Below are 115,019 nucleotides of genomic sequence, written 5' to 3' on the forward strand. Positions count from 1 at the left end.
TTGGCGCCATGCTTGATCAGCCCGCCATATTCCTGCGCGGTGCCGGGCAGGAAGCCCGGCACATCGACGAAGGTGACGATCGGAATCGAGAAACAGTCGCAGAAGCGCACGAAGCGCGCCGCCTTGCGGCTGGCGTCGGAATCGAGCACGCCGGCCAGCACCATCGGCTGGTTGGCGACAAAACCAACTGTGCGGCCCTCGACGCGGCCGAAGCCGGTGACGATGTTCTTGGCAAAGCTCTGCTGGATCTCGAAGAAATCGCCTTCGTCAGCGACCTTCAGGATCAGTTCCTTGATGTCATAAGGCTTGTTGGCATTGTCGGGGATCAACCGGTCGAGCGACGGGTCGTGATCCGTGACCGACTGATAGCATTCGATCTCGGGAATCTCGGCCGTGTTGGATGCCGGCAGAAAATCGACCAGCCGGCGCATTTGCAGCAGCGCCTCGACGTCGTTGTCGTAGGCGCCGTCGGCGATGGAGGATTTGGTGGTGTGCACGGAAGCGCCGCCCAGGCTTTCGGCGGTCACCGTCTCGTTGGTCACCGTTTTCACCACGTCCGGCCCGGTGACGAACATGTAGGAGGTGTCGCGAACCATGAAGATGAAATCGGTCATGGCGGGCGAGTAGACGTCGCCGCCGGCGCAGGGGCCCATGATCAGCGAGATCTGCGGGATGACGCCGGAGGCGAGCACGTTGCGCTGGAAGATCTCGGCATAGCCGCCGAGCGCGGCCACGCCTTCCTGGATACGCGCGCCGCCGGCATCGTAGAGGCCGATGATCGGCGCGCGGTTGCGCAGCGCCATTTCCTGGACCTTGATGACCTTCTCGGCATGCGCCTCCGACAGCGAGCCGCCGAACACGGTGAAATCCTTGGCGAAGATATAGACCGGGCGGCCGTTGACGGTACCCCAGCCGGTGACGACGCCGTCGCCGGCGATCTTGGTCTTCTCCATGCCGAAATCGGTCGAGCGGTGCTCGACATACATGTCGAACTCCTCGAACGAACCCTCGTCGAGGAAGACCTCGATACGCTCGCGGGCGGTGAGCTTGCCCTTCTTGTGCTGCGCCTCGATGCGGTCCCTGCCGCCGCCCATGCGGGCAATCTCGCGGCGGCGCTCGAGTTCCTTCAGCACGTCTTTCATCGCTGGTCCCCAAAACGGATAAGTCAGTTGTGGTAATGGCGAGGGCAGGGGAGCGCAAGCGCCCTCGTTTTGCTGCATTGCAACATGACCCCTTGCATTTCGGCGCGGACTCGGCCATATGCGGCGGCATAGGCGCTTGGGCCGGCTTGTCCGGCTTTCTCCACGAATGAGACTGGTTGCGTCTGTTTTCCCTCTTTCAAGTCGGCCCCGGCCGATCGGTAAGACGGCGAAAAAGCCCCGGGGCATGAAGCCCGCGGGCACGACAGCGCAGCCGCGCGGACGTTTCCCGTCCGCCGCCTTGTCGTTTCCCGATGATTGTTTCGACGGCAGGTTGCGCCCTGCCGCCATTCGACGTTTGCGGCGATTGCGCCGCCTGAAAGAAGATAATTTTGACCAACGAAAACACTATCCCCAGCAACGACGCCGGGGAACTCTCCGGTTTCTCAGCCCTTGGCATCGGCGGTGCGCTGCTGAAGGCCACGCTTGCCGCGGGCTTCACCGAGCCGAAGCCGATCCAGGTGCAGGCGATCCCGCCGCAACTCGAAGGCCGCGACATTTTCGGCATCGCCCAGACCGGTTCGGGCAAGACGGCTGCCTTCGCGCTGCCGATCCTGTCGAAGATCATCGGCCTCGGCACCAAGCGACGGCCGAAGACGGCGCGCGCGCTGATCCTGGCGCCGACCCGCGAGCTCGCCGTTCAGATCGAGGACACGATCAAGCTCCTCGCCAAGGGCGCGCATATCTCGACCGCGCTCGTGCTCGGCGGCGTCTCGCGCTTCAGCCAGGTGAAGAAGATCGCGCCCGGCGTCGATATCCTGATCGCCACGCCCGGACGGCTGACCGATCTGGTGCGTGAGGGTGATCTGATCCTTGCCGACACCAAATGGCTCGTCCTTGACGAGGGCGACCGCATGCTGGACATGGGCTTCATCAACGACGTCAAGCGCATCGCCAAGGCGACCGCGCCGGACCGCCAGACGGCGCTGTTCTCGGCCACCATGCCGAACGAGATCGCCGAATTGGCCAAGGGCCTGTTGAAGGATCCGGTCCGCATCGAGGTCTCGCCGCAGAGCACGACGGCGGCCGAGATCGTGCAGAGCGTGGTGCTTGCCCGCACCAAACAGAAGCGCCAGGTGCTGTCAAAGATGCTGGCCGACGAGGCGATGCGCACGGTGATCGTGTTCTCACGCACCAAGCACGGCGCCGACCGCGTCACCAAGGATCTTGTACGCGACGGTTTCGAAGCCGCCGTCATCCACGGCAACAAGTCGCAGAACGCTCGCCAGAAGGCGCTCAACGATTTCCGCGAGGGCTCGGTTCGCATCCTGGTTGCCACCGATATCGCCGCGCGCGGCATCGACGTGCCCGGCATCAGCCATGTCGTGAATTTCGACCTGCCGGACGAAGCGGAAAGCTATGTCCACCGCATCGGCCGCACCGGCCGCAACGGCAGGGACGGCATCGCGATCACGCTTTGCGATCCTTCGGAGAATGCCAAGCTGCGGCAGGTCGAGCGCATCATCCGCATGAAGCTGCCGGTCGTCGCCGATCATCTCGGCAGCCCGGATCCGCAGCGCGATCCCAGGGAAAAGGCCGAGCGCCATTTCGAGCCGGCCAACGACCGGGAGTACCATGGCCCCCGTCGCGACGGTCGCCGGCCCGGCAACGGCGGCGGCAAGCAGCGCTTCGCCGGCAAGCCCAATGGCGAGCGCGGACCGAAGCCGCAGGGCGAACGCCCGGCGGCCGCCCAGCCGAATGGCCAGCACAAGCCCGACGGCTTCAAACGCTTCAAGGGCAATAACAAGCGCCGCTTCGGCGGCAAACGCCCGGCGAACCGGGCTGCTTGAGCTCATCAAATCCGATCGAGGAACGGCCGGAGCATCGCTCCGGCCGTTTTCGTTTCACTGGCCTGCTTGCTGCTGCATCAGCGCCTTCACCCACACGACGATACGCTGGGTGAGGAAAGCCGTGGTCTGCGGCGACAGCGCATCGCCGGCGATGACGTGATTGTCCGGATCTCCGGTGTCGTCGACCGGAACCAGCTCGTGCGGAGCGCCCCAGCGCCCGGCAATCTCGCGCGTGCGATCCGGCCGCACCACCTTGTCGGAATCCGAGAAGATGAACAGGGCGGGGATCGTTGCCTTCTCGACCGGCGCGCCATAGGCGAGGTTGGTGAGTGCCGCCATCGGCAGCACCGCCTTCATGGGATATCTGGTGGTCCAGAATTTCTCGTGCAGCGCGTTGCGCGCCGGGAAGCTGCGCTCCTTACCGCCGACAAGTTCTGCGATCTGCCTGCCCCAGGGCATGGTCAGCACCTCGGCGCCGGAGGCCTTGACACCGAAATTCGGCGATATGAACGCTATGGCCGCGACACCGTCCGAAGCGCCCGGCTGTGTTGCGGCCCATGCCGCCAGCGAGCCGCCGGTCGAGGTCCCGATGACGATCACCTTGTCGCCGATGGCGCGGCCGATGGCCAAGGCCTCCTCATAGTCGTTGATCCACGCGTTGACGCTGCCTTGCGCCATCAATGCGCCGTCCTGGCCGTGACCGGTCAGGCGCGTGTAGAAGAGATTGGCGTTCAATTCGTCCGCGATATCGTCCGGCAAGGGGCGAACCTCGCCCTTCGAGGCGGAAAAGCCATGGATGTAGACGATGGCCAAAGGTGTCTTGGCGTGGACCATCGGGTTCGCCCAGATGATCTCCTTGTCGAGCCCGTCGCGGATGTTGGGCACGGCTGCCTCCTCACGCGCCAGATAGGCCTGCGGATCATCGCCGATCACCGATGGATCGAAACGGATTGTGGTATCGACCGGCACGCGCGGGCCAAGGAAGAAGCCAGCGACCAGGATGACTGCAAGGCCAAGCACCGCCAGCACGATCCGCCGCCCCATTCCAGTCTCCAAGCAATGATTCTCAACCTATGGCCGTACCCGCCGGCAGGCAATCGCCGTTGCGCCGGCTTATGGTGCCCTGTCGCGGGATGGGTCTTTTTCGCCCGCCGGCCTGCGATCGAAATGCAACGGCCGCCCCCACCAGTGGGTGGTGAGGCCGATGACGAAGCGGCCGATCGGCCGCGGCAGCAGGCCGAGCAGCTTCAACGGCCAGCTTATGTGATACGGGAAGGTGACTTCGAAGCCGCCCTTCCTGATGCCGCGCGCCATGCGGCGCGACGCGCGGTGCACAGGCATGAGTCCCGGCATCGGCAGCTTGTTCTTCTCGGTTAGCGGCGTGTCGACGAATCCCGGATTGATGACCTGGACGCGGATGTTCATCTTGTCGAAGTCGTACTTCAGCGACTCCGCCAGGATGTTGATCGCGGCCTTGGTGCCGCCATAGGCCGCCGTTGTCGGCCAGCCGGAATAGGCGGTGACCGATCCGACCAGAACGACATGGCCGCGTCCGCGCACGCGCATATGCTCGACGACAGGCACCACGCCGTTGACGATGCCGAAATAATTCACGGCGAAGGAGCGATGGAAATCGCGCACCACCAGATTCTCGCCGGGGGTGGCGATGTAGTTGCCGGCGTTGAAGACGGCAAGCACGATCGGCCCCATCTGTTCTTCGATCGCGGCGGCCGTGCGCGCCATGCCGTGCTCGTCGGTCACGTCGCAGGGAAAGGACCTCACATGTCCGGACATTTGCGCCGTTTCGACGATCAGCGTGTCGGCCGGATCCTGCGGCAGCGACGTCACCGCGACGGCATAGCCTTGATTGGCGAGATCCTTGGCCAATGCCCGGCCAAGCCCGCTGCTGCCGCCCGTGATCCAGGCGACACCGTCTTTCGGATTGGCCCGGTAGAGTGCCATGGGATGTCCCGCGAATGTTCCGGTTTGCTCTAGCGGCGGAGAAATCGGTTGAAAAGAGCGGTTTTGCACCTGGCGTTGAAATGATCGCGAGCATTGCACCATCCGGAATGCGACTGGACCAGGCAAAATCTTGCCTTGAAACCGCGGCGTCCGGTTTTTAGGGTCTCGCCGCACACATGAAGGAATCCCACATGCCCCGTTCTGTGATCGAAGCGATCGGCAACACGCCCCTGATCCGGCTCAACAAGGCTTCGGAAGCGACCGGCTGTGAGATTCTCGGCAAGGCCGAATTCATGAATCCGGGACAATCGGTGAAAGATCGCGCCGGCCTGTTCATCATTCGCGATGCCGAGCAGCGCGGCCTGCTCAAGCCCGGCGGGCTCATCGTCGAAGGCACCGCCGGCAACACCGGCATCGGCCTGACGCTGGTCGCCAAGGCGCTCGGCTACCGCACCGTGATCGTCATCCCCGACACGCAGAGCCAGGAAAAGAAGGACACGATCAAGATCCTGGGCGCGGAGCTCATCGAAGTGCCGGCCGTGCCGTACAAGAACGCCAACAATTACATAAAACTGTCGGGCCGCCTTGCCGAGCAACTGGCGCGCTCCGAACCCAACGGCGCGATCTGGGCCAACCAGTTCGACAATGTCGCCAACCGCGACGGCCATGTCCGCACGACCGCCCAGGAAATCTGGGYCCAGACCGGCGGCAAGATCGACGGCTTCGTCTCGGCCGTCGGCTCCGGCGRCACGCTCGCCGGTGTCGCTCTCGGGCTCAAGGGCAAGAGCAAGGACGTCAAGATCGCGCTCGCCGATCCGCTGGGCGCCGCGCTCTACAGTTTCTACACCAGCGGCGAGTTGAAATCCGACGGCAACTCGATCACCGAGGGCATCGGCCAGGGCCGCATCACTGCCAATCTCGAAGGCTTCACGCCGGACTTCTCCTACCAGATCCCTGACGAGGAAGCGTTGCCCATCATCTTCGACCTGATCCAGGAAGAGGGGCTCTGCGTCGGCGGCTCGACAGGCATCAACATTGCCGGCGCCATCCGGCTGGCGCGCGAGCTCGGACCCGGCCACACCATCGTGACGATCCTTGCCGACTACGGCACGCGCTACCAGTCCAAGCTCTTCAATCCGGAGTTCCTGCGCGGCAAGAACCTTCCGGTGCCGGGCTGGATGGAAGAAAAAGCCGACATTTCCGTGCCGTTCGAAAAGGTAGCATGATGGCGTACAGGACCGAGGCGCTGTTTCGCGACGACGCCTACCAGAAGACGGCCGAGGCCGAGGTCGTCGCCATCAACGATCGCGGCGGCATCCTTCTCGACCGCACGATCTTCTACGCCACGTCGGGCGGACAGCCGGGCGATACCGGCATGCTCGAGCGTGCCGACGGCGGCCGCATCGCGATCGCCGCCACCATCACCGGCGAGACCAAGGAAGAGATCATCCATGTGCCTGCGCCGGAACAGGCCTTGCCGGCAGTCGGCGAAAAGCTGAAGCTTCTAATCGACTGGGAGCGGCGACACCTCCTGATGCGCATGCATTCCGCCTGCCACCTGCTGACCGTCGTGTGCCCCTTCCCAATCACCGGGGCAGCGGTCGCCGAGGACGACAGTCGTGTCGATTTCGATATTCCCGACGCCGGCTTCACCAAGGAGGATGTGACCGCCCGGCTGATGGAGCTGGTGCGCGCCGACCATCCGATCTTCACCCGGCTGATCACCGACGAGGCGCTTGCCGCCAATCCTGGCCTGGTTAAATCAAAGAACGTCCGTCCGCCGGTCGGTACCGGCAAAATCCGCCTGGTCTGCATCGGCGACAACGGCTCGATCGACAGCCAGCCCTGCGGCGGCACGCATGTGAGGTCGACCGGCGAGGTCGGTGACATACATATCGGCAAGATCGAGAAGAAAGGCCGCGAGAACCGCCGCTTCCGCATCCGCTTCGGACCGATGCCGGCGAGCTGACCGCCGGATGATTTCGGGTTGAAGCGACCTGACATCATCCGAGGTCAAAGAGGTAGAGCATGATGTCGCCCGAAAACCGCTCCGGCATCTTGCTCTAAGCGCGAAGGCGGGCCAGGGAGAACAAAAATGGCGCAGGACAGTCCTTTCATCGTCGACGCCGATTGGCTGGAGAAGCGGCTTGGCGAGCCCGGCCTCACCATCATCGACGCCTCCTGGTATCTGCCGGCGCAAAACCGCGACGCCCGCGCTGAATACGATGCCGCCCACATTCCCGGAGCGCGCTTCCTCGACCAGGACGCGGTTTCCGATCCGGATTCGAAACTGCCGCACACACTGGCCTCGCCGCAGCACTTCGCCCAATATGTCGGCGCGATGGGCGTTTCGGCCGACGACACCATCGTCGTCTATGATGGACCCGGCCTGTTCTCGGCGCCCCGCGCCTGGTGGATGTTCCGCGTCATGGGCGTCTTCCAGGTCTACATCCTGAACGGCGGCATTGACCGCTGGAAGGCCGAGGGGCGGCCGGTGACTTCCGAGCCGACCAAGATCGCGCCGAGTGTCTTCCATGCCGATTTCGACAAGGGTCGGGTGGTTACCCTCGACGAAATGCGCAGGATCGTCGGTGGCCGGGAGAGCCAGATCGCCGACGCGCGCTCGGCCGGCCGTTTCGCCGGAACCGATCCGGAACCGCGCCCGGGCGTCCGTTCGGGCCACATGCCGGGCGCGCACAATGTCCCGATCACGGCGCTTGCCGAGAATGGCGAGTTGCTGCCCAAGGACCGCTTGCGCAAGGTAATCGAGGCTGCCGGCATCGATCTCTCGAAGCCCGTTGTCACGTCTTGCGGCTCGGGCATCACGGCGGCGGCGATCACGCTGGCGCTGGAGACGCTCGGCCATAGCGACAATCGGCTTTACGACGGGTCGTGGACGGAATGGGGCGGTCTCAGCGACACGCCGGTGGTGACAGGGAAAGAATGATGCAAAACGGCGCGCCGCAAGATATCGACGTCACGGTCACCTTCCTGGAGATGCATGCCGCACCCGCGGTCTCGCCGCCRATCCCCTACAACCGCCAGATCGCGCTGCTGAAGACGAAAGATATCCCGCTCCATTTCTACCGCTATCTGATGGATCGCGTCGGGCGCAAATGGCATTGGGTCAATGTGCTGAGGCTGAGCGACGAGGAGCTTGCCGCCGGCCTGCACCGCGAGGACCGCGACATCCGCGTGCTCTATCTCGACGGCGCTCCCGCCGGTTTCTTCGATCTCAAGCCGCATCTTCCGGACGAAGTGGAGCTCGCCTATTTCGGCATGATGGAACATGCGCACGGCCAAGGCATCGGCCGCTGGTTCCTTGGCGCCGCGATCTCGGCGGCCTGGGCGCATGGCCCAAGGCGCGTCACCGTGCAGACCTGCACGCTCGATCACCCGGCGGCTCTGCCGCTCTACCAGAAGCTCGGCTTCACGCCGGTGGCGCAGAAGAAGGAGGTCGTTCGTCCGCTGACCTTCGCCGAGCGCTCGGCCAGCGTCATGCGAGGCTAAAGCCGTTCCCCGGAATTGCCTCGCGCCTGAACATTTCGTTCATCGCCGCTTCAGACTGTCTTGGCCATTGTCCGGCCGCATTACGAGGCCGAGCTTATAGGAGACAAAGACATGTTGACCCGACGTACATTTGCCGTGGCCATGATTGCGGCAATTGCCATGCCGAGCCTGGCATCCGCACAGGCGACCACGCCTTCGGCCGCGACGATCGAGCGGCAGCTCGACGCCGCGCCAAGGAAGAAGCTGCGCGCCAATGAACGCGTTACCATTCGCGAATTCAAGCGCCGGCCGGATCTGCGGCGCATGGCGCGCTCGATCGACATCCAGTCGATCAATTTCGAGTTCGGCTCGGCCGCCATTGCCCCTTCGCAATATGGCAAGGTCGAAATCATTGCAGACGCGCTCCATCGCATCCTGCGCCGCGACCGCGGCGCGCGCATCCTGATCGAGGGCCACACCGACGCCGTGGGTTCCTTCGAATCGAACCAGGTTCTGTCCGAACGCCGCGCCGCCTCGCTGAAGCGGACGCTGGTAAACGAGTTCGGCGTGCCCTCGTTCGCGCTGGACACCGTCGGCTATGGCGAGGAATTCCTGCTTGTGCAGACCCAGCAGGAGAACTGGCGCAACCGCCGCGTGACGCTGCGCCGCTTCGACGATTTCGTGCGGTAACGCTCAGACCGACAACGCTGCTCGTCGAGGGCCCGGTTGCGCAAGGCAGCCGGGCTCTTTCATATGTGCGCGCCACCTGTCAGGAATCGGGTGGGAAGCGCTGGCGCCGAGCCATAATTTCCGGACATCGACACCGGAGATCGCCCATGAGCATCCAGTTCAAAGCCTTGCCAACCGAAGCCGTGCGCGCCTTGCAGCGGGGAGGGCCCGATGCCTATGGGCGCACCCCGGAGCACCGGATTTCCGACGGCGACGGCGTGCCATGCAGGCATTGCCTCAAGAACGTCGCCGAGGGTGACGGCTATCTTATCGTTGCCTACCGGCCGTTCCCGGATCCGCAGCCCTATGCCGAAACCGGCCCGATCTTCCTGCATGCCGAGGAATGCGATCGCGCCGCCGACGGGAAAGCGCTGCCGGAGATGCTCGAAAGCAGCGACTATATCGTCAGGGGCTACGGCAAGGACGATCGCATCGTCTATGGCAGCGGCGCGGTCACGCCGACGGGCGACATCGCCGCTCGCGCGACTTCACTGCTTGAGCGCGACGACATCGCCTACATCCATGTCCGCTCGGCGCGGAACAATTGCTATCAATGCCGCATCGAGCGGGCCTGAGCCCAAACCCGTATGGCCCCAAAAAGAAGCCCGCCGATGGTCAGGCGGGCCGTTGGAGGGTCTGACAGAAGCTGTCGGCGAGTGCTGTCCAGGCCGGACTTGTCCAACCCGGACAGCAGCTCAGGCCGCCAGTAACAACACGTGTCTAGGCGGCCTTCGCGCAGGGCGAATGTGAAGCGTTTCACACAAGGGCGCACAATGGCTCTAAGCCGGGAACCAGCCTTTCAGGACTGTCGTATTCCCGTCGTACTCCTTTGCTAGAAGGCAGTTGTTGATGATGTGTCGACCGCGGATGGACCGGCGACAGATCGCAACATCGAGGAAGCGGGGCTTTTGCTCCGCTTTTTTGTTGCCCGGATCCGGTGCCGGTTTTGCGCGCAAGAAAAAGCCCGCCGGAATGATCCGGCGGGCGCGACAGGAGGAAGTTCCGGCCGGGATGTCAGGCCGCAAGGACCGCCTTAGGCTCGACCATTTCATAGCCGAGCGCTTCGGCGACGGCGCGGTTGGTGATCTTGCCCTTATGGACATTGAGGCCGTTGCGCAGGTGGTGGTCGTCGACCAGCGCCTTGAGGCCCTTGTCGGCGAGCTGCAGGCCATAGTGCAGCGTCGCGTTGTTGAGCGCATGCGCCGAGGTGACCGGCACGGCGCCGGGCATGTTGGCGACGCAATAGTGGATCACGCCGTCGACCTCATAGGTCGGATCGGCGTGCGTCGTGGCATGCGAGGTCTCGAAGCAGCCGCCCTGGTCGATCGCGACGTCGACCAGCACCGAGCCCTTCTTCATGCCGGAGAGCATTTCGCGGGTGACGAGCTTGGGCGCCGCGGCGCCGGGGATCAGCACGGCGCCGATGACGACGTCGGCCGAGAAGCATTCTTCCTCCAGCGCCTCGACGGTCGAATAGCGCGTATGCACGCGGCCVCCGAAGATGTCGTCGAGCTGACGCAAGCGCGGGATCGAGCGGTCGATGATGGTGACGTCGGCGCCGAGGCCGGCCGCCATCTTGGCCGCGTGCAGGCCGACGACACCGCCGCCGAGCACGGTGACCTTGCCGGGCAGCACGCCGGGCACGCCGCCGAGCAGCACGCCGCGGCCGCCATTGGCCTTCTGCAGCGCGGTCGCGCCGGCCTGGATCGACAGGCGGCCGGCGACTTCCGACATCGGCGCCAGCAGCGGCAGGCCGCCGCGGTCGTCGGTCACGGTTTCGTAAGCAACCGCGGTGACGCCCGAGCCAAGAAGACCCTTGGTCTGCTCCGGATCGGGAGCCAAATGGAGATAGGTGTAGAGGATCTGGCCGTCGCGCAGCTGAACCCATTCGTTGGGCTGCGGCTCCTTGACCTTGACGATCATGTCCGACTTGGCGAACACGTCCGCGGCCGTCTTGGCGATGGTGGCGCCGGCGGCGCGATAGGCGTTATCGTCGGCGCCGATGCCGGCGCCGGCGCCGGTCTCGACCAGCACTTCGTGGCCGTGCGCGACATATTCGCGGACCGAGCCGGGCGTCAGACCGACGCGATATTCATGGTTCTTGATTTCCTTGGGGCAGCCGACACGCATTCTTCTTCTCCTCAGTGCGCCCTTCGAAGGGCGCTCTCCCTGTCACTGGTGCATGCCATCGGCTCCGGAACGCCGCGCGATTTGGAGGCGACACGCAATAATCGCAGTCAACCACGAATCGTTCCGTATGTGTTTGCGAATGCACTTGCGACAATGGTCGCTCTTCGATAATCGTTGCGCAAAACGAATAGAAATTCGCAGGAACCACGAAAAATGCGGCTCGACAGGATTGATATCGCCATTCTGGAGACTTTGCAGAAGGATGGCCGGATTCCCAATGCGGCACTAGCCGAGAAGGTCGGCCTTTCCCAATCGGCCTGTTCGCGCAGGCTCGACAATCTGGAGAAGTCGGGAACCATCCGCGGCTACCATGCGCGGCTGTCCAATTCCGCGCTCGGCCACCAGATGACGGCGATCGTGCACATATCGCTGTCGGGGCAATTCGAAAAGACGTTGTCGGATTTCGAGGCGGCGATCAAGCGCTGCCCGAACGTGCTCTCCTGCCATTTGATGTCGGGCGAATACGACTACATCCTGCGCATCGCGGCCAAGGACCTCGTCGACTATGAGCGCATCCACAAGGAATGGCTGTCGGCCATGCCGCATGTGACGAAGATCAACTCGTCCTTCGCATTGCGTGAGATCGTCGATCGCACGGCGGTCGGGCTGCGGCCGGAGATGGCTTAGACCGCTGCGGCTTCGGTCACCACGGTCGTCATCGGGATGTCGTGCGCCTGCGGGTAGATGGTCGGGATACGCTGCAACTCGTAGCCGACGCCGATGACCAGCGGCCTGAACGGCATCGCGGCGAGCGTACGGTCGTAAAAGCCGCCGCCATAGCCCAGCCGGTAGTTGCCAGGATCGATGCCGACGATCGGCGAGATCACGATGTCGGGCAGCACCGGATCGCCTTCGGCCGGGATCGGAATGTTCCAGACGCCCTTTTCCAGCCGGTCGCCCGGTCTGTAGGCGCGAAAGACCAGCGGCTGTCCCTTCTCGACGACGACAGGCAGCGCGGTGCGGCCGCCGCGCTCGTTGATCGAGGCCATCCAGCCGCGCAGGTCCGGCTCGCCGCGAAACGGCCAGTAGAGGCTGACCATCCGGCCGTCTATATCGCCGATCAGCGCGTCGATGCCATCCGCGATGCGCGTCGACATGGCGGCGCGCGCGTCGGCTGAAACGGCGAGGCGAGCGTTGATGAGCCGCTCGCGCTCGGCCTTGCGCCATCGCCTGATATCCGTCCAGTCGGAGAGCGGCTCCCGATATTCCGGGTCGAGCTCGTGCATGAAGCAGGGCGGTGATGCGTATTGGGCCGGCCCGTCGTCGTCGCGATTATCAGCCATGATAGGTTCCTGTCGTACGGTCTCACGCTATACCTGTGGCAGGGCGCGTTCCATGTGCATTCACGACGCCACGCGACGACTCTGGGGCATGCTTCCTGTCCGGCAAGATGTTGTTGCAGTGCACAAAAATACCTACATCCCTGTGTGGTGGTTTTACGTCGCGAGGTGGATGAAATGAGCGAAGCCGAGCATCATGTCGTGGTCGTTGGCGCCGGGTTCGGCGGGCTCGAACTCACCCGCGCGTTGCATGGCGCACCGGTGCGCATCACCATGATCGACAAGCGCAATCACCACCTGTTCCAGCCGCTGCTTTACCAGGTGGCGACGACGTCGCTGGCGACTTCCGAGGTCGCGTGGCCGATCCGTCATCTTTTACGCAGGCGCAAGGACGTGACGACGCTTCTCGGTACCGTCACCGGGGTCGACCGCGCCGGCAAGCGCGTGCTGCTCGAAGACGGCAGCTCGGTTCCCTACGACACGCTCGTGCTCGCCACAGGCGCGCGCCACGCCTATTTCGGCCACGACGAATGGGAACCGTTCGCGCCGGGACTGAAGACGCTCGAGGATGCCACCGCGATCCGGCGTCGCATCCTGCTCGCTTTCGAGCAGGCGGAGCGCGAAGCCGACCCGGCGAAGCGCCAGGCGCTGCTGACGCTGGTCATCATTGGCGGCGGGCCGACCGGCGTCGAGCTCGCCGGCACCATTGTCGAGCTAGCGCATGACACGTTGCGCGGCGAATTCCGCAACATCGACACACGCCAGGCGCGCGTCGTGCTGATCGAGGCCGGCGACCGGATCCTGGCCAATTTCGCGCCGCAGCTTTCCGACTATGCCCGCAAGGCGCTGGAAAGGCTGGGCGTCACCGTCGAGCTCGGACGCCCCGTGACACAACTCGATGCCGAAGGCGTCGTCTTCGGCGACAAGCGCCTGCCGGCAAGGACGATCATTTGGGCGGCCGGCGTTGCCGCTTCGCCGGCGGCCGAATGGCTGGGAGCCGCGGCCGACCGGGCGGGCAGGGTGATCGTCGAACCCGACCTCACCGTGCCGGGCAATCCCGACATTTTCGTCATCGGCGACACCGCGCATGTGCTGCGTCCGGATGGAAAGCCGGTGCCGGGCGTGGCGCCCTCGGCCAAGCAGGAGGGCAAGCATGTCGCCGCGACGATCAAGGCGCGCCTTGCCGGCGACACGGCGACACGGCCTTTCCAGTACCGGCATGCCGGCGACCTGGCGACGATCGGCAAGCGCGCCGCAGCCATCGACTTCGGCTGGATCAAGCTCACCGGCTGGCTCGCCTGGTGGCTCTGGGGCATAGCCCACATCTATTTCCTGATCGATTTCCGCAACCGCCTGGCGGTCTCGCTTAGCTGGCTATGGATATATCTTACCGGTCAGCGCAGCGCGCGCCTGATCACCCAGGGCGACGACGACAAAAGCTGATTCCTCGCCTTCATCGACACGTCACCTTGTCGTGATCGGAAGGCCTCCAGCGCACATGGACTCAATGCGTATTCAGCGCCATGCTCCGCTGCCAGGGCAGGGGTCACAGCGTTGTTGGAGAGGAGAACACGATGTCACGACCGCCAGCCGCTCAAAGTCAATTCTCCCGCCGCGAATTCCTGGCTGGCGCCGCTGCCGGCGGCGCGCTGATCATGCTGCATCCGTTCTCCGCCCGTGCCGCGGCCAACCAGGCGCATCTCAGGATCATGGAAACCACCGACATCCATGTGAACCTTTTGCCCTATGATTACTACGCCGACAAAGCGAACGACACGATGGGGCTGTCGCGGACGGCCTCGCTGATCGATGCGGTGCGCAAGGAAGCCGTGAATTCGATGCTGATCGACAATGGCGACCTCTTGCAGGGCAGTCCGATGGGCGACTATGTCGCCTACGAAAGGGGGATGAAGGACGGCGACTTGCATCCGATCATGAAGGGCATGAACCTGCTCGGCTACGAATGCTCCACGCTCGGCAACCATGAGTTCAATTACGGCCTGTCCTTTCTCGACAAGGTGTTGGCCGGCGCCAATTTCCCCTTCGTCTGCGCGAATTTGATCCGCGGCACCACGCCGGCCAGCAACCCGCGCGACGACAAGCTCTACCTCAAGCCCTATGTGATCCTCGACAGGAAGATCAAGGACGGTTCCGGGGCCGAGCAGCCGATCAGGATCGGCGTCATCGGCTTCGTTCCGCCGCAGATCATGGTGTGGGATCTCAAGAATCTCGAAGGCAACGTCCAGACGCGCGACATCGTCGAAGCGGCCAGGGCCTGGGTGCCGCAGATCAGGGAAGAGGGCACTGACATCGTCATCGCGCTCTCGCATTCCGGCATCGACATCAAGCAGAGCGACAAGATGGAGAACGCTTCCTTCTTCGTTGCCGGCGTCGAAGGCATCGACGCCGTCTTCACCGGGCACCAGCATCTAGTCTTCCCCGGCAAGAAGGATTTCCAGGCGCTCGCGGGCGTCGACACCGAAAAGGGCACGCTGCAGGGCAAGCCAGCGGTCATGGGCGGCTTCTGGGGCTCGCATATGGGTCTGATCGACCTGCTTCTGGAGCGCGACGGCTCGAAATGGCGGGTTGTCTCGGCCACCTCCGAGGCGCGGCCGATCTATGAGCGCCACGACAACAAGAACAAGGCGAAGGTCGGCGACGATAAGCGCATCATCGCCGCGCTCGAGCAAGACCATCAGGCAACCCTTGCCTATGTCCGCCGTCCCGTCGGCAAGACATCGGCGCCGCTCTATTCCTATTTCGCTCTGGTCGCCGACGATCCGTCCGTGCAGATCGTCAACCAGGCGCAGACCTGGTATCTCAAGGACATATTGAAGAGCACTGAATGGAAGGACATGCCGCTGCTGTCGGCGGCGGCGCCCTTCAAGGCCGGCGGCCGAAACGGCGCCGACTATTATACCGATGTTCCCGTGGGCGACATCGCCATAAAGAACGTCGCCGATCTCTATCTCTACCCGAACACGGTGCGCGCCGTCGAAATCACCGGCGCCGAGGTGAAGGAATGGCTCGAGATGTCTGCCGGCATCTTCAACCACATCGAGCCGGGCAAGGCGGACCAGCCGCTCATCAACACCGATTTCCCATCGTACAACTTCGACGTCATCGACGGCGTCACCTACAGGATCGACCTGTCGCAGCCACCGAAATACGATGCCAAGGGCGGCCTCGCGAACGCCGGCTCCAATCGCATAGTCGACTTGAAATTCGACGGTAAAGCGATTGATCCGGCCGCGAAATTCGTCGTTGCCACCAACAATTACCGCGCTGGCGGAGGCGGCAATTTCCCCGACATCAATGCTTCGAAGATCATCTACGAGGCGCCGGATACCAACCGCGATGTGATCGTGCGCTTTGTCGTCAGCGAGGGAACGATCAATCCTTCCGCCGACGACAACTGGTCGTTCGCGCCGCTGCCCGGCGCCAGCGTCGTCTTCGAGACCGGACCGAGGGCCAAGGATTTCATCGCGGAGGTGAAATCCCTGAAGATCGAGCCCGCCGGCGAGGGCGAGGCGGGGTTCGCCAGATACCGCATCACGCTCTGACGCCCTCGCGCCCACGCGGCGTCTTCCACCTGCTACGCCGCCGACGGAAAGCAGCCTCAGGCAAAAAGCAGTGAACTGGAACGATCGCCGCAGCTCCTGCTCTGGTTCCGGCCGTTCACATGCGGTAGTTTTTGCCATGCGTTATGTGATCGTCATCGTCGCCATCGCCTTCTTCCTGATCTGGGATGGCGTTTACAATCATGGCCATTACCTCGATGTGGCCGTGAAGGAGGCGTCGCGCATCGTGCGCTACGTCACCGGGTAAGGTCTCGCGGCTTCGCCTCGCGGGCGCGACATCGTTGCCGGTTGACGCCCAGGCGTTGCTCCCACAGAAACACCGCTGAATCGAAGACCAGGGAGGCTGGCTTGATCCGGCACATTGTTTTCTTCAGCGTGCGGCGCAAGGAAGATGTCGAGCCTGTGCGCTCGGGCCTGCTGGCGCTCGGCAAGATTCCGCACTCCAAGCATTTCGAGGTAACGCTCAACACCAAGGTCGATCTGTTCTCGAACGCGATCGATGTGGTCGTCTATGCCGAGTTCGAGGACGAGGCGGCGCTTGCCGCCTACAAGGCGCATCCGATTTATGCCGACACGACCAGCAAGGTGAAGCCGCTGCGCGAGCTGCGCTATTCGGCCGATGTCGTGGCCGCGGCCTGAACCGGCAGAGCGCGCTCCCGGCGGTCCGCCGCTCTTGAACCGCGGGCCGGAATGGGGCACACCCCGCCGGCATGATCAAAACCGCTGCTCATCCACTCGACCACCTCGTGCTGCCGACACGGAGCCTCGATGCCGTGCGGTCGCGTCTGGCCTCGCTCGGCTTCGTCGTTGCGCCCACGGGCATCCACCCGTTCGGCACGGAGAACGCTTGCGTCTTTTTCGCCGACGGCACCTATCTCGAGCCGCTTGCCATCGGCAACGAACAGACGGCGGACCGCGCCATCGGCGAGGGCAATGTCTTCGTCGCGCGCGACCGTGCCTATCGCGAACGGCTGGGCGAGGAGGGCTTTTCCGCCGTCGTGCTCGGAACCGGCAATGCCGATGCCGACCATAGGCGCTTCGCCGAAGCCGGCCTGTCGGCCGGTGACATGTTGGGTTTCTCACGCGCCTTCACCGATGCGAACGGAAAGAGCGATACCGCGTCCTTCAAGCTGGCCTTCGCGGCCGACAACGGGGCGTCGGACGCGTTCCTCTTCGCCTGCGAGCGCGTCAACGCGCCGAAGATCGATCGCACGGCGCTCCAGGTGCATGCCAATGGCGTGACCGGCATCGTCGAAGTGATCGCGGTCAGCGACGCGCCGTCCGCGCAGATCGGATTGATCTCTATTGCCGCGGACGCGAGTGCCGGCGACCTTGGGGCGGCCGACGCGGTGCGGCTGCCGAACGCAATCCTGAGCGTCGTCACGCCCGGGACCTACCTGCAGCGCTTCGGCATGGCGGCCAAGCCGTCGTCGCATTTGCGGTTTGAGGCGATTGTCTTCTCGGTCCGCGACAAAGCTTCAGTTGCGCAGGCGCTTGCGGCCGGCGCTGTCGATCACAACATGAGCGGCGATGATATCGTCGTTCCGCCGGCGCGCGGGCAGGGCGCCGCCTTCATCTTCCGGGAGATCCCATGAGCAAGCCGCAAGCGTCCAATTCGATGGCGCCCAATACATCGGTAACCGTCGGCAAGGTCGTCTTCGCCAACAATGCGCCGCTGTCGCTGATCGCCGGCCCGTGCCAGCTTGAATCGCGCCAGCACGCTTTCGACATGGCCGGCGCCCTGAAGGAACTGACGGAGCGTCTGGGCATCGGCCTCGTCTACAAGACCAGCTACGACAAGGCCAACCGCACCTCGCTCTCGGCGACGCGCGGCGCGGGGCTTGACGCGGCGATGCCGATCTTCGACGATCTGCGCAAGGAGTTTGGGCTCCCGGTGCTGACCGACGTCCACACCGAGGAGCAATGCTCTGTTGTGGCACCCCATGTCGATATCCTGCAGATCCCGGCTTTCCTGTCGCGCCAGACCGACATGCTGGTCGCCGCGGCTAGGACCGGCAAGGTCATCAATGTGAAGAAGGGCCAGTTCCTCGCGCCCTGGGACATGAAGAACGTCGTCGCCAAGATCACCGGCTCCGGCAATCCGAACGTTCTGACCACCGAGCGCGGCGTCTCCTTCGGCTACAATACGCTGGTGTCGGACATGCGCTCGCTGCCGGTCATGGCCGAGATCGGCGCCCCGGTGATTTTCGACGCGACCCATTCCGTGCAGCAGCCGGGCGGGCAGGGCGGCTCGTCGGGCGGCRAACGGCGCTTCGTCGAAACGCTCGCGCGCGCAGCCGTTGCCGTCGGCGTCGCCGGCGTCTTCATCGAAACCCATCAGGACCCAGACAACTCGACATCCTCCGACGGCCCAAACATGGTCCCGTTGAAGGACATGCCGGCGCTGCTGGAAAAGCTCATGGCCTTCGACCGCATCGCCAAAGGTCACTGATTGCGGCAACGGATTCGATCCAGTGCCGGCATGCGATGAGCCAACGCTATCTCACCGATAGCCTAGCAAATCATCGGGAACCTTCGCCCACTCCTCTCATTGTCAGTGCAGGCATCCAACCGAGAGGAGCACCACCATGACCACCCCGTCCGGGCACACTGAAGCCATTGCCGCCTCGCGCGTCATCGGCACGTCTGTCTACAACACCGAAGGCAACAGCATCGGCAGCATCGAGGATGTGATGCTCGACAAGATGTCGAACGGCATCATGTTCGCCGTGATCGGTTTCGGCGGTTTCCTCGGCATGGGCGAAAAGTACCACGCCATCCCGTGGGCGACGCTCGACTATGACGAGGACAAAGGCGGTTACGTTGTTCCATTCACCAAGGAACAGCTTCAGGCCGCGCCCGCATACTCGATCGAGGAACTGACCGGCGCCGACGGCGAAGCCGCCCGTGATGCTTCATTCCAGTACTACCATGTGAAGCCCTATTGGCATTGATCGCTTGATCTACGTGCTGAAATCGGAAGGCCCCCGACAATGAAGCCGGGGGCCTTTGCGTCTAAACTATTCCGCCGCGCCGAGAGTCGATAGCTCTACCGAACTCTGCTGGGGCTTCTGATCGTCGCATGACGTCAGGAATGCCGCCGCGATCAGGAACAAACTCACGATACCGCTCAACTGGGACATGGCGAAACTCCTCCTGTTTCGCCCCGCGCGAACGCGACCATAGATGAGAAGGCCACGTGATGCGCATGACTTATGATGACAGAAATTTGCGCTTCGTGAATCCGGCCCGCGGCAATAATTGCGGCGCCGCCGATTGCCTTTTGCGCCGCTTTGGCTAAGAGGGGCGCGACGCTTCAATCGATCAATCGGGGACATCGCAAATGACCGCCATCATCGACATTGTCGGGCGTGAAATCCTGGACAGCCGTGGCAATCCGACCGTGGAGGTCGATGTGGTGCTGGAAGACGGCTCGATGGGGCGCGCCGCGGTGCCCTCGGGCGCATCGACCGGCGCGCATGAGGCGGTCGAACTGCGCGATGGCGGGCCACGCTATCTCGGCAAGGGCGTCCAGCGGGCGGTCGAGGCCGTAAACGGCGAGCTGTTCGAGGCGATCGGCGGCATGGAAGCCGAGAACCAGATCCATATCGACCAGACGATGATCGAGCTCGACGGCACCCCGAACAAGAGCCGCCTCGGCGCCAACGCCATCCTCGGCGTATCGCTGGCGGTCGCCAAGGCCGCGGCGGAAGCCGCCGGCCTGCCGCTCTACCGCTATATCGGCGGCACCAAGGCGCACATCCTGCCGGTGCCGATGATGAACATCATCAATGGCGGCGCCCATGCCGACAATCCGGTCGATTTCCAGGAATTCATGATCCTGCCCGTCGGCGCGCCGACGCTGCGCGATGGCGTGCGCTGGGGCTCGGAGATCTTCCACACGCTGCGCAAGAAGCTCAAGGACGCCGGCCATAACACCAATGTCGGCGACGAGGGCGGCTTCGCCMCCAACCTGAAAAGCGCGCCGGCGGCGCTCGATTTCATCATGGAATCGATCGAGAAGGCCGGCTTCAAGCCGGGCGAGGACGTGGCGCTTGGCCTCGACTGCGCGGCGACCGAGTTCTTCAAGGACGGCAATTATGTCTATGAAGGCGAGAAGAAGACCCGCGATCCCAAGGCGCAGGCCAAGTATATCGCCAAGCTGGCTGCCGACTATCCGATCATCACCATCGAGGACGGCCTTGCCGAGGACGACTGGGAAGGTTGGAAGATCCTGACCGACCTGATCGGCAAGAAGGTTCAGCTCGTCGGCGACGACCTCTTCGTCACCAACACGGCTCGGCTGCGCGACGGCATCCGCATGGGCGTCGCCAATTCGATCCTGGTGAAGGTCAACCAGATCGGCTCGCTGACCGAGACGCTTGACGCGGTCGAGACCGCGCACAAGGCGGCCTACACCGCGGTCATGTCGCACCGTTCGGGCGAGACCGAGGATTCGACCATCGCCGACCTCGCGGTCGCCACCAATTGCGGACAGATCAAGACCGGCTCCCTGTCGCGTTCGGACCGCATGGCCAAATACAACCAGCTCATCCGTATCGAGGAAGAGCTCGGCAAACAGGCGCGCTACGCCGGCAAGTCGGTGGTCAAAGGCTGATCCAGCCTGTTCTGACGAACCTTAAAAAAGGGCGGGCATTCCCGCCCTTTTTCGTTTCCGGCGGCCATGCAACGGGCCGTCCGTAACCGTCCATTAAGCACAATCGGGCGAAATACGACTCATGGCCGCTTGCGTTCGCGGCCGCGAGGGTTCGGGTCATGTGGACACGTCAGCACAAGCAGAGAAACACCGGCAGGCTGATCATCCCCTCGCTTTGCGTGCTCTTCCTGGCCTATTTCGGCTTCCACGCCTATCACGGCGAATTCGGCATCTACTCCAAGTATCGGCTCGAGGCCCAGGCGGCCGAGCTGCAGGCTCAGCTCGATGCCGTGAAGGCGCGCCGGATCGACTTCGAGCGCCGCGTTCAGCTGATGCACGAAGGCACGCTGGAGAAGGATATGCTTGACGAGCAGGCCCGAAAGGCGCTCAATCTGTCCCAGCCCGACGAAATCACCATCATGTTGCCCGCCCCGGCGAAATAACCGAATTTCGGTTAACAGCCTTTATTCGCAATGATTCTAATCGCTTAGATGCATGCCAGCCATGCATTTTTCAGCATGGCACAATGCATCCTTGCGTGTTAGCCTCGCGCAAATCGGTGGGGAGGCGATCGATCTCCCTGAATGTCCGCAAAGAGACGCCAACAGGGAGTGACGCATGGCCACCGCCGCCAAAAAAGCGCCCGCCAAATCCAAATCCGACAAACAGCCCAATCTGTCAGCGCCCAAGCCCGCTGATTTCACCAAGGAAGAAGAGCTTTCCGCCTATAGGCACATGCTCTTGATCCGCCGCTTCGAGGAGAAGGCCGGCCAGCTCTACGGCATGGGCTTCATCGGCGGCTTCTGCCATCTCTATATCGGCCAGGAGGCCGTCGTCACCGGCATGAAGATGGCGCTGGTCGAAGGCGACCAGATGATCACCGCCTATCGCGACCATGGCCACATGCTGGCGATGGAGCTGTCGCCGCGCGGCGTCATGGCCGAGCTCACCGGGCGCCGCGGCGGCCTGTCCAAGGGCAAGGGCGGCTCCATGCACATGTTCTCCAAGGAGAAGCATTTCTACGGCGGCCACGGTATTGTCGGCGCCCAGGTGTCGCTCGGCACCGGATTGGCCTTCGCCAACCGCTACCGCGACAACAAGAACGTCACGCTGACCTATTTCGGAGACGGCGCGGCCAACCAGGGCCAGGTCTACGAAAGCTTCAACATGGCCTCGCTGTGGAAGCTGCCGGTGATCTACATCATCGAGAACAATCGCTACGCCATGGGCACGTCCGTGTCGCGCTCGTCGGCCGAGACCGACTTCTCGCACCGCGGCGCTTCCTTCAAGATTCCCGGTATCCAGGTCGACGGCATGGATGTCCGCGCCGTGAAATCAGCGGCCGAGCTCGCCACCGAATGGTGCCGCGCCGGCAACGGCCCGCTGATCCTCGAGATGCAGACCTACCGCTATCGCGGCCACTCGATGTCCGATCCGGCGAAGTATCGTTCCAAGGAGGAAGTGCAGAAGATGCGCTCCGAGCACGACCCGATCGAACAGGTCCGGGTGCGGCTGCTCGACAAGAAGTGGGCAAGCGAGGACGAGCTCAAGGCCGTCGACAAGGAAGTGCGCGACGTCGTCGCCGACGCCGCCGAATTCGCCCAGAACGACGCCGAGCCGGATCCGTCCGAGCTCTGGACCGACATCGTACTCTAAGGAGAGGGCAAGGACATGCCGATCGAAATTCTCATGCCCGCGCTCTCGCCGACGATGGAAGAGGGCAATCTTTCCAAATGGCTGAAGAACGAAGGCGACAAGATCGTCGCCGGTGACGTGATCGCCGAGATCGAGACCGACAAGGCGACGATGGAAGTCGAAGCCGTCGACGAAGGCACGCTGGCCAAGATCGTCGTTCCGGCCGGCACTGAAGGCGTCAAGGTCAACGCGGTGATCGCCGTGCTGGCAGTCGAYGGCGAGGACGTCGACAAGGCCGGTGAAGGCATAGGCGAGGAAGAGCCTGCCAAGGCTGAAGCCGCGCCGGCACCGGCCGCGGCCAAGAGCGAAGCTGCGGCTCCTGTCGCCGCAGCACCGAAGACGGAGGTCGCCGCCGACCCGGACATCCCCGCCGGCACCGAGATGGTGTCCACCACGGTGCGCGAGGCGCTCCGCGACGCCATGGCCGAGGAAATGCGCCGCGACGGCGACGTCTTCGTCATGGGCGAGGAAGTCGCCGAGTACCAGGGCGCCTACAAGATCACTCAAGGGTTGCTGCAGGAATTCGGGCCGCGCCGCGTCGTCGACACGCCCATCACCGAGCACGGCTTTGCCGGCGTCGGCGTGGGTGCGGCGATGGCAGGGCTTAAGCCGATCGTCGAGTTTATGACCTTCAACTTCGCCATGCAGGCGATCGACCAGATCATCAACTCCGCCGCCAAGACGCTCTATATGTCCGGCGGCCAGATGGGCGCGCCGATCGTCTTCCGTGGCCCGAACGGAGCCGCGGCCAGAGTCGCCGCCCAGCACTCGCAGTGCTATGCCGCCTGGTACAGCCATATCCCCGGCCTGAAGGTGGTGATGCCCTATACGGCCGCCGACGCCAAGGGCCTGCTCAAGGCGGCGATCCGGGACCCGAACCCGGTCATCTTCCTCGAGAACGAAATCCTCTACGGCCATTCCTTCGAGGTGCCGAAGCTCGACGATTTCGTGCTGCCGATCGGCAAGGCGCGCATCCACAAAAAAGGCAAGGACGTCACGCTCGTCTCCTTCGGCATCGGCATGACCTATGCGGTCAAGGCGGAGGCCGAACTGCGCGGCATGGGCATCGATGCCGAGATCATCGATCTCAGGACCATCCGGCCGCTCGACTTCGACACGATCATCGCCTCGGTGAAGAAGACCAACCGCCTCGTCGTGGTGGAAGAGGGCTTCCCGCAGAACTCGGTCGGCGATCACATCGCCAACCAGGTCTCGCAGCGCGCCTTCGACTTCCTCGACGCGCCGGTGATCACCATCGCCGGCAAGGATGTGCCGATGCCTTACGCGGCGAACCTGGAAAAGCTGGCTTTGCCCAATGTCGGCGAGGTCGTCGAGGCCGTCAAAGCCGTTACCTATCGCTAAGCCGGTCGGGAGGACATCATGCCAATCAACATCACCATGCCGGCGCTCTCTCCGACCATGGAAGAGGGCAATCTGTCGAAATGGTTGGTCAAGGAAGGCGACAAGGTTTCGCCGGGGGATGTGATCGCCGAGATCGAGACCGACAAGGCGACGATGGAAGTCGAGGCCGTTGATGAAGGCACGGTCGCCAAGCTCGTGGTGCCGGCTGGCACCGAAGGTGTCAAGGTCAACGCGCTGATCGCCATTTTGGCCGGCGAGGGCGAGGATGCCGCCGCCGCGGCCAAGAGCGGTGGTAGTGCAGCGCCAAAGGCCGAAGCGCCGAAAGCGGAAGCCCCGAAGGCCGAAGCGCCCAAGGAGACTCCGAAAGCGGCGGCCGCGGCACCCGCGCCGGCAAAGGCCGAGCCTGCTCCCGTGGCCAACGGTCACGCCGCCGGGGACCGCGTCTTCGCATCGCCGCTGGCCCGCCGCATCGCCAAGGATGCCGGCGTCGACGTGGCGGCGCTGGCCGGTTCCGGCCCGCATGGCCGCGTGGTGAAGGTCGACGTCGAGGCGGCGATCGCTTCCGGCGGCGCCCAGGCCGCGCCTGCGGCGAAGGCGCCAGCTGGCGCTCCATCCGCTCCGGCGCCCGCGCCGAAGCCGATGTCGGACGATCAGGTGCTGAAGCTGTTTGCCGAAGGCTCCTACGAGCTCGTGCCGCATGACAACATGCGCAAGACCATCGCGCGCCGCCTGGTCGAGGCGAAGAGCACCATCCCGCATTTCTATCTGACGCTGGATTGCGAGCTCGACGCGCTCTTGGCGCTGCGCACGCAACTCAATGCCGCCGCTCCGATGCGGAAGACCGACAAGGGCGAGGTTCCCGCCTACAAGCTGTCCGTCAACGATATGGTCATCAAGGCCATGGCGATGGCGCTGATGGCGGTGCCGGATGCCAACGCGTCGTGGACCGAAAACGCCATGGTCAAGCACAAGCATGCCGATGTCGGCGTTGCCGTCTCGATCCCCGGCGGCCTGATCACGCCGATCATCCGGCGTGCGGATGAAAAGACGCTGTCGGTGATCTCCAACGAGATGAAGGACCTGGCGAGCCGCGCCAGGAGCCGCAAGCTGAAGCCCGAAGAATATCAGGGCGGCACGACGGCGGTGTCCAATCTGGGCATGTTCGGCATCAAGGACTTTGCCGCCGTCATCAACCCGCCGCATGCGACGATCCTGGCGGTCGGCGCGGGCGAAGAGCGGGCTGTGGTGAAGAAGGGCGAGATCAAGGTGGCAACGGTGATGTCGGTGACACTCTCGACCGACCATCGCGCCGTCGACGGCGCGCTCGGCGCGGAACTGCTCGGCGCCTTCAAGCGCATGATCGAAAACCCGATGGGCATGCTGGTCTAGGAAGGAAAAGGCGGTGCGGATAGTCTTCACCGGCCTTTTCGCCTTGATCATTTTCGATCCCGCTGGCGAGCTCTTCGCACGCCGGCGCGTCAGGCGCTCGCAGCCAGGTTTCGGCAAGGGTTGGGCAACCGCATGAAGACAATTCTCTGCTATGGCGACTCGCTGACCTGGGGCTATGACGCCGGCAGCCTTGGTCGCCATGCCCTCGAGGACCGCTGGCCGAGCGTGCTCGGGGCGGCACTCGGCGAGGGTGTCGAGGTCATCGCCGAAGGATTGAACGGCCGCACCACGGCCTTCGACGACCATCTGGCCGGCGCCGATCGCAACGGCGCCCGCATCCTGCCGACGATCCTGACCAGCCACGCGCCGCTCGATCTCGTCATCTTCATGCTCGGCGCCAACGACATGAAGCCCTGGATCCACGGCAATCCGGTCGCCGCCAAGCAGGGCATCCAGCGCCTGATCGACATCGTGCGCGGCCACGGCTACCCGTTCGACTGGGACGCGCCGCAGATCCTCATCGTCGCGCCGCCGGTGGTGACGCGCACCGACAATGCCGAATTCAAGGAAATGTTCGCCGGCGGCGACGACGCCTCCAAGCGTCTGGCGCCGCAATATTCAGCGCTGGCCGACGAGGCCGGCTGCGGCTTCTTCGATGCCGGCACGGTCGCCACCACCACGCCACTYGACGGCGTCCATCTCGATGCCGAGAACACGCGGCGGATCGGCCAGGCGCTGGCGCCGCTCGTGCGTGTCATGCTCTCACTCTAACCCTCAGAAAGATCAGGGAGAAAACCCGTGGCTGAATCCTACGACGTCATCATCATCGGCTCAGGCCCCGGTGGCTATGTCACGGCGGTGCGTTCCGCCCAGCTCGGCTTCAAGACGGCGATCGTCGAGCGCGAGCATCTGGGCGGCATTTGCCTCAACTGGGGCTGCATCCCCACCAAGGCGCTGCTGCGCTCGGCCGAGATCATGCATTATTCGGATCATCTGAAGGACTACGGCCTGAAACTCGAAGGCGGCAAGGTCAGCCCCGACACGGCCGCCGTGGTCGACCGTTCCCGAAAAGTGTCGCTCAGGCTGAACACCGGCGTCGGCTTCCTGATGAAGAAGAACAAGGTCGACGTCATCTGGGGCGAGGCCAAGCTTTCCAAGCCGGGCGAGATCGTCGTTTCGAAGACGGCAAAGAAAGCGATGGAGCCGCAGCCGCCGGTGCCAAAGGGCGTCAAGGGCGAGGGCACCTACACCGCCAAGCACATCATCCTGGCGACTGGCGCCCGGCCGCGCGCGCTGCCCGGCATCGAGCCGGACGGCAAGCTGATCTGGACCTATTTCGAGGCGATGGTGCCGAAGGAAATGCCAAAATCGCTGCTCGTAATGGGTTCCGGCGCCATCGGCATCGAGTTCGCCTCCTTCTACCGCACCATGGGCGCGGACGTGACGGTGGTCGAGCTGCTGCCGCAGGTCATGCCGGTCGAGGACGCCGAGGTCTCGAAATTCGCGCAGAAACAGTTCGAGAAACAAGGGATGAAGATCATCCTCGAAGCCAAGGTGACCAAGGTCGACAAATCAGCCAATTCGGTCACTGCGCATGTCGAGATGAAGGACGGCAAGGTCGAGAAGATCACCGCCGACCGCATGATCTCGGCCGTCGGCGTGCAGGGCAACATCGAGAATCTCGGCCTGGAAGCGCTCGGTGTGAAGACGGACCGCGGCTGCATCGTCGTCGACGGCTACGGCAAGACCAATGTGCCCGGCATCTACGCCATCGGCGACGTCGCCGGGCCGCCGATGCTCGCTCACAAGGCCGAGCATGAAGGTGTGGTCTGCCTCGAGAAAATCGCCAATTTCCCCGGCGTGCATGCCATCGACAAGCTGAAGATCCCCGGCTGCACCTATTGCAGTCCGCAGGTGGCGTCTGTCGGCCTGACTGAAGCGAAAGCCAAGGCCGAAGGCAAGGATATCCGCGTCGGCCGCTTCCCCTTCAGCGCCAACGGCAAGGCCATCGCGCTCGGCGAGGACCAGGGTTTCGTCAAGACCATCTTCGACAAGAAGACCGGGCAGCTTCTCGGCGCACACATGGTCGGCGCCGAGGTGACCGAGCTCATCCAGGGTTTTGTCGTGGCGATGAACCTGGAGACGACCGAGGAAGAGTTGATGCACACGATCTTCCCGCATCCGACGCTGTCGGAGATGATGAAGGAGAGCGTGCTCGACGCCTATGGCCGCGCTTTGAACGCATGATAAGTCACCAATCGGTGATAGATAGCCGATCCGTGCTAGATTGGTCAGGCGAGACTCACACGCGGCAGCCGGAGAAAGCTGACAGCAAGGCAGTTCGTATCCGGATGCATTTTCACCTGATCGAGGAGGAATTGGCACATGCATATGAATGGCGTCGGCTGGATCACGGCCATTATCGTCGGCGGTCTGGCAGGCTGGTTCGCCGAGATGGTCATGAAGAGCAACACCGGCATCTTCATGAACATCATCATGGGCATCGTCGGCGCGGTGGTGCTGAACGCGATCCTGCAGGCTCTGAACATCCAGTCCCTCGGCGTCGGCTGGGTAGCCTATCTGATCACCGGTTTCATCGGCGCCTGCCTGCTGATCTTCGTGGGGCGGCTTGTTCGGCGCTGAACGCATGCCGCTATGCGGAAAGGGCCGTGGCGGCATGCGCCGGCGCGGCCTTTTTCTTTGCCGCGAAAAGTCTTAGATGACGAAGGACAGGCGGCCGCCGACACCGCGGCCGCGAAGGATTTGAAATGGTCACAGTCGTAGACACGATCGCCAACCGGCCGCGCCCGCGGCATCCCGAGAAGGCGCACCGGCCCGATCAGGAGGTGCTGCGCAAGCCCGACTGGATCCGCGTCAAGGCGCCGGTTTCCAAGGGCTATGCCGAAACGCGCGAGATCGTGAAGTCGCACAAGCTGGTGACGGTGTGCGAAGAGGCCGGCTGCCCGAATATCGGCGAATGCTGGGACAAGAAGCACGCCACCTTCATGATCATGGGCGAGATCTGCACGCGCGCCTGCGCCTTCTGCAATGTCGCGACCGGCATCCCGACCGCGCTCGATCCGGATGAGCCGGCGCGCGTGGCGCATGCCGTMAAGCAGATGGGGCTGAGCCACGTCGTCATCACCTCCGTCGACCGCGACGACCTGGCCGACGGCGGCGCACAGCATTTCGCCGATGTCATCCACGCCATCCGCGCCGAGGCGCCCTCGACGACGATCGAGATCCTGACGCCCGACTTCCTGCGCAAGGACGGCGCGCTGGAGGTCGTCGTTGCGGCCAAGCCCGACGTCTTCAACCACAATCTCGAAACCGTGCCGTCGAACTACCTGACGGTCCGTCCGGGCGCACGTTACTTCCACTCGATCCGGCTCTTGCAGCGCGTGAAAGAACTCGACCCGTCGATCTTCACCAAATCCGGCATCATGGTCGGCCTCGGCGAGGAGCGGAACGAAGTGCTGCAACTGATGGACGATCTGCGCTCGGCCAATGTCGACTTCATGACCATCGGCCAGTATCTGCAGCCTTCCAAGAAGCACCATCCGGTGATCCGCTTCATCCCGCCGGACGAGTTCAAGTCCTACGAGACCATCGGCAAGACCAAGGGTTTCCTGCTCGTGGCGTCGAGCCCGCTGACGCGCTCCTCGCACCATGCCGGCGAGGATTTCGCCAGGCTGCGCGCGGCGCGCGAGGCGCAGCTCGCGAAGGCCAGCTGACCTTCAATGCCGAAATTCGAGGCGACACGCCGCGTCGCGCATACACCGCAAGAGATGTTCGCGCTGGTTGCGGACATCGAGGCCTACCCGCAATTCCTGCCGCTCTGCGAATCGCTCACCGTGCGCTCGCGCAAGGAGCGTGACGGCCGCACTATCCTGGTTGCCGACATGAGCATCGGCTATAAGGCGATCCGCGAGACCTTCACGACGCAGGTGCTGCTGAAGCCCGACGAGAACGCCATCGACGTCAAATATATCGACGGCCCGTTCAAATATCTCAGCAACATCTGGCGCTTCGACCCCGCCGACAGCGGCTGCGAAGTGCATTTCTTCATCGACTACGAATTCAAGAGCCGCATTCTCGGCGCGCTGATGGGCACGATGTTCGACCGCGCTTTCCGCATGTTCTCGGAAGCCTTCGAGAAACGCGCCGACATGATCTATGGCGCGAAGCCGGCCTGATCTTCACCCGGCCCGATCCTGACCCAGCGCCCGCAACCCGAGTTGCAGCGCGTGCCGCACCGTCTCATGCCGGATGAATTCGCGGCCCTTTTGACCAAATAGCTGCCGCTCCGCGACAACAGGCTGCCCGGCCAACGCAATCCCGAACCACACAAGACCGACCGGCTTGTCCRCCGAGCCGCCGCTGGGGCCTGCAATGCCGGTGACGGCGAGCGACAGGCTGGCTTGCGAATGCGTCAGCGCGCCTGCCGCCATCTCCAGCACCGTCTCGCGCGAGACCGCGCCATGTGCGTCGAGCGTGGCGGCGGAGACGCCGAGCATCTCCATCTTGGCTTCGTTGGAATAGGTGATGAAGCCGCGATCGACCACGGCGGAGGATCCGGCGATGTCGGTGAGCGCGGCGATGATCAGGCCGCCGGTGCAGCTTTCGGCCGTCGCCAGCATGATGCCGCGCTGCTGGCAGGCCTGGAGCAAAGCTATGGCGAGTTCGGCGTTGCTCATGCGGGCACCTCTCCCGGATAGACCACGCTGGCGGTAGCGATCGCGGCGATGCCTTCGCCGCGCCCGACAAAGCCGAGCTTCTCGTTGGTCGTCGCCTTGATCGAAATGCGCTCGGGCGCAATGCCGAGCATGGCCGAAAGCGCCTCCGTCATCGCCGCGCGATGCGGCCCGACGCGCGGAGCCTCGCAGATCAGTGTGATATCGGCATTGGCGATGCGGCCGCCGCGCTCGCGCACCAGCTTTGCCGCGTGCTCGACGAAGATCGTCGAGGCCGCCCCCTTCCATTGCGGGTCCGAGGGCGKGAAATGCGTGCCGATGTCGCCGGCGCCGCAGGTGGCGAGCAGCGCGTCGGTCAGCGCGTGAAGCCCGACATCGGCGTCCGAATGGCCGGAGAGTTTTCGCTCATAGGGAATGGCGACGCCGCAGAGCGTCACATGGTCGCCGGGCTCGAACGCATGCACGTCGTAGCCATTGCCGGTGCGAATATCCGGGAAGCGCTGCTGCGCGCTCGAGAGCCGTTGGTCGGCCAATGCGATGTCCCTTGCCCAGGTGAGTTTGACGTTGTCTGGCGATCCGGGAACGATCCTGACCGGTATCTGCGCCCATTCGGCGATCGCCGCGTCGTCGGTGAACTCGGTCTTGCCGAGATGATGCGCCTTCTCATGCGCGGCGAGCAGCGGCCAGAATGGAAAACCCTGCGGCGTCTGCGCGGCATGCAGGCCGGCCCGCGACACTGTCTCGTCGATCATGCCGGTGGCCGATTCCCGCTTCAGCGTGTCGGCGACGGGCAGCGCCGGCAGCGCGCCCTGGCGCTCGCCGATGGCTTCGATCGTGCGGTCGATCAGCCCGGTGTCGACAAACGGGCGTACGGCATCATGCACCAGCACTTTTGCGGGTGCTTGCTCTCTCAGCGCCAGGAGACCGAGCCGGACGGATGCCTGGCGCGAAGGGCCGCCGATAACGGCGACAAGGCGATCGCCATGCGCCTCGGCCGCGCGCTGGAAGAGTTCGGCGTCGTCGGCGTGGATCGCCACGACCACGGGGCCGATCATCGGATGGGAGAGGAAGATATCCAGCGTATGGGCGATGACGGCGCGGCCGCCGATGCGCTGATACTGCTTCGGACCGTCGGCCTGTCCGGCGCGCGCGCCGCGGCCGGCGGCGACGATCACCACCCCGATCCCGCCGCCTGGGGACGCCGCTTGCCTTTCGCTTGCCTCGCTCATTCCGATCGGTCCTAGAGCCGGATGATTTCAGGTCTGTTCGACCTGAAATCTGAATCCGTCTCTAAATCAAAGAAGTAGAGCATGATGTCGGCCGAAAACCGCTCACACTTTTCGGCATCATGCTCTATTCGCGGTGATGGCCGAAGGCCAGCTTTTTCCAAAATGCGCCTTAATGTGACGTCATTGCGCGTTGCACAATGCTTCACTTCTGGCTAGAGAATGTGCACCGATCGAACATGCTTGGTTTTTGTGCATGGCTGAACTGACCACATTGGCATCGCCACTCGATGTCGGCGGCGTGAGAATCCGCAATCGGGTTTTCCTCGCGCCGATGTCCGGCATCACCGACGAGCCGTTCCGGCAGCGCGCCCATGCGCACGGTGCCGGCCTTGTCGTGTCCGAAATGGTGGCGAGCGGCGAACTGGCCAAGGGGCGGGCCGGCTGTGATCTGCGTATACGCCATTCCGGCCTGCCGGTGCATATGGTGCAGCTTGCCGGCCGCGAGGCTGCGCACATGGGCGAAGGAGCGCGAATCGCGGCGGGCGAGGGCGCCGACATCATCGACATCAACATGGGCTGCCCGGCGAAGAAGGTGACCGGCGGCTATGCCGGCTCGGCGCTGATGCGCGATCTCGACCACGCGCTGTCGCTGATCGAGGCGGTGGTCGACGCCGTGTCGGTGCCGGTGACGGTCAAGATGCGGCTCGGTTGGGACGAAAGCGCGCTCAACGCGCCGATGCTGGCGCGCCGCGCCGAGCAGGCCGGCGTCAGCATGGTGACCGTGCACGGCCGCACGCGCTGCCAGTTCTATCAGGGCAAGGCCGACTGGCGCGCCATCGCGCGCGTCAAGCAAGCGGTCTCGATTCCCGTGGTCGCCAATGGCGATGTGGGCTCGCCGGAAGAGGCAGCGGCGATCCTCGAACTTTCCGGCGCCGACGCGGTGATGGTCGGCCGCGCGCATTATGGCGCGCCATGGGTCGCGGGCGGCATAGCGATGGCCGCGGCCGGCGCAAACGCACAAGGCATTCCAACAACGCCGCAAGAGTTAACCGATTACGTCGTCTCGCATTACGAGGACATGCTCGCGCTCTACGGCATCGAAAGCGGCCTGCGCCAGGCGCGCAAGCATCTCGGCTGGTATCTCGACCGCCATGCGCCCGATGTTTGCTCCGGGCAGCGCAAACGCATCCTGACGTCCTTCGAGCCACGCGAGGTCGTCGCCGAGCTGCGCCGCGCGTTCGCCGACAGCTCGCCCTCGATCGGCTTACGGAGAGCGGCATGAAGGCCGATGTTCCCCAGCAGCCCGACATGGCGGATGCCGCCAACATCGTGCTCAACACCATCCGCCGCCCGGTCATCATGGTCGACCCCGACGGCTTCATCACGTTTGCCAACGCGGATGCCGAGGACTTCTTCCGCTCCAGCGCGAATATGCTTGCCCGCAATACGCTCTCCAAGCTGGTGCCGTTCGGCAGCCCGTTGCTGACGCTGGTCGACCAGGTCCGAGAGCGCCGCGCGCCGGTCAACGAATACCGCGTCGACGTGTCGTCGCCGCGGCTCGGCATCGAGAAGATGGTCGATCTCTATGTCGCGCCGGTGCCCGAGTTTCCGGGCTCGGTCGTCGTCATGTTCCAGGAACGGTCGATGGCCGACAAGATCGACCGCCAGATGACGCATCGGGGCGCGGCGCGCTCCGTCACCGGGCTTGCCGCCATGCTCGCGCATGAGATCAAGAACCCGCTCTCCGGCATCCGCGGCGCCGCCCAGCTGCTCGAGCTTTCCGCGTCCGACGAGGACCGAGCGCTCACCCGCCTGATCACCGACGAAACCGACCGCATCGTCTCGCTGGTCGACCGCATGGAGGTGTTTTCCGACGAGCGGCCGATCGAGCGTTTTCCAGTCAACATCCACGTCGTTCTGGATCACGTGAAGGCGATCGCCAAGAACGGTTTTGCAAGGCGGATCAAGATCTTGGAGGAATATGATCCATCATTGCCTCCAGTCTTCGCCAACCGCGACCAGCTGATCCAGGTCTTCCTCAATCTGGTGAAGAACGCCGCCGAGGCGATCGGCGCCGACCCGCAGGGCGAGATCGTGCTGTCGACGGCTTTCCGCCCGGGCATCCGCGTTTCCGTACCTGGAACCCAGGACCGTGTCTCGCTGCCGCTGGAATTCTGCGTCCATGACAACGGCCCCGGCGTTTCCGAGGACATCCTGCCGATCCTGTTCGATCCGTTTATCACCACCAAGCCGAACGGCTCCGGCCTCGGGCTGGCGCTGGTGGCCAAGATCGTCGGCGAGCACGGCGGCATCATCGAATGCGATTCGACGCCGCGCGGCACCACGTTCCGCGTCCTGATGCCGGYCTGGAAAGAGACCTCGCAAGGCTCGGGCGACGAAGCTGAAGGRGACCGCACATGAGCGCTCGCGGCAATATCCTGGTCGCCGACGACGACGCGGCGATCCGCACCGTGCTGAACCAGGCGCTGTCACGCGTCGGCCATGAGGTGCGTGTGACCTCGAATGCCTCGACGCTGTGGCGCTGGGTGGCGGCGGGCGAGGGCGATCTGGTCATCACCGACGTGGTGATGCCGGACGAGAACGCCTTCGACATGCTGCCGCGCATCAAGAAGGCGCGGCCCGAGCTGCCGGTCATCGTCATGAGCGCCCAAAACACCTTCATGACCGCCATCCGCGCCTCCGAGACCGGCGCCTACGAATATCTGCCGAAGCCCTTCGACCTCACCGAGCTGCTCAACATCGTCAACCGGGCGCTGGCCGAGCCGAAGCGGCCGAAGCTCGATGCCCGCGCCGAAGACCAGCCGGAGACGATGCCGCTGGTCGGCCGCTCCGCCGCCATGCAGGACATCTACCGCATGCTGGCGCGCATGATGCAGACCGATCTCACGGTCATGATCAGCGGCGAGTCCGGCACCGGCAAGGAGCTGGTGGCGCGCGCGCTGCATGAATATGGCCGCCGCCGCGGCGGCCCGTTTGTGGCCATCAACATGGCGGCGATCCCGCGCGACCTCATCGAATCGGAACTGTTCGGCCATGAGAAAGGCGCCTTCACCGGCGCCCAGAACCGCTCCAGCGGCCGTTTCGAGCAGGCCGAGGGCGGCACGCTGTTCCTCGATGAGATCGGCGACATGCCGATGGAAGCGCAGACCCGGCTGCTGCGCGTGCTGCAGCAGGGCGAATACACCACGGTCGGCGGCCGCACGCCGATCAAGACCGATGTGCGCATCGTCGCGGCCACCAACAAGGACCTGCGCACGCTCATCAACCAGGGCCTGTTCCGCGAGGACCTCTTCTACCGCCTCAACGTCGTGCCGCTTAGGCTGCCGGCGCTGCGCGAGCGTTCCGAGGACATTCCCGACCTGGTGCGGCATTTCTTCAAGCAGGGCGCCAGCGAGGGCCTCCAGACCAAGCGCATATCGTCCGGCGGCATCGAGCTGATGAAGCGCTACCCCTGGCCGGGCAATGTGCGCGAGCTGGAAAACCTGGTGCGGCGGCTGGCCGCCCTCTACTCGCAAGACGAGATTTCCTCAGAGATCATCGAGTCCGAGCTGAAGACGGGCGAGAGGCCGGTTGTGCCGGACGGCGGCGCGCTCATCCCCGACGATCTGTCGATCGGCCAGGCGGTCGAGCATTTCCTGCAGCGCTATTTCGCCTCCTTCGCCGGCGAATTGCCGCCGGCCGGGCTTTATCAGCGCATTCTCGCCGAGGTCGAATATCCGCTGGTGCTGGCCTCCATGACGGCGACGCGCGGCAACCAGATCAAGGCCGCGGAGCTTCTGGGGCTCAACCGCAACACGCTGCGCAAGAAGATCCGCGAGCTCGGCGTCAACGTCTACAAGTCGTCCAGGCAGCCGTAGCGTTACTTCGTCCTTTCGGTGGATTTTGCCGGGAAAGATTATCTTCCCAGCCACACTTGTTGCATAATCGCCACAATGCGTTGCATACATCCGACGCGATGACCGACTCCGTACCGCGACATGGCCGCTGAGGCTCCGACCCTGACCCAACCGCTTTTCAACCAGACCGGCACGCGTGACGGGCGACGGTTGCTGGCTCTGCCCGGCGTGGTCGCCATTGCCGGCGCGATGATCACGGCGGCCATCTCCTTTGCGATCTTGGTCGGCGCAACCCCCATCGCGCCCACTGCCGACGCRACCTGGGCCCTGGTCGCGGCCAATGCCGTCTTTGTCCTGTTCCTCATCGCCTTGATCGCCCGCGAGGTGCGTCGTATCGTCCTGGCGCGGCGCCACGGCAGGGCTGCCTCGCGGCTGCATGTGCGCATCGTCGCCATGTTCGCGCTGGTCGCCGCCATTCCGGCCATCATGGTGGCGATCATCGCCTCGATCACGCTCGACATCGGCCTCGACCGCTGGTTCGAAATCCGCACCAAGACGATCGTCAACTCGTCACTGTCGATTGCCGACGCCTATGTGCAGGAGAACGCGCGAAACCTGCAGGGCACGACATTGTCGATGGCATACGATCTCGATGCCTCGCGCACGCTCTACGGCCTCGACAAGGGCGGTTTCCTCGACCTGTTGAACAAGGAAGCCGTCGGCCGCGGACTGGCGCATGCGGCCCTGATCAAGCCTGACGGCTCGTTCGTCATGAACGCCAAAACCGATGCCGATTTTCCCATGCCTGAGCCGCCCCCGGGCGCTGTAGACACCGCGGCCGATGGCAAGCCGGTGCTGATAGAGCCGCGCACTCGCAACATCATGGGCGCCATCATCAAGTTGCGCGAGATCGAAGGGCTTTACCTCTATACGATCCGGCTGGTCGATCCCGACGTGATCAAGGCGCGCCAGATCGTCAGGTCCAACACCGACGAATACCGCAACCTGGAAGATAACCGCCGGACCTCGCAGGTCGCCTTCGCACTGCCTTATCTGTCGCTCACGCTGATCATCATACTCTCGGCGATCTGGACCGGCATCGCCGTCGCCGACCGGCTTGTGCGGCCGATCCGACAGCTGATCGGCGCCGCCGACGAGGTTGCGACCGGCAATCTCGACGTTGCCGTTCCCGTGCGCCAGTCCGACGGCGATGTCGCCTCGCTCGGCGAGACCTTCAACAACATGATCCTGGAACTCAAATCGCAACGCAACGAGCTGCTGTCGGCCAAGGATTTGATTGACGAGCGCCGGCGTTTCTCCGAGGCGGTGCTCGCCGGCGTCACCGCCGGCGTCATTGGCGTCGATCCCTACGGCATCATCACCATCGTCAACCGCTCGGCCGAAACCATGCTCGCAATTTCGGCAAATGCGACGCTCGGCCAGAACCTTTCGGCGGTCTTGCCGCTTGTCGGTCGCGTCTTCGAGATCGGTCGGCAGTCCGGCAAGCCGGTCTATCGCGAGCAGGTGACCTTCTTCCGCACCGGCCTGGAGCGCACCTTCAATGTCCAGGTCACGGTCGAGTCCGGCGACGACGGCGAGGAGGAGAAATCCTATGTGGTCACCGTCGACGACATCACAGATCTCGTCCAGGCGCAGCGTTCGTCGGCCTGGGCGGATGTGGCGCGGCGCATCGCGCATGAGATCAAGAACCCGCTGACGCCGATCCAGCTTTCGGCAGAGCGCATCAGGCGCCGCTACGGCAAGGTCATCACCGAGGACCGCGAGGTCTTCGACCAGTGCACCGATACCATCATCCGCCAGGTCGAGGACATTGGCCGCATGGTCGACGAATTCTCGGCCTTTGCCCGCATGCCGAAGCCGGAGATGAAGGCGATAGACCTGCGTGAGTCGTTGCGCGAGGCGTCTTTCCTGGTCGAGGTCAGCCGCTCCGACATCGCCTTCGAACGCGACTTCGGCGGCGAGCCGTTGAAGGGCACTTTCGATAGCCGCCTGATGGCGCAGGCCTTCGGCAACGTCATCAAGAACGCGGCCGAGGCGATCGATGGGCTTGATGCCGACGAACGTTCGGACGGCACAATCCGGATTCAGGCCGGACGCCAAGATGGCGCCATACGAATCGACGTTATCGACAACGGCAAGGGGCTGCCGCGCGAGAATCGCCAACGGCTTCTCGAGCCCTATATGACGACGCGCGAGAAGGGGACCGGGCTTGGCCTCGCTATCGTCAAGAAGATCGTGGAGGACCATGGCGGCCGTCTCGAATTGCACGACGCGCCAGAGGATTTCCATGGCGGCCGGGGCGCGATGATCTCGATCATCCTGCCGCCGGCGACGGTCGTAGCCGCGCCGCCACGCGGTGAAGGTCGAAACGAACACGAACGAGAAACTGAAAAGGTCGATAATGGCGTCTGACATTCTCATCGTCGATGACGAGGAAGACATCCGCGAACTTGTCGCCGGTATCCTGAGCGACGAGGGTCATGAAACCCGTACTGCGCATGACGCCGACAGTGCGCTTGCGGCGATCGCCGATCGCGCGCCGCGGCTGATTTTCCTCGACATCTGGCTGCAGGGCTCGCGCCTTGACGGCCTGGCGCTGCTCGACGAGATCAAGACCATGCATCCGAACATGCCGGTGGTGATGATCTCCGGCCACGGCAATATCGAAACGGCTGTGTCGGCCATCCGGCGCGGCGCCTACGACTTCATCGAGAAGCCCTTCAAGGCCGACCGGCTGATCCTGATTGCCGAGCGCGCCCTGGAAACGTCCAAGCTGCGGCGTGAGGTCTCCGACCTCAAGCAGCGGAGCGGTGAGACCTTCGACCTGATCGGCATGTCGTCGGCCATGAGCCAACTGCGGCAGACCATCGAGCGCGTCGCGCCCACCAACAGCCGCGTCATGATCGTCGGCCCGTCCGGCTCCGGCAAGGAACTGACGGCGCGCGCCATCCACGCGCTGTCGTCGCGCAAGACCGGTCCGTTCGTCACGCTGAGCGCGGCTACCATCACGCCCGAGCGCATGGAGATCGAGCTGTTCGGCACCGAATCGAACGGCACCGAGCGCAAGGTCGGCGCGCTGGAGGAAGCGCATCGCGGCATCCTCTACATCGATGAAGTCGCCGACATGCCGCGCGAGACGCAGAACAAGATCCTGCGCGTGCTGGTCGAGCAGCAGTTCGAGCGGGTCGGCGGCACCAAGCGTGTCAAGGTCGATGTTCGCATCATCTCCTCGACCTCGCAGAACCTCGAGGCGATGATCGCCGACGGCCGCTTCCGGGAGGACCTTTACCATCGCCTGGCGGTGGTTCCGGTCATGGTGCCGGGGCTCGCCGAACGGCGCGAGGACATCCCTTACCTCGTCGACAATTTCATGAAGCAGATCGCGCGCCAGGCCGGCATCAAGCCGCGCCGCATCGGCGACGATGCCTTAGCCGTGCTGCAGGCGCACAACTGGCCTGGCAATGTTCGCCAGTTGCGCAACAATGTCGAACGGCTGATGATCCTGGCGCGCGGGGAAAATCCCGATGCCCCGATCACCGCCGACCTTCTGCCCTCCGAGATCGGCGACGTCATGCCACGCACGCCCAACCAGTCGGACCAGCACATCATGGCGCTGCCGCTGCGCGAGGCCCGTGAGCAATTCGAGAAGGATTATCTGATCGCCCAGATCAACCGCTTCGGCGGCAACATCTCGAAGACGGCCGAATTCATCGGCATGGAACGCTCGGCACTCCACCGCAAGCTGAAGTCGCTCGGTGTATAGCAAGCGCTTGGCCCACGCGATTGTTCATTACGGCCGGGGCGGAATCGCCTAAGAAAGCCGGATATTTCCCCGAGGGTGCCCATGCCGCGCTTTGCCTATGTCAACGGGCGCTATGTCGTCCATGCCCAAGCCAGCGTCCATATCGAGGACCGCGGCTACCAATTCGCCGACGGTGTCTATGAGGTCTGCGAAGTGGCGCGCGGCCATATCGTCGACATGCCGCGCCATCTTGCCCGGCTCAAGCGCTCGCTGAAGGAACTGTCGATCGCCTGGCCGGTCTCGGAAGGCGTGCTGCCGATGCTGTTGCGCGAGGTGGTCAATCGCAATGGCGTGGTCGACGGCCTCGTCTATCTGCAGGTGACGCGCGGCGTCGCCAGTCGCGAATTCGTCTTTCCGCCGGCAGGGACGAAATCGTCCCTGGTCATAACCGCCAGGAAGGCCGACCCGGCCGCAAGCGCGAAGCGGGTGGAGAGCGGCATCAAGGTCATCACCGTTCCGGAGAATCGCTGGGACCGCGTCGACATCAAGAGCACGGGCCTTTTGCCCAATGTGCTCGCCAAGCAGAAGGCCAAGGAAGCGGGCGCCCAGGAAGCCTGGTTCGTCGACACCGACGGCAACGTCAAGGAAGGCGGCTCGTCAAACGCCTGGATCGTCACCCGCGACGGCGTCCTGGTGACCCGGCCGGCCGAGCACGGCATCTTGCGCGGCATCACCCGCACGACGCTTTTCGATGTCGCCGCCAAGCTCGGCCTCAAGATCGAGGAACGCGGTTTTTCGGTCGCCGAAGCCAAGGCGGCGCGCGAGGCTTTCATCAGTTCGGCGACCACGATCGCCATGCCGGTGGTCGAAATCGACGGCGCGCCGATCGCAAATGGCCATCCCGGTTCCATGACACTTTCGTTGCGGCAAGCCTTTTTTGACGTTGCGGAAAAAAGTCCAGCCTGATAACCGCACAACTGGAATGAACCTCAACTATCTCGTTCTGCTTGCCTTTGTATCGGCAAGAGGGGGTTTGCGCGCTTGACAGGTGCCGCGTAATTTGGCGCATTGGCCGCAAACCGAAGGGGATCGGCGAAAGACAAGAAAAATGGCGGAACGATCGCAAAACCTTCAGGACCTGTTCCTGAATTCAGTTCGCAAGAGCAAAAATCCACTCACCATCTTCCTCATCAACGGCGTGAAGCTGACCGGCGTCGTCACTTCGTTCGACAATTTTTGTGTGTTGTTGCGGCGTGACGGGCACTCCCAGCTCGTCTACAAGCACGCCATTTCCACGATCATGCCGAGCCAGCCGGTTCAGATGTTCGATGGCGAGGAAAGCCAGGGCGCCTGATTGGCACGTGATAAGGACGCGGACCGCAGCGTTCGCGGAAAACAAGGACATCAACTCGGGCCGGAAGCCAAGGATCCGACCCGGGCTGTCGTCATTGTGCCGGTGCTTACCCGCCAGCCGCGCGGCGACGAGGAGTCGAGCCGCCCGCGCCTGAGCCGTTCGGCGGACGCGCGCCACGACGAAGCGGTCGGACTTGCCAGCGCCATCGATCTCAACCCGGTCCACACCGCGGTGGTGACGGTCGCAGACCCGCGGCCGGCGACACTGCTCGGCAGCGGCAAGGTGGCCGAATTCGCCGACATCGTGAAGGAGCATAAGGCGGAGTTGGTCATCGTCGACCATCCGCTGACGCCGGTGCAGCAGCGCAATCTCGAAAAGGAATTGAACGCCAAGGTGCTGGACCGCACCGGGCTGATCCTCGAGATCTTCGGCGAGCGGGCGCGCACCAAGGAAGGCACGCTGCAGGTCGAGCTTGCGCATCTCAACTACCAGAAGGGCCGGCTGGTGCGAAGCTGGACCCACCTCGAACGGCAGCGCGGCGGCGCCGGTTTCCTCGGCGGCCCCGGCGAAACCCAGATCGAATCCGACCGCCGCATCCTGCAGGACAAGATCACCAAGCTGAAGCACGAGCTGGAAACGGTGCGCCGCACGCGCGACCTGCACCGTGCCAAGCGCAAGAAGGTGCCGTTTCCGGTGGTGGCGATCGTCGGCTATACCAATGCCGGCAAGTCGACGCTGTTCAACCGGCTGACCGGGGCAGGGGTGCTGGCCGAGGACATGCTGTTCGCCACCCTCGACCCCACCTTGCGGCGCGTGCGGCTGCCGCACGGCACGCCGGTGATCCTGTCGGACACGGTGGGCTTCATCTCCGACCTGCCGACTCATCTTGTGGCCGCCTTCCGGGCGACGCTGGAGGAGGTCGTCGAAGCCGATCTGGTGCTGCATCTGCGCGACATCTCCGATCCCGACACGGCGGCGCAGGCGGAAGATGTCGAACGCATCCTCGGCGATCTCGGCGTCGATGCCGCCGACACGAACCGCGTGATCGAGGTCTGGAACAAGATCGACCTGCTCGACGAAGGCAATCGCGAGCGCCTGCTTGCCGAGAGCGCCAGTGGCAAGGCGCCGCCGATCGCCATTTCGGCGGTGACCGGCGAAGGACTGGACACGCTGAAGGCGCTCATCGAGACGCGCGTGTCGGGCGAGCTGGAAACGATGACGGTGACGTTGAGTCCGACCCAGCTCGGCCAGGTCGACTGGCTCTACCGCAACGGCGACGTCGTTTCGCGCACCGACAACGAAGACGGCAGCGTCACCCTTGCGCTGACGGCCACGCACAGCGCCAGGCAGGAGATAGAGAACCGCCTGCATCGCAAGAGCGGCAGCTAACCCGCTGTTACTTGGCGCTTTTGGCCTGCTGCCAGAGCGATTCCATGTCGTCGAGCGTCGCCTTCTCCAGCGAGCTGCCCGAAGCCGCCAGGGCCTGCTCGACATAGTGGAAGCGCGAACGGAACTTTTCATTGGTGCCGCTGAGCGCCGCCTCTGAATCGAGCTTGAGGTGGCGGCCGAGATTGACGACGGCGAACAGCATGTCGCCGAACTCGTCCTTGATGGGCGCGGCGTCGCCGGTGGCGAGCGCTTCGCGCAACTCGCCGATTTCTTCCTCGATCTTGTCGAGGATTGGGGCTGCCTCGCTCCAGTCGAAGCCGACGCGCGCTGCTCTCTCCTGTAGCTTCAGCGCCCGGGTCAGGGCAGGGAGCGCCACCGGAACGCTGTCGAGAAAACCCTTGCCGTGATCTTCCGGATCAAGCCCGCGGGCGATGCGGGCATTGCGCTTTTCAGCCTTCTCCTCAGCCTTGATCTTCTCCCACATGCCCTTGGCCATGCCGGCGCTGCGGGCCTGCTCGTCGCCGAAGACATGCGGATGGCGGCGGATCATCTTGGTGGTGATGGCTTCGACGACGTCGCCGAAAGCGAACTCGCCGATCTCCTCGGCCATCTGCGCGTGGTAGACGACTTGCAGCAGCAGGTCGCCCAGTTCCTCGCGCAGGTCGTCGAAATCGCCGCGCGCGATGGCATCGGCCACCTCATAGGCCTCCTCGATCGTGTAGGGCGCTATGGTGGAGAAATTCTGCTCGACATCCCAAGGGCAGCCGGTCTTCGGCGCCCTGAGCGCCGCCATGATCTCGATCAGCCGGAAAATGTCTTTCGAGGGTTTCATGGCCTGGAGCCTAGCGCGCTGCCCCCGAGCCGGCCATCCCGGCGGCGGGCCGGCGCGACTTGTCCACAGCTGTCGCAGGCCTCAGTCGAGCACCGAGACGATCGCCTTGGCGAGATCGTCCATCCCGTCCTCCGGCAGGCCGGCGACATTGATGCGGCTGTCGCCGACCATATACACGGCGTGCTCGGTGCGCAGGCGTTCGACCTGCGCCTCGGTCAGCCCGAGCCTGGAAAACATGCCGCGATGGCTGGCGACGAAATCGAAGCGGTCGGAGTTGGACTGTCGGCGCAACGCCTCGGCGAAGGCGACGCGCAACCTCAGCATGCGCAGCCGCATCTCCTCGAGCTCCGTCTCCCAGTCCTTCCTCAGGGCGGCGTCTTCGAGCACCATGCGCACCGCCGCCGCGCCGTGATCCGGCGGCATCGAATAGAGCGCGCGCGCCGCCGCCAGCATCTGGCTCATCACTACGTCGGCCTGGGCGCCGTCCTTGGCCATGATCATCGCCGCGCCCACGCGGTCGCGATAGACCGCGAAATTCTTCGAGCAGCTCGAGGCGACGACCATTTCCGGCACCTTGCCGGCCAGCAGCCGCAGGCCGGCGGCATCGGCGTCGAGACCTTCGCCAAAGCCCTGATAGGCGATGTCGACGAAGGGCAGCAGGCTGCGCTCCAGGAGAACCTCGGCAACCTTGGCCCATTGCGCGGCATCGAGATTGGCGCCGGTCGGATTGTGGCAGCAGCCATGCAGCAGCACGACATCGCCGCTGTTGGCCGTCCTGAGCGCCGCCAGCATCTCGTCGAAGCGGACGGCGCCGGAAGCGGCATCGAAATAGGGATAGTTGCGAACCTCAAGGCCGGCGGCGCGCATCACCGGCAGATGGTTCGGCCAGGTCGGGTCGGACAGCCACACGGTCGCGCCGGCGCGCGTGCGTTGCAGAAGCTCGGCCACCAGCCGGAGCGCGCCGGATCCGCCAGGCGCCTGCGCAGCGCGGATGCGCGAATGGTCCGCCTTATCGCCAAAGGCGAGCTTGATCATGGCGGCGTTGAAACCGGTATCGCCGGCAAGGCCGAGATAGGTCTTGGTGTCCTGGCTCGCCAGCAGCCGCTTCTCGGCCTCGCGCACGGCGCGCATCACCGGCGTCCTGCCGTCGATATCCTTGTAGACGCCGACACCGAGATCGACTTTGCCGGGCCGTGGATCGTTGCGATAGAGGCCGATCAGGGCAAGGATCTTGTCGGCGGGCGCGGGCTGCAGGGTCTCGAACATCGATAAGGCTCCAATGGCGGCGGAGTGATACGCAAATCGATCCCGCCGCGCCAGCGGTTTCCGCTCTGCCGGCGACACGAAAAGAAATGCCGGGCAGGGGATTAAAATCCCTACATGCTCCGTAAACAGGGCATGAAACGGTCGATGGCACGCTTCGATATCGTCGGGCAGTTGGGGTCGCTGCGGCGCTATGCGCGCTCGCTGACGCGCGACGGCGCCGATGCCGAGGATCTCGTCCATGACGCGCTGGTGCGCGCCTACGAGCGGCGCGCGACCTTTCGCTCGGGCGGCAATCTGCGCGCCTGGCTTCTGGCGATCGTGCACAACATCTTCATCGACCGCATGCGCTCGCGCCGCTCCGAGGCCGCGCGCATCGAACAGGCCGGCCTTGTCGCCGACCAGAGCATGCCGGCGTCGCAGGACCATTCGGTGCGCCTGTCGCAGGTCCGGGAAGCGTTTCTTTCGCTCCCCGAAGAACAGCGCTCAGCCCTCCACCTCGTCGCCATCGAAGGGCTGTCCTATCAGCAGGCCGCCGACGTCATCGGTATCCCGCTCGGAACCTTGATGTCGCGCATCGGCCGCGCGCGTGCCGCGCTGCGCGAAATGGAAGAGGGCACGGCACCCAAAGCCAGGCCTCACCTCAGGATCGTGGGAGACGATCAATGACCGCTATTGTCGACCCCGTAACCGATGCCGACCTCGACGCCTATGTCGACGACCAGTTGGATGTCGCCCGCCGCATCGAGGTCGAGGCGCACCTTGCCGCGCGCCCGGAAGCGGCGGCGCGCGTGATGTCCGATTTGAGGACACGCGACGAGTTGCGTGTCGCGCTTGCCGGACCGGCCGGCAGGGCGCGTCCGGCCACAACGGAAGCAGCGCGGCGGCTGGAAAGGGCGCTCGCCAGGGGACGTATCCTTGCCGTGCTGCAGCGGGYGGCGGCCGCGGCCGTGCTGGTCGCGGCTGGCTGGCTGGCCAACGGCGTCTTCGGACCGATCGCGGTGACCAAGGTGGTCGCCTCGACACAGCCACCGGCCTATGTCGAGGATGCGGTCAGGGCGCACCGGACGACGTTGGTGCGCGAGACAATGCCATCGCAGGAAGAGGCGCCGGGCTACAATGCCGATGAGATCCGCGCCGCCACCGCAATCGTCATGCCGTCGCTGCCCGGCGACTGGAAGATCCGCGATGTCCAGGTCTATCCCTCGCAATTCGGGCCGAGCGTAGAGGTGGCGGTCGAGACCAAGGACCTCGGTCTTGTCTCGCTGTTCGCCATCAGGCCGGGCACGTTCGACGTGGTGCAACCGACGGTCGCGCCCTCCGGTGACATTTCAACCGCGTATTTCCAGATCGGCGAGGTCGCCTATGCGGTGGTCGGACGCGGCGACGCCGGCAATCTCGACCGTGCCGCCGAGAAACTCGCCAGAACCCTCTACTGAGAACCAAGGAGAACCAAATGAACAGCCCCAATCTGGGATACCGAATGGGCACCGGCGTCCAGGCCGGAGCCGTCTATGACGAGGGCCTGCGCAAGCACATGCTGCGCGTCTACAATTATATGGGCCTTGGCCTCGTCGTCACCGGCCTCGTCGCCTTCTTCGTGGCCTCGACGCCCGCGCTCTATGTGCCGATCTTCTCCAGCCCGCTGAAATGGGTGGTGATGCTGGCGCCGCTCGCCTTTGTCATGCTCTTCTCGTTCAAGATGCAGACCATGTCGGCCTCGGGCGCGCAGGCGATGTTCTGGGCCTTCTGCGCGGTCATGGGCCTGTCGCTCGCCTCCGTGTTCCTGGTCTTCACCTCGACCAGCATCGCGCGCACCTTCTTCATCGCCGCCACGATGTTCGGCGCCACCAGCCTTTACGGCTACACGACCAGGCGCGACCTGACGCAGTTCTCGTCCTTCCTGATCATGGGCCTGATCGGCGTGGTGATCGCCAGCCTCGTGAACCTGTTCCTCGGCTCGACCGCGCTGCAGTTCGCCATTTCGGTGATCGGCATCGCCGTCTTCGTCGGCCTCACCGCCTGGGACACGCAGACCATCAAGGAACAGTATGCGGAGAATTTCGACGCGGAATCGCAGCAGAAGCTCGCCGTCTTCGGCGCCTTCTCGCTCTATCTGAACTTCATCAACATCTTCCAACTGCTCCTGAATTTCACCGGCGAGCGCGAATAAGCCGGACCGTAGCAGGCAACACTGCCGACCTCGCGTGGCCGGAGGGAAACCTCCGGCCATTTTTGTCGACTACGCACCAAGGCGTCCACGACCAAGGTGCGATCTGGCTGCCGCGCTTGAGTTAACGCGCGGCCTTTTGCTAGCCTGCCGGCCGGATTAGCCAGCCGCGAGGACGCAATGGAACAGCTGACGCTTCACGCTGACGGCATCTCGGCAACCATTGTCGGGCAGGGGGCCGAGCTTGTCTCGCTGCGCGATGGCGACGGCATCGAGCTTCTGTGGCAGGCCGGCCCTGCATGGCGCCGTCATTCGCCGGTCCTGTTCCCGATCGTCGGCCGGTTGAAGGGCGATCAGTTGCGGCACCGCGGCCAAACCTATCCGATGACGCAGCATGGCTTTGCCCGCGACAGGCGCTTTGCCTGGGCGGAGCAGGGGCCGGCTTCCTGCACATTGGTCCTGACGGATGACGCCGAGACCCGAACGCACTACCCCTTCGCCTTTCGCCTGGCCATCGGCTACGAGCTGAGCCCCCGGCAGCTTGGCGTGACCTTCGAGGTCACCAACACCGGCGACGAGCTGCTGCCGGCCTCGATCGGCGCGCATCCGGCGTTCAACTGGYCGCTGCTGCCGGAACTGTCCAAGGAGGCCTATCGGCTGACCTTCGCCGACAACGAGCCGGCGCCGGTGCGCCGCCTGAAGGATGGCCTGCTGCTGCCGGACCCGCAACCGACGCCCATCGAGGAAAAGACGCTGCCGCTTTCCGAAAAACTGTTCGTCGACGACGCTGTCATCCTCGACAAGCCCGTGAACGGCAGCGTGCGCTACGCCGCCGGGCGTGGGCCGGCGATCGAGATGTCATGGCAGGGATTCAACGAGCTGGGCATCTGGTCCAAGCCCGGCGGCGCGCCGTTCCTGTGCATCGAACCCTGGCGCGGCATTGCCAGTCCCGTCGATTTCGACGGCGAGTTCGCCGACAAACCGGGTGTCATGTTGTTCGAGCCGGGCGCCCGGCGCGTGCTGAGCTATCGGATTAGCCTCAGCCGGGACTCGTGAGGCATGGCATATGTCATCAAGGTCGAAATCAAGGATCCTCAGGCAGAGACATTCGTCTTTGCCGCTCAGAAAACCATGTATGGCGGCAAGCACATCGCCGAAGGCGACGTCGCCTTCCTGTTCGCCAGCGAGAACGAAGGCGGGCAGGGACTTGTCGCGCGCGGTATCGTAACCTCCTCGGAGGCTACCCCCGGACGCCCCGATCTCGGGCGGCAGACGCCGCGCGTCAGCATTGCCGTCCGCCGCACCGCGTTGGCGACGAAGCGGTTGGGACGCGATGAGATCAAGCGCTTCAAGGATTGGAAGGATGGCCGGCCCGAGACCGAGCTCAACTTCAAATTCTACCGCCAGGCGACCAACAAGATCGTCGGTGTTTCAGACGCGACGGCGGCGTTTCTGAACAGCTTTTTCTAGGTCATCCTATCGTATCTCAGCCGGTCTGCCGGATAATGGCGCCAATCGCATTGACGAGAAGGCGCGACGCGAGGATGGCCGACAGGCCGTCAATGTCTGCGGGAGAGTAGAGCTCAACGAGGTCGAACCCCGCGATCTTGGCCCGCTTGCCGAGGCCCGCGATCAGGTCGATCACCTGGGTGTAGGTGAGGCCGCCAGGCGTGCGCGCCGCCACGCCCGGCATGATCGAGGGATCGAGGGTGTCACAGTCAAGGGTGACGACGACACGCGCTCGTTCCGGGATGTGCTGCAAAGCGGCTTCGACGCCGTGGGCATGAATCTCGCGCGCGGTCACGAAGCGGCTGCCATAGCGCCGCGCCGCTTCGATTTCGCCGACGCGTGCGCTGCCGACGCTGCGCAGGCCGACCTGCACCATGCCGGCCACATGCGCCATCTCGCTCGCCCGGCGCATCGGGCTCGAATAGCCGTAGCGTTCGCCATGCACCTCGTCGCGCCAGTCGATATGGGCGTCGATCTGCAGGATCCAGATTGGTCCGTGGCCGGCAAACCCAGCCAGGAACGGAATGACGACGGAATCGTCGCCGCCGAGCAGGATCGGCACGGCCGGCAGGGACAGAACCTCACGCGTCCTCGCCTCGATGCGGGCCCGATTGCCAGCATTGTCATGCATGGTGGTCGAGACGTCGCCGGCGTCCACGCAACAGGCCGGTCCGCCATCAAACAGTGAGCCGCCGAGGTCGAAGTCCCAGTGCTCCATCAGCGGGGTATCGTCCTGGCTGGCCGCGCGGATGACGCTGGCCGCCAAGGCATGGCCGCCGCTATCCTGGCCCGGATAGGTCGTGCCGTGACTGGCTCCGAAGATCACAGCGCGCGGCATGCGCCCGTCGGCGAGGCGGTCGGGAAGGCCGAGAAAGGAAGGCAAGGCAGTCATTTTCTGGGTGCTTTCATTGTTGCGCCGCGGCGCGATGGCAGCCTGGGGCAGGGTAGTTGCTTCGGCCCTGAGTTTTGCGACAATCCACGTCTCGCGCAACACAGTGGGGCTACAGCGATGAAAAGCGTTCTGATGCTGGCGGTTTGTGCTTTGCTCCTTGCCGCCTTGTCGCCTGCGACGGCCGGGGAGAAACTGCGTGCCTCAGACAGGGCGGCGCTTGACGGATGCCTGAAATATGTCGGCGATTTTCAAGGTGACGTTCCCGACGTGAACGATACGCCGACGCCGGCCATCCATATCGACAACGCGATCAAGCTCGCCGGACACGAGCCCGCCTCGTGCATCAATTACGTGACCGAGCTGTGTTCTTTCGAGAGCGACGACGGCCGCTCGCAGCTTGGATTGATCGATTGCGCCAACCGCGAGGTTGCCGTGTGGGAGGATCGCCTCAACACCACCTATGCGGCGCTGATGGCCAAGGCCGCGCCCAAGGCTCGCGACGGCTATCGCAAGATGCAACGCGCCTGGATCGCCTATCGCGACGCGCGATGCGCGGCGGAAGCGTCCGCCGAAACCGTCAACACCGATCGCCAGAGCAACATCATGGTCAGCTGCGCGCTCGATGCGACGGCCAGGCAGGCGCTGATCCTCGATGATGAGCTGTCGGATCTGCAGTGATCGGGCTGCGATAGATATTCGAGGTCGTATCGTTTTTCGGAGGTATGATGCCGAAGTTCTCATGGCGGGCAGGGCTCGTTTTCGGACTCTGCGCCACGCCGGTGGCCTTGCTGCTGGCGCTCTTCTCCGCCGGAGCCGGGCATGGCCACTGGGTCTTGGCGCGCGCGCTCTATCCGATACCCATGCTGGTGACGCTGTTGACGGACAAAACCGTCACCAGCCTGTCCGTAGGCTTGGCCGTGGCACAGTTTCCTGCCTATGGAGCATTCGCTGCTCCTGGCGGCAGCAGCCGATGGCTGGCGCTCGTCCTCGTCCATCTCGCTGCAGTCGCAACCGCCTTCAGCGGAGTTCTCGACTATTTCTAGGACTACGGCGCTGCGATGCCGGCGAATAAGGCTCTGAGAGCCACTGCCTGACTGGCGGTGCCTTCGGTGACGCCGAGATCAATGGTTTTCAGGATTTGCAACGAACCAGATCGATCTCTTTTAACGGATCGCCCCCATCGATGAAAAATCTGCCATGCGGCTTCAGCGCCGCCTTGATCCGCGTCAAGGCTGCCTGGTTGGCTTCGGGGTGACGCCCATCGAGCGCGCCGACCCGCATGGCAAAGGCGATATCGAAAAGAGCTTCGCCAGCATTCAAAGCGAAGTCTTCGATTGCCGCACGCCTGAAATCAAGGCAGCCCCAAGCCATCTCGTCAGCCGATCCCGCTCGCGCCAATCGGATTGCCTTCTCCGGGCGGTCGATGGCGAGAATGAAGCCGTCGCCGATGCGGCGAGCGATATCGCGAGCTGCAACGCCCGGACCGCATCCGACCTCCAGGACGCGCAGTCCCGGCTTCAATGGAAGCGCTTCGACAAAGACGCGTATCCGATCTGAGACACCGGCGGCCATGAAATAAACTAATGAACTTAATCAGGGCAGGGCAAGCAAGACTAACTGACAGGGAAGGGTACGCCGACAACTTCCGATCAGGCCTTCAGAATCGATGTAATGTCGTCCAAGCGCCGGCTGTGGGGCTGTCCTATTGTCGTTCCAGAAAGTCAACCATCAGCGACGCGGTTCGGTCGGCATGCGTCTCCAGCAGGAAATGGGGTCCGTCGAGAATGTGTGCTTCCATCCTGGGCAGAGCCCGCATCCATGACAGCGTCTCTGCCAGGTCGAAGAACGTGTCATGCCGACCCCATAGCATCAGGGCGCGCGGCTGCCGGCGCTGCAGATAGTCRGCAATTTCGTCGAAGCGGGCGACGTAATTGCCATAGTCGGCGATGAGCGCGCGCTGCGTCTCCATATTTCCGGGCCGCTGCATTACGCGCCAGTCCTCCTCCCAGCTTTCGCTCGCAATCTGCGCGGCAACATCGTCGGGAACATCAGCAACATACTGGTCCCGCGTGCCTTCGAACGTCAGATGCGCGGTGGCTTTCGCTTCATTGTCTGGATCAGGATTAGCCCAAAAGTCCTGCGTCGCCTTCCATGCTGGCCCCATTCCGCTTCCATGTGCGTTGGCGTTCTGGATAATGAAGCCCAGCATCAGATCGGGTGCCTGCATGGCTATCCGCAGACCGACCGGAGCCCCAAAGTCATGAAGATAGATGTAGCGCGGACCGATCGCGAGGTGGCCAAGCAATTCCGAGATCGCATCGGCGAGGCGATCAAAAGACGGGTCCGGCAGAGCATCGGACATGCCGAACCCAGGCATATCAGGAGCAATCACATAAGCGACCTTCGACAACAAGGGAATGACATGGCGAAACGTCCTGGAGGAACTCGGGAAGCCGTGAAGAAGGAGAAGAGCCGGTCTGGAAGATTCTCCAGCCGTCAGGAAAGACAATTCCGTGCCGCTATTCAACCTGATCCGTGAACGCATCCGAAGATCCTCAAACCGCTCACCAGGCCAACGCGAGGTTCATTGGATGAGTTCCGAACAGATGTTGCCGCCGCAAATGGATGCGCAATGGCTCGGTGCGGCTGTCGAGCAGGGCTGCTTGGGCATCGCGTTATCGGCATCCCGTGGGCCATACAGAAAAGTCGCATAAGATATATTATGGAACTAGAATGCTAGGCACCGGCCAGGGAATTGCCGCGACTTTCGCTATTGGCGACAAGCTCCGTGGACTGGCTGCCGGCGCCGCTTTCACGAATCCGAGCTATCAGCCAAACGCACGAACGGCCGGCGCGGCACCGACTGAGCAGTTGCCGCTATCGTTCTGACTCGTAAGGAATTTCGATCACCATGCCGTCATATGCCGGCGCCACGTGATCCGGCGTCTCCGCCATCACGGCGGCATAATCCAGCGGCACATGCATATGCGTCAGCACGGCATTCCTGGGCGCCAGCTTTTCGATCCACTCCAGCGCCTGGCCGAGCGACAGGTGGCTGGGATGGGTGTTGTACTGCAACGCGTCGATCACCAGCATATCGAGGCCGCCCAAACGCTCGACGGTGGCGTCCGGAAAGCCGCTGATATCCGGGCAATAGGCAAGCCCGCCGATGCGGAAGCCGAGCGAGATGATGTCGCCATGGAACTGCGGCAGCGGCTCGAGGGTGAGGGCGCCCCCCTCGCCTTCGATCACGACCGGTTTCCGGTGGTCGATGATATGGGCGTCGACGATCGGCGGATAGGAGCTGCCGGGCGGCGTCTCGAAGCAATAACCGAACGCCTGGCGCAGCCGCAGCATGGTCGGCTCGTCGGCGTGGATATCGATGCGGCGGCGTTGCTCGAGCACGTAGCCGCGCAGATCGTCGATGCCGTGGATATGGTCGGCATGCGGATGCGTGTAGACGACGGCGTCGAGGCGCTTGACGGAGGCAAGCAGCATCTGCTCGCGGAAATCCGGCCCAGTGTCGATGACGACCGTGGTGCGCGCGCCATTGGCGGCAACGCGCTCGACCAGCGCGGCCGTGCGCATGCGCCGGTTCTTCGGATTCTCGGGGTCGCAATTGCCCCAGTCCCCGGTGATGCGCGGCGTGCCGGGCGATGAGCCGCAGCCAAGAACGGTGAAGCGCAGCCGGTCGCTCATGCCTCAGCCCGCCGCCATGTCGGGACGCGGCATCTTGGTGAACAGCCGAAAGAAGTTGCTGGTGGTGATATCGGCGATTTCGGCCTCGCTGACGCCGATGGTTTCGGCAAGAATCTTCGCCGTATTCACCACATAGGCCGGCTCGTTGCGTTTTCCGCGATGCGGGATCGGCGCCAGGTAGGGCGCGTCTGTCTCGACCAGCAGCCTGTCGTGCGGGACGTCGGCGGCGATGGTGCGCAGCTCGGCGGAATTCTTGAAGGTCAGGATGCCGGAGAAGGAGACATAGCCGCCCAGCGCCACACCGACTTCGGCCAGCCCGCGGCCGGACGAAAAGCAGTGCAAAATGAAGGGGAAGGCGCCCTTCCCTGTTTCGTCCTCGAGGATCGACGCCACGTCGTCGTCGGCATTGCGCGCATGGATGACCAGCGGCAGACCGGTCCGGCGCGCGGCCGCGATATGGGTGCGAAAACCTTGCGCCTGCGCATCGCGCGGCGCGTGGTCGTAGAAATAATCGAGGCCGGCTTCGCCGATCGCCACCACCTTGGGATGGCCGGAAAGCCGCACCAGTTCGTCGGCGGTCACGTCGAGTTCTTCCGCCGCATTGTGCGGATGGGTGCCGACAGAGCAATAGACATCGTCGAAAGTCTCAGCGATTTCAAGGACCTGCTGAAATCGCCTCACGCGCGTCGAGATCGTGACCATGCGGCCCACCCCGGCGGCGAGGGCGCGGGCGACTATAGCCGCCCGCTCCTCGGCGAAGTCCGGAAAGTCGAGATGGCAATGGCTGTCGACCAGCATCAGGCGCTCTGCTCGACATAACGCGGAAACACGCCCTCCGGCGCTGGTAGGGCGGTCCCGGGCACCAGCGCGTGGTCGGCGTGGACGTGCTCGAAAGCGCGCTTGTCCGAAGGCACCGCCAACAGGTCGAGCAGCTTGGCGGCCGACCCCGGAATGAAGGGCTGGCAAAGCAGCGCCACCCGGCGGACCAACTCGGCCGTCGTCCAAAGCACTGTTTCCATGCGTTCCGGATCCGCCTTCTTCAGCGCCCACGGCTCCTGCGACGCGAAATAACGGTCCGCTTCAGCAACGACGCCGAAGATCGCCGCCAGCGCCAGATGGATCCCCTGCTCCGCCATCGCCCGGCGCGAAACGGCCAGYGCTTCGATGGCCTGGTCGAGCATCGCCGTGTCGGCCTCCGCCAACTCGCCGCGCCGCGGTACCGCGCCGCCACAGTTCTTGGCGATCATCGACAGCGACCGCTGCGCCAGATTGCCGAGGCCGTTGGCGAGGTCGGCATTGGTGCGGTTGACGATCGCTTCATGGCTGTAGTTGCCGTCCTGGCCGAACGGCACCTCGCGCAGGAGGAAATAGCGCACCTGGTCGACGCCGTAATGCTCCACCATCGTGAACGGGTCGATGACGTTGCCGACCGACTTCGACATCTTCTCGCCGCGGTTGAACAGGAAGYCGTGTGCAAAGACGCGCTTTGGCAGCGGGATTCCCGCCGACATCAGGAAGGCCGGCCAATAGACCGTATGGAAGCGGACGATGTCCTTGCCGATGATGTGAGCGTCAGCCGGCCAAAACCGCCATTTCTCATCGTTTTCATTGGGATAGCCGACGCCGGTGATGTAGTTGGTTAAGGCGTCGATCCACACATACATCACATGCTTCTCGTCGCCTGGCACCGGCACGCCCCAGTCGAACGTGGTGCGCGAGATCGACAGGTCCTTCAGCCCCGATTTGACGAAGCGCATCACCTCGTTGCGACGCTCGGCCGGACCAATGAAATCGGGCTGGCTCTCGTAGAGTGCGATGAGCCTGTCCTGATAGGCCGACAGCCGGAAGAAATAGCTTTCCTCCTCGACCCATTCGACAGGCGTTCCCTGCGGCCCGTAGCGCACATTGTCGGCCCGGACCTCGGTCTCCTCCTCGCCGTAATAGGCCTCGTCGCGCACCGAATACCAGCCGGCGTAGCCACCCTTGTAGATGTCGCCATTGGCGGCCATCGCCTTCCAGATCGCCTGGGAGGAGGCGTAATGCCGCTCCTCGGTGGTGCGGATGAAATCGTTGTTGGACGCGTTGAGCGCGCTCGCCATGCGCTTGAACTCGGCCGAGTTGCGGTCGGCGAGCTCGCGCGCCGTGATGCCTTCCTTGCGCGCCGTCTGCAGCATCTTGATGCCGTGCTCGTCGGTGCCGGTCAGGAAGTACACGTCCTTGCCGTCCAGTCGCTGGAAGCGGGCAAGCGCGTCGGTGGCGATCAGCTCATAGGCATGGCCGATATGCGGCTTGCCGTTCGGGTAGGAGATCGCGGTCGTGATGTAGAATGTTTCGCGTGACATGAATGAACCGTCATGAATATCTGAATGTGAGTTGTGGCGGTGGATATCGCATCGGAACGTCCATTGCCATCCCGAGGCCAATGCATGCCGCCCGAAAGTGGGCCAACGGCATGCATCGAACAGGCCGTCACATTCGCATCGCAGAATTCAGGCGGTCGATCATGGTCAGGGCGTGCTGCTTCTTGTCGAGATTGTAGGTCTCGGCCTCAGATATCGTGTTCAGCGCCTCATGCCAAGCCTCGGACAGCGTTTTGGCCCTGGCGAGATCGCCGGACAATGCCGCTTCGCTGGCGGCGTCCGAAAGCAGATCGAGCGCGCGCCGGTTGAAGATGTCGAACTGGATCGCCTGGTCGCGCCCCGCCACGGCCTCGGCAAGGCGGTGGGCGCCGGCGATGTCCGGCTTCCGGGCCGCCACCAGCGTGTCGAGCGCGCCGGCGATCTCCAGCCCGCCATATTGAGTGAGCAGGATCGCGTTGCGGGCGCTGCCCCCTGCCCTCTCGGCGAGCGCCGCGCGCGCGGCCGGATCGTCCGGCGGCGGCGGCTCAACGCCCTCCAGCACCGCCATCAGCTCGTCTGCGGCCAAAGGCGCCAGGCGCACCACCTGGCAGCGCGAGCGGATCGTCGGCAACAGGCTGCCCGGCGCATGCACGATAAGGATGAACAAAGTGCGCGCCGGCGGCTCTTCGAGATTCTTGAGCAGGGCGTTGGCGGCGTTGGTGTTCATGTCGTCGGCCGGATCGACGATGACGACGCGGTAGCTGCCGTCATGCGAGGTCATCGACAGGAAGCGGCTGACCTTGCGGATCTCGTCGACGGTCAGCACCGTCTTGAAGCTCTTGGTCTTGTCGTTGGCCGGGCGCGTCAGGTGCAGAACGCCCGGATGCGCCCCGGTGGCGATCTGGCGAAACAGCGAGGAAGCCGGGTCCGGAGCGGCGAGCGTTTCGGGCGCCGTCTTGAAATCCGGATACTTCAGAAGATGGTGCGCGATGTGGAACGCGAGCGTCGCCTTGCCGATGCCCTGCGGCCCGGCGAAGATCAGCGCATGCGGCAGCTTGCCGGCGCGGTAGGCGCTGGCAATCATCCCCGCCGCCGACGCGTGGCCGATCAGCCGCGGCGTTTCGGCGGGCTCGGGCACGCCGTCCAGCGTGTCGTGCTGCTCGGGGGCGATGCGTTCGAAGATCATGCCGGCGCGGTCTCAATCCTTTGCGCCGGCATCCGCTCTTCCAGCGCCGCGAAGACGGCGGCGGTGACGACATTCTCCACCGTATCGGGATCGGCGGAGGCGTCGATGACGACGCAGCGCTCCGGCTCCGCCGCGGCGATGGCCAGGAAAGCCTCGCGCCGCCGCCGGTGGATGGCCAGAGTTTCCTTCTCGAAGCGATCGGCGGCGTCGCCGGCGCCGCGCCGCGCCGTAGCCCGCTTCAAGCCTTCAACCGGATCGATGTCGAAGATCAGCGTCATGTCCGGCATCATGCCGTTGATGGCCACCGCCTCCAGCGCCTTCATGAAATCGGCATCGAGCCCGCCGGTGACGCCTTGGTAGACACGCGAGGAATCGATGAAGCGGTCGCACAGCACGATCGAGCCGCGCTCGACAGCCGGCCGGATGACCTGCTCGACGTGGTCGGAGCGCGCGGCGGCGAACAGGATCGCCTCCATCTTCGGGCCGAACGGCTCGGCCGCCCCTGACAGGAGCACATGCCTCACGGCCTCGGCGCCGGGCGATCCGCCCGGCTCGCGGCTGACCAGCACCTCGTATTTCTTGGCGCGCATGCGCCGCGCCAGCCGCTCGATCTGTGTCGACTTGCCTGCTCCTTCGCCGCCCTCGAAGGTGATGAAAAATCCGCTCGCCAATCGAGACTGCCTTTGCTCGTGCTGGCCGCTGTCATAGCTCCCGTCCGTCAAAAGGTCCACGAACTTGCCCGATCACAAATGTTTCTGACGCAGCCAGCCGACAGCGAGTTCCTTGGCCGCGTCGAGCGCGCGCTGCGGCAGCGTGCCCACTTTCACCGACTCGGCGGCATAGAGCGGCGTCTGCTGGCTCAGCGTATCGCCTATCCAAACGCGCAATTCTCCGACCGGTTGCCCCTCCTCGACAGGCGCCGATACCGGACCCTGGTAGACGATCCTGGCGGTCAGCTTGTCGCGGTTGGCTATCGGCAGAAAGATGTCCACGGGGCCTTTGGCTTTCAAGGCCAGGTCGGACTTGGCGCCGCCGAAAACCTGCGCTTCGCCGACCACCTCGTCCTTGGCGAAGATTTCGGTCTTCTGGAATGATCGCGAGCCCCAGTCGAGCAGCTTGCGCGCCTCTTCGGCGCGTTCGCGGTCATTCGCCAGTCCGCTGAGGGCGGCGATCACGCGCGTGCCGTTGTGGCTGACGGTGCCGACCAGGCCGAACCCAGCCTGCTCGCTGGCGCCGGCCACGAAGCCGTCGGCTTCGATGCCCATGGCGATCAGCGGGTTGCGGTTCTTCTGCGAAATCTTGTTCCAGGTGAAGTCCGGCTGGCCGTAATAGTGGAAGAACTCCGGATAATCGCGCCACAGATGCAGCGCCAGCATCGTCAGCTCGCGCACCGTCGTCTGCTGGCCGTCGGCCGGCAGGCCGGTCGAATTGACGAAGGTCGATTTCTGAAGGCCGAGTTGACGGGCGCGATCGGTCATCTGCGCGGCGAAATTCGCCTCCGAGCCGGCCATACCCTCGGCCAGCACGATACAGCCGTCATTGGCCGCCTGCACGGTGACACCCTGGATCAGGTCCTCGACGCGGACCTCGGATTTGAGCTTGGCGAACATGGTCGAGGTTCCGGACGGCGCGCCGCCGGTGCGCCATGCGTTTTCGCTGACCACGAACGTGTCGTCGAGCGTGATCCGCTTCGCCTTGAGAGCGTTGAAGACCACCTCCATCGTCATCAGCTTGGCCATCGAGGCCGGCGGAATCGGTTTGTCGGGGTCCTTGGCGAAGAGCACCGTGCCGGTGTCGGCGTCGATCATGAACGCCTGCGCCGCCTTGGTCTCGAAAAGCTGGGCCTTCGCCGGAGCGGCGCAAAGCAGCGCCAGCACCAATCCCAGAAGGCTGGCGAAAGGCGGAAGAACACGCAATTGCATGAAATGTCGACCCAATCTGAGCAACACCGGACGGTGCCGAGCGGCCTCCGCCCCGGAATTGCGCAAAGCTACCCACAGCCAAGCTATCAGGGTTTTTTCGACCGGATCAACGGGCAGTGCGAATTTGCTCAGTTACGCACAACCAGCGCGTCCGGCGCGCCATGCGACCAGGCTGCCTGAAGCAGTTCGTCGATGCTGCCATGGCCGTCCGGATAGACGTTGACCGCATACCAATCATTGCCGTCGAGCTCGGTGCGCTGGATCTCGGTCCGGCCGAACGGTTCGAGTGCGGCGGCGACGCGCTTTGCCTCTGCGGCTTCGTCGAAGGAGCCGGCGGCGACATAGTCGGACGCAGGCGCCTGTTCCTGGCGATTCGATTTCTTCCACGAGCGAAGGATATCGGCCGGCGACATGCCGCCGGCGTCGAGCGCGGCAAAGACATCGGCGCGCTTTACCCGTTCATCCGCATAGGACAGCGAAGCCATGGCGAAAGGCGAGTTCGCGGGAAGACCGAGATCGGGCCGTTCCGGCACGATCGGTCCGAAATCGGGCAGCGCGACATCGCTGGCGCCCTGCGTCGAGAACGCTGCCGGTTGAACGGTGGCTTCATCCGACAGGCCCGGCTGCGCGGCAAAGGCCTGCCCAGAATCGGTCAATTGTCCAGGGAACGGCACGGCGGCCGGCGGCGCGCCTACCGGCATGCTCGGTGACGGGCCGTTCATGGCCACCATCACGCCGGTCGGCAGGCCGTCCGACGGATCCGGCCGGTTCTTGCCGGGATGATAGGAGGCCACCAGATACTGGTCGTCGTTACCGTCGAGCGGCGCGCGGCCGACATATTCGACTTTGACCCTGGCCGTGCCGACCTTGTCGTAGTCGAGCATCTGCGCCGCGCGTTGGGAGACGTCGATGATGCGGCCTTCATGATAGGGGCCGCGGTCGTTGACGCGCACGATCACCGAACTGCCGGTCTCCAGATTGGTGACGCGGGCATAGCTCGGCAGCGGCATCGTCGGATGCGCCGCCGTCAGATGCGTCATATCATAGACTTCGCCATTGGCGGTCAGACGGCCGTGGAAGGCATCGCCATACCAGGACGCCAGGCCGACCTTGGTGAAGCCCTTCTTATCTTCCTTCGGATAATACCACTTGCCGCGCACCTGATAGGGCTTGCCGAGCTGGTCGCGGCCGCCGCCGCGGCGCATGAACTGGACGCGCGGGCTCGCCTTCACGCCATATTCGGATTCGGCGAAATATTCCTTGGAGCGGGCCTTCTTGTAGACCATCCCCTTCGGCTCGGGCTGTGAGGCGCAGGCAGCCAGCAGCAGGCCCGAAAGGGCGCACAGGGCGAAAGCAGAAGCGCGACGAAGACGCGGGCGCGCCGGTTCCTGCATGTTTTCGATTGTCCCCTACCGTGCTGCCACTCGCGGAGCCAGAAGTCGCCCGCAAGCCAACACCTTGATCCTCAATCCCTTTTGCACAGGAATTGCTTATCACGATGTTAATCGATTATGGCCGCAACAGGGCGAGATTATGGCACGAGCACAATACCGCCGCTCGGAAGGTCCCTGCTCGTTCGAGAATACCCTGCTGCCAATAGCGCCGGCCACAAGATCGCCGGCGCGTCAAATCCGAATAAGAGTAAGGCTTTGTCCTGCTATTGCGGCTGCACGTTGGACGGCAGCTGTTGGGCCGTCGCACGAGACAGCTTCTGGCGCTTCGTCAAAACCGGCTTCTCATAGATCTTTTTCATCAATTCCCCCGTTAGAATATTAGCAGGTACAGATTGGCAGGGTCTTGGCGGCATTGTCAATTGCATCCGACCGGCTTCCTGCAATTGCCCCCGGCTCCCGAGAACAATGATTGAGCCTTTCCCGCGATTGACAGATCTTTGCACGACGCACTAGAGCATGGGCGCTTGCGTTCGTGTCGGCACGGCTTCGCGGCCGGCAGGACGAAGCGCCTCGTGAAGATCACGATGGAGGGATGGCCGAGCGGTTTAAGGCACCGGTCTTGAAAACCGGCGTGGGCGCAAGTTCACCGTGGGTTCGAATCCCACTCCCTCCGCCAACAGCCTTTCCCATTCTTGTTCATAGATTCCCGCAAAGCCTTGTAAACTCTACGTTTAAGGCGTCTTCGCGTTGCCATGCTTTGCCAGCCCATGCCGCGCCTACCCGGTGGAAGTCGGGTATAAAACCGGGTATCTTTCCTTTGAACCGGGTATTTCAAGGGGAAGGCACCATGTTGACAGACACGCAATGCAAGGGCGCGAAGAAGGCGGACAAGGCCTACAAGCTTACGGATGGTGGCGGCTTGCATCTGTTCGTCAGCACTGCGGGCGGCAAGCTGTGGCGATTCCGGTACGAGTTCGGCGGAAAGGAAAAGCTGCTTTCGTTGGGCTCTTACCCCGACGTTTCGCTGGTGGCGGCGCGCAAGGCTCGCGATGAAGCCAAAGAGACGCTGAAGGCAGGCAAGGATCCGAGCATCACTAAGAAGCTGCGGAAACTCGCCCACGTCACCAGCACGGCCAACACCTTCGAGGCAATTGGGCGCGAGTGGTACGAACTACAGAAGCCGCAATGGGCGGAACGGCACGCCAGTGATGTGCTGGTGAGCTTGGAACGTGACGTGTTCCCGACCTTCGGCAACGTCCCGATCAAGGACATCACGGCCGCCGAGGTGTTGGCGTTGCTGCGGCCGATCGAAAAGCGGGAAGCCAAGGAAACGGCTCGCCGCATTCGTCAACGTATGTCCGCCATCTTTGTCTATGCCGTGGCATCAGGGCGAGCCGACAACGACCCGGCTGCCATCGTCAAAGGCGCAATGGCGCCGATGAAGAAGGGCAAGCAGCCCGCCATCATCGACTTGGACAAAGCGCGCGAAATGCTCGCCAAGGCAGAAGCCGAGCCGGCACATCCAGTGACCAAGCTTGCGCTGCGCATTCTCGCTTTGACCGCCGTGCGACCCGGCACGCTGGCAACAACGCCATGGTCGGAATGGCCCGTTGGCGACGACCTTTGGCAGATACCTGCGGAACGCATGAAAATGCGCCTGCAACACAAGGACGACGAGGCGCGCGACCATTTTGTGCCGTTGTCTCGACAAGCGGTGGAAGCCATCGAGGCGCTGCGCACGATATCGGGCCGCGGTCCCGTCGCCTTCCCCAATACCCGCCATGCGCACAAGCCGATGAGCGAGAATGCTATCGGTTATCTGCTCAATCGGGCCGGGTATCACCACAAGCACGTCCCGCACGGCTGGCGGGCGACATTCTCGTCCGTGATGAACGAGCGGTTCCGGGCCGATAAGCCTGTAATCGACCTCATGCTGGCGCACGTACCGAAGGACAAGGTGGAAGGCGCCTATAACCGCGCGCTGCATCTAGAGCGGCGACGGGAATTGGCCCAACTATGGGCCGACCTCATTCTGGAGGGAGCACGTCCAGCCCACGAACTTCTCGTCGGGCCGCGACGATAAAAAATGCCCGGCAACCGCGAAGACGGCACCGGGCAAAACATTCAAAATCCAACGGAGTATATAGTTGCAAACGCAACAATCGTCAATTCGCAAATATCCGCACGAACTCTTTTCTGAAGGCAATTTCAACGAGCTAGGAGACATCTATTACGGGTTATATGACCGCCTTCTCGATTGGGGACACGGCGTAATCAACATCGTTGTCGCGCCGGCCATGGGAGATGGTCTGCCCGATTGGGATCGTGCCGAACCGGCCAATTTGGAACAGCCTTCAAGCGATAGCGGCCCAGCCGATATGGCAGAGGTTCGACGTTGGGCCATTCTTGTCGACAATATCGAGGCTTGCGACCCGGCCACGTCCATCTTGTTGTGGATCGACCCGAACGATAGCGGCTGCATGATGCAGCAAGTGGCCGGGCCTGAAGCGGACAGCGACATCGCGAAGCGCATCATTGGCCGCAGCATCGATGCTAGTCCGCCAGCCGGCGAGTACAAGCCGCCGAAGCTGACCGGGAGCTTACAAGGGGCCGCGCCCAAGCCTGCCAACGATAACCACGGCATCCGTCTGCTTTCATTCTCTGAATTCAAGGCGCAAGAGAATTCGACTGCCGACGCACTGATAAAGRGTCTGGTGCGCACCGGCACGCTGATTGCCATCGGCGGGCGCCCTGGYGCTGGCAAGACGGCCTTGACCCTGGCGATGGCGGATGCACTGGACGCCGGCAAGCCCTTTATCGGACGCGAGACCAAGCCCACAACGATCGTGGTGATTGCGGCCGAAGACGGCGGCGACGTTGCCAACCGGCTCGAGGCCATGGGCAATGACCGCATCAAGATTGCCAAGCTGCCCGAAGGCTTGCCGCTTACGAAGCCGCAGAAGGCCGCCGCAGTAGCGCGTGAAGTGGTCCGGCAAGCGAAAGCATTGGACCCCGACCGGCACGTTATGATCGTGGTTGACACGCTGCGAGCGGCGCTAGGAGGCGTTTCCGTGCTGGAGGACAAGACGACCTCCCCCGCTCTCAATGCTTTGCGTGAGGTGGCTGAAAGCGAGGGCGCTGTGGTCGCCATCCTCAACCACACCAACCGTGAAAACAACAAGGCCACCAAGGGCGAAACGCTAGAGGCTGTCGCCGCGCTGGAGCTTGTACTGCTTGAAGGCGAAGGCGAATGGTTCACGATCTATGTTGGCAAGAATCGCAGCGGGCCAGGCCATCGCAACATTGGCAAGGTTCGCTATACGTCGGCCAACGTGGGCGACGTCACGGCTGCCGTAGTTGACGAGATCGTGGCTGACGAAACAATCAGCGACGAGCCGAAGGAACGCGGGCCGTCCGATAATGCCAAGATTTTGCAGGGCATTATCCAGACTGCAATCCTTGAAGCGCGGGCATATCATCAGCCATTCGGCGCGGAAGGGCCGCGCGTCAAGTTCGTGTATGTCGATGATGTTCGGGCCGCCTTCTATGCTCGAAAGGACGGCACGGCAGACACCAAGAAAAAGGCGTTCGGTCGCGCTCTGGACCATTGGCTGCGCAACGAGTGGATCGTTCGCGGCGAAGACCGGGACAGCAAGGGACTGCTGTGGTTCGCGCGTGCTGCTGATGAGGTGTCGGGACAGGGGGACGGGACACCCCCTTACCAAGCATCTGTCCCGTCTGTCCCTCAAGCAGAAGGGGACGGGACAGGACAGGTAGATAGGAACTGTCCCGTCTGTCCCTCTTTCGACATGCAGGAGGCCGCGTAATGGCAGCGTGGCCTTACAACACCGGGGCGTGGCAGCGCTTGCGCCGTGCCAAGCTGTCATCGCAACCAACGTGTGAGGCGTGCGAGAAGCGCGGCAGGACAATGCTTGCCGTTGCCGTCGACCACATCGTGGCAATCAACAAGGGCGGAGAGCCGTTCCCTCCCCTCACCGGACTCATGTCGCTTTGCGAGCCATGCCACAACAGCAAGACCAACGCCGTCGACCATCCTAACGCATCGGGCTTCCGGCGCGCGCTGAAGGGCTTCGACGCGGAAGGCAATCCGCTTGATCCCGAAGGCTGGATCGCACCAGCGGCCCGCCCTGTGGCGGACAGCGGCAAGCCGGGGGCCTTCGCGGGACGGCGATCGACCAGCATTGGACCGGCGGGGGCCACTCGAAAATACTTAGTTTCACAATGCAACCAGTCGGAGGCCGACCCATGGGTTTAAGGGGGCCAGGCGCAAAGCCAAAAAAGACCCGGAAAGCGGCAAACGATAACCTGCGCACGGTGCTGCCATGGGAGGTTGAAGGCCTCTCACGGCTCGAGCGCGTCGTCGCATTCTGCAATGACATGCGCGTCACGCAAGGCAAGCTCGCCGGCACCACGATGCAACTGCGCCAGTGGCAGATAGACGACATCCTGGCGCCTATCTATGCCGAAGACGAGGAAGGCATCCGGCACGTTCGAACGGCTGTCGTCAGCATGGGGCGCAAGAACGGCAAGACTTTTCTGTCCGCCGCGCTTGCCCTTTGCCACCTGGTCGGCCCGGAAGCCGAAGAGCGCGGAGAGGTGTATTTCGCCGCGATCGACAAGTTGCAGGCGGGCAAGGCGTGGGCTGAAGCCAAGGCCATGCTTGACGCGCATCCCGAGCTTTCGGAGCGCGTCAACATCATCCGCTTTAGCAAGGAAATCGAGGTTATCGGAGACTGTCAGGGCAAGGGCAGCGTATTGAAGGCCGTCAGTGCCGATGCGGATAGCAAGCTCGGCATGTCGCCTTCATTCGTGCTCTGCGACGAGGCCGGATACTGGCCGAACCGTGACCTGTTCGACGCCTTCGATTCCGCACTTGGCGCGCGTGACAATCCGCTGATCGTCGTCATCTCGACGCAGGCGAAGGACGACACGCATTTCTTCTCCGAAATGCTGGACTACGGCCTGCGCGTGAAGGATGGCGAGATCGAGGATCCGACGTTCCACCTGACGCTCTTTGCGGCCGGCGAGAAGGACGACCCGTGGAGCTATGAAACGTGGGAGAAAGCCAACCCGGCGCTAGGCGACTTCAACAGTACCGCGCAAGTCGAGCGCATGGCCGCGCAGGCGAAGCGCATTCCCTCGAAAGAGGCCGACTTCCGCAACAAGGTGCTCAACATGCGCGTGGACGGCACGGTGCGGTTCATTGCGGCGCGCGAGTGGAACGATTGCAACCTTGGGCCGATCGATGACAAGGCGCTGGAAGGCCGAGAATGCTTTGGCGCTTTGGACCTGTCGGCGGCACGCGACTTGACGGTTTTTGTCCTAGTGTTTGCCGAAGACGATGGCAGCTACACGGTGTTGCCGCGGTTCTTTCTTCCCGAGTTCGATATCGACGGAAAGAGCGATACCGACCGCGTTCCCTATAACGTGTGGGCGCGGCAGGCGGACGCTCGCTTAACCTTGCTTCCCGGCAAGGTCATCGACCCCGCGCTAGTGGCCGAACACATCGCCGACGAGGCGGCCCGCTTCAATATCCAGGCAATCGCCTATGACCGCTGGCGCATCAAAGACCTTGAGCGAGAGCTTGAGAAGCTTTCCGTTGTGCTGCCGCTTGTGCCGTTCGGCCAGGGCTACAAGGACATGAGCCCTGCCGTGGATGTTCTTGAAGTCACAGTGGCACAGCAGAAGCTGAACCATGCCGGCAATCCTCTGATGAAGATGTGCGCCGCAAACGCCGTCGTGACCAAAGACCCCACCGGAGCGCGCAAGCTTGATAAGTCCAAGGCGGCAGGCCGTATCGATGGCATTGTGGCGCTCGCCATGGGGCTAAAAACTGCGCAGGGTCACGCGGAAGAAACGTTGCCGGCGTGCTTGTTGGACTTGGCGGCCTAACCGCTTTAACGGTTTAATGCCGCTTAAAACAGTAATAGACAAAGCAACATCGGAAAACCTATAGTTTCTTTGCGCCAATGGTGGCGCCGAGGGAAGAAAATGGACAGTGGGCTTGTGGAAATTATCGGCACAGTTATTGTTGACGAAGCTGAACGCGTGCTTGTGCAGATTGGCGAGACCAGGGTTTGGCTACCTAAGGCCGAGGTGATACCGCTTCCGGCAGATGATGAGTGAGAAAGGGACTTGGGAATGGCTGAAGTTTTTGCCGCAGGTGTTCAATACAACGACTGGAAGGGCACCTCAGCGGCTGACGATTCCGATGATTTGGGCGTGCAATCTTTCTTCCGTAATCGTGGCGTTCCCGACCACGCCTATGTCGTGGCGGTTCGTGCCTACTATCTCTCTGTCGATCCCGGCAATCTGACAGTCCGGGCCGTGTATGCCGATGGAGAGGGCTTCGATAGCGTCAACGCTCAGATAGAGTCCGACGACGCTCTGCAGTTCAAGGAGCTGGACATCGAACTAACGTTTGCTGAATTCTTCAGCATGTTCAAACGACTGAGCATCGTGCTCCCGCGCGAGGGGCTCGGTCTTGATGGTCGAGAATACAGCATCCAAGAGGCGTGAAATGGGTATTGCCACGCGGCGGCTTTGGCTTCCGCGTGGCATCTCCATTTTTGATGCGCCAGTTGGAATTTTCGACGTAGAACACTATATATAGGTGTAGGCCGCCGCGAGAGTGTTATTTTTGCCACCGTTTTGGCCGAAGGCATAAATTCCGACATATGTCAACCACTAGATATTGACATTTGGATGGGAAATGTGCTACTATAACTTTTTGAAAGTCGGATAGCGATTCGACCCGCGCCACAGGCGCCAGAAGCACCGCGCAAGGCGCGGATAAAGAGAAACCGGCCACTGAGGACCGGGAATGATTTTGGGAGTGGCAGCAATCGCTGCCGGGGGAGTTCAAATCTAGAAAAGTTTCAGCCTGCCGGCATCTGGCCGTGCGGGCTTTTCGTGTTTCCGGAATCATATCCGGAAAGCCCCGTAGGTACCTGCGGGAATCAAACGGGCCGGCACCGCCCTAGGAAGCTAACGCCGACCCATTCATTACCAACTGTCCATGGAGACAAACTTTGAACGTTCATCACTATCAGGAACAGCGTGCTGGCAAGATCGCAGAAATGAAGGCGCTTGGCAACGACCTTGACGACCAGAAGGCCGAGCGCTTCGACGCGCTGGAGGCCGAGGTGCGCGCCCTCGACGGTAAGATTGCCCGCGCGGCGAAGCTGGCCGAATTCGAGCGCCAGGCTGAAACCGTCGACAACCGCTTTGAGGCCGAGACGCGTGACTTCAGCATCACCAAGGCGCTTCGCGAAGGCCCCGACCATCTGTCTGGCCGAGAGCGTGAAGTGCATCAGGAACTGGCCAAGGGCCGCGAAACCCGCGGTGTCATGGTTCCGACTTCGCTGATCCTCGGCGAGCAGCGCGCCATGCTAACCAGTGGCTCGGCTGGCGATACCGTCGCTACCAACCTTGGCGGCATGATTGATCGCTTGCGTCCGTCCCTGGCCGTTCAGCGCCTTGGTGCTACGGTGCTTTCTGGCCTGACCGGCAACCTCGATCTGCCCAAGCTGACGGGCGGCCCGTCTGCATATTGGGTTGCGGAAGACGGCGCCACCACGGCTTCCGACTCCACCTTCGACAAGGTCTCGCTGGCGCCGAAGACGGTCAGCGGCGAAATGTATCTGTCGCGCCGTCTGGTGCTTCAGAATAGCGTTGCGCTCGAGAACGTGCTTCGGTCGGACCTCGCCTTCGTTCTCGGCCAGGCGCTGGACAAGGCGGCTATTGCGGGCACGGGTGCATCGAACCAGCCTTCCGGCGTGACCACTCTGGTTGCGGAGTCCGCCACGGCGTCGACCGCCTATTCCGATATCGCGGCCGACCTGATCGCCGATATCGAGGCCGACAACGTCGACGGCACGGGCGGCTTCCTGTTCGACAGCTACGTACAGAACATTCTGCGCAAGCTGAAGGAGACGTCGACCACCCTGCCGATTCCGATCTCCGCGACGCTGCATGCCGAACCTTCAGTCATGTCGAACAACGTGCCGCTGGTCTCGACCGAGCATCCGTTTATCTACGGCATCTGGTCAAACTTGATCCTGGCTTATTGGTCTGGTGTGGATCTTCTGGCCAACCCCTACAAGGACGCTTCGAAGGGCGGCCTGTGGCTGCACGCCTTCCTCGACGCCGACATTTCCGTCCGGCACGAAGAGGCGTTCGCCTGGAAGGGCGTGGCCTAATTCATGAGCGCCGTCAGCCTTGAAGACGCGAAGACACACCTTCGCGTCACCTTCGATAGTGATGACACGTACATCACATCGTTGATCGAGGCGGCTGAGGCTTACGTGGCCAAGGTGGGGGTGTCATTCGACACCCCCGTTCCGGCCCCGGTCCTCCATGCCGTCAAACTTCTCATTTCGCACTGGTACGGCGCGCGCGATGCAGCCGGCGAGAAGCCGTCGCAAGCCATCGAATTTGGCGTCAGCGCACTGATCGCACCCTATCGAGAGCAGGAAATCTAAATGGAAAAGCGACAAGCAGTAGAGCTTAGAGCCGAAGGCAAGCGGCTAGTCGGTCACGCGGCCGTGTTCGGACAAGTAGCGCGCATTGCCGACTTCAATGAGACTATCGCGCCCGGCGCCTTCCAGYGGTCACTAGCGGCCAGCAAGGACATCCTGGCGCTTGTCGWCCACGACACCGGTAAGGTGCTTGCAAGAACTGCGGCAGGTACGCTGCGTCTTTCAGAAGACGAGCGCGGGCTGGCGTTCTCGATCGACATGCCCGACACAAACCTTGGCCGGGATATCCTTGCGATGGCAGCCAGTCGCAACCTTGGCGGAATGTCGTTCGGCTTCACGGTGCCGGAAGGCGGCGAGGAATGGCGAGGCGACAACCGCACCCTGCGCAACGTTACGCTGCACGAAATCAGCGTTGTGCAGTCCTTCCCAGCTTACGACGGCACGTCCGTGTCGGCCCGTTCCCGCCAGAAGCGCACCGCGACCGATCGCCGAATTGCGCGGCTTGAGATGGAGGCGCCGCATGTGGCCGTTTAAGAAAGCCGAGACGCGCATCGTCACGTCCGACCCGTACCTTGGCGAATTCCTCGGCGCCCGCTTTGTCGCCCGCGCCGACATCGAAAAGGCTTCCGGCCTGGCGGTTGCGCACCGTTGCGTTTCGGTCATCGCCGAGAACCTGGCCGGTGTTCCCCTGGTGCTTTACAGGAAGACGGACAGCGGCGGGCGCGAGCCTGCTACCGACCATCCATTGTTCAGCGTGCTTAGCGACGAAATCGCGCCTGGCGTGTCGGCATTCGACGGTCGGGAATGGTTGCTGGCCAGCCTGCTTGTGTACGGCAACGCGTTCGCGAAGATCGTGCGCAACGGCAGGGGCCAAGTCACTGGCTTGGTGCCGCTCATCACGGGCGCCGTCACGATTGAACAGCTTCCCGCGTTCAGGGTCCGCTATCAGTACCAGCCGATCTACGGGCCAGCCGAGACCATCTTGCAGGACGAGATGCTGCACATCCGCTATCGGTCTATGGATGGCATCGTCGGGCGCTCGCCAATCCAGATTGCGGCTGCAACATTCGGGCTTGCCGTTGCCCAAACCGATCAGGCTGGCGCACAGGCTGAAAACGCCTTCCGGCCGGCCGGCGCTCTTGTGTTCCCGGACAAGTTGGCCACTGGCACGGGCACCGGCACGAAAGACAGCATCATCCAGAAGTTCAAGGAACGCTTTGTTGGCTCGATGAAGGCCGGCGAAGTGATGATCCTCGACGGCGGCGCCAAGTTCGAAACCTTCAGTTTCAATTCCAAGGACTCGGAATTCTTGGAAAGCCGCAAGCTGTCCAATCTCGATATTGCCCGCGTTTACGGCGTGCCGCCTACCGTGGCTGGCATCGTTGATAACGCGACGTACAGCAATGTCGACGGCGAAAGCCGTGCCCTTGTGCAGCGCTGCCTGGCACCGATGGCTAGGCGTGTAGAGAGTGCCATGGCAATCGCGCTCCTGAGCCCGGAAAGCCGCAAGACGCTGTTCTTGGAGCACGACCTCGATGACCTCATCCATGGCGATATCGTTGCCCGGTACAACGCCTACAGGGTCGGTCGCGAAGGCGGCTGGCTTTCCGTCAACGAGATTAGGCAGACCGAGAACATGGCCAAGATCAAGGACGGGGACTCGTATGTTCAGCCCTTGAACTACGGCGCCTTGGGCGCGGCCAACGATAACAAGGCGACCATCGGAGCCGCGGCATGACGAGTGCTGTAGAGATAAAGCGCCAGCTTTCCGCTATGGACGCGGTCGGCTGGTCCATGGTGGGCCTGGAGGCCGATGGTCCCGGCTGGCGACGGTATATGCGCGATGACGAGCACCCTCGCTTCCTTCGCCTGTATCGAGGCCTTCGCGATCTCCTCGTAAATGAGGAGGTCGCAGCATGACGCAGCCAGGGGAACTTCGCGAAGTCATCGACCTGCAGGCGCGTACTGTGATCGATGATGGGTACGGGAATGAGGTGGCCGGCCCGTACGAAACCCAATGGTCGGCGCCGGCTCGCATTCAGATCCTGCGCGGAACGGAGACCGTCATAGCGGCCCGCCTGGCAGGCACACAAACRCTCGCCATCACCATCAGATGGCAACCCGCGGTCGCGGACCTGACGGCCGATTGGCGGGCCGTGAATGCCCGAACTGGAGTGGCCTACAATATCCGATCCGTTGAGCCGGACGAGCGGCGCGCGTGGGTCAACATCCTCGCAGAATCAGGAGTTGCATGATGAAATTTCGTATCAGTGGAATGACCATAAAGCCGGAAATTGACTACGGGTATCGCACCGCGCACATGGGCAGCGGCGAGATAGTTCTGCCCGAAATCAGGGCAACCCTCCGCGGCGTTTCGTTGTGCCATCGGGACGGCGAATTCTTTGCCTTCGCGCCGCGGCCGGACAAGGGCGGTTTCGGCATTCAGTGGGATTGCAACAGCCCGTGGGCGAAGTCGGTTGCCGCTGAGATGGCGGAAATGTTTAAACGCATGGGTGGCGACATGCCGCCCACTACCCCGGAAAAGGCAGAGAATCGCGCCAATGGTCGTCGCCGTATAGACGAAAAGCGAAAGCAGGATGACGTCCCCCGTGACCATGTGACCGGCAAGCCGATCGGTACCGATCCTTTCGACGGCGAGCCTGGCGAGATCGAACGCCGCGTGGTTCCCTTCGACCTTGTTTCCATCGATGGCAATCAAGTCGGGGAAGACGACGCAGAAGGCTTGCACCGCGTGCTTGGCGTCGATGCCGTATCGGAGACCTGCGCCCGTGCCGGCCTGTGATATCAAGATTAGGACGCTTCGGCCGGTAGCAATACCGGCCGGGCCGAACTGGACTATCATCGCCAGCTTCGATGCAGAGGTGGGTGACTTTCGCGTGCGCAACGGATTGCTCAAGCGCAGCGTGGTCGACGGCCACCACATCGTATCGCTAGGCGCACCAAAGCCAGACCGGCGCCTTACGCTGCCAGGTGAATGCGAGACACGCCAGCGGATCGTTGAGGCCGCGCTTGAGGCGTACGAGGGGAGATGACGATGGATGCTGCGAACGACAACCTGCCTGACCGTCTGTTGAAGCTCAAGGAAGTCATGCGCATGACGAGCCTTGGTAGCAGCACGATCTATCGCAAGATGGCGGCGGAAACGTTCCCCCGCCCGCGTGTTCTTAGCGAGGCTTGCGTGCGGTGGATGGAATCGGAAATCTTGGCATGGATGACCGCTCTTCCCGTCGCCAAAGCAGCCTGATCTAAAGCCGGGTATGCTATAGGGTACTTTGTCGCAGCGGCACAAAGAATGAATAGCAATTACAACAACATAAGAGCATCAGTTTGGCGGTCACTCCCTCCGCCAAATTATAATTAGAGCGTGCCGTAACTTTTGTTCTTACACCCAGGGACATGGAAACGCGCGTACTGGCTCTAGACATGCCCTAGCCGATATGAAGGTCACACTTACCTGCATAGAAGAGCGGTCGGGCACCCGCGTTGCGTGTGACGCAGGATTCCGCACGCCGCGCGCGCAAAGAAAAAGCCTGTCGCGATTTGCGGCAGGCTCTTATTAGGACCTCAGAACATTAGAACTTGTAGGCGATGCCGACGCGAAGCTCGTTGGTCTTCAGATCAACATCGGCATTGACCGGATCTCCAAAGGACTCCGAGCCGAAGTCAGTATAGCGATATTCGCCTCGCAGCAGCAGATTGTCGGTCATGGCATAATCCAAGCCGACACCTATCGTCCATCCCGTGAACGTATCACTAAACGAAGGTCCGCCTTCACTACTTCTAATCTTGACATCGCCAAACGCAACGCCACCCGCAATATAAGGAAGAAAGCGGTCGACGGCATACCCTAGCCGAAGTCTTGCCGCCCCACTCCAATTGAGTTCTTCAGTTGCCTCGAAGCCCGATGGGAAACCAGGAGCGCCGAATATTTCGCCGCTGCCATCAACATTCGTATATACGATGTCCAGTTCGGCACCAATCACGATATTGTTGGACATCTGATAGTTGTAACCGCCGTAGACGCCTCCGAGGAACCCGTCAGGATCTGGGTCGACAAAGCCCGGTCCACCGATCTGGTCCATATGGCCATTACCCCAAGCATAGCCTGCCTGTAGGCCGAGATACCCGCCTGTCCAGCTAAAAACCGGCGCTTCTTCTACGATGGCGTCGGCAGCAAATGCCGAAGATGCCAGCAGAGACAACGACAAACCAAGAAGCAGGTTCTTCATAGGTGATCTCCCATAACCTACCCTGTGGTAGCAGAGTGCCCTGAGATGTGCAGTTGTATATCTGCCACAGTAACCGAGATTCAGGTTGCCGTCAGCGTAGCTTAGCGCTTCTTTCGACAGTTCTGATCGTCGAAAACAATGTTGCAATGCCCCTAATATTAGGAATAACTTGACGAACATGCGGGCTCAACGAATAGGAAGGACAGCATCAGGGTCGAGACAGGCTGCGATCACCACAACGGTGCGCAAGCGCGTGACAGAGGACAAGGTTAGCGTTTGATCGCTTCGGCAAGCGCTTTGATGGATGCCCTGCCGGGGCTGCACTGCTGTGACGAGTTCGCTAAAGCGCGGTTATCGGCAAGCTGTATCGTTGTAGGACAGCAACGCTGGCATCCCCCTTGCAAGGCAGGATTGCCGGGTTGATCTCCGGCAGCTCGTCGGGCTTGAGGCAGTTGTTGGGGGCCTCGCCCGGCGAGTTCTCCAGAAATCAGTGGATATGCATCAAATGATGTATCCATGCACAAATGCTAATTTAGCCTCTTCTTTAGCCGACTCCCAACCCCGAGTCGGTTAGGCCCGGCGGTTCAACCCAACGCACCCCAACAGAGCGCGGAACTGTCGGGCCGCTGCGTCCAGGCCCTTCCGTTGCTCGGACGTCACAGCCAAATTCGTGAATCTTTGCGCCGCTGCGGCGGCCTGGATGGAAGCCGACGAAGCCTTAAGGGCTCGTTGCGCGGACTGGCCAGAAGTGCCGCGGGACTAAGGCTCGAGCTAGTGGATCGGTCAGGCGCGCTCTGGCCGCACCGTCTCTACCGACAGCGATCCCGCCGGAAGCGGCCGTAAAAGGTCGCTCTCGGGTTTCGACAGATCAAGCCACGCGGACCAGTTCTCGGGCTGGAGGACGACAACCTGCCGATTGTGATACGGCGCGACATCCGGCCCCGGATCGGTCGTCAGCATTGTGAAGGTAGGCGGCTTGTTGCCTGTCGCCTCTCGCCAGAGCCCGGCAATGGCCAAGAACGGGGCACTGTTCAGCGCGAAGCGATGCTTGGCTTTCGGATATTTGGTGCCCGTGAATTCAAAGAAGGCGGAGGCCGGCACAAGACAGCGTTTGCTGTCGGCGAACCGGCGGCCTTCCGACCGGAAGTTGAACATCGGTCCGCCTTTCGGCCCAGACGGGGGAAAGCCAAATGTCATCGACGCAAGTTCAATCTCGTCGCCGGCAACACGCATGATGGGCGCCGGATCGTTGATGCGAATGTCGTCTGCTTGGGGAAGATCGAGCTCAGTTTGATGGCTCGGGATCTTCAATGCCAGCGACTCCATCATCCGGCAATATTCGGCCCAGGCGATATGCTGCTCATAATCATTGCACATGGGAGGTCATCCGAATGGATCGTGCTCCACTAGGATACCAGCCTCAGCGGCGGCCTCAACGAAGGCTTTCGGGCGTGCCGTACTGCCCCGAGCCCCTGGAGGGCGCTGAGGCAAGCCTTACGGGCGGCCGTGTGCTTCTTTCCGGGTGACGCCGGCCATCGATTGAGGAGAATATCGGCTGCCTGAGCAACGCGATCCACGGTATAGATCGTGTGGCCTGACTTGCCGAGCGCGACACGCACTGGCGTCTCGAAACGCTGATCCTGCACACAGCCTCCTCGCGCGACCGGACTCAAATTGACCGAAGGGGCATCTGTTCCTTTAGCGACAGCTAATGGGAACATTCATCATCGATTTCTGTTCCTTCCGACCAGGAGGAGGATCAGTCATGGCAGACGACAGGACCAAACGTGATTTCCGTGACCGCGACCGCGTGTCAGCCGACGAGGACTATGAAGTCCGCTATTTCGCCAAGCAGCACCGGATCAGCCCCGAGCGGGTGCTCGATCTGATTAAAGAGCATGGCAATAATCGAAAGACCCTGGAGCGCGAGGCAAGGAGGCTTCGAGGATGACGAGGCTTCCGAACTTGGCCCTCCCAAAGGGTTGACGGTGTACCGGGCGTTGCGGAGCTGGCGAAGGTCTCGGCCTTCAGCCATCTCCCCCAAAAACCCCAGAGCCGCGGCAACGTCGCGTAAGCCCGCTAGGGCATGACGGTGTCGGATTCAGCCCCGTTTTCGACAAGCCAATCGCCCATTACCACCAGAGTGTTGATTTGACTTGATGGCAACCGCCTCCTCGCCGGTCGAGGCGGTAGGTAAAATACCGTTTATTTGATTTCTCAGACAAAATGTGCTGCTTGTCGCGCCCATGAAAAAGCTCTGCCTGATGGTCCTGGCGTCGTTGACGCTGGTCTTGCCGGCCAAGGCGATGGACAATGCGTTGCGCGCCGGCCTGATGAAACTCGATCCGCGGACTCGCCTTGAGCAGCGCTGTGACGCCGAAGTGCTCGACCGGATCAGTCACGACGATCGCAACTACAAGGCCGACCGCGTCGTGGCCTACGCCTTCGCCACGCCGCAGATGAGCGCCGATGCCATCAAGAGTTCGGGCGCCGCCTTCCGCAGCAAGGGTCAATGGTATCGGCTGAAGTTCAAGTGCCTGACCGGGCCGGACCACATGCAGGTGCTGCAGTTCCGCTACAAGATCGGCGATGAAATCCCGGAATCCGACTGGGCCAAATATAATCTCTACGACTAGAGCAATTCCAGGGAAAGTGCGTAACCGTTTCCCCGCCCGGAATTGCGTCAAAACAAAGAGATAGAGCGGTTCGCCGTTTCCGTGAAACGGTGAAACGCTCTGGTTTTCGGCCTCGCCCACCAGTCGGCACCACCCGAAAATCCTTGAGAGCCTGCGCCGGCGCGTTGTTTTCCGACGATGTCCAAACCTGCGCCTTGACGCCGATGGACCGTGCCTTTAGGCCCGTCCGAGTAAAGGGCTACGCTCATTTCAGGCAAGGATTTCTAGTCGATGGAAATATTCACTGCCGCAGGCCTTTCAGCTCTCCTCCAGGTCGTCGCGATCGATCTTGCGCTAGCCGGCGACAACGCAATTGTGATCGGTCTCGCAGCGGCCGGCCTTCCCGCGGATCAGCGCAAGCGCGCCATCCTTGTCGGCATCGCGGCAGCCACTGTCCTGCGCATCATCTTTGCCCTGATCACGCAATGGCTGCTGAGCATCGGCCCCATGCTGCTCATCGCCGGCGGGCTACTGCTTCTGTGGGTGTGCTGGAAGATGTGGCGCGAACTGCGCGTCAGCCATGAGGATGAGCGCGACGCGACCGAGGCGCTGTCGAACGGCGACTACAACAAGGACGGCAAGATCGCCGGTGCGGCGCCGCGCAAGACCTTCTCCCAGGCCGCTTGGCAGATCGTCATCGCCGACGTCTCGATGTCGCTCGACAACGTGCTCGCGGTCGCCGGTGCGGCCATGAAGCATCCGACCGTGCTGATCATCGGGCTGGCCCTTTCGATCGCCCTGATGGGCTTTGCCGCATCCTTTGTCGCACGCCTCCTGCACAAGTATCGCTGGATCGCCTATATCGGCCTGCTGATCATCTTGTACGTGGCGATCAACATGCTGCTCGGAGGCGCCGTGCAGCAGTTTCCCGACCATTTTGCCTTCCTCACGCCATGGTTCGGACCGGATGGCCACTGAGGCTGGTTAAGGGGATAGGTGCCGAGCCACTCTTGTCCCGGCCGGCCGGCAGGTTTGCATCCGGGCCGAAGCGTGCTATTGCGCCGCGCAAAATGGCCTAGAGCCGCGCACGTAGATCGAAATCCAGAGCCTGAGGCTCGATCCTCGGTCTCGACCTCATCTCTTGGAAAACAAATCTATGTCCGCCTCACGCGTCAGTTTCGTCAGTCTTGGATGCCCGAAAGCGCTCGTCGATTCCGAGCGCATCATCACGCGGCTCCGCGCCGAAGGCTACGAGATCGCGCGCAAGCATGACGGCGCCGACCTCGTCGTCGTCAACACCTGCGGCTTCCTCGATTCCGCGCGCGATGAGTCGCTCAACGCCATCGGCTCCGCCCTTTCCGAAAACGRCCGCGTCATCGTCACCGGCTGCCTCGGCGCCGAGCCGCAGGTCATCCGCGAAAAGCACCCCAACGTGCTGGCGATCACCGGCCCGCAGGCTTATGAGAGCGTGATGGCGGCGGTGCATGAGGCGGCTCCGCCCAGCCACGATCCCTATGTCGACCTGTTGCCGCCGCAGGGCGTGAAGCTCACGCCGCGCCACTACGCCTATCTGAAGATTTCCGAGGGCTGCAACAACCGCTGCACCTTCTGCATCATCCCGGCATTGCGCGGCGATCTCGTCTCGCGCCCGGCCGCGGATGTGCTGCGCGAGGCCGAAAAACTCGCCAAGGCCGGCGTCAAGGAAATCCTCGTCATCTCGCAGGACACCAGCGCCTACGGCATCGACATCAAGTACCAGACGTCGACGTTCGGCGATCGCGAGGTGCGGGCGAAATTCCTCGACCTCGCCGAGGAGCTCGGCAAGCTCGGCATCTGGATACGCATGCATTATGTGTATCCCTACCCGCATGTCGCCGATGTCATTCCGCTGATGGCGGAAGGCAAGATCCTTCCCTATCTCGACATTCCCTTCCAGCACGCCTCACCGCAGGTGCTGAAGAATATGCGGCGCCCCGCGCATGGCGAAAAGACGCTGGACCGCATCCGCGGCTGGCGCGAGGTCTGCCCGGACCTCGCCATCCGTTCGACCTTCATCGTCGGCTTCCCCGGTGAGACGGAAGACGATTTCCAGATGCTGCTGGATTGGCTGGACGAAGCCAAGATCGATCGCGCCGGCTGTTTCAAATACGAGCCGGTCAAGGGCGCACGCTCCAACGACCTCGGGCTGGAACAGGTGCCGCAGGAGATCAAGGAAGCGCGCTGGCATCGTTTCATGCAGCGCCAGCAGAAGATCTCGGCCGCGCAGCTGGCCAAGAAAGTCGGCAAGCGTCTGCCGGTGCTGATCGACGAGGCGCATGGCACATCCGGCAAGGGCCGCACCAAATACGACGCGCCGGAGATCGACGGCTCGGTGCACATCCAGTCGCGGCGGCCGTTGCGCGCCGGCGACATCGTCACGGTCAAGATCGATCGCGCGGACGCTTATGATCTCCACGGTTCGGCGGTCTGATCCCCGCACGAGAGATGACATCTCCAATGAAAGGGCGCCCCGCGGCGCCCTTTTTCACTTTGTTGCTCTCTGCTTTTAGCAACGTCTCGTCAGAGTTTCACCGACTCGATCGCTGTCAGAGACCGGTCGATCACCTGGTCGAGAGTCTTGTCGAGGCGCGTGCCCGTTTCGACCGCCGACAGCTTTGCGGCAAAACCCAAATGATAGTCGACGAACCACTCGGGGCGCGGCTCCGGTTCCGGAAACGGTCCCCACCACGGAGGAAGCTTCGGGATCTTCGGTCGGGTTGGGCACCAGTCGTCGAGGTCGCTCAACAGCGCCTTCATATCGAGACCACCTCGCTCGGCCACCCATGCGCAGCGGATAAATTCCTCGGCGACCGCGGCACCCAGTTCATGCGGCGGAAGCGGCTGCGGATTGAGTGCGACACGAGCAAGCCCTCCCTGTGGTCCGCGCGGGATGACGTCGTAGATGGCAGGAAAGCGTTTCCCGATGATTGCCAAAAGTTTTTTATTCAATTGCATAAGACCCCCTTCTGCTGACGCTTGTCACGTCGGCTGATCTATCTAAGTTGCATGATCAGCATGGAAGTAAAGGTCGTCGGTGTATGTGAAAGCGATTACGCAAACTGCACAGATATTGCATCGGCCTCGCGAAAGGGTGTCGAATTCATAAAATATGAAGCGAAGTTGATTTTAAATACTCGACACGCAGGACCATTTAGCGCTCTTGGCTGGCTGGCAAAAAACAGGTCCAACGTGCAAAAGTCCCGCCAATCGCTCTCGCAAAACGAAAGAGGGCGCCGTCAGGCGCCCTCTCCGCTTCGAAACGTCGGCGCCGCTTACTGCGGCAGCTTGTCGTCGATGCCCTTGACGTAGAAATTCATGCCGAGCAGCGTGCCGTCGTCGGCGACCTCGCCGTCCTTCAGCCAGGGCGAGCCATCCTGCTTGGCGATCGGTCCGGTGAAGGGATTCCAGCCACCGGCGATCTTCTTCTCAGTGGCTTCCGCCATCGCCTTCACGTCGTCGGGCATGTTGGTGTAGGGCGCGAGCTTGACCGCGCCGTCCTTGATGCCCAGCCACACATTGTCCGGCTTCCAGGTGCCGTCGAGCGCCGCCTGCACGCGGCTGATGTAATACGGACCCCATTCGTCGGTCAGCGAGGTCAGCTGCGCGTTCGGCGCGAACTTGATCATGTCGGACGACTGACCGAAACCATGCAGCTTGCGCTCCTCGGCGACCTGCAGCGCGGCGGTCGAATCGGTGTGCTGCACGATGATGTCGGCGCCCTGGTCGAACAGCGCCTTGGCGGCGTCGGCTTCCTTGCCCGGGTCGAACCAGGAATTCACCCACACGATCTTGACCTTGAAGTCGGGATTGACCGACTGCGCGCCGAGGATGAAGGAATTGATGCCCATCACCACTTCCGGGATCGGGAAGGAGACGATGTAGCCGGCCAGGCCCTTCTTCGATTCCTTGGCCGCGATCTGGCCGAGCACGTAGCGGCCTTCATAGAAGCGCGCATTGTAGATGCCGAGATTGTCGCCGGTCTTGAAACCGGTGGCATGCTCGAACATCACCTTGGGAAACTTCTTGGCGACCTTCACTTCGGCATCCATGAAGCCGAAGGAGGTGCCGAAGATTATCTTGCAGTTCTCGCGCGCCAGGCGCTCGAAAGCGCGGTCCGCGTCCGGACCTTCCGACACGTTTTCGAGATAGGCGGTCTCGACCTTGTCGCCGAGCGCCTTCTCGACCTCGAGGCGGCCCTGGTCGTGCTGGTAGGAGTAGCCGAAGTCGCCGATCGGACCCGTATAGACCCAGCACGCCTTCAGCTTGTCGGCGGCCTCGGCGGTTGCCGCCAGCGATAGGGCCGCGGCCGTGGTCATCAACGCAATAAGCAGTTTTTTCATTGTGTTACCTCTCTGAGTTAAGCCTTGGAGCTTCCCGTCTTTTTGTTGTTGTCAACGATCCGGAACGAATGGCTGCCCCAACGAAGCCGGCGTGTTCATCATCGTCAGCCGCTTGTTGCGGGAGATTAGAACGAGAACCACGATGGTTGCCAGATAGGGCAGAGAAGAAAGAAATTGCGAAGGCACCGGAATGCCAAAAGCCTGTGCATGAAGCTGGCCGATCCACACCGCGCCGAAGATATAGGCGCCGGCCAGCACCCGCCACGGACGCCAGGACGCGAACACCACCAGCGCCAGCGCGATCCAGCCGCGGCCCGCGCTCATGTTCTCGACCCATTGCGGCGTATAGACCAGCGACAGGTGCCCGCCGGCGAGGCCAGCGCAGGCGCCGCCGAACATCACCGCGAGATAACGGTAGCGGATCACCTTGATGCCGAGCGCGTGCGCCGACGTATGGCTGTCGCCGATCGAGCGCAGCGTAAGCCCCGTGCGCGTCCTGAACAGGAACCACATCACTGCCGCGGTCAGCGCTATCGAGATGTAGAATACCGGATCCTGGCCGAAGATCAGCCTGCCGACGACCGGGATCGAGCTGATCCCGGGAATGTCGAGATTGGGCAATCTCACGCCCGGCTGGCCGACGAAGCTGGTGCCGATCATGCCGGACAGGCCGAGCCCGAGCAGCGTCAGCGAAAGGCCGGTCGCCACCTGGTTGGTCGCGAGCGACAGCGTCATGACGGCGAAAAGCAGCGAGAACAGCGCGCCGACGATGATTGCGGCAAGCAAGCCGATCCAGGGCGATCCGGTGAGGTAGCCGGCGCCGAAGCCGCCGACGGCGCCCATGATCATCATGCCCTCGACGCCGAGATTGAGCACGCCGGAGCGCTCGACCACCAACTCGCCGATCGCCGCGATCAGAAGTGGTGTCGCGGCGGTCGCGATGGTCAAAAGGATGTTGACGGTGATGTCCATCAGCGGGCCTCCTCGAGCTTCGGCGCTGCTTCGAGCTTTGCGCCGTTCGGCTTCATCAGCGCCATGCCGATCAGGCGAATGCGGTAGTGGATGAGTGTGTCGCAGCCGAGCACGAAGAACAGGAGCATGCCCTGGAAGACGCGCGCCACCTTATCCGAGATGCCGAGCGCGCTCTGCACCGCCTCGCCGCCGAGATAGGTCAGCGCCAGCACCAGGCCCGCGGCGACGATGCCCAGCGGATTGAGGCGACCAAGGAAGGCGACGATGATGGCGGTGAAGCCGTAGCCGGGCGAGATCACCGGCTGCAACTGGCCAATGGCGCCGGAGACTTCGGAGATGCCCGCCAGACCCGCCAGCGCCCCGGACAGAAGGAAGGTGAAGAAGACCATCCGGTTGAAGCCGAAGCCGGCAAAGCGCCCTGCCCTTGGGCTGGAGCCCAGCACGCGGACCTCGAAACCCTTGAGCATGCGGCTCATCATCAGCCAGATCGCTACCGCGGCCACCAAAGCGAAGACGAAGCCCCAATTGGCGCGGCCGGCATCCGGCATCAGCTCCGGCAGCACGGCCGAATCGCCGAACTGGATGGTCTGCGGGAAACCGTGACCCTGCGGATCGCGCCAAGGGCCGCGCACCAGCCAGTCGAGGAAGAGCTGCGCGACATAGACCAGCATCAGGCTGGTGAGGATCTCGTTGGTGCTGAAACRCGTCTTCAAAAGTGCTGGGATCGATGCGTAGAAGGCGCCGCCGACCATGCCGAGCAGGAGCATCAGCGGAATCACCAGCGGGCCTTCGAATTGCGGGAACAGCACCGGGATGATCGAGCCGAAGATCGCGCCGAAAATGAACTGGCCCTCGGCGCCGATGTTCCAGATGTTGGCCTTGTAGCAGACCGACAGGCCGACCGCGATCAGGATCAGCGGTGCTGCCTTGATCGCCAGCTCGTGCAACTGCCAGACCTGGCTGATCGGCTCGACGAAATAGATCTCGAACGCATTGAGCGGATTGACGCCGAGCAGCGCGAACATGATGGCGCCGGCAATGATCGTCAGCGCGAAGGCGATGAAGGGCGACAGCATCGAAAACAGCGCCGAGCGCTGCGGGCGTTTGACGAGTTCGATGCGCATCATGCCATCTCCATTCCGTGTTCGGCGTGGCCGGGCTCGGCACCGCCCATCAACAGGCCGATCTTCTCGAAAGTCGCCTCGGCGATCGGCAGCGGCGCCGACAGTTCTCCGTTGTGCATGACGGCGATGGCATCCGACAATTCGAACAACTCATCGAGGTCCTGGCTGATGACGAGGACGGCGGAACCGCTGCGGGCAAGCTCGATCAGCGCCTGGCGAATGTGGGCGGCAGCACCTGCGTCCACGCCCCAGGTCGGCTGGTTGACGATCATGACGCTCGGCTTGCGGTCGAGCTCGCGGCCGACGATGAATTTCTGCAGATTGCCGCCCGACAGCGCGGCGGCCTCCGGATCGGGCGCGCTCTTGCGTACGTCCATGGCTTTGATGATACGCTGGGCGGCGCTGTAGACCGCGCCGTTCTTGACCGTGCCGCCCGAACCGACGAAAGCCTTGCCGTCGGTGGCGTGGCGGGACAGAAGCAGGTTCTCCGAAAGCTTCATGCGCGGCGCCGCGCCATGGCCGAGTCGTTCCTCCGGCACGAAGGCGGCCCCCATCAGGCGGCGGCCGGTGATCGACAGGCCGCCGGCGTCCTTGCCGCGGATGCGCACGGAACCGGCATCCTGCTGCAGCACTTCGCCGGAGACGGATTCGAAGAACTCGCCCTGGCCGTTCCCGGCGACGCCGGCGATGCCGATCACTTCACCGGCACGCACGGTGAGGTTGATGTTCTTGAGCGGGATGGCGAAGGGCGTCGCCGGCTTGCGGCTGAGGCCGCGGATTTCCAGCAGCGCCGGCGCCGTGTCGATGCCTTCCGCGGGCGCACGCACCACCGCCTTCACCTCGCTGCCGACCATCATGCGAGCAAGCGACGCGGCCGTCTCCTCACGCGGATTGCAGTGGCCGACGACCTTACCGTGGCGAAGCACCGTGGCGCGGTCGCAGATGCGTTTGACCTCCTCCAGCCGGTGCGAGATGTAGAGGATCGATTTGCCTTCCGCGCGTAGCCGCTCCAGCGTTTCGAACAGCTTGTCGGCCTCCTGCGGCGTCAGCACCGAGGTCGGCTCGTCGAGAATGATGAGCTGCGGCGTCTGCAGGAGGCAGCGGATGATCTCGATGCGCTGGCGTTCGCCGACGGAGAGGTCTCCGACCAGGGAGTCCGGATCGAGCGGCAGGCCATAGCTGTAGGACAGCGCCCTCGCCTTCGCCGCGATGGTGCTGATCGGCGAACCGTCATTGAGCGAAAGCGCGATGTTCTCGGCCGCCGTCAGCGCCTCGAACAGCGAGAAATGCTGGAACACCATGCCGATGCCGAGCTTCTTGGCCACGCCCGGGCTGGTGATCCTGACCGGCTTGCCGTCCCAGAAAATCTCGCCCGAGTTCGGTTCGAGCGATCCGAACAGCATCTTGACCAGCGTCGACTTRCCGGCGCCGTTCTCGCCGAGCAACGCGTGGATTTCGCCTTTGGCGATGTTGAGATCGATGTGATCGCACGCCGTCAGCGTGCCAAAAATCTTGGTTAGGCCACGAACCTCGAGCAGATTCGCCCTGTCATGATTTGCACTCACAGTGCCTCCCATCCAGTTTCCCGGATATGTTCTGTGTTCCCGAAAGCATGGTATGCGCGGCCGGCTCCCATCGGAAAGCAGCACCCAACTTGAAAGAGCTTCAAGAATTTCAGCGGAAACTCAAGGGCTAAGATAGACCTCTTGGGAACAACGGCAAATCCGCATCGCTTTTCAGGCAAGCCGTGCCTTCGGGCACGGCAAGCCGCTGAAAAACAAGGCAGCCGGCTAGGTAAGGTGCCAAGGGTGTGAGGCGGCGAAAGCTCTAGGGAATGAGGATAGTCGTTCCCGTCGTCTTGCGGGCTTCAAGATCAGCTTGCGCCTTTGCCGCGTCCTTCAAAGCATAGCGCTGATTGATCTTGATCCCGACGGCGCCGCTCTTGACGACGTCGAAAAGCGCCTCGGCCGACTTCACCAGATCTTCGCGCCTGGCATTGTAGACGAAGAGCGTCGGCCGGGTTACATAGAGCGAGCCCTTCTGCGCCAGGAGCGACATCGAGAAAGGCGCAATCGGCCCGGACGACTGGCCGAAGCTGACGAACATGCCGAGCGGCCGCAGGCAATCGAGCGATGCTGGAAAGGTGTCGGCGCCGACGGAATCGTAGACGACGTCGCACTTCTTCCCGCCGGTAAGTGCGGCGACGCCGGCGACGAAATCCTGCTCCTTGTAGTTGATGACGTGATCGAAGCCATGCGCCCGGGCAAGCTCGATCTTGTCGGCGGAGCTCGCCGTGCCGATCACGGTCGCGCCGAGATGCTTTGCCCATTGACCGAGGATGAGGCCGACGCCACCGGCCGCCGCGTGGTAAAGGATCGTGTCGCCGGCCTTCACCGGGAACGTCCGGCGCAGAAGGTATTCGGYCGTCATGCCCTTCAGCATCATCGCCGCCGCCTGCTCGTCGCTGATGCCGTCCGGCACTTTGACCACACGGTCGGCGGCGATCACCCGTTGCTCGGCATAAGCCCCGACATTGACGGCATAGGCGATGCGGTCGCCTGGCTTCAGCCAGTCGACGCCGGTGCCGAGCGCCAGCACGACGCCCGCCGCCTCGCCGCCCGGGATCAGCGGAAAACCGCCGGGTGGCGGGTAAAGCCCGGAGCGGTAGTAGACATCGATGAAGTTGAGGCCGATCGCCGTGTGCCGGATCAGGATCTGGCCTTCTCCCGGCTGGCCGGGATCGGCATTTTCATAAGCCAGGACTTCGGGGCCGCCATTGGCGTGGATGCGGATTGCCTTGGACATCGTTCAACTCTCTGAAGGGGACGTACACAATCTAGAAACATGATTCCGAAAGGGAGACGTTTTTCGGAAGATCATGCGCCGATAGACAGCTAGGGCCAGGATGATCATTCGACCCAAAAATATCCTGATCCAGGATCAGGGCTTCCTGGCGCCCAGATTGGGAAACATCTGCATGATGCCCCCGATACTGGCGAGATAGAGCCCGGTGATGGTGATGCCGATCTTGGTGAAGTCGCCGACCTGTTCGCTGAGAACGCCGATCTTGTCGTAGAAGGCGGCAAGGGCTGCCTGTGCCAGCGCCAGCGCGCCGAAGGCACACCACAAAAGCGTCATGCCGAGATTGACCGGCCGCAACCGCACGACGCGCACCGGGTGGATGAAATTGATCGGCAGGAAAGTCAAAATGCCGGCAATCACCACCACGGCGAAAGACACCCATTGCCCCGGCGCGATGACGAACAGCGTGAACACCACCATGTTCCAGACGACCGGGAACCCCTTGAAGAAGTTCTCCTTCGTCTTCATCCCGGTATCGGCATAGTAGATCGCGCTGGAGACGACGATGATGGCCGCCGACAGGAAGGACAGATTCTCGCCCATGAAGCCGCGCTGGTAGAGCGCGAATGCCGGAATGAGCACGTAAGTGACGTAGTCGATGATGTTGTCGAGGAGTTCGCCCGACCATGTCGGCAGGATTTCCTTCACCTCGAGCTTCCTGGCGATCGGGCCGTCGATGCCGTCGACGAACAGCGCCAGCCCCAGCCACCAGAACATCGCCGTCCAGCGCTCCTCGCTCGCCGCCACCAGCGACAGGAAGGCAAGGAACGACCCCGACGCGGTGAGCAGATGAACGGAGAATGCGCGCGCCTGCGGCCACGTCACCTTCTTCTTCGGCAACGGAATCCGCTCCGCGATCTTCTTTGCCGCTTTCCTGGCTGCTGTGTTCTTGCTCACGGTCCCCGCCAGTCCAGCTTGCAGATTTCGGCCGAGCGGCCGGCGAAATTCCAGTTGCGGCCGAAGGCCCGCATCTTGCTCTTGTCGGACTTCGCCACGGTGATTTCCGGCGCGATCCAATATTCCGAATTGGTGATTACCGTATCCTTCTCGCGATCCTTGCCAGGGATAGGCGTCACCGCGCCGTCTATGATCTTCGGTATCTGGAAGACGCGCGTCCTGTCGCGCGTCTCATAGGTGATCGGCACCTGCTCGACACCGAGAAATTTCCCGACGAGGATCGACAGCAGTGACGTGGTGCCGCCGGCCTTGCCGGTGAAGATCTTGGTCAACGCCTTCACCGCATAGACCGAGGCGCGCTTGTCGATGAACAGGCCGGCCGTCCAGTTGCCGCGGCTCATATAGCCGGGGATTTCCATGATCAGGCCGAGATTGAGGCCGGAAAGGTCGACCTCGCCGAAATGGCCCGCGTCGATACGGAAACCGGCCCAGGTCTGGCAATAGCCCTCGGTCGGCGGATGGCTGCCGAGCGACAGCACGCAGGGACAGAAAACCGTGCAATTGCAGGAGAGTACCAGCTCTCCTTTCATTGCCCAGCTTTGATCGGTCATCGAATTCTCCCCTTACGCCGAAACTAATAGCAGGGCTGCCGCCCACACAAGCAGTATCGCACCGGCAACCCGGCTGGCCACCCTGCCGGTAGTCTGTTTTTCGATCAGGGTGAACAGGCCGATCAGCGTCATCCAGAAGACGTTCATGGCGCCTACGGCAAACATCACCAGCATCAGCGCCCAGCAGCAACCGAGGCACCAGATGCCCTGTTCCAGGCCAAGTCGGAAGATGCGGCCCGGTTTCGCGCTCCAGTTGGCGAACAGGATCGAGAACGGGTTGCGGCATTTTTCGAGGCATGCCTGCTTCAGGCCGCTGAATTGATAGAGGCCGGCAACGAGCAGCGCGGCGGCGCCGGCAAGGCCGACGGCAGGATCGAGCATCCGGCCGGAACCGGCAAAGGCGTAGACCGCCAGCGTCAACACAGCGAAGCCGACGGATGCGCCAAGCCATGTGGCAAGGTATCCGGCGACGAGCACCAGCGGATGAACGACGGATTCGCCCTTGATCCTCGCCGTGTCGGCGATTTCGCAATAGGTGCGGATCAAGGGCGACGCCGAAGGCARCATCGTCGCCACGGCCATCAGGAACCACATCAGCACAAGCGCCGCCGCTTGCAGGCCGGTCGGGYCGGCAAACGGTGCCGGCGCGAGGCAAAGGGCAAAGAACCGGTCCAGGAAATCCGGCAACGGCAGGCTCGGCAGATTTTTCAGCAGCATGTCGCCGGGCGCGCCGGCAGGGCGGCTTTCGGCGCCGCGTATCGCCATCGCCGCGAGAAGGAACCAGGCAAGGCCGATGCCGACGCCGATCGTGAGCATGACCGCGAGGCGCGGGCTGCGCGCGACGCCCGCCGTAGCCCGGCCGGCGCGGTCGAGATGGCTGAAATCATGCTGCTCGCCGCTCATGCCAATCGAATGGGCTGAATCGCCGCGTTGATCAAGCCGGCCGATCTGACCTATATCCGGATAAAGGCCCGACGGGTCACCTCGCATCGTGGAAGCCTGGCGTGGAGCACAACGACAAAGCCCGCATCCTGGTTGCCGGCAGCGGTCCGGCCGGCCTGATCGCGGCGCTCGGCTTTACCGGGGCCGGCTTCGACGTGACGCTGGTCGGCCCCGAAGCCAACACCGCCGACGGCCGCACCACGGCGCTCATGAATCCCGCCCTGAAGGTCCTTGAACGGCTGGGCCTCCTTGCCGAATTGAGGGCGCAGGCCGCGCCGCTCAAGGCGATGCGCATCGTCGACGCCACAAGGCGGCTGATCCGAAGCCCAACCGTGACCTTCCGCGCCAGCGAGATTGGCGAGGAACAGTTCGGCCTCAATTTGCCGAACAAGGCTCTCATCTCCATCCTCGCCAGGGCCGTTTCAGCTCATGACGGCATTCATTGGCTGAAATCCACCGTCGAGTCCTGGAGCCTTGACGCCGATCAGGCCCACGCAAGGCTGGCCGATGGCAGCGAGATCTCGGCGTCGCTGGCGGTCGCCGCCGATGGACGCCTGTCTCCGGCGCGGGAAGCCGCCGGCATTCGCGCCTTCGCGCGGCCCTATCCGCAGTCGGCGCTTGTCCTCAATTTCGGCCACCGCAGCGAGCACGGCTTCGTCTCGACCGAGTTCCACACCGAAACGGGGCCGTTCACGCAGGTCCCGTTGCCCGGCAGGCGCTCCAGCCTTGTCTGGGTGGTGAAGCCGCAGACCGCGCAGGAGCTTGCGGCGCTCGACGATGCAGCCCTGTCGGGGCGTGTCGAGGAACAGATGCAATCGGTGCTTGGCCGGGTCTCGGTCGAGCCGGGTCGCCAGATCTATCCGTTGTCGGCGGCCTCGCCCGGCCGCTTCGCGCAAAACCGCGTGGCGCTGGTCGGCGAAGCAGCGCATGTGTTCCCTCCGATCGGCGCCCAAGGCCTCAACCTAGGCATCAGGGATATCGAAGATCTGATTGGAATCGCGAGTGAAAACAGTAGCGATCCCGGATCGCGCCGGACCCTCGCCTCCTACGACACCAGGCGCCGGCCCGACATATGGGCGCGCAGCGGCGCGGTGAACCTGCTCAACATGTCGCTCTTGTCCGATATGCTGCCGGCGCAGCTGGCGCGCAGCGCCGGCCTCAATGCGCTGGGCAGCTTCGCCCCGCTGCGCGCTTTCTTCATGCGCGAGGGGCTGCGGCCGGGCAGCGGCTTTCGCGCCATCGCCGGCGGCCTAAGGAAAGAGGTCGGCCGGTAGGATTCCGTGCCGTATCGCATAGAGCAGCGCGGTCACCGTCACCACCGAAAAGCATGTCGTGATCAGCACGCTGGCCGAGGCCCGCTGCACCCACACGTCATATTGCTGTGCGATCACGAAGACATTGGTCGCCGTCGGCAGCGCCGCCAGCAGCATGGCGGAAAAGACCCAGGTCGGCGAGAAATTGCCGATCCAGCTTAGCACGACATAGCAAAGCAGCGGATGGACGATCAGCTTCAGCCCGGCGATCAATGCCAGCTCGTGCGGCACGCGGTTGAGCGGCCTCAGCGCCAGCGTCACGCCCATGGCGAACAAGGCGCAAGGTGCCGCCGCGCGGGCGAGGTAGTCGAGGAAACGATCGACAGGCAGCGGCGGGCGGAACTCCACATAGGCGGCGCCAACGCCGAGCGCCGTCGCAATGATGAAGGGGTGCAGCGCGATCTTTTTCAGGACGCCGAGCGCCAGCTGGAGCGGCGGCGCCTTCTCCTTGCCAGACAGCGCCATCATCATCGGCGCGACCGTGAAATGCACGATGTTCTCGAAGCAGAAGATCAGCGCCACCGGCACCGCCGCCTGCTCGCCAAACGCCAGCAGGGCAAGCCCCGGCCCCATATAGCCGATGTTGCCGTAAGCCGCGGCAAGGGCGGTGATCGTCGCCGGCGCGATGCCGCCACCGGAAACGAAAACCGACCAGGCGAACATCAGCGTGAAGACCGCATAGGTAGCGACGAGCGAGCCAAGGATGAAGCTCCACTCCGTCAACTGCTCGAACGGCGTCTTGGCGAGCAACTGGAAGAACAGCGCCGGCAGCGCGACATAGACGATGAAAATGTTCATCCAGCCGAGCGCCTCCAGCGGCTGCCTGGTGATGCGCGCCACCAGGAAACCGATGAAGATCATGCCGAAGAATGGGAGGACGAGACCGATGACATCAGACATTTTTCGCTCGGGCGGGAAAACTCCTGCGCGGGCTAGCCCGTTGCTTCGTCCGAGGTCAAGGACTGGCTATTGAATTACGGCAGTGCCTGCGCCAAATAGGCCCAAGCCGAAAGTCGGGGTCGATTTTTGGCTGCGTGACGTGTAAATTCAAGGTCTTAGGCGCCTTGTGCGCAGCCACGAAAGGCGCCTCGGAACAGCGCATGACCCGAAAATCGGATCGATTTTCGAAGAGGATCATGCGCAAAACTAAAAGCGCTGCAGCGTCCTTTGCGCGTCCGAGAGGACGCGCGGCGCTGCAGGTGGTGAGCGTGATGAAGACGGCCAAATTCTCGATCGGGCAAGTGGTTCGCCACAGGCTGTTTCCGTTCCGCGGCGTGATCTTCGACGTCGATCCCGAATTCGCCAACACCGAGGAATGGTATGAAGCCATCCCGGCCGACGTGCGTCCGCGCAAGGATCAGCCTTTCTACCATCTTCTGGCGGAGAATTCGGAGACCGAATACATCGCCTATGTGTCCGAGCAGAACCTGCTCGAGGACCGGTCGGGCGAGCCGGTGCGGCATCCGCAGATCGGCGAGATGTTCGACAAGCTGCCGGACGGCCGCTACGAGCCGAAGCGCCAGTCGAAGCACTGAAACGCAAAAGCACGTACCCAAGGCGCACAGCGCGTCGACAACAAAAAAGCGGGGCAATTGCCCCGCTTTTTTGTTTCCAGAGGTGCTCTGGAGATCAGTTCGCGGTCTTGGCCTTGTCCTGCTCGTCCTTGAGCTTCTTGGCGAAGTCCTGATTGTTCTTGGCGACGAAGTCCTGCAGCTTCTTCTGCCGGTCCTCGATGTCCGACTGCTGCAGCGGTGGGCCGTCATAGGCGCCGCTGAAGCCGGTGAGCGCGATCTTGATCGGGTTCGGCTGGTTCTGGAAGTTGATCGAGGTGAGCGTGATGCCCTGCCCCTTCTTGAAGGAAGCGACGAGCTGGTCGCTCAGCGGCACTTCCGCCACGCAACGATCCGGGAAGCAGATCACATAGTCGAGCTTCTGTGCCTTGCCGGAATCGATCTGCAGCGCGATGCCCGGAGGAACGAGGCGGCCGGTCGGGACCGTGACCTGGAAGACCTTCCGGTTCACCTTGCCCTTGAGCTCGATCAGGCTGACGCCGGTGACGAGCTGGCCGTTGCCGGCGGTGACGATGTTCTGCACATTGCAGATGTCGACGTCTTCCTGCTTGGTGCAGGCCTTGAACCAGCCCTGAGGGATCTGCGGCTGCTGTTGGGCCGAGGCGGTGAAAAGCCCGGCGCCCAGAACGCCGACCACGCCTGCGGCCAGCACCGAAAGGCGGTACGCGTTGATCGTCATATGGTGCACTTTCCTCTCAAATGATCCCGGGGACCGGCTTCTTCGTGCCGTGTGGTCCAGCTACCTGTTGCCCAAATGAGGCAACAGGATGACTTCGGAGCGCGTGTTACACTGCCAGCGGCGTCGAATCCAGCCCGGTTTCCGCGATTTCTTTGTGCTTTCGTGCCCGCGGGAACAGTGCGGTCGACGATGGATCGGCTGAACCCGATTCCCGTTGGCGCGCCGATTCAATCGGATGGCGAAATGCTCTAGGGTGCGTGGCGAATCACAAAAGCCGCCCGGCAAGGAGACGGTCATGGACCGCGTTCTCGTTCGGCTGATCGCCGCGACGTCGTTTCTGGCTCTTTCGCTCCTTCCGGCACAGTCGGAGCCGAAGCACGGCATCGCCATGCAGGGCGAGCCGGCGCTGCCGCCCGACTACAAGCATTTCGACTACGTCAATCCGGACGCGCCGAAAGGCGGAAGCGTCACCTATTGCGTCGTAGGCTCCTTCGACAACCTCAACCCCTTCATCCTGAAAAGCCTGCGCACCACGGCGCGCGGCATGATCGATACTGTTTACGGCAACCTCGTCTTCGAGCCGTTGATGCAACGCAACTATGACGAGCCTTTCAGCCTCTACGGGCTGCTGGCCGACAGCGCCGACATGGATCCGGATCGCAAGTCGATCGAGTTCCATCTCAATCCCAGCGCAAAATGGTCGGATGGGCAGCCGGTGACGCCGGAGGACGTGCTGTTCACCTACGATGTCTTCGCCGAGAAAGGCCGCCCGCCCTACAGCGATCGCATGAGCATGATCGCCAAGCTGGAGAAGACCGGCGAGCACAGCGTGAAGTTCACCTTCAACGACAGGGCCAACCGCGAATTCCCGCTGATCGTCGCGCTGACGCCGATCGTTCCCAAGCACGCCTTCGATAAGGATACGTTCGACAAGACCACGCTGAAGCCGCTGATCGGCTCCGGCCCCTACACCGTGGACAAGGTGCAGCCCGGGCAGCGCATCATCTTCAAGCGCAATCCGGATTACTGGGGTAAGGACATCCCCTCGAAGCGCGGCTTCGACAATTTCGACCAGGTCACCATCGAGTATTTTCTCAACGCCAATGCCAAGACAGAGGCGTTCAAGAAGGGCATCTGCGCCCTCGACGACGAGACCGATCCGGTCAAGCGCGAGCGTGACATCGATATTCCGGCGTTCCGAAGGGGCGATGTGAAGGAAGAATATTTCAACACCGGCATCCCCCCGGTTGTGACCGGCTTCCTGTTCAACACCCGCCTGCCCAAATTCGCTGATCCCGTGGTCCGCCGCGCGCTCGGCATGCTTTACGATTTCGAATGGACGAACAAGAATCTGTTCGGCGGCAAGTTCAACCGCACCATGAGCTATTGGCAGAATTCCGAGCTGTCCGCGCTTGGCCACCCGGCCGACGATCGTGAAAAGGCGCTGCTTGCGCCCTATCCCGGCCGCGTGCCGCCGGACGTCATGGACGGCACCTGGCGCCCGCCGGTAACGGATGGTTCGGGCCAGGATCGCAAGGTGCTCAAAGCGGCCTTCGACTTGCTGAAGGGCGCCGGCTTCCATGTCCAGGACGGCAAGATGCTCGACCCGCAGGGAAACCCTTTCGGCTTCGAGATCCTGACCTCGTCGCAGGATGAAGAGCGGCTGGCGGCCATCTACCAGCGCACGCTGGAAAAGATCGGCATCGACGTCGGCATCCGCACCCTCGACGGCGACCAGATCCAGTCGCGCAAGCAGCGTTTCGACTTCGAGGTGCTGGTTGGCACAAGCGGCTTCAACAATTCGCTGTCACCCGGCAGCGAGCAGGTTGGCCGCTGGGGATCGGTCGCCGCGAAAACGGAAGGATCGTTCAATCTCGCGGGCGCCTCCGATCCGGCGATCGACGCCGCGATCGACGCCATGCTGAATGCCCGCACCAAGGAAGATTACGTCGCGGCGGTGCGCGTGCTCGACCGGCTGCTGATCTCAGGCAACTACATGGTGCCGATGCAATACAACACGCAGCAATGGCTCGCTTACTGGAGCTATCTGGAACATCCGCAAAAGACCCCCATATTCGGCTATCAGCTGCCGACCTGGTGGCGAAAGCCCAACTGACGCAACCCAACCAATCGGGACCGAACAGGAGACGAGCATGAGCGCCGAGAACTCCATCACCGTCGATGTTGTGTCCGATGTCGTCTGCCCCTGGTGCTTCATCGGCCAGAAGCGCCTGGATAAGGCCATCGCCGCGGTGGGCTTTGACGTGCATGTCCGCTGGCGGCCTTTCCAGCTCGATCCGACCATCCCTCCGGCAGGCATGGATCGCCGCCAATACATGCTTGGCAAGTTCGGCAGCGAGGAACGCATCCGCGAGATCCACGCGCGCATCGAGCCGCTCGGCGAAGCCGAGGGTATCCATTTTGCATTTGGCGCCATCAAGGTCGCCGCCAACACGCTGGATGCTCATCGGGTCATCCGCTGGGCCGGCGCCGCCGGCGAGGACGTGCAGAACCGGCTGGTGCGCCGCCTCTTCCAGCTGAATTTCGAGGAAGGCGCGAACATTGGCGACCATGCCGTGCTGGCAAAGGCCGCCGGCGAGGCCGGCATGGATGCATCGGTGGTCGAGACGCTGCTGCCGACCGACGCCGATGTCGAAGCCGTCCGCAACGAGATCGCCACCGCCTCGCGCATGGGCATCACCGGCGTGCCCTGCTTCCTGCTCGAAGGCAAATACGCGGTGATGGGCGCGCAGGATGCCGACACGCTTGCCGACGCGATCCGCCAGGTGGCCCAGGCCAAGGCGCGCGGCGAGCTCGAAACCGCCGCTGGCTGAGCGTTCCTACCATGCTATTCCGGACGGAAAGCCGTCGCGTACTTTTCCTGGATTGCTCCTGCTTAACAGTCGGCTCGCCCCCACGATCTGGTGAATCGCCCTGAACACGGCGCTAAGCTAAAACCCTGGAAGGATTTAACTGATTTGAGGGGCGCGGGATGGTCAGGCGTCGCGCATTGTTGCTGCTGTGCTTGCCTTTCGCCTTCGGCCTTCCGCTGACATTGCAGCGCGTGTCCGCCGAGGAAGCCGTCATGTCGGCGACTTTTGAAGGCAAACCCTGGACAGCGTCTTTCACCTTGGCCCAGACGATGCAGATGGGCGGCAAGCCGATGCTGAACCTGTCGGGAACCGAGCAGGGCTCGCCGACCAAGACCTTCAATTCGATGCTGGTGCTCAAGGATTCGAACGACCTTGCCGGGAGCTATAGACTCAAGGCCGGGTCCGCCACGAACAGCGCCAGCTTCAATATCCTCGATTCCGGCGCCACGGTCGGCCATGTCCGTTTCGCCGGCGGCGAGATCGTCATCGACAAATACGACCCTGCCGCCAAGACCGTTTCCGGCCATTTCAGTGCCTCGGGAAAAGGCGAATCGGGCAAGCCTGAAGAACTCACGGACGGTAGATTTTCGGGCATTCCGGTCGTCGCGCAGTAGCCATTTCGGCTGACCGGCGCCTCTTTTTCGTTCACAAACCCGTGTTTTTTGCTTCCCTTAGGGAAGCTTTCCGCCGACTGGCTCAATTGTCCTTAACACACTGGAATAAAAGCCGAAATCCAGGCGATGAATGGTCTGCCGGCGTCGGCTTTCTGTTGCGCGTGCGCCACGGCGGGTAACCCTGTTCACATTCTTCGCCAGAAAATTAATGGAAAATGATCAATTGGTGTTACCCTGTGTAACAAAACTAAGAAAGGTTTGGGCGGGATCGTGATTGGGGTCGGCAGACCGCGACGTACAGTACCGGAGCAAACATCCAACGAGGCAAAGACCTCGTCCCTGACGCCGGTATCGTCGATGCGTACATTCTGGGGGCTGATGCGAGCCTACTGGTTCTCCGAACGCTGGAAGGAAGCCTGGACCCTCACCATCGTCATCGCGCTGCTGACGGCGCTGTCCAGCAAGGCTGGCGTCTGGTTTGCCATGGCGCTGGGCGAGTTGGGCAATTCGATTGCCTTCCTGCACGACGCGGCCAACACGCACCCCTTGCAGACCATCCTGACCAATGCCGGCATATTGGTGCTGCTGGTGGTGCTGAAGGATGCCGGTCTTACCGGCGTGCGCAATCTCGTTTCGACGACTTTGCATCGCAAATGGCGGGGCTGGCTGAACAACCAGTTCAACCAGGCCCTGCTCGACGGCAACCATACCCATTTCCATGCGCAGCACGGCTCGGTGGCGGGCGGCATCGTCGCCCCGGACAACATCGATCAGCGCATCCAGGAATCGATCAAGGACATGACCGGCGGCGCCATCGGTCTGGCCATGGGCGTGCTCGGCGTGGCGACGTCGCTCTATTTCATCGGTGAGAACCTGATCGGGTCCTCGGTCGAGGTCAAAGGCCTGGAATTCCTGGGCAGCTACGGCACAGCGGTCCTGGCTTTCCTTGCCGTCGCCACCTATGTGCCGCTGAACACCTGGATCGCGGTCAAGCTCGGACGACTGCTCGAACGGCTCAATGTTCGCATGCAACAGGCCGAGGGCAGCTACCGCGCCGAGCTGACGACGTTCCTGCGCCGCAGCTTCCATGTCGCCGCCTCGCATGGCGAAGGCGTGCAAAAGTCGATGCACGACAGGCTCTATGTCGATATCGACAAGACGTGGGGGCGGCTCAATATCGTCAACACGAGCTACACGTCGTTCGAGCTGATCTACAATTTCGTCGGCGCCCGTATCATTGCCTACGCCCCGGGCCTCGTGTCGTTCATCCACAACCGTCTCGACTACAAGGGCTACATCACCGGCTCCGAAATGGTCGCGCAGTTGATCAGCCAATGCTCGTGGTTCATCCATGTGATGCCGGCGATTGCGACGCTCAGGGCCAACAGCCAACGCGTGACCGAACTCGCCGACGCCATCGAGAACGTCCAGAACCCACGGGAATTCTATCAGCAGACCGGCCGCTCCGACTTCAGCTACGCCACGCAGAATCCGGTGTTCGGCCTGACCATCCAGAAGCTCGAACTGGCGCATCAGGGCGAAGATGCGACACCCTTCCTCAGCGCCGCCAATCTGCGCTTCCGCCGCGGCGAGTGGACCTTCCTCAAGGGCGAGTCCGGCTGCGGCAAGACCTCGCTGATCAAGGCGATCAACGGCCTGTGGGCCTACGGTCGCGGCACCATCGTCTTCCCTGAGGGCGTGACGAGCTTCTACGCCGCTCAGGAGGTGAAGCTGCAGCAGGTCTCGCTGAAGCAGCTCGTCTGCCTGCCGGGTTCAGAAAACGACCACACCGACACGCAGGTTGCGGCCGCCCTGCACAAGGCCGGTCTCGGCGATTTCATCGGCCACCTGGCCGACGAGAGCCGCGAGGGCAAGATCTGGGATCAGGTGCTTTCGGGCGGCCAGAAGCAGAAGCTGGTGGTCGCGCGCATCATCCTGCGGCAGCCGGGGCTTCTGTTCCTCGACGAGGCGACCGGCGCGCTCGATCCCGAGGGCAAAATCGCCTTCCACCAGGCAATCAAGGACAATTGCCCGAACGTCACCGTCATCAGCGTCATGCACGAGGCGGTGGCGCCGCGCTCGCTGTCCGGCGAGGAGTTCTATCACAGCGTGGTTTCGATCGCCGACGGCGTCGCCACCAAGAAGCCGCTTGCGCCGAGCCTGCCGCGCGAGCTCACCACCATTCTCGCCCAGCCGCGGCCGGTCGAGGACAAGTGGCTGCGCTTCCGCCGGCTGAAGCAGAAATAGCAGTCATACCAAGCCTTTGACCGGCGGCCATGGCCTGGCTCGAGCTGTCGTCGATCACAGTCTCGCGATCCGGCCTCCCCGCTTCCATTTTCAGCACCCCGCGCGATTGACTCGGCAAAAAGCGCTCCTATGTTGCGCGCGCTCGCTGATTTCCAACTCGAACCCCGCGAGCAGAAAGGTCAACCCGCCATGCCTGGCGACAGTCACAGTCGAACGCAACCGCCGTCCGCCCTGACGTGACCTGATGGCTCACGTCCTGCCGGACGGCAAGGAGTGAGCCATGAACGAATTCGCACCCGTACTGGACGACGAAGCCGTTGCCGTCGCCCGTGTTCTTGCCAACGATCACGTCGCCGACGTCGTCGAAGCCCTCAACCACGAGCCCCGCGAGACGGCCATCGAGCTGCTCTGCGCCGTGCCGTTCGAGCGGCTGGTCGAGATTTTCGACCAGCCGGAACTCGAGGCGGCACCAGAGCTTGCCGAGGCCCTGCCGCGCCCGAAGGCGAGCAAGCTGTTGACCGCCATGTCGGTCGACCGCGCGGCCGACATCCTGCGCGAGCTGGACGAACCGGCCCGCTCGGAACTGCTCGGCGCCTTGGCGCCGCCGCTGCGCGCGACGCTGCTGTCCATCCTGGGATATCCGGAAGGCAGCGCCGCCTCGATCATGACGACGGAATTCGTCAGCGTGCCTTCCGACTGGACCGTTGGCCGCACGCTCGACTACATCCGCAAGGTCGAGCGCACGCGCGAAACCATCTACGCCATCTATATCGTCGACCCGGACACGCAGCTCCTGCTGCGTTCGACCGGATTGCGCCGGCTGATCACTGGCAACCCGGAGGATTCGATCCTGTCGGTGGCGCCCGACCGCATGCCGGTGACGGTGACGCCGCTCACCGATCGCGAGAACCTGGCGCAGACCATCTCCAAATACGACCTGCTCGCTCTGCCTGTCGTCGATCACGGCAGGATCCTCGGCATCGTCACCGTCGACGACATCATCGACACGATGATCGAGGAGACGACCGAGGACGTGCATCGCTTCGGCGGCATGGAGGCGCTGGACGAGCCCTATATGAAGATGGGTTTTCTCGCCATGATCCAGAAGCGCGCCGGCTGGCTCTGCGCGCTGTTCCTCAGCGAGATGCTGACGGCCAACGCCATGCAGAGCTACGAGGGCGAGTTGGAAAAGGCGATCGTGCTGACCCTGTTCATCCCGCTGATCATGAGCTCCGGCGGCAATTCCGGCTCGCAGGCGACGTCGCTCGTTATCCGCGCGCTGGCGCTGCGCGAGATCGGGTTGCGCGACTGGTGGCGGGTGGCGCTGCGCGAGCTGCCGACCGGGGTGGTGCTCGGCTCGATCCTCGGCGTCGTCGGCATCTGCCGCATCGCGCTCTGGCAGTATTTCGGCTTCTACGACTACGGCCCGCACTGGATGCTGATCGCGGCGACGGTGGGCGCGGCGCTGATTGGCATCGTCACCTTCGGCTCGCTTTCGGGATCGATGCTGCCCTTCGCGCTGAAGCGCATCGGCTTCGACCCGGCAAGCGCCTCGGCGCCGTTCGTCGCCACGCTGGTCGACGTCACCGGACTGGTCATCTACTTCTCGGTGGCGCTCGTGATCCTGCGCGGCACGCTGCTTTAGAGCAATTTCAGAAAAAATGTGAGCGGTTTTCCGCCTGGAAATTGCGACAAAACAAAGAGATGGATCGTCTCACCGTTTTTCCGTGAAACGGTGAGACGATCCAGAGCCATGTGGGCAGCCGCCGGGATCACCGGCGGCTGCCCACGCCGCGATCAAACGCGTTCGCCGTTCTTCACGCGATAGGTCGGCTTGTACATCGTCACCAGTTCCTCGGCCGCGGTCGGATGCACGGCCATGGTGCGGTCGAAATCGTCCTTGGTCAGGCCAGCCTTCAGCGGGATGCCGAGAAGCTGCGCCATCTCGCCGGCGTCGGGGCCCAGAATATGGGCGCCGATCACCTTCCTGGACGCGCCGTCGACCACCAGCTTCATCAGCATCTTCTCGTCGCGGCCCGACAGCGTATGTCGCATCGGACGAAACGACGCGCGATAGATCTCGACGTCGGGGAAGCGCTTGATCGCGTCGTCTTCCGACAGGCCGACGGTGCCGATCTCCGGCTGCGAGAACACCGCCGTCGGAATGGTATCGTGGTCCGGCGCGGTCGGATTGTCCTTGAATGCGGTCTCGATGAAGCACATCGCCTCGTGGATGGCGACCGGCGTCAGTTGCACGCGATGGGTGACGTCGCCGATGGCCCAGATGTTGTCGACATTGGTGCGCGAATATTGGTCGACCACGATCGCGCCCGTCTTGCCGAGTTCGATGCCGACGCCTTCCAGGCCCATATTCTCGGTGTTGGGAATACGCCCGATCGCCAGCATCACCTGATCGACCGTCAGGGTTTGGCCGGACGACAACAGCACGTCCAGCCTGCCGTCGGGGCTCTTGCGCACCTGTTCCGAAACCGCGGGGCAGAGGATCCTGATCCCCTTCTTCTCCATCGTCTCATGCAGCGAGCGGCGCAGATCCATGTCGAAGCGGCTAAGGATCTCCTGGCCGCGATAGACCAGCGTGGTCTCGACGCCCAGGCCGTGGAAGATGTTGGCGAATTCGACGGCGATGTAGCCACCGCCCTCGATCATGATCGCCTTCGGCAGTTCCTTGAGATCGAAGGCCTCATTGGAGAAGATGCAGTACTCGTGGCCCGACAGTGCCGGATGCGGCGCGGGCCGCCCGCCTGTAGCGATCAGGATCTGGTCGGCGCTGACGGTGCGATCTTCCGCGACCAGATAGACGGAGTGCGGGTCGACGAGCACCGCGCGCGAATGAAAGGTCTCGCCGCCGGCGCCTTCGACATTCCTCTTATAGATCGCTTCGAGCCGCGCGATCTCCTTGTCCTTGTTGGCGACCAGCGTCTGCCAGTCGAAGCTCGCCTCGGGCACGGTCCAGCCGTAGCCGGCGGCGTCTGCAAAATGCTCGGGAAATTGCGAGGCATAGACATAGAGCTTCTTCGGCACGCAGCCGCGGACGACGCAGGTGCCGCCGAAGCGGTACTCCTCCGCAATGGCGACCCGCTTGCCAAGGGCCGCCGCCACCCGGGCCGCTCTCACCCCGCCCGAGCCGCCGCCGATGACGAACAGATCATAGTCATAAGCGGCCATCGTGGTGGGCTCCTGCGCGTGAGAAAGACGGGCCACAGGTAGGCCGCAAAGCGGCAAAAGAAAAGCCCGGGCGAGCCCGGGCTTTGTGGTCCAGCGGCCACCGGCCGATGGAAAGAGATATCAGTTCTGCGAATCGTCCGCCGGAGCCGAATTGTCGGCGGGAGCCGAATTGTCCGCCGGAGCGGCGCCGTCGGCGGGCGCGGTGGCGTCCTGAGCCGGCGCTGCCGGCGCCTTGGCCTTGGCCGCGGCCGCAAGCGTCTCGCCGACCTGCTGCGCGAGGTCGCGGGCAACGCCGTTCTGCCAAATGTCGGCGGCCTTCACGAGGTCGCGCGTCACCGCGGGGCCGCTGTCCAGCAGCTTCTTGCCGGCTTCCGAGCTGTAGAAGGTGGCGATGTCGTTGAGCTCCTGTTCGGAAAACACCTTGGCATAGGCCAGTGCTGCTTCCTTTTCGAGATCGGCGCGGCGCGAAGCAAGGGCGAGCGCCTTCTCGGCCACGGTCTTGCCGATCAGCTCCTGCATGTCGGGATTCTTCTGGATAAGCTGCGCTTCGAGCGCGCCGGCCGCCTGCGGCAGGATGTTGTCGAACGTATCCGTCGCATGGATCGCCGCGACGGCCGCGCGCGCCGCCTTCAGGTGCGATTCGCTGACGTCCTGCGCAAACACCGGCGAGGACAGCGCAAGGACGGCCGAGGCCGCCAGGAACATCGAAAGGCGGCGAACTCGTTTAGGCAACATCATGGTCGATAGAACTCCCTGGTTTCAGGCTGCATGGACGGTTTCGATACCGTCGCCGCCGGCGATGATGGCCGTTGACGCCAGCCCGATGAATAGACCGTGCTCGACAACGCCTGGAATGGCGAAGAGAGCATTCGAAAGCGCTCTTGTATCCGGAATGCGGCCAAAAGATGCATCGAGGATAAAGTGGCCGCCGTCTGTAACAAATGGCTGGCCCCCCGTCATCCTCAATGTAACCGGGCCGGAAAGGCCGAGCGTTGCCGCGGCCGCGCCGATCGCTATCCCGGTGGCGCGCAGGCCGAATTTGTTGACCTCGATCGGCAGCGGGAACCGGCCGAGGGTCTCGACCAGCTTGGACTTGTCGGCAATCACGATCATGCGCTCGGACGCCGCCGCGACGATCTTTTCGCGCAGCAGCGCGCCGCCGCCGCCCTTGATCAAGGTCAGGTCCGGATCGACCTCGTCGGCGCCGTCGACGGTAAGGTCGAGTTCCGGCGTGTCATCGAGTGTGGACAACGGCACGCCGAGCTCACGGCAGAGCGCTGCGGTGCGCTCCGAAGTCGGCACGCCGACGACGTCGAGGCCGGTGGCGACCTTCTCGGCCAGCAGCCGCACGAATTCTTCCGCCGTGGTGCCGGTGCCGATGCCGAGCCGCATGCCGCTGCCGACATGGGCGAGCGCCGCCCGCGCGGCTTCGACCTTCAACTGCCTTGCATCCATGGGGAACCCCGATTTCGCCGGTTTCGCGCGCCTCCTAGCATTTTTGCCTGCCCCGTCAAAGGCCGTCAAAGGGCCGCGCTGTGGACCGATCGAGGCTTCTTGCTTGAACCCGGCCCTGCCTGTATCGCCTACGGCAATTCAATCGCTACAGGAATTCCCCATGCCGCGCCCGATCATCGTCTTCGACCTCGACGGAACGCTGGTCGACACCGCGCCGGACCTGCTCGACAGCCTTAACCACAGCCTAGCGGCAAGCGATCTCGCCGCTGTCGATGAAGCCGGCTTCAGGCGCTTCGTCGGCCATGGCGGCCGCGTCATGATCGAACGCGCGCATGCCGCGCAGAACAAGGCGCTGGCGGCCGAGGAGCACGACCGGCTGCTGAAGCTGTTCCTCGACCATTACACGCTGAACATTCCCGGCAAGTCCCGCCCCTACCCCGGCGTTGTTGCCGCGCTCGATCGTTTCCAGGCCGCCGGCTACTTGATGGCGGTCTGCACAAACAAGTACGAGGCGAATTCCGCGACGCTGATCGGCGCGTTGGGCATGTCGCACTATTTTGCCGCGATCTGCGGTCAGGACACCTTCGCCTTCCGCAAGCCCGACCCGCGCCATCTCACCGAGACGATCCGCCTGGYCGGCGGCGATCCGAACAGCGCCTTGATGATCGGCGATTCGCAGACCGACATCGACACCGCCAAGGCAGCCGGCATTCCCGTGGTCGCGGTCGATTTCGGCTATACCGACCGCCATGTGCGCGAATTCGAACCGACCCTGGTGATCTCGCATTTCGACGCGCTTACGCCGAAACTGGCGGAGCGGCTGATCGCGTCGGCGCGCTGAGCGGCGCTAAACCGCACCGGCAGAAAATCAGAGAAATCAAACCGAGGAATAACCTCGGCACATCGCCTTGACTTCGCTCACCAGCCTACCTTATATCGCGGCTCGCTTCGGCCTTCGGGCCCAAGGCGGGCGATTAGCTCAGCGGGAGAGCACACCCTTCACACGGGTGGGGTCGTAGGTTCAATCCCTACATCGCCCACCATCTAACCTCCTGAAAAGGTTAGATGATTTAGCTTCCAAGAAAATCCTTGAGAACTGCCGTCGGCGCGTAACCGACGCGTGGCTATCTTTTGACCTCGACCCAGTTCTCCCAGCAACGGTTTGGGCGGTGACGATTGAGGCGAAGTACGGAGGCGTTGGCAATCAAAAAAGTGGAGTTGCCGTGTCGGTTCTGCGGGCGGTCAACCGTTCTTCAAGCAGGCGCCATTCGCTGGACTGGCATCTCGACAACGAAGGAATGACCGATGAGCAAGAAGATCTTTGTGAGCCTGCCAGTTACCGACGTGAAGGCGTCCATGGCCTTCTACGAATCCCTCGGCTTCAGGAACAATCCTCGGTTTCCCGATGAGACGGCGGCCTGGATGGTGTGGAGTGAAGACATCAACTTCATGCTGCTCAGCCGGGAGAAATGGCAGGCCATGACCACCCGCCCCATTCCGCCATCCACGTCCAGCGAGGTAATGCTGGCGCTTTCCCTGGGCAGCCGCGACGCCGTCGATGCGATGGCAGCCGCCGCTGCGGCGAACGGCGGCACAGCAGACATCAATCCGATCGAGGATCATGGGTTCATGTATACCCGCGACCTCGCTGATCCCGATGGCCATGCTGTAGGCGCGATGTGGATGGACTTTTCCTCAATACCTTCAACATCGTGATGGCGCGTTGGCCGTCCAACTTGCTGCCGGACGTTAGTGCCGCAGGCGCCTAAATCAGCCCCCGTCTCACATTCATGCGCGTCACGGCCGTCACCAGAACGGCGCCGGTCATGAAATAGAGCGTGGCGATGACGTGGCCCTGGTGGAAATGCAGCCCGGCGAACAGCAGGGCCATGACCACGGCAAGGAAGGCGATGACGCGAGAAAAGGCATCGGGCATGGGGCGACCTTGTGCAATGTGTTGAGTGGCCGCCCTCATTCAGCCGATCGCTCAATAGAGCGGTTTTCGATTTTTCGCAATCGGCTGGGTGGCGAACTCTCAGGCCAGATCCACCTCGACCCATAGCCCGCCCGGTCCCCGGGCCGCATCGCGCGGCGCGCTGCGCACCGCCTGGATCGAACCGGACGGCGCGGCGAAGGCCGGCTTTCCGTTCTTGTCGGCCAGCCACGGATCGTCGGCGCGAATGACGCGGCCCTTGGTCTTCGTCTCGAGTGCGGTCAGGATGCCGTCATAGGGCATCTCGCCCCAGTGCACCTTCACCGCGTCGACCTTGTTGGTCGGGATGAAGGCCGAAAGGTCTCTGCTCGTCAGCAGATCGAAACCCTGTTTTTCCGGCGTGGCGTTCTGGCTGCCGTGATGGGCGACCTTGAGATAGACGGTGCGCGCCAGAAGGTCGGCCGACGTGACGGTGCCCTGCCCCACCGGCCATGTCAGGTCCTTCCAGCTCAGCCAGTTGCCGATCTGGGCGTCGCCGGGGAACAGCAGCACGTGCCCTGTGTCGATGAACTCGAAGGCAAGCACCAGGCTGGTGTTGTTGACGCCGCGGTCGAGCTGCAGGGCAAGATCGGCGGCGATCCCCATCCAGTCGGCGTCGATGCGCCGCCAGGATTGGTCGCGGTCTTCCATCGCGGCCGCGGCCGAAACCGGCCCGGCATAATGCTTGCGAACATAGGCGCCGATATCGATGGCCGGGTCGCTGCCCTTGTCGCCGGTGAGCGCCGTGGAAAGCGGCGTGCCGACATTGCGCTCGAACGGGCTGAGCTCGTCGACGTAACCAGCATCGGCCGCCTCGTTCATCTTGAGGCCGCTCACCAGCGCCCGCGCGAACGGGCCGCCGCTGGCCAGCGGGAACATCTCGCTCGCCTTTTCCTCCAGCCGCAGCGCCGCCTTGTCGCGCGGCGGGCCGAGCACATAGACGCGCAGATTGGGCAATGCGTCGATCGTCACCGGCGGCCCGCCGGGCTCGAAATAGGTCGGCGTCGGTTTTTGCGACAGCTTTGCCGCCGCGTCGCGGGCCGAGCGCACCCGTTCGCCGGCGGCGCCGAACTGGAAGCCGAGCACGGATTGCAGACCGTCGCGGACACCGGCCATGTAGGAGCTCAGCCCACGCATCGCGTCGAGCTTCTGGCCCACGCCCTGCAGAGCGGCGATCGCCTGGCCCTTGAACTTGTCGAGCTCCGCGGCCTCGGCATCGGCCGGATTCTCGGTCCAGGCCATCCAGACGTCGCCGACGGCAAAATCCTTGAAARGGTCCTTCGCGGTCAGAAAGCCGGAGACATGGTCCCAATGTTCGTGCGTGACGACGAGGATGTCGATCTTGCCGCCGGTCTCCTTCTTGAGGTCGGCGACTATGTCGGCGACCAGCGCCGGGCCGCCCGCGATCGAAACATGGATGCCGCAATCGATGAGCATGCGGAAAGGCTTTCCGTCCGCCTTCCTGAAGGTGAGCAGGTGGCAATCGCCGATGCCCTGGCAATAATGCCGCACCGTAACGCCCGCTGCCGGGGCCACTGCAGCGGCCGTTTTTGCCGACCTTGTCCTCGTCGCCGGCTTTCTAGACATGGTCGTCGTCTCCGTCGCTGGCATGCAGCAAGGCAAAGGGCTCCGACACCTCGCCGCCGAAATAGAGCGCCCGCAGCGGCGATAGGTAATTGGCCGCCATCGTGCCGGCCTGACGCTTCTGCCGGTCCGCGCTGCCAGTGTTCTTGATGATCGAGTAGCGGATCTCTTCGAACCCTTCGCGCGGGTCGATGATGATCGTGGCGCCGCCGCGGAACCAGAAGAAGCTGTCGCCCTCGGCCGTGCCTTGCGGCATCGCCGTGCCGTCCGGCGCAACCGGAATGCGCTGCTGGATCACGGCCACGACCTCGACGCGGAACGAGCCGTCCGGCTCGACGCGGCGCGTCGGGCGCACGCTGTAGATGTCGAAGGTCGTCTCGCCTTTCTTCGGCGCATGCATGACCGTGCCGTCCTCATTGTAGCGCGGCAGATCGGGCAGCAGGCCGAACTGCTTGTAGAGGTCCGGATCGGAGGCGAAGGCCTTGTGCATCGCCTTCCACAGCGCATAGCGGTTCTTGTCGTTGAGCGCGAAGATTTCGGCCCGCTTCAATTTCTGGTTCCAGCCGAGATCGATCTTGCTGAGCAGGCCCTTCAGCCAGGAAGGCGACGGGTCCTCCGGCGCGCTCCAGGCCAGCGTCTCTTCCGAGATGGTGCGCACGTCGCGCGGCAACAGCTTCCATTTGCGGAACGATTCCAGGAAGGCCAGGCGATAGTGCAGCGGATCGTCCGGATAGGCGTCGCGGTCGGCGGTGATCAGCGCGCGCAGATATTCACCGAAGGTGATGTCGACGGAAGGGCAATAGTCGAGCGCGCGGATGCACATGGTCAGCATCTGCCTGGCGGTCTTGGCGACCTCGTCGGTCAGGCGCTCGACCAGGCTCGGATGCAAGGTTCCCGCCGGCAGGATGCCGGAGCCGCCGGTGGCAAGCTGGATCAGGTCGTCGGTCCGCCGGTCGGCGATGGCCAGGAAGGCCTGGTAGACGGCGAAGACCAGGATTGAGCCGCGGTCATGCGCCTCGAAGGTCTTGTCGTAGTCGAGATCGGCCATGCCGGCGCCGCCATATTCGCGCAACGGTCCGGCCCTGCCGCTGCCTTCGCCGAACTGCTTGGCGATACCCGAAAGCAGCGAGGCGGCCGACAGTTCGCCCCTTGCCTTGCCGATTTCGAATCTGACCAACTCCTTTAGGGTGAAATGCTGGAAGAGCGCGACGATATCGGCGAAGGCCTCGTGAAAGGCCGGCACGTCCGGATTGGAGGCTTCCTGGAATCGGCGATGCAGCCCGTCGAGCAGCGCATGCGACATCTCATGCGCGACGATATCGCTGGACAGACACGAGAACACCGTCGTTCCGGGCGTGGTGACGTCCCCCTCATTGCTGGCGCCGGGAAATAGCCGAACAGCAGCGCCTTCTTTTCCGGGCTGTAATAGGCATTCTCGGCGCGCAACGCATGCGGATAGATGCGCAGGCGCGGCACATAATGCGCCTTTACCGTCATGTCGCCGGTGCGGCCGGGAGCCTCGGCATAATGCGGCGCCCACAATGCCCGCCGGCCGAGCGCGCRCTCGAAATGGCCGATCGTGGTCATGGCGACGGCGTAGACCATCTGCTGGTGGAATTTCGGATTGCCTTCCGAAGGCGGCAGTCCGTCCTGCGCCAGAAGAACCTTGTCGTTGAGATCGACCGGATCGTAGATGCGGTCGGACGCGGGGTCGACATCGACCACTTCGAGATATTCGCCGATCGGGCCGGGCAGCAGCGGCTTGTCCGTCGCCGGCTCGTCGTCCCACGGCACCGAAAGCGTCGCCTGGTAGACCGAAACGGAATCCAGCCGTTTCGCCACCGAAGGATCGAGGGCGTAGATGCGCAGGCGCCGTTGCGGCGGCGGCAGCGGCCGCGGCTTGCGCTTGATGGCCGGCGCAGGGCCTGTAACGGGTGCAGGAACGGCCAAGCTCGCGCCTGGACGGCCGAGCAGACCTTCCAGGAACGCCTTGAGCGGCTTTGACGGATTGCCCTGGTCGAGCGCCGCTTCGAGGAAGCGGTTGCGTGCCGCCGCCGAAACCTGATCCGGATCGCCGTCCGGGTCGGCGATCGTCTGCTCGATTGCCACTGTTCTTTGCGCCATCTGCGTCAGTTCCAGCGCAAACATCATGCGCTGCCGCGATGTCACGGGGGTCGGCGCCGCCAACGAGTTGCCGCCGGTCAAGAGCTCGAGCCAGCTCCATGTATAGGTGGCGGGAGTGAGCTTCGTGAGGCTCTCCGCCGCTGGCGGCGGGAAGTCCAGTGCATCGAGAGCCCGCAACACGCCCTGCCCGATCTTCTGCTTCGTCTCCGCCGCATTCATCTTGGCCGTCGATTTCAAAGCCTTCGCGAACAACGCCTTGCGTACAGCCTCGATCCGCATCCAAGGCTGAGGATAGTTCTTCACCACGTCCCAATGCTCGGCGAGCCACAGAGCGGCCGCGGCGGCGACTTGCGGGGTGGCGGCCGAGGTGCCGTTGCCGTCCATGTCGACCACCTTGCGGCAGTCGATTTCCGCCCAGGGCACGTTCGGCGTGTAGGCGCCGAGCGCCGTGTTCATCTTGGAAGGCGGCCCGTAATTGCCTTGCATGGTGCCGAGAGCAAGGCCGGCATAGGCGCGTCCGTCGCCCATCACGCCGCATGCCGCAAGCACCCGGTTGTAGCGCGCAGGATAGACGATGCTGCTTGGCGTGAAGGTGAAATTGTTGCCTGCCGCGGTGACCATCACCAGGCCGTGGTCGTAGGCAAGGTTGACGGCGTCGACCAGGGCCTGCGAGGTGAGGCCGCCCATGCTCATCGACAGCACCTGCGCGCCCTGCTGGCGCGCATAGTCGATGCCTTGCACCATGGTCCCGGTGGTCAGCCGCACCACCCAGTCGGCGATGCGAACCGGCAGGATTTTCGCCAATGGCGCGCCGCCGACGAAATCGGTGAAGCCCGGCCAATGCGGCGAAGTGCCGTCGAGCTTGTTGCCGGCAAGCAGGCTGAGCGTGCCGGTGCCATGGCCGCGATTGCTGGTGAGCGTGCCGGCTGGAGCGTGGTCGGTCGCGTTGTTCGGACCGGTTCCGTCGTCGACGAAGTTGCGTTGCTGGGCTGTAAGAAGCCCGGCCGGCAGGGTCTCGTGGTTCGGGTCGAAACCGGTATCGAGATGGGCGATCGTGATGTTGGCCTGCTTGGCGCCCACCCTGTTGCGCGCCGCCGCGAACTGGCTGAAGTCAGGCGCGGCGTTCCAGGCGATGCGCCCCGCAACCACCGCCTGTCCGCCCTGCGGATCCTGATCGTCGAAAGCGCAGACGGGACTGGCGCTTGCCGCCATGCCGCGGTCGCCGGCGCCATTCCTGTAATCCCATTGCTGCTGCATATCGGGCTCGACCGCGAGCACCTCGCCGCCTGCAGCCGCAAGCGCCGGAGTCCGGGCGACAAGATCGTGGGCATGGTCCCAGGGATTGTCCGTGTCGGCGACACCCGTGCTCAACCGTAACCAGGTGGCGCCGCGATCCCCGGCCGCGGCCGGACCCGCGCTGCCGACACCGGGCGGGAGAGCAAGGATCGGTTCGGCTTCGATCCCGCCAATCCGGAGTGGCCCGCCTCGCACCGCGAGCCCCGCGCCGTCGCCATGAACCTTGACAAGGAGACCCTTCGCGGCTGCCATGGCATGCCCCTCCCCCATCCAACCATGGCGCCGACCGTCCGCTCCGGTCAAGCCAAGGTTCCCGCCATGCTTCGATTGAGCTCTTTGCCGACTAGGCAATCATGCGGCCTGTCTTCCAAAGCAAAGCCGACCGAGACATGAACCCACATATTTCAGAAGTGACAGTCGCTCCGCCGAACATGCGTATCTGTGAGCGCCTTCACATACGCCAAACAGGATTTGCGCGCAGATGTTGCATCGGGTTCTCGAGGAGAAATTTCGATCACCTAGCCATTTTCAGATTTGCTGTCTGCGCGCATGGGCACCTCCCACCCAAGCGCGCGGACGGCGTTCCGAAGGATCGGCCCGCAACCGCCAGTGCGCCCGGTCTCCTTACAGTTTGCCGGCTTGTCCGATTTCGGCGTGTCGGGTGTGACATCGGACCTTCTGTCCGCCGCCTGCCGAATTCGGTCAGCCACCATAGAAGGAGACGACGCTTTGATCGAGCACGCACTTATCCTACAATTTCCGCTTAACGAGAGGCGGAATCGTATCATGGCTACAAACGGCGCGGACGACAGGAACCTGCCGCGCCTGGCGCGCATCGACCCGCGCCAGTTCGACCTGCTGTTCGCGGGCTGCAAGCTGGAGCGTTATGCCGCCGGCCAGCATTTGTTCGTCCAGGAGGATGCTTCCGATCGCATTTACGGCGTGATGAGCGGCACCGTCGAGATTTCGATCTACTCGCCGGGCGGGCAGAAGCTGGTGGCCAATATCGAGCTGTCGCGCAGCCTGGTCGGCGAGATCGGGGCGCTCGACGGGCGTCCGCGCACGGCGACCGCCATCTGCCTTACCGCCTGCGAGCTGGTTTCGCTGAGCCGGACACAACTCTTTGACCGGATTGAGAAAAACCCGCCTCTTGCACGCGCTATGATCGAGTTGCTGTGCGCAAGGCTGCGCTGGGTCAGCGGCGAGCTGGGCGACCAGGCCTTTTTCGGCATCGAGGCCAGGCTGGCAAAGCGGCTGGTGTTCCTGAGCGGCGTCATGGCCGACAGCGCCGGCTGGATTCCGATTTCGCAGTCGGAGCTCGGCGAGTTCCTCGGCGCGACGCGCGAATCCGTCAACAAGACGCTGAACGACTGGCGCAACCGGCAGATGATCGCCATCAAGCGCGGCGGGTTGCGCATCACCAACCTCGCCGCGCTGAACCAGATCGCCGAATCGCAGGACGACGACTGAGCGTTCGGATTCAGCGACCTCACCCGGATTTCGACGAAGCGGCCAACCGCATCAGATCACAACCGCGAGATCAGATAGCGCAGCGCCGAGCGGCTCGGCATGAAGAAATAGCCGCCGCCCTTCGTGGTGACGAACTGCGGTACATCCTTGAGCACGGTGACCTTTTCCCAGGAAGGGATCGAGAACCGGCCGCCGCCGCCTCGCGCGCCAATTGTCGGATCCGTTTCGCCCACAAGGCCCTGGAACGAGTTCGACGACACCCATGTCTGCTGGATGAACTCGTATTGGCGTTCGATATCGGCATTGAGGCACATGAAGAGCAGGCCCTTCTCTGTCTTTCCGCCCCTGCCCTTCTTCTCATAGGTGCGGCCGACGCGCAGGATGCGGTGGCGCTTGCCGATCCTGATCTGCGTGTCGCGGTCCTCGCCAAGCGAATCGCGCGGGTTGGAGCGGCGTATGTGGGAGCCGAGCGGACAGGCGTGCCCTTGCGGGTCCTCGGCGCCGAGCGCGAAATCATTGTCGATGCCACGGCCCGGACGCCCGTTCGGATTGCGCACCAGCGAGCTGCCGTCCTGCCAGCGGCCGAGCATCTTTGCCGCCACCCAGCGCGGCGTGATGGCCGCATCACCGGTCTCGCCGGCGGCCTGAACGGCGGCCTGCCGGCAATAATCGTCGAACAATTCGACATGCTGCTGGAACTGGCGCACGACGAGGAAGGTGCCGTTGCGGCCGAAATCGCGCGGCGGCGGCGGCTGCCCCGGAATCTGGCGGTTGCGCCGCACGTGCGACAGGATACCGGTGCGATCCAGCGCCGCCTCGACCGATGGCGAAGCCGGGTAGAAGCCATGCTCGTCACGGTAGCCCAACAGGAACTCGCCGGGCGCGACCAGATGCACGGGCGCGGCTCCCTTGGCGGCGCGCGCCGTGCCCCGAACGATCGGCTGCGAGACGCCGTCGACGAAACCGAAATGCTCGACCGCCCGCTTGCCGTCGCGCTTCACCAGCAGCGGCAACTCGGCGGTCACGGACATGCCGGCGCCCGTGGTCTGTCGTTTCATGGCCGCGATCTCGGCTTTCAACGCGGCCGGCGTCTCGGCATAGCAGACGATGACGATGTCGACAGGATTCTTGGGCGAGCCCCATTGCCATTTGTCGGGAGCGTCGGGACCGGTATCGTTGAGGATGCGGCTGCGCTCTGGCGTTCCCATGCCTTGGCGGAAGGCAACGGGGAACGTGTCCAACGGCTCGTCGTCGACGCCGCCGTGAAGCCCGAGCCGGCGCAGGCCGTTCGGGCCAAACGCCACCGTCATGGCGCGGCCGGCGGGCACGCCGTCGCCGAAGCTGGTCTTGTTGATGACGAAATCGAGCCACGCCTTGCGCTTGGTTGCCGGCAAACCGTCCGGCACCTCGATCGCAAGCATATGCGCATGACCGAGCGCACCGAATGGTCCGAAGAAGATCGACTGGATCTCCCCGGATTCCAGCTCTTCGAGCGGCGCGGACGCCGGTTCGGATAAGCTGGTCGTGTCCGCCGGGCGCGCTTGCGGGCGCTGCAGGGAGCCGAACAGACTTAGCCAGTCGCGCGCCTCGTTGCCGGTGGCCGAAGCGATGCCGCGCCTGATCCTGGAGTTGATGCGTATGCGCGTGGTGTTGAGATGCGGATAGGCGCTGTACCAGAACAGCGTCGGCACCTGCTGGCGCCGCGCCCAGCGCTTGAAACGGTCACCGTCGCGCGCGCCGTCGAGGAACAGCCAGCGCGTGCGCGGATAGCCTTCGGTGTTGCTCCATACGCCGGTCAGGCCGGCCGAGGCCTTGGCGATGAAATCCTCGAGATAGCTTTCCCAGCTGCCGCCGTAGTTGGAGAAGAACACCAGCCTGTCGGTGCCGGGCAACAGCACCCAGCGGGCGAAATGAATGGTGTTGATGGTGGCGAGGAAACCCGGACGGAATACTTTCTGCGCCGATATCGAGATCAGATAGAAGGTGAGCCGCAGCGCCAGCCGCCGCAAGATCCCCGGCTTCATCGTCGAGATCGCCGTCAGGTTGTTCTGCGCGGTGTGATCCTCCCTGGCAAGGATCTTTTCGAGCGCGCCTATATCGACCGGGGTGTTCGCCGGCCGGTCCTTGTCCTCGAGCCGCCGCAGCGCCAGGAAACAAAGGCCGACGAACAGGAGCAGAATGGCCAGCAGACCGAGCACCGAAAGCAGAAGCGCGGCCCCGGCGATCGCGATGTTGGCGAAGGTGACGCCATGCGGATTGCCGAACACCAGCACATAGGTCATGCGCCAAAAGGCAAGAACGACGATCGCCACCGTGGCGAACATCGCCGGGGTGAGCAATGTCGTCGTCAACGCGCGCGCCCAGTGGCCCGGCGGCCTTTCCAGCAGGCTTTCGGCGGGCTCGAACGCCCAGCCGAATTGCCCGAGGCAGCGGACATGCCGGCGCGCCTCGGCAAGCACATCCATCGCATTGCCGTTGCCCGCGCGCGGCTTCTCGACGATCTCGCGCACGCTGTCGGCAAGCTTGGCCTCGGCCAGGATTCGCCGCACGGAATGCCCTGGCGTGCCTGAGAAAACCAGCCCGGCGGTGCTGCCGAAGGAGGGTGATATGTCGATATGGTTCCTCTTCAGGAAGTCTTCCAGCGGCCCGCCGTCCGGAAGGCCGCAGACATCCCTGAAGATCGGCCGCAACCGGTGACCGATCGATTGCGCGACGGCGGCGATGACCTCGTCGGTGCTGCCATCGCCCGAGATTTCGAGCACCAGCGCGCCGGTCTCGGTCCCCGATTTCTCGTCCTTGCCGGTCGGAACAACGGCCAGGCTGGTGAAATGAACGGTGCCGACCTTGTCCAGCGCGGCGCTAAGCTCGCCGATCGCCGGATTGCCGAGATCCGCGACCTTGTCGCGCACCGCATCGAGCGGGATCGGTCGGGTGAACGGGCAGACCACCGTCACCATCGACTGATCGGCGATGCGGCAAAGCGGCGAGCGCTCGAAATCGACCTTGAGGTTTGCCGGATAGGCGCCGACATTGACCATCTTGCCGGCCCTGCCCCGCGCGCGGGTCAGCTTCGGTTTGCTGAACAGGGCGCGGATGCATTCGCCGATCTGGATGCGGGCGATCTCGGCGCCGATGCACAGATGGATGCCGTAGCCGAACACCATGTAGTCGCGATGCGGGCGCGACGTATCGAACTCGTTCGGCCGCTGGACGATCTCCGGATCGAACATGGCCGACAGGGTCGCCGGCATCACCACCGTTCCGGCCTTGACCAGGCGCTCGCGGCGCGTGCCCTTGCCGATGACCGCGTCACGCCTGGCGTAGCGCCATGGCCCGATCCAGATCGGTTTGAAGCGCATGGCCTCCATGACCGCCCGGTCGAGCTTGCTGGTATCGCCGGCCGCGACAGCCTGATCGACGGCTTGCCGCGCATCGGTCCGCGACAGGATCACGTCCAGGCAATTGCTGCCGGCAAGCACGTTGGTCGGCACGAAGCCGGCGACCATGCCGAGCATGATGGAATGGATGTCGGGCAGCGAGAGGCGCCCCTGGTCCATCAACGCGACGAGGCGGGCCAGCGGCCGGTCGTCCTTGCCCGCCCTTTCCCTGATCGCGGCGATCGAGCGATCTATGACCTTGATCAGGCGATCGCCGCCGACCACCGCAAGCTGGCGCGTGGTGGGGTTTGCCGTCGGGTCGGAGAAGAACAGCGCGCTGAGCGCGATCGACCAGTCGGCGAATTCGGTTTCATCGTCGATCTCAAGGCCGAAATAATCGCGGCAGATGCGCACCGGCACGATCTTCATCAACCCGGCGATGGCGTCGAAGCCGGGGCTGGCGCGGGTCATGATGTCGCGCGAATGGCGCTCGGCGATCGGCCTGACGGCGGCTTCGACTTCTGCCGGCGGGAACGCGCTCAGCACCGCCGATTTCATCTGCCGGTACGCGGCGCCGTCCTGCATGCCGAGAATGAAATTCGAGCCCCGCGCCAGTTCGGCCATTTCCGGTCCGTAGGGCGTCTCGAACTCATCGCCCCGCTCCAATATGTCGCGCACATCCGCGCCCTTGGTGACGAGCAGGAAATTGCCGAAGCCGAGATTAGGCCAGAAACGGCGCAGCAGCGACAGCAGCCAGCGCGGATCGCCCAGAAGAAAGTCGGCAATACGGGAAGCAATGCCGTCCTTGGAACGCAGGCGGTTGATGTCGAAAGGCGGCATCTCGACGACCGGACGCTGGCTCTTCTGAGCGGCGCGGACGGCGGCGAAGTATTTCAAAGTGATCATCGCGTTCAAGCCCCCCGGCTGTCCACGTCAATGCGATGCCGGCATTGTTCTGGCCTAGGTTTGCATCGGCCCGGCGTATGTGAATTCGCTCACAGTCATTTGTTGTCGGCCCCGGCGATTATGCGGCGGACTTGGCCAGATCGAAATTGCCGATCAGGAAATTGTTCTTGGCCGGGTCCACGAACGGTATCCAGCGTATTCTCTGCTCGGAAAAATCCGGGTGCCTGGTCATGAAAATCGCAAGCTCGCGCGCCGCCTCGTCGCACCGGCCGCTTCTCATCAGCGCGCCTATCTTCAGGAACCTGGCGTAGAAGTAACCTGGCGACAGGTTGAGCGAGCGCTCGGCGGTGGCGATCGCGGCCGGCCAGTCCTCGACGAAGCAATAGGCCGCGGCCAGTTCTCCCAGATTGTGGAAGCGATAGAGGTCGAACGGGCTCAACCGCTCGGTATCGAGGAAGAAGGGAATCGCGCCGGTTGCATCGCCAAGCAAAAGGTGCGCGCTGCCCATGGCCGAGCGGGCGAAGGCAAAGCTCGGATTGATGTGGATCGCCTCTGCAAGGTGCTCGGCCGCCAATGCCGGCAGGCCGCGCATGATGTCGGCTGCCCCGAGATAGGCATGCGGGCGCGCATCGAGGCTGTCCATCAGCAGCGCCTTGCGCGCGAGCGCCTCGACCTTCTCGAGATCGTCGCTGTCGCCGAAACGCAGCCATGCCCGCCAGAAATACCACCATGCGAGCTCGTTCAGCACGGCGCTCGAATTCGGATCGTCCCGGTAGGCTCTGTCGAAGAAGTCGAGGGCGATGTCGGTGTCGCGGCGGGTGCGCCTGTTCATGTGCCAGCGGCCGCGCCTGACCAATTGCCAGGTTTCGAGGCTTTCCCACGGCACCTGGAACGTGCGCGCCTGCTCGGCGCGATCGACCTCCTTGTCGAGGATGGAAACGATCTCACTGCCGATCTGATCACGCAGGCTGAAGATGTCGACGAGATCGCGGTCGAAGCGTTGCGACCAGACCAGGCGTCCGTTCGAGGTGTCGGTGAGCGACGTATTGAGGCGGATCTGCCTGTCGGAGCGCGCCAGCGTGCCGCTGACGATGTAGCGCGCGCCGAGCGCATTGCCAATGAGCCTCGTGCCCAGGCTGTCGTCGCGAAACTGGAAGCTGGAGCCCTTGGCGATGACCGAAAGCCAACGCGTGTTGGAAAGCCCGTATATGATGTCCTCGGCGATGCCGTCGGCCATATAGCCGACATCGGGTTCGCCCCCGTTGCCATGGAACGGCAGCACAGCGATCGCAGGCGGACCCTTGGCGATCGGCCTGTAGTGGCCAGGCGCGGCGGGGATGGAAGCGAAGGAAGCCGCCGCGGCGGGGCCGTTGCCGCCGCGGCCGGCGATCAGGACCTGCACCGGCAGGGCGATGTTCTTCAGGCTGAATTCGCCGAGATCGGTGAAGACGGCCGACGTCTTGTCCTTCACGTGGTGCCATGTCGTCGCCGAGATGGCGACGCCATCATGCGGCGCGAATTCCTGGAGCCGGGCTGCGATGTTCACGTCGTCGCCGTAGAGCCGGCCTTCCCGGACGATGACGTCGCCGGTGTTGATCCCGGCGCGAAACGGCATGCGCATGTCCTCGGCGACCGCCGCATTCAGCGCCACGATCCGGCCCTGGAAATCGAAGGCCGCCCGCAGGGCTTCGATCGGGGTGCCGAATTCGGCCATGATGCTATCGCCGGCATCGCCGAACGTGCGCCCGCCAAAGGCGCCGCAACTGTCGGCAATGATATCTCGCCTCTCCTCGAAGGCGGCGACGGCGAGCTCGTCGTCGATGCCCATCAGTCGAGAGAATCCTACGGCGTCGATCGAAATGATTGTCGCAAGCTGACGGGTATAATTCCGTTCAGCCATGATCGAGCCCCCAGTCCCGCTTTTAATCCAGAACAGGCGACCTGCGCTCTAAAGAAACGCGTCGCCGTCCGCCGATGGATATCCCCCGGCAGGTCCGGCGCGCCATTGCCACCCTGTTATGACCAGAACTCTATCAGGGTCCTGCCGAAAGCTCTACTACGAACAGCTAATATGACAAACTTCCCATCCGGCGCATGGTTAGTCGTTCGTTACATCGAGCGATATCTCCAGACAACGCCTCTATGCTTTGAAATTAAACGGCCTTTCGCGCCAAGCGGTCGCTGAACTGATTACCGGCGGACATGGATTGGCCGCGTCGAGGCAAACGCTTCGGGAAGCGTTGTTCTTACGTGGCGGAACCAACCTGCCCAGGTGCGAGTTTCTGACCGCATCTGCCAACACGAGATTTGAGGGCTCTCATGCGCGCTGTTGTTTTGGCGACCGGTATCGCGGTCCTCATGGCCGGCGGACCCGCCTTCGCGGC

Annotated in this window: 109 protein-coding genes and 2 tRNA genes (2 of these 111 running past the window's edge); 69 read left to right on the forward strand and 42 right to left on the reverse strand. The window is 63.2% G+C overall.

The genetic code is table 11. From position 1 onward, the window contains the following. Positions 1–1,142, reverse strand: partial view of an acyl-CoA carboxylase subunit beta gene (locus tag LCM4577_RS22170; RefSeq protein WP_071073434.1) — the 5' portion only. 391 nt of this gene lie to the left of the window's left edge; only the first 1,142 of its 1,533 coding nucleotides appear in the window; its start codon is at positions 1,140–1,142; its stop codon lies off the left edge, out of view. Between the two features lie 389 nt (positions 1,143–1,531). Here LCM4577_RS22170 and LCM4577_RS22175 point away from each other — a divergent pair, with 389 nt between their 5' ends. Continuing rightward, complete coding sequence (locus LCM4577_RS22175) at positions 1,532–2,989, forward strand: DEAD/DEAH box helicase (RefSeq protein ID WP_071073436.1); 1,458 nt, start codon at positions 1,532–1,534, stop codon at positions 2,987–2,989. A gap of 54 nt (positions 2,990–3,043) precedes the next feature. On the opposite strand, the gene LCM4577_RS22180 is transcribed toward LCM4577_RS22175, so the two are convergent. Both LCM4577_RS22180 and LCM4577_RS22185 read right to left on the reverse strand, forming a co-directional pair. After that, the gene (locus LCM4577_RS22180; RefSeq protein ID WP_071073438.1) at positions 3,044–4,033 is read right to left on the reverse strand and encodes a carboxylesterase; all 990 of its coding nucleotides are present in this window, start codon (positions 4,031–4,033) and stop codon (positions 3,044–3,046) included. A gap of 69 nt (positions 4,034–4,102) precedes the next feature. Further along, positions 4,103–4,951 (reverse strand): SDR family oxidoreductase, encoded by an 849-nt coding sequence (locus tag LCM4577_RS22185; protein ID WP_071030048.1) that lies wholly within the window; start codon positions 4,949–4,951, stop codon positions 4,103–4,105. A 191-nt stretch (positions 4,952–5,142) separates the two neighbouring features. Between LCM4577_RS22185 and LCM4577_RS22190 the strand changes: the two genes are divergently transcribed. From LCM4577_RS22190 to LCM4577_RS22215, 6 genes are all read left to right on the forward strand, one after another. Next, complete coding sequence (locus tag LCM4577_RS22190) at positions 5,143–6,177, forward strand: cysteine synthase A (RefSeq protein ID WP_071073753.1); 1,035 nt, start codon at positions 5,143–5,145, stop codon at positions 6,175–6,177. Next, positions 6,177–6,920 (forward strand): alanyl-tRNA editing protein, encoded by a 744-nt coding sequence (locus LCM4577_RS22195; RefSeq protein ID WP_071073756.1) that lies wholly within the window; start codon positions 6,177–6,179, stop codon positions 6,918–6,920. Before LCM4577_RS22190 ends, LCM4577_RS22195 begins: the two co-directional genes overlap by 1 nt. Positions 6,921–7,046: 126 nt before the next feature. Further along, positions 7,047–7,898 (forward strand): 3-mercaptopyruvate sulfurtransferase, encoded by an 852-nt coding sequence (gene sseA / locus LCM4577_RS22200; protein ID WP_071073440.1) that lies wholly within the window; start codon positions 7,047–7,049, stop codon positions 7,896–7,898. Continuing rightward, a complete protein-coding gene (locus tag LCM4577_RS22205; protein WP_041006755.1) occupies positions 7,898–8,461 on the forward strand; it encodes a GNAT family N-acetyltransferase in 564 nt (187 codons plus the stop codon). The genes sseA and LCM4577_RS22205 overlap by 1 nt, the downstream gene beginning before the upstream one ends. 111 nt (positions 8,462–8,572) lie before the next feature. After that, positions 8,573–9,130 (forward strand): OmpA family protein, encoded by a 558-nt coding sequence (locus LCM4577_RS22210; RefSeq protein ID WP_071073442.1) that lies wholly within the window; start codon positions 8,573–8,575, stop codon positions 9,128–9,130. A 146-nt stretch (positions 9,131–9,276) separates the two neighbouring features. Continuing rightward, positions 9,277–9,744, forward strand: a complete 468-nt coding sequence (locus tag LCM4577_RS22215; RefSeq protein ID WP_071030045.1) for a DUF1203 domain-containing protein — start codon at positions 9,277–9,279, stop codon at positions 9,742–9,744. Positions 9,745–10,183: 439 nt separating this feature from the next. Here the strand turns inward: LCM4577_RS22215 and ald are convergent, their stop codons facing one another. Beyond that, entirely contained in the window at positions 10,184–11,299 is a 1,116-nt protein-coding gene (gene ald, locus LCM4577_RS22220; RefSeq protein WP_040982961.1) for an alanine dehydrogenase, read from the reverse strand. 213 nt (positions 11,300–11,512) lie between these two features. Between ald and LCM4577_RS22225 the strand changes: the two genes are divergently transcribed. Then, complete coding sequence (locus tag LCM4577_RS22225; RefSeq protein ID WP_040982960.1) at positions 11,513–11,986, forward strand: Lrp/AsnC family transcriptional regulator; 474 nt, start codon at positions 11,513–11,515, stop codon at positions 11,984–11,986. Here the strand turns inward: LCM4577_RS22225 and LCM4577_RS22230 are convergent. Continuing rightward, positions 11,983–12,642 carry a 5-formyltetrahydrofolate cyclo-ligase gene (locus LCM4577_RS22230; RefSeq protein ID WP_116390133.1) on the reverse strand — a complete coding sequence of 220 codons (660 nt, stop codon included), beginning with the start codon at positions 12,640–12,642 and terminating at the stop codon, positions 11,983–11,985. The genes LCM4577_RS22225 and LCM4577_RS22230 overlap by 4 nt on opposite strands. 174 nt (positions 12,643–12,816) lie before the next feature. On the opposite strand from LCM4577_RS22230, the gene LCM4577_RS22235 reads away from it, so the two are divergent. The 7 genes from LCM4577_RS22235 to LCM4577_RS22265 all read left to right on the forward strand — a co-directional run bounded on the left by LCM4577_RS22235 (position 12,817) and on the right by LCM4577_RS22265 (position 19,174). Next, complete coding sequence (locus LCM4577_RS22235) at positions 12,817–14,082, forward strand: NAD(P)/FAD-dependent oxidoreductase (RefSeq protein ID WP_071073443.1); 1,266 nt, start codon at positions 12,817–12,819, stop codon at positions 14,080–14,082. Between the two features lie 131 nt (positions 14,083–14,213). Then, positions 14,214–16,202, forward strand: coding sequence for a bifunctional 2',3'-cyclic-nucleotide 2'-phosphodiesterase/3'-nucleotidase (locus tag LCM4577_RS22240; RefSeq protein WP_071073445.1), 1,989 nt, complete (start codon positions 14,214–14,216; stop codon positions 16,200–16,202). 136 nt (positions 16,203–16,338) lie between these two features. Then, positions 16,339–16,467, forward strand: coding sequence for a hypothetical protein (locus tag LCM4577_RS22245; protein ID WP_274535009.1), 129 nt, complete (start codon positions 16,339–16,341; stop codon positions 16,465–16,467). Between the two features lie 101 nt (positions 16,468–16,568). Next, complete coding sequence (locus tag LCM4577_RS22250) at positions 16,569–16,859, forward strand: Dabb family protein (RefSeq protein ID WP_041006747.1); 291 nt, start codon at positions 16,569–16,571, stop codon at positions 16,857–16,859. Positions 16,860–16,930: 71 nt separating this feature from the next. Continuing rightward, a complete protein-coding gene (locus tag LCM4577_RS22255) occupies positions 16,931–17,815 on the forward strand; it encodes a VOC family protein (protein WP_071073447.1) in 885 nt (294 codons plus the stop codon). Further along, a complete protein-coding gene (kdsA, locus tag LCM4577_RS22260) occupies positions 17,812–18,672 on the forward strand; it encodes a 3-deoxy-8-phosphooctulonate synthase (RefSeq protein ID WP_071073448.1) in 861 nt (286 codons plus the stop codon). Before LCM4577_RS22255 ends, kdsA begins: the two co-directional genes overlap by 4 nt. Positions 18,673–18,808: 136 nt before the next feature. Then, positions 18,809–19,174, forward strand: a complete 366-nt coding sequence (locus LCM4577_RS22265) for a PRC-barrel domain-containing protein (RefSeq protein ID WP_071030031.1) — start codon at positions 18,809–18,811, stop codon at positions 19,172–19,174. Between the two features lie 66 nt (positions 19,175–19,240). Here LCM4577_RS22265 and LCM4577_RS22270 read toward each other — a convergent pair whose 3' ends face one another. Then, complete coding sequence (locus LCM4577_RS22270; protein WP_274534951.1) at positions 19,241–19,363, reverse strand: hypothetical protein; 123 nt, start codon at positions 19,361–19,363, stop codon at positions 19,241–19,243. Between the two features lie 200 nt (positions 19,364–19,563). On the opposite strand from LCM4577_RS22270, the gene eno reads away from it, so the two are divergent. From eno to LCM4577_RS22320, 10 genes are all read left to right on the forward strand, one after another. After that, positions 19,564–20,838, forward strand: coding sequence for a phosphopyruvate hydratase (gene eno, locus LCM4577_RS22275; RefSeq protein ID WP_071073450.1), 1,275 nt, complete (start codon positions 19,564–19,566; stop codon positions 20,836–20,838). Positions 20,839–20,996: 158 nt separating this feature from the next. Next, positions 20,997–21,320 carry a septum formation initiator family protein gene (locus LCM4577_RS22280; RefSeq protein WP_071030026.1) on the forward strand — a complete coding sequence of 108 codons (324 nt, stop codon included), beginning with the start codon at positions 20,997–20,999 and terminating at the stop codon, positions 21,318–21,320. A 175-nt stretch (positions 21,321–21,495) separates the two neighbouring features. Beyond that, complete coding sequence (gene pdhA / locus LCM4577_RS22285) at positions 21,496–22,533, forward strand: pyruvate dehydrogenase (acetyl-transferring) E1 component subunit alpha (protein WP_071030025.1); 1,038 nt, start codon at positions 21,496–21,498, stop codon at positions 22,531–22,533. 15 nt (positions 22,534–22,548) lie between these two features. Next, on the forward strand, positions 22,549–23,934 hold the full coding sequence (locus LCM4577_RS22290) for a pyruvate dehydrogenase complex E1 component subunit beta (protein ID WP_071073452.1): 1,386 nt from the start codon (positions 22,549–22,551) through the stop codon (positions 23,932–23,934). An 18-nt stretch (positions 23,935–23,952) separates the two neighbouring features. After that, positions 23,953–25,323 carry a pyruvate dehydrogenase complex dihydrolipoamide acetyltransferase gene (locus LCM4577_RS22295; protein WP_071073454.1) on the forward strand — a complete coding sequence of 457 codons (1,371 nt, stop codon included), beginning with the start codon at positions 23,953–23,955 and terminating at the stop codon, positions 25,321–25,323. Between the two features lie 132 nt (positions 25,324–25,455). Beyond that, positions 25,456–26,094: an SGNH/GDSL hydrolase family protein gene (locus LCM4577_RS22300; protein ID WP_071073456.1), complete on the forward strand. Its 639-nt coding sequence runs from the start codon at positions 25,456–25,458 to the stop codon at positions 26,092–26,094. 27 nt (positions 26,095–26,121) lie between these two features. After that, positions 26,122–27,570 carry a dihydrolipoyl dehydrogenase gene (gene lpdA, locus LCM4577_RS22305; protein ID WP_071073458.1) on the forward strand — a complete coding sequence of 483 codons (1,449 nt, stop codon included), beginning with the start codon at positions 26,122–26,124 and terminating at the stop codon, positions 27,568–27,570. 138 nt (positions 27,571–27,708) lie between these two features. Next, positions 27,709–27,966 carry a GlsB/YeaQ/YmgE family stress response membrane protein gene (locus LCM4577_RS22310; RefSeq protein ID WP_071030014.1) on the forward strand — a complete coding sequence of 86 codons (258 nt, stop codon included), beginning with the start codon at positions 27,709–27,711 and terminating at the stop codon, positions 27,964–27,966. Between the two features lie 125 nt (positions 27,967–28,091). Next, the gene (gene lipA / locus LCM4577_RS22315; RefSeq protein ID WP_040982929.1) at positions 28,092–29,057 is read left to right on the forward strand and encodes a lipoyl synthase; all 966 of its coding nucleotides are present in this window, start codon (positions 28,092–28,094) and stop codon (positions 29,055–29,057) included. Between the two features lie 6 nt (positions 29,058–29,063). Beyond that, positions 29,064–29,519 carry a type II toxin-antitoxin system RatA family toxin gene (locus tag LCM4577_RS22320; RefSeq protein ID WP_071073460.1) on the forward strand — a complete coding sequence of 152 codons (456 nt, stop codon included), beginning with the start codon at positions 29,064–29,066 and terminating at the stop codon, positions 29,517–29,519. Positions 29,520–29,522: 3 nt separating this feature from the next. Here LCM4577_RS22320 and LCM4577_RS22325 read toward each other — a convergent pair whose 3' ends face one another. Both LCM4577_RS22325 and LCM4577_RS22330 read right to left on the reverse strand, forming a co-directional pair. Further along, complete coding sequence (locus tag LCM4577_RS22325; protein ID WP_071073462.1) at positions 29,523–30,020, reverse strand: CinA family protein; 498 nt, start codon at positions 30,018–30,020, stop codon at positions 29,523–29,525. After that, entirely contained in the window at positions 30,017–31,246 is a 1,230-nt protein-coding gene (locus tag LCM4577_RS22330; protein WP_071073463.1) for a bifunctional 2-C-methyl-D-erythritol 4-phosphate cytidylyltransferase/2-C-methyl-D-erythritol 2,4-cyclodiphosphate synthase, read from the reverse strand. Before LCM4577_RS22330 ends, LCM4577_RS22325 begins: the two co-directional genes overlap by 4 nt. 253 nt (positions 31,247–31,499) lie before the next feature. On the opposite strand from LCM4577_RS22330, the gene dusB reads away from it, so the two are divergent. The 8 genes from dusB (at position 31,500) to hflX (ending at position 41,609) form a co-directional block, all read left to right on the forward strand. After that, complete coding sequence (dusB, locus tag LCM4577_RS22335; RefSeq protein WP_071030006.1) at positions 31,500–32,528, forward strand: tRNA dihydrouridine synthase DusB; 1,029 nt, start codon at positions 31,500–31,502, stop codon at positions 32,526–32,528. Continuing rightward, positions 32,525–33,667, forward strand: a complete 1,143-nt coding sequence (locus LCM4577_RS22340; RefSeq protein WP_071073465.1) for a nitrogen regulation protein NR(II) — start codon at positions 32,525–32,527, stop codon at positions 33,665–33,667. Before dusB ends, LCM4577_RS22340 begins: the two co-directional genes overlap by 4 nt. Next, a complete protein-coding gene (gene ntrC, locus LCM4577_RS22345) occupies positions 33,664–35,124 on the forward strand; it encodes a nitrogen regulation protein NR(I) (RefSeq protein WP_040982916.1) in 1,461 nt (486 codons plus the stop codon). The genes LCM4577_RS22340 and ntrC overlap by 4 nt, the downstream gene beginning before the upstream one ends. 120 nt (positions 35,125–35,244) lie before the next feature. Then, positions 35,245–37,536 carry a PAS domain-containing sensor histidine kinase gene (locus LCM4577_RS22350; RefSeq protein ID WP_071073467.1) on the forward strand — a complete coding sequence of 764 codons (2,292 nt, stop codon included), beginning with the start codon at positions 35,245–35,247 and terminating at the stop codon, positions 37,534–37,536. Continuing rightward, positions 37,526–38,887 carry a sigma-54 dependent transcriptional regulator gene (locus tag LCM4577_RS22355; RefSeq protein ID WP_041009338.1) on the forward strand — a complete coding sequence of 454 codons (1,362 nt, stop codon included), beginning with the start codon at positions 37,526–37,528 and terminating at the stop codon, positions 38,885–38,887. The genes LCM4577_RS22350 and LCM4577_RS22355 overlap by 11 nt, the downstream gene beginning before the upstream one ends. Positions 38,888–38,968: 81 nt before the next feature. After that, positions 38,969–39,832 carry a D-amino-acid transaminase gene (locus LCM4577_RS22360; RefSeq protein WP_071073469.1) on the forward strand — a complete coding sequence of 288 codons (864 nt, stop codon included), beginning with the start codon at positions 38,969–38,971 and terminating at the stop codon, positions 39,830–39,832. Positions 39,833–39,974: 142 nt separating this feature from the next. Continuing rightward, positions 39,975–40,220 (forward strand): RNA chaperone Hfq, encoded by a 246-nt coding sequence (gene hfq / locus LCM4577_RS22365; protein ID WP_006202172.1) that lies wholly within the window; start codon positions 39,975–39,977, stop codon positions 40,218–40,220. Then, positions 40,221–41,609 (forward strand): GTPase HflX, encoded by a 1,389-nt coding sequence (gene hflX, locus LCM4577_RS22370; RefSeq protein ID WP_071029994.1) that lies wholly within the window; start codon positions 40,221–40,223, stop codon positions 41,607–41,609. A gap of 7 nt (positions 41,610–41,616) precedes the next feature. Here hflX and mazG read toward each other — a convergent pair whose 3' ends face one another. Next, the gene (gene mazG, locus LCM4577_RS22375) at positions 41,617–42,441 is read right to left on the reverse strand and encodes a nucleoside triphosphate pyrophosphohydrolase (protein WP_071029992.1); all 825 of its coding nucleotides are present in this window, start codon (positions 42,439–42,441) and stop codon (positions 41,617–41,619) included. 81 nt (positions 42,442–42,522) lie between these two features. Beyond that, entirely contained in the window at positions 42,523–43,707 is a 1,185-nt protein-coding gene (locus tag LCM4577_RS22380; RefSeq protein WP_071073470.1) for an amino acid aminotransferase, read from the reverse strand. A 132-nt stretch (positions 43,708–43,839) separates the two neighbouring features. Between LCM4577_RS22380 and LCM4577_RS22385 the strand changes: the two genes are divergently transcribed. From LCM4577_RS22385 to LCM4577_RS22405, 5 genes are all read left to right on the forward strand, one after another. Next, positions 43,840–44,373 (forward strand): sigma-70 family RNA polymerase sigma factor, encoded by a 534-nt coding sequence (locus LCM4577_RS22385; protein WP_041006726.1) that lies wholly within the window; start codon positions 43,840–43,842, stop codon positions 44,371–44,373. After that, the gene (locus LCM4577_RS22390) at positions 44,370–45,143 is read left to right on the forward strand and encodes an anti-sigma factor (RefSeq protein WP_071073472.1); all 774 of its coding nucleotides are present in this window, start codon (positions 44,370–44,372) and stop codon (positions 45,141–45,143) included. The genes LCM4577_RS22385 and LCM4577_RS22390 overlap by 4 nt, the downstream gene beginning before the upstream one ends. 17 nt (positions 45,144–45,160) lie before the next feature. Then, a complete protein-coding gene (locus tag LCM4577_RS22395; RefSeq protein ID WP_040982899.1) occupies positions 45,161–45,877 on the forward strand; it encodes a Bax inhibitor-1/YccA family protein in 717 nt (238 codons plus the stop codon). A 177-nt stretch (positions 45,878–46,054) separates the two neighbouring features. Beyond that, on the forward strand, positions 46,055–46,930 hold the full coding sequence (locus LCM4577_RS22400) for an aldose 1-epimerase family protein (RefSeq protein WP_071073474.1): 876 nt from the start codon (positions 46,055–46,057) through the stop codon (positions 46,928–46,930). A gap of 3 nt (positions 46,931–46,933) precedes the next feature. Continuing rightward, positions 46,934–47,344 (forward strand): hypothetical protein, encoded by a 411-nt coding sequence (locus LCM4577_RS22405; protein WP_071029981.1) that lies wholly within the window; start codon positions 46,934–46,936, stop codon positions 47,342–47,344. Between the two features lie 16 nt (positions 47,345–47,360). Here the strand turns inward: LCM4577_RS22405 and LCM4577_RS22410 are convergent, their stop codons facing one another. Further along, complete coding sequence (locus LCM4577_RS22410; RefSeq protein ID WP_071073476.1) at positions 47,361–48,275, reverse strand: agmatinase; 915 nt, start codon at positions 48,273–48,275, stop codon at positions 47,361–47,363. Here LCM4577_RS22410 and LCM4577_RS22415 point away from each other — a divergent pair. Beyond that, positions 48,189–48,953, forward strand: coding sequence for a lysozyme inhibitor LprI family protein (locus LCM4577_RS22415; RefSeq protein ID WP_244508407.1), 765 nt, complete (start codon positions 48,189–48,191; stop codon positions 48,951–48,953). The two genes, LCM4577_RS22410 and LCM4577_RS22415, sit on opposite strands and share 87 nt — an antisense overlap. A gap of 47 nt (positions 48,954–49,000) precedes the next feature. Further along, positions 49,001–49,318 (forward strand): hypothetical protein, encoded by a 318-nt coding sequence (locus LCM4577_RS22420; protein WP_131803497.1) that lies wholly within the window; start codon positions 49,001–49,003, stop codon positions 49,316–49,318. Positions 49,319–49,406: 88 nt separating this feature from the next. Here the strand turns inward: LCM4577_RS22420 and LCM4577_RS22425 are convergent, their stop codons facing one another. From LCM4577_RS22425 to LCM4577_RS22465, 9 genes are all read right to left on the reverse strand, one after another. After that, positions 49,407–49,847 carry a cyclopropane-fatty-acyl-phospholipid synthase family protein gene (locus LCM4577_RS22425; RefSeq protein WP_083354811.1) on the reverse strand — a complete coding sequence of 147 codons (441 nt, stop codon included), beginning with the start codon at positions 49,845–49,847 and terminating at the stop codon, positions 49,407–49,409. A 130-nt stretch (positions 49,848–49,977) separates the two neighbouring features. Next, complete coding sequence (locus LCM4577_RS22430) at positions 49,978–50,820, reverse strand: alpha/beta fold hydrolase (protein WP_071073482.1); 843 nt, start codon at positions 50,818–50,820, stop codon at positions 49,978–49,980. A gap of 332 nt (positions 50,821–51,152) precedes the next feature. Further along, positions 51,153–51,974, reverse strand: coding sequence for an MBL fold metallo-hydrolase (locus tag LCM4577_RS22435; protein WP_071073484.1), 822 nt, complete (start codon positions 51,972–51,974; stop codon positions 51,153–51,155). Positions 51,975–51,977: 3 nt separating this feature from the next. After that, on the reverse strand, positions 51,978–52,772 hold the full coding sequence (locus LCM4577_RS22440; protein WP_071029967.1) for a TatD family hydrolase: 795 nt from the start codon (positions 52,770–52,772) through the stop codon (positions 51,978–51,980). Next, a complete protein-coding gene (metG, locus tag LCM4577_RS22445) occupies positions 52,772–54,316 on the reverse strand; it encodes a methionine--tRNA ligase (protein WP_071073486.1) in 1,545 nt (514 codons plus the stop codon). Before metG ends, LCM4577_RS22440 begins: the two co-directional genes overlap by 1 nt. A gap of 127 nt (positions 54,317–54,443) precedes the next feature. Further along, positions 54,444–55,499 carry a DNA polymerase III subunit delta' gene (locus LCM4577_RS22450; RefSeq protein WP_071073488.1) on the reverse strand — a complete coding sequence of 352 codons (1,056 nt, stop codon included), beginning with the start codon at positions 55,497–55,499 and terminating at the stop codon, positions 54,444–54,446. Further along, positions 55,496–56,170 (reverse strand): dTMP kinase, encoded by a 675-nt coding sequence (gene tmk / locus LCM4577_RS22455; protein WP_041006702.1) that lies wholly within the window; start codon positions 56,168–56,170, stop codon positions 55,496–55,498. The genes LCM4577_RS22450 and tmk overlap by 4 nt, the downstream gene beginning before the upstream one ends. Before the next feature lie 72 nt (positions 56,171–56,242). Then, positions 56,243–57,421, reverse strand: coding sequence for a D-alanyl-D-alanine carboxypeptidase family protein (locus tag LCM4577_RS22460; RefSeq protein WP_071073489.1), 1,179 nt, complete (start codon positions 57,419–57,421; stop codon positions 56,243–56,245). 128 nt (positions 57,422–57,549) lie between these two features. Further along, complete coding sequence (locus tag LCM4577_RS22465; protein WP_071073491.1) at positions 57,550–58,815, reverse strand: septal ring lytic transglycosylase RlpA family protein; 1,266 nt, start codon at positions 58,813–58,815, stop codon at positions 57,550–57,552. A 586-nt stretch (positions 58,816–59,401) separates the two neighbouring features. Here LCM4577_RS22465 and LCM4577_RS22470 point away from each other — a divergent pair. The 13 genes from LCM4577_RS22470 to LCM4577_RS22530 all read left to right on the forward strand — a co-directional run bounded on the left by LCM4577_RS22470 (position 59,402) and on the right by LCM4577_RS22530 (position 70,581). Next, a tRNA-Ser gene (locus LCM4577_RS22470) sits at positions 59,402–59,491 on the forward strand. Between the two features lie 171 nt (positions 59,492–59,662). Further along, entirely contained in the window at positions 59,663–60,898 is a 1,236-nt protein-coding gene (locus tag LCM4577_RS22475) for a phage integrase central domain-containing protein (protein ID WP_071073493.1), read from the forward strand. Between the two features lie 64 nt (positions 60,899–60,962). After that, positions 60,963–62,642: an AAA family ATPase gene (locus tag LCM4577_RS22480; protein ID WP_083354812.1), complete on the forward strand. Its 1,680-nt coding sequence runs from the start codon at positions 60,963–60,965 to the stop codon at positions 62,640–62,642. Next, positions 62,642–63,091: an HNH endonuclease gene (locus LCM4577_RS22485; RefSeq protein ID WP_071073497.1), complete on the forward strand. Its 450-nt coding sequence runs from the start codon at positions 62,642–62,644 to the stop codon at positions 63,089–63,091. The genes LCM4577_RS22480 and LCM4577_RS22485 overlap by 1 nt, the downstream gene beginning before the upstream one ends. Continuing rightward, positions 63,082–64,728, forward strand: coding sequence for a terminase large subunit (locus LCM4577_RS22490; protein ID WP_083354813.1), 1,647 nt, complete (start codon positions 63,082–63,084; stop codon positions 64,726–64,728). Before LCM4577_RS22485 ends, LCM4577_RS22490 begins: the two co-directional genes overlap by 10 nt. Positions 64,729–64,977: 249 nt before the next feature. After that, entirely contained in the window at positions 64,978–65,355 is a 378-nt protein-coding gene (locus LCM4577_RS22495) for a hypothetical protein (RefSeq protein WP_071073499.1), read from the forward strand. Between the two features lie 512 nt (positions 65,356–65,867). After that, the gene (locus LCM4577_RS22500; protein ID WP_131803499.1) at positions 65,868–67,037 is read left to right on the forward strand and encodes a phage major capsid protein; all 1,170 of its coding nucleotides are present in this window, start codon (positions 65,868–65,870) and stop codon (positions 67,035–67,037) included. A 3-nt stretch (positions 67,038–67,040) separates the two neighbouring features. Next, positions 67,041–67,319 carry a head-tail connector protein gene (locus LCM4577_RS22505; protein ID WP_071073502.1) on the forward strand — a complete coding sequence of 93 codons (279 nt, stop codon included), beginning with the start codon at positions 67,041–67,043 and terminating at the stop codon, positions 67,317–67,319. Beyond that, positions 67,320–67,850, forward strand: coding sequence for an HK97 family phage prohead protease (locus tag LCM4577_RS22510; RefSeq protein ID WP_071073504.1), 531 nt, complete (start codon positions 67,320–67,322; stop codon positions 67,848–67,850). After that, positions 67,837–69,054, forward strand: a complete 1,218-nt coding sequence (locus tag LCM4577_RS22515; protein WP_071073506.1) for a phage portal protein — start codon at positions 67,837–67,839, stop codon at positions 69,052–69,054. The genes LCM4577_RS22510 and LCM4577_RS22515 overlap by 14 nt, the downstream gene beginning before the upstream one ends. Positions 69,055–69,232: 178 nt before the next feature. After that, entirely contained in the window at positions 69,233–69,571 is a 339-nt protein-coding gene (locus LCM4577_RS22520) for a phage head closure protein (protein WP_071073509.1), read from the forward strand. Next, on the forward strand, positions 69,571–70,119 hold the full coding sequence (locus tag LCM4577_RS22525; RefSeq protein WP_131803501.1) for a hypothetical protein: 549 nt from the start codon (positions 69,571–69,573) through the stop codon (positions 70,117–70,119). Before LCM4577_RS22520 ends, LCM4577_RS22525 begins: the two co-directional genes overlap by 1 nt. Before the next feature lie 252 nt (positions 70,120–70,371). After that, positions 70,372–70,581, forward strand: coding sequence for an AlpA family transcriptional regulator (locus tag LCM4577_RS22530; protein WP_071073516.1), 210 nt, complete (start codon positions 70,372–70,374; stop codon positions 70,579–70,581). Between the two features lie 328 nt (positions 70,582–70,909). Here the strand turns inward: LCM4577_RS22530 and LCM4577_RS22535 are convergent, their stop codons facing one another. The 3 genes from LCM4577_RS22535 to LCM4577_RS22545 all read right to left on the reverse strand — a co-directional run bounded on the left by LCM4577_RS22535 (position 70,910) and on the right by LCM4577_RS22545 (position 73,287). Further along, positions 70,910–71,566 carry an outer membrane protein gene (locus tag LCM4577_RS22535; protein ID WP_071073518.1) on the reverse strand — a complete coding sequence of 219 codons (657 nt, stop codon included), beginning with the start codon at positions 71,564–71,566 and terminating at the stop codon, positions 70,910–70,912. A 783-nt stretch (positions 71,567–72,349) separates the two neighbouring features. Continuing rightward, on the reverse strand, positions 72,350–72,943 hold the full coding sequence (locus LCM4577_RS22540) for an SOS response-associated peptidase (protein WP_071029952.1): 594 nt from the start codon (positions 72,941–72,943) through the stop codon (positions 72,350–72,352). 29 nt (positions 72,944–72,972) lie between these two features. Next, positions 72,973–73,287, reverse strand: a complete 315-nt coding sequence (locus LCM4577_RS22545; RefSeq protein WP_244508408.1) for a DUF982 domain-containing protein — start codon at positions 73,285–73,287, stop codon at positions 72,973–72,975. A gap of 44 nt (positions 73,288–73,331) precedes the next feature. Here LCM4577_RS22545 and LCM4577_RS22550 point away from each other — a divergent pair, with 44 nt between their 5' ends. The 4 genes from LCM4577_RS22550 (at position 73,332) to rimO (ending at position 76,651) form a co-directional block, all read left to right on the forward strand. Beyond that, the gene (locus LCM4577_RS22550; RefSeq protein WP_041009290.1) at positions 73,332–73,517 is read left to right on the forward strand and encodes a DUF3606 domain-containing protein; all 186 of its coding nucleotides are present in this window, start codon (positions 73,332–73,334) and stop codon (positions 73,515–73,517) included. A gap of 295 nt (positions 73,518–73,812) precedes the next feature. Next, on the forward strand, positions 73,813–74,202 hold the full coding sequence (locus LCM4577_RS22555; protein WP_371410065.1) for a DUF930 domain-containing protein: 390 nt from the start codon (positions 73,813–73,815) through the stop codon (positions 74,200–74,202). A gap of 270 nt (positions 74,203–74,472) precedes the next feature. Beyond that, positions 74,473–75,159, forward strand: a complete 687-nt coding sequence (locus LCM4577_RS22560; protein ID WP_071073521.1) for a TerC family protein — start codon at positions 74,473–74,475, stop codon at positions 75,157–75,159. A 178-nt stretch (positions 75,160–75,337) separates the two neighbouring features. Continuing rightward, positions 75,338–76,651: a 30S ribosomal protein S12 methylthiotransferase RimO gene (gene rimO / locus LCM4577_RS22565; protein WP_071073523.1), complete on the forward strand. Its 1,314-nt coding sequence runs from the start codon at positions 75,338–75,340 to the stop codon at positions 76,649–76,651. A gap of 89 nt (positions 76,652–76,740) precedes the next feature. On the opposite strand, the gene LCM4577_RS22570 is transcribed toward rimO, so the two are convergent. From LCM4577_RS22570 to LCM4577_RS22610, 9 genes are all read right to left on the reverse strand, one after another. Beyond that, positions 76,741–77,175 (reverse strand): hypothetical protein, encoded by a 435-nt coding sequence (locus tag LCM4577_RS22570; protein WP_071073525.1) that lies wholly within the window; start codon positions 77,173–77,175, stop codon positions 76,741–76,743. Between the two features lie 317 nt (positions 77,176–77,492). Continuing rightward, on the reverse strand, positions 77,493–78,560 hold the full coding sequence (locus tag LCM4577_RS22575) for a BMP family ABC transporter substrate-binding protein (RefSeq protein WP_040982865.1): 1,068 nt from the start codon (positions 78,558–78,560) through the stop codon (positions 77,493–77,495). 51 nt (positions 78,561–78,611) lie between these two features. Beyond that, positions 78,612–79,532 carry an ABC transporter permease gene (locus tag LCM4577_RS22580; protein WP_041009280.1) on the reverse strand — a complete coding sequence of 307 codons (921 nt, stop codon included), beginning with the start codon at positions 79,530–79,532 and terminating at the stop codon, positions 78,612–78,614. Continuing rightward, positions 79,532–80,659 (reverse strand): ABC transporter permease, encoded by a 1,128-nt coding sequence (locus tag LCM4577_RS22585; RefSeq protein WP_071073527.1) that lies wholly within the window; start codon positions 80,657–80,659, stop codon positions 79,532–79,534. Before LCM4577_RS22585 ends, LCM4577_RS22580 begins: the two co-directional genes overlap by 1 nt. Continuing rightward, on the reverse strand, positions 80,656–82,233 hold the full coding sequence (locus tag LCM4577_RS22590) for an ABC transporter ATP-binding protein (RefSeq protein ID WP_071029938.1): 1,578 nt from the start codon (positions 82,231–82,233) through the stop codon (positions 80,656–80,658). The genes LCM4577_RS22585 and LCM4577_RS22590 overlap by 4 nt, the downstream gene beginning before the upstream one ends. Before the next feature lie 250 nt (positions 82,234–82,483). Next, positions 82,484–83,461 carry a quinone oxidoreductase gene (locus LCM4577_RS22595; protein WP_071073529.1) on the reverse strand — a complete coding sequence of 326 codons (978 nt, stop codon included), beginning with the start codon at positions 83,459–83,461 and terminating at the stop codon, positions 82,484–82,486. 135 nt (positions 83,462–83,596) lie between these two features. Further along, on the reverse strand, positions 83,597–84,415 hold the full coding sequence (gene pcsA / locus LCM4577_RS22600) for a phosphatidylcholine synthase (RefSeq protein WP_041006678.1): 819 nt from the start codon (positions 84,413–84,415) through the stop codon (positions 83,597–83,599). Continuing rightward, complete coding sequence (locus LCM4577_RS22605) at positions 84,412–85,026, reverse strand: DUF1326 domain-containing protein (RefSeq protein ID WP_071029934.1); 615 nt, start codon at positions 85,024–85,026, stop codon at positions 84,412–84,414. The genes pcsA and LCM4577_RS22605 overlap by 4 nt, the downstream gene beginning before the upstream one ends. Before the next feature lie 12 nt (positions 85,027–85,038). Further along, positions 85,039–85,929: a DUF2182 domain-containing protein gene (locus tag LCM4577_RS22610; RefSeq protein WP_071073531.1), complete on the reverse strand. Its 891-nt coding sequence runs from the start codon at positions 85,927–85,929 to the stop codon at positions 85,039–85,041. A 101-nt stretch (positions 85,930–86,030) separates the two neighbouring features. Here LCM4577_RS22610 and LCM4577_RS22615 point away from each other — a divergent pair, with 101 nt between their 5' ends. After that, positions 86,031–87,242, forward strand: coding sequence for a UbiH/UbiF family hydroxylase (locus LCM4577_RS22615; RefSeq protein WP_071029930.1), 1,212 nt, complete (start codon positions 86,031–86,033; stop codon positions 87,240–87,242). Here the strand turns inward: LCM4577_RS22615 and LCM4577_RS22620 are convergent. Then, positions 87,219–88,181 carry an AEC family transporter gene (locus LCM4577_RS22620; RefSeq protein ID WP_040982848.1) on the reverse strand — a complete coding sequence of 321 codons (963 nt, stop codon included), beginning with the start codon at positions 88,179–88,181 and terminating at the stop codon, positions 87,219–87,221. The two genes, LCM4577_RS22615 and LCM4577_RS22620, sit on opposite strands and share 24 nt — an antisense overlap. Positions 88,182–88,492: 311 nt before the next feature. Here LCM4577_RS22620 and hspQ point away from each other — a divergent pair, with 311 nt between their 5' ends. Beyond that, positions 88,493–88,816, forward strand: coding sequence for a heat shock protein HspQ (hspQ, locus tag LCM4577_RS22625; protein WP_040983419.1), 324 nt, complete (start codon positions 88,493–88,495; stop codon positions 88,814–88,816). Between the two features lie 94 nt (positions 88,817–88,910). On the opposite strand, the gene LCM4577_RS22630 is transcribed toward hspQ, so the two are convergent. Beyond that, positions 88,911–89,531: an invasion associated locus B family protein gene (locus tag LCM4577_RS22630; protein WP_040982846.1), complete on the reverse strand. Its 621-nt coding sequence runs from the start codon at positions 89,529–89,531 to the stop codon at positions 88,911–88,913. Positions 89,532–89,826: 295 nt separating this feature from the next. On the opposite strand from LCM4577_RS22630, the gene LCM4577_RS22635 reads away from it, so the two are divergent. The 5 genes from LCM4577_RS22635 (at position 89,827) to mgtE (ending at position 96,910) form a co-directional block, all read left to right on the forward strand. Then, a complete protein-coding gene (locus LCM4577_RS22635; RefSeq protein WP_071073533.1) occupies positions 89,827–91,647 on the forward strand; it encodes an extracellular solute-binding protein in 1,821 nt (606 codons plus the stop codon). Positions 91,648–91,684: 37 nt separating this feature from the next. Continuing rightward, entirely contained in the window at positions 91,685–92,365 is a 681-nt protein-coding gene (locus LCM4577_RS22640; protein WP_071073535.1) for a DsbA family oxidoreductase, read from the forward strand. 158 nt (positions 92,366–92,523) lie between these two features. Further along, positions 92,524–93,018 (forward strand): DUF6252 family protein, encoded by a 495-nt coding sequence (locus LCM4577_RS22645; RefSeq protein WP_071073536.1) that lies wholly within the window; start codon positions 92,524–92,526, stop codon positions 93,016–93,018. Between the two features lie 357 nt (positions 93,019–93,375). Beyond that, the gene (locus tag LCM4577_RS22650; RefSeq protein WP_041009270.1) at positions 93,376–95,265 is read left to right on the forward strand and encodes an ABC transporter ATP-binding protein/permease; all 1,890 of its coding nucleotides are present in this window, start codon (positions 93,376–93,378) and stop codon (positions 95,263–95,265) included. 280 nt (positions 95,266–95,545) lie between these two features. Then, on the forward strand, positions 95,546–96,910 hold the full coding sequence (gene mgtE, locus LCM4577_RS22655; RefSeq protein WP_040982837.1) for a magnesium transporter: 1,365 nt from the start codon (positions 95,546–95,548) through the stop codon (positions 96,908–96,910). Positions 96,911–97,062: 152 nt separating this feature from the next. On the opposite strand, the gene gor is transcribed toward mgtE, so the two are convergent. The 3 genes from gor to rpiA form a co-directional block, all read right to left on the reverse strand. Beyond that, positions 97,063–98,451, reverse strand: a complete 1,389-nt coding sequence (gene gor / locus LCM4577_RS22660) for a glutathione-disulfide reductase (RefSeq protein WP_071073539.1) — start codon at positions 98,449–98,451, stop codon at positions 97,063–97,065. A 120-nt stretch (positions 98,452–98,571) separates the two neighbouring features. Beyond that, on the reverse strand, positions 98,572–99,189 hold the full coding sequence (locus LCM4577_RS22665; protein WP_041006664.1) for a DUF2059 domain-containing protein: 618 nt from the start codon (positions 99,187–99,189) through the stop codon (positions 98,572–98,574). A 21-nt stretch (positions 99,190–99,210) separates the two neighbouring features. Continuing rightward, complete coding sequence (gene rpiA, locus LCM4577_RS22670) at positions 99,211–99,906, reverse strand: ribose-5-phosphate isomerase RpiA (RefSeq protein WP_071073541.1); 696 nt, start codon at positions 99,904–99,906, stop codon at positions 99,211–99,213. Between the two features lie 160 nt (positions 99,907–100,066). On the opposite strand from rpiA, the gene LCM4577_RS22675 reads away from it, so the two are divergent. From LCM4577_RS22675 to LCM4577_RS22685, 3 genes are all read left to right on the forward strand, one after another. Continuing rightward, positions 100,067–100,747 (forward strand): phosphoglycolate phosphatase, encoded by a 681-nt coding sequence (locus tag LCM4577_RS22675; protein WP_071073543.1) that lies wholly within the window; start codon positions 100,067–100,069, stop codon positions 100,745–100,747. A gap of 127 nt (positions 100,748–100,874) precedes the next feature. Further along, positions 100,875–100,949, forward strand: a tRNA-Val gene (locus tag LCM4577_RS22680). A gap of 262 nt (positions 100,950–101,211) precedes the next feature. Continuing rightward, complete coding sequence (locus LCM4577_RS22685; RefSeq protein WP_071073544.1) at positions 101,212–101,622, forward strand: VOC family protein; 411 nt, start codon at positions 101,212–101,214, stop codon at positions 101,620–101,622. 49 nt (positions 101,623–101,671) lie between these two features. Here the strand turns inward: LCM4577_RS22685 and LCM4577_RS22690 are convergent, their stop codons facing one another. From LCM4577_RS22690 to LCM4577_RS22700, 3 genes are all read right to left on the reverse strand, one after another. Then, entirely contained in the window at positions 101,672–101,842 is a 171-nt protein-coding gene (locus tag LCM4577_RS22690) for a hypothetical protein (protein WP_181592095.1), read from the reverse strand. 99 nt (positions 101,843–101,941) lie between these two features. Next, positions 101,942–103,465, reverse strand: a complete 1,524-nt coding sequence (locus LCM4577_RS22695; RefSeq protein WP_157900493.1) for an MBL fold metallo-hydrolase — start codon at positions 103,463–103,465, stop codon at positions 101,942–101,944. Positions 103,466–104,644: 1,179 nt separating this feature from the next. Continuing rightward, positions 104,645–107,134 (reverse strand): S8 family serine peptidase, encoded by a 2,490-nt coding sequence (locus LCM4577_RS22700; protein WP_244508409.1) that lies wholly within the window; start codon positions 107,132–107,134, stop codon positions 104,645–104,647. Positions 107,135–107,668: 534 nt separating this feature from the next. Here LCM4577_RS22700 and LCM4577_RS22705 point away from each other — a divergent pair. Beyond that, entirely contained in the window at positions 107,669–108,352 is a 684-nt protein-coding gene (locus LCM4577_RS22705; protein WP_040982820.1) for a Crp/Fnr family transcriptional regulator, read from the forward strand. A 56-nt stretch (positions 108,353–108,408) separates the two neighbouring features. Here the strand turns inward: LCM4577_RS22705 and LCM4577_RS22710 are convergent, their stop codons facing one another. Together LCM4577_RS22710 and LCM4577_RS22715 are read right to left on the reverse strand one after the other, a co-directional pair. Beyond that, positions 108,409–112,635, reverse strand: a complete 4,227-nt coding sequence (locus LCM4577_RS22710; protein ID WP_071073761.1) for a cytochrome P450 — start codon at positions 112,633–112,635, stop codon at positions 108,409–108,411. A gap of 118 nt (positions 112,636–112,753) precedes the next feature. Beyond that, positions 112,754–114,535: an adenylate/guanylate cyclase domain-containing protein gene (locus tag LCM4577_RS22715; RefSeq protein ID WP_071073548.1), complete on the reverse strand. Its 1,782-nt coding sequence runs from the start codon at positions 114,533–114,535 to the stop codon at positions 112,754–112,756. Positions 114,536–114,954: 419 nt separating this feature from the next. Here LCM4577_RS22715 and LCM4577_RS22720 point away from each other — a divergent pair, with 419 nt between their 5' ends. Beyond that, positions 114,955–115,019 carry the start of a PepSY domain-containing protein gene (locus LCM4577_RS22720; RefSeq protein WP_071073549.1) on the forward strand. Its footprint extends 193 nt past the window's final position, so 65 of the gene's 258 nt are visible here — the first part of the coding sequence; it begins with the start codon at positions 114,955–114,957; its stop codon lies beyond the right edge, outside the window.

The organism is Mesorhizobium sp. LCM 4577 (assembly GCF_001854795.2).
GTDB classification, from domain to species: Bacteria; Pseudomonadota; Alphaproteobacteria; order Rhizobiales; family Rhizobiaceae; genus Mesorhizobium; species Mesorhizobium plurifarium.

Coding starts and splice junctions, on each gene's coding strand:
- LCM4577_RS22180 (WP_071073438.1), bottom strand. CDS start 4,033: ATGGGGCGGCGGATCGTGCTGGCGGTGCTTGGCCTTGCAGTCATCCTG.
- LCM4577_RS22185 (WP_071030048.1), bottom strand. CDS start 4,951: ATGGCACTCTACCGGGCCAATCCGAAAGACGGTGTCGCCTGGATCACG.
- LCM4577_RS22195 (WP_071073756.1), top strand. CDS start 6,177: ATGGCGTACAGGACCGAGGCGCTGTTTCGCGACGACGCCTACCAGAAG.
- sseA (WP_071073440.1), top strand. CDS start 7,047: ATGGCGCAGGACAGTCCTTTCATCGTCGACGCCGATTGGCTGGAGAAG.
- LCM4577_RS22210 (WP_071073442.1), top strand. CDS start 8,573: ATGTTGACCCGACGTACATTTGCCGTGGCCATGATTGCGGCAATTGCC.
- LCM4577_RS22215 (WP_071030045.1), top strand. CDS start 9,277: ATGAGCATCCAGTTCAAAGCCTTGCCAACCGAAGCCGTGCGCGCCTTG.
- LCM4577_RS22225 (WP_040982960.1), top strand. CDS start 11,513: ATGCGGCTCGACAGGATTGATATCGCCATTCTGGAGACTTTGCAGAAG.
- LCM4577_RS22230 (WP_116390133.1), bottom strand. CDS start 12,642: ATGGCTGATAATCGCGACGACGACGGGCCGGCCCAATACGCATCACCG.
- LCM4577_RS22235 (WP_071073443.1), top strand. CDS start 12,817: ATGAGCGAAGCCGAGCATCATGTCGTGGTCGTTGGCGCCGGGTTCGGC.
- LCM4577_RS22240 (WP_071073445.1), top strand. CDS start 14,214: ATGTCACGACCGCCAGCCGCTCAAAGTCAATTCTCCCGCCGCGAATTC.
- LCM4577_RS22245 (WP_274535009.1), top strand. CDS start 16,339: ATGCGTTATGTGATCGTCATCGTCGCCATCGCCTTCTTCCTGATCTGG.
- LCM4577_RS22255 (WP_071073447.1), top strand. CDS start 16,931: ATGATCAAAACCGCTGCTCATCCACTCGACCACCTCGTGCTGCCGACA.
- LCM4577_RS22265 (WP_071030031.1), top strand. CDS start 18,809: ATGACCACCCCGTCCGGGCACACTGAAGCCATTGCCGCCTCGCGCGTC.
- LCM4577_RS22270 (WP_274534951.1), bottom strand. CDS start 19,363: ATGTCCCAGTTGAGCGGTATCGTGAGTTTGTTCCTGATCGCGGCGGCA.
- LCM4577_RS22280 (WP_071030026.1), top strand. CDS start 20,997: ATGTGGACACGTCAGCACAAGCAGAGAAACACCGGCAGGCTGATCATC.
- pdhA (WP_071030025.1), top strand. CDS start 21,496: ATGGCCACCGCCGCCAAAAAAGCGCCCGCCAAATCCAAATCCGACAAA.
- LCM4577_RS22295 (WP_071073454.1), top strand. CDS start 23,953: ATGCCAATCAACATCACCATGCCGGCGCTCTCTCCGACCATGGAAGAG.
- LCM4577_RS22310 (WP_071030014.1), top strand. CDS start 27,709: ATGCATATGAATGGCGTCGGCTGGATCACGGCCATTATCGTCGGCGGT.
- LCM4577_RS22320 (WP_071073460.1), top strand. CDS start 29,064: ATGCCGAAATTCGAGGCGACACGCCGCGTCGCGCATACACCGCAAGAG.
- dusB (WP_071030006.1), top strand. CDS start 31,500: ATGGCTGAACTGACCACATTGGCATCGCCACTCGATGTCGGCGGCGTG.
- ntrC (WP_040982916.1), top strand. CDS start 33,664: ATGAGCGCTCGCGGCAATATCCTGGTCGCCGACGACGACGCGGCGATC.
- LCM4577_RS22355 (WP_041009338.1), top strand. CDS start 37,526: ATGGCGTCTGACATTCTCATCGTCGATGACGAGGAAGACATCCGCGAA.
- LCM4577_RS22360 (WP_071073469.1), top strand. CDS start 38,969: ATGCCGCGCTTTGCCTATGTCAACGGGCGCTATGTCGTCCATGCCCAA.
- hfq (WP_006202172.1), top strand. CDS start 39,975: ATGGCGGAACGATCGCAAAACCTTCAGGACCTGTTCCTGAATTCAGTT.
- mazG (WP_071029992.1), bottom strand. CDS start 42,441: ATGAAACCCTCGAAAGACATTTTCCGGCTGATCGAGATCATGGCGGCG.
- LCM4577_RS22380 (WP_071073470.1), bottom strand. CDS start 43,707: ATGTTCGAGACCCTGCAGCCCGCGCCCGCCGACAAGATCCTTGCCCTG.
- LCM4577_RS22385 (WP_041006726.1), top strand. CDS start 43,840: ATGAAACGGTCGATGGCACGCTTCGATATCGTCGGGCAGTTGGGGTCG.
- LCM4577_RS22395 (WP_040982899.1), top strand. CDS start 45,161: ATGAACAGCCCCAATCTGGGATACCGAATGGGCACCGGCGTCCAGGCC.
- LCM4577_RS22405 (WP_071029981.1), top strand. CDS start 46,934: ATGGCATATGTCATCAAGGTCGAAATCAAGGATCCTCAGGCAGAGACA.
- LCM4577_RS22410 (WP_071073476.1), bottom strand. CDS start 48,275: ATGACTGCCTTGCCTTCCTTTCTCGGCCTTCCCGACCGCCTCGCCGAC.
- LCM4577_RS22420 (WP_131803497.1), top strand. CDS start 49,001: ATGCCGAAGTTCTCATGGCGGGCAGGGCTCGTTTTCGGACTCTGCGCC.
- LCM4577_RS22425 (WP_083354811.1), bottom strand. CDS start 49,847: ATGGCCGCCGGTGTCTCAGATCGGATACGCGTCTTTGTCGAAGCGCTT.
- LCM4577_RS22435 (WP_071073484.1), bottom strand. CDS start 51,974: ATGAGCGACCGGCTGCGCTTCACCGTTCTTGGCTGCGGCTCATCGCCC.
- LCM4577_RS22440 (WP_071029967.1), bottom strand. CDS start 52,772: ATGCTGGTCGACAGCCATTGCCATCTCGACTTTCCGGACTTCGCCGAG.
- LCM4577_RS22450 (WP_071073488.1), bottom strand. CDS start 55,499: ATGATCTTCGAACGCATCGCCCCCGAGCAGCACGACACGCTGGACGGC.
- LCM4577_RS22460 (WP_071073489.1), bottom strand. CDS start 57,421: ATGCAATTGCGTGTTCTTCCGCCTTTCGCCAGCCTTCTGGGATTGGTG.
- LCM4577_RS22465 (WP_071073491.1), bottom strand. CDS start 58,815: ATGCAGGAACCGGCGCGCCCGCGTCTTCGTCGCGCTTCTGCTTTCGCC.
- LCM4577_RS22475 (WP_071073493.1), top strand. CDS start 59,663: ATGTTGACAGACACGCAATGCAAGGGCGCGAAGAAGGCGGACAAGGCC.
- LCM4577_RS22485 (WP_071073497.1), top strand. CDS start 62,642: ATGGCAGCGTGGCCTTACAACACCGGGGCGTGGCAGCGCTTGCGCCGT.
- LCM4577_RS22490 (WP_083354813.1), top strand. CDS start 63,082: ATGGGTTTAAGGGGGCCAGGCGCAAAGCCAAAAAAGACCCGGAAAGCG.
- LCM4577_RS22495 (WP_071073499.1), top strand. CDS start 64,978: ATGGCTGAAGTTTTTGCCGCAGGTGTTCAATACAACGACTGGAAGGGC.
- LCM4577_RS22505 (WP_071073502.1), top strand. CDS start 67,041: ATGAGCGCCGTCAGCCTTGAAGACGCGAAGACACACCTTCGCGTCACC.
- LCM4577_RS22515 (WP_071073506.1), top strand. CDS start 67,837: ATGTGGCCGTTTAAGAAAGCCGAGACGCGCATCGTCACGTCCGACCCG.
- LCM4577_RS22525 (WP_131803501.1), top strand. CDS start 69,571: ATGAAATTTCGTATCAGTGGAATGACCATAAAGCCGGAAATTGACTAC.
- LCM4577_RS22530 (WP_071073516.1), top strand. CDS start 70,372: ATGGATGCTGCGAACGACAACCTGCCTGACCGTCTGTTGAAGCTCAAG.
- LCM4577_RS22535 (WP_071073518.1), bottom strand. CDS start 71,566: ATGAAGAACCTGCTTCTTGGTTTGTCGTTGTCTCTGCTGGCATCTTCG.
- LCM4577_RS22540 (WP_071029952.1), bottom strand. CDS start 72,943: ATGTGCAATGATTATGAGCAGCATATCGCCTGGGCCGAATATTGCCGG.
- LCM4577_RS22545 (WP_244508408.1), bottom strand. CDS start 73,287: ATGTTCCCATTAGCTGTCGCTAAAGGAACAGATGCCCCTTCGGTCAAT.
- LCM4577_RS22550 (WP_041009290.1), top strand. CDS start 73,332: ATGGCAGACGACAGGACCAAACGTGATTTCCGTGACCGCGACCGCGTG.
- LCM4577_RS22555 (WP_371410065.1), top strand. CDS start 73,813: ATGAAAAAGCTCTGCCTGATGGTCCTGGCGTCGTTGACGCTGGTCTTG.
- LCM4577_RS22560 (WP_071073521.1), top strand. CDS start 74,473: ATGGAAATATTCACTGCCGCAGGCCTTTCAGCTCTCCTCCAGGTCGTC.
- LCM4577_RS22570 (WP_071073525.1), bottom strand. CDS start 77,175: ATGCAATTGAATAAAAAACTTTTGGCAATCATCGGGAAACGCTTTCCT.
- LCM4577_RS22575 (WP_040982865.1), bottom strand. CDS start 78,560: ATGAAAAAACTGCTTATTGCGTTGATGACCACGGCCGCGGCCCTATCG.
- LCM4577_RS22580 (WP_041009280.1), bottom strand. CDS start 79,532: ATGGACATCACCGTCAACATCCTTTTGACCATCGCGACCGCCGCGACA.
- LCM4577_RS22605 (WP_071029934.1), bottom strand. CDS start 85,026: ATGACCGATCAAAGCTGGGCAATGAAAGGAGAGCTGGTACTCTCCTGC.
- LCM4577_RS22620 (WP_040982848.1), bottom strand. CDS start 88,181: ATGTCTGATGTCATCGGTCTCGTCCTCCCATTCTTCGGCATGATCTTC.
- hspQ (WP_040983419.1), top strand. CDS start 88,493: ATGAAGACGGCCAAATTCTCGATCGGGCAAGTGGTTCGCCACAGGCTG.
- LCM4577_RS22630 (WP_040982846.1), bottom strand. CDS start 89,531: ATGACGATCAACGCGTACCGCCTTTCGGTGCTGGCCGCAGGCGTGGTC.
- LCM4577_RS22635 (WP_071073533.1), top strand. CDS start 89,827: ATGGACCGCGTTCTCGTTCGGCTGATCGCCGCGACGTCGTTTCTGGCT.
- LCM4577_RS22640 (WP_071073535.1), top strand. CDS start 91,685: ATGAGCGCCGAGAACTCCATCACCGTCGATGTTGTGTCCGATGTCGTC.
- LCM4577_RS22645 (WP_071073536.1), top strand. CDS start 92,524: ATGGTCAGGCGTCGCGCATTGTTGCTGCTGTGCTTGCCTTTCGCCTTC.
- LCM4577_RS22650 (WP_041009270.1), top strand. CDS start 93,376: ATGCGTACATTCTGGGGGCTGATGCGAGCCTACTGGTTCTCCGAACGC.
- mgtE (WP_040982837.1), top strand. CDS start 95,546: ATGAACGAATTCGCACCCGTACTGGACGACGAAGCCGTTGCCGTCGCC.
- gor (WP_071073539.1), bottom strand. CDS start 98,451: ATGGCCGCTTATGACTATGATCTGTTCGTCATCGGCGGCGGCTCGGGC.
- LCM4577_RS22665 (WP_041006664.1), bottom strand. CDS start 99,189: ATGATGTTGCCTAAACGAGTTCGCCGCCTTTCGATGTTCCTGGCGGCC.
- rpiA (WP_071073541.1), bottom strand. CDS start 99,906: ATGGATGCAAGGCAGTTGAAGGTCGAAGCCGCGCGGGCGGCGCTCGCC.
- LCM4577_RS22685 (WP_071073544.1), top strand. CDS start 101,212: ATGAGCAAGAAGATCTTTGTGAGCCTGCCAGTTACCGACGTGAAGGCG.
- LCM4577_RS22690 (WP_181592095.1), bottom strand. CDS start 101,842: ATGCCCGATGCCTTTTCTCGCGTCATCGCCTTCCTTGCCGTGGTCATG.
- LCM4577_RS22705 (WP_040982820.1), top strand. CDS start 107,669: ATGGCTACAAACGGCGCGGACGACAGGAACCTGCCGCGCCTGGCGCGC.
- LCM4577_RS22710 (WP_071073761.1), bottom strand. CDS start 112,635: ATGATCACTTTGAAATACTTCGCCGCCGTCCGCGCCGCTCAGAAGAGC.
- LCM4577_RS22715 (WP_071073548.1), bottom strand. CDS start 114,535: ATGGCTGAACGGAATTATACCCGTCAGCTTGCGACAATCATTTCGATC.